A 111,861-nucleotide genomic window follows, 5' to 3' on the forward strand; every position below is an offset into this window, starting at 1 on the left:
GTCGGACAACCCGTCGGAGCAGAGCAGGTAGCGATCGCCCGCCCGGGCCTCCCGCATGGTCAGGGTGGGCTCGACCTCGTGTCCCGTCAGGGCCCGCATGATCAACGAACGCTGCGGGTGGCTGTGCGCCTCTTCCCGAGTGATCCGCCCTTCGTCCACCAACGTTTGGACGAACGTGTCGTCCTTGGTGATCTGGGTGAGCTCGCCGTCGCGCAACAGGTAGCCACGTGAGTCGCCGATGTGCACCAGCCCAATCCTGTTGCCGTCGAACAGGATTGCGGTCAGTGTGGTGCCCATTCCCTCGAGGTCGGGTTCCATCTCGACCTGTGCGGCGATCGCCGCGTTGCCGGAGCGCACGGCGGCGTCGAGCTTGGCGAGCAGGTCGCCACCAGGCTCGTCGTCGTCGAGATGGGCGAGCGCGGCGATGACCAACTGGGACGCCACCTCGCCGGCCGCGTGGCCGCCCATGCCGTCGGCCAGGGCCAGCAGTCGCGCGCCTGCGTAGACGGAGTCTTCGTTGTTGGTGCGTACCAGGCCACGGTCGCTGCGGGCCGCATATCGCAAGACCAGGGTCACGGGCGCAACTCGATCGCCGTTTTGCCGATTCGAACCGGCGTTCCGATGGGAACCCGTACCGCAGTCGTCACCTTCGCCCTGTCAAGGTAAGTGCCGTTGGTCGATCCTAGATCCTCGACGTACCATTCCGAGCCGCGCTGGGAAAGCCGGGCGTGCCGTGTCGAGGCGTAGTCGTCGGTAAGCACCAGGGTCGAGTCGTCAGCGCGCCCGATCAACACCGGCTGCCCGCTGAGGGTGATGCGCGCACCGGTCAGCGCGCCTTCGGTCACCACGAGATAGCGTGCGGCGTGGCGGCGCTGGCGTGAGGGCAGCAGCGTGCCGCGCAGCGCCAGCCCGCGGCGCACCATGACCGCCCCGGTGGGCGCGTAAATGTCCGTCCGCAGAATTCGCAACACGGACCAGATGAATACCCATAACAACATTAAAAATCCGGCACGCGTCAGCTGCAGTACTAGTCCCTGCATCTGGCGTCCTTTCCGTCCTGGTGGCGCACCCCTCGTCGCACCCGTGACACCGAGCACATCAGCAACGTCACGATACTTGGACGGTCGTCGACGCGGGGCGAAGCACGGCAGCTTTGAGCCCGGTGCGTCTAGTGGATGCGAACGATGATCTCCGAGTGGCCCAGGCGGATCACGTCTCCGTCGGCCAGCTGCCACTCCTGTACCGGCGCGTTGTTCACGGTGGTGCCGTTAGTCGAGTTGAGGTCGGACAGGAGCGCGACCTGCCCGTCCCACCGGATCTCCAGGTGCCGCCGCGACACCCCGGTGTCGGGCAACCGGAATTGGGCATCCTGGCCGCGGCCGATGATGTTGGGCCCCTCACGCAGCTGGTAGGTCCGGCCGCTGCCGTCGTCGAGCTGCAGTGTCACCGAGGTTCCGGCGGCGCCGTAGCCGCCCTGGCCGTAACCGCCGTAGCCGCCGCCCGGCTGGCCGTAGTCCGCCGGCTGGCCGTAGTCCGCCGGCTGGCCATAGTCGGCCGGCTGGCCGTACTCGGCGGGCTGACCGTACTCGTAGTCGCGGTGCGCGGTCTCGGCGTATCCGCCTTGCGGGGGGTATCCGCCGCCCGGAACGCTTTCGGCGTACTGGGTGTAGTCACCCGGGCCGTAGTCCTGCTGGCCGTATCCCCCGCCCTGCTGATAGCCCTGGTCGTATCCGCCACCCTGCTCCGGATAACCCGGACGTTGCTGCTCCGGCGCGCCCTGCGGCGCCGGCGGGGCGTAGCCGCCCTCCTCGGGGCGAGCCGGCCCGCGCCCGTACTCGCCGTACCCGTATGCCTGTTGGGTGGCCCCGGGCTGACCGCCGCCGGGCGGCCCGTAGCCCCCGCCCTGGCGGTACCCCTGGTCGTAGCCTTGCCCGCCGTAGCCGCCGGGCCCGGGAGGACGCTGCTCGTAGGACGGCGGGTAGCCGCCCTGCCCCTGGTCGGGGTAGCCGCCGCCCGGCGCTTGGTAGCCGCGCTGGTCGTAGCCGCCCTGTTCGGGGTAGCCGCCGCGCTGTTCTTGGTAGCCCCCTTGTTCGGGGTAGCCGCCGCCTTGTTGCGGGTACCCGCCGCGCTGTTCGGGGTAGCCGCCTTGCTCCGGGTAGCCGCCCTGTTGCGGATAGCCGCCCTGCTCGGGCTGGCGAGGAGGTGGGTAGCCACCCGGCGGCGGGTAGCCGCCCTGCTCGGGTGGATAGCCGCCGCGGGGCTCCGGTCCGCCGTGCGGCTCCTGTCCCCGCGGCTCGTCTTGTGGGCGCCCGTAACGGTCGTCGTAGTACTCGTCGCCGGGCCGGCCCTGCCCCTGACCCCCGTGGTAGCTCGAATTGTCAGTCATTGCTGCTACTCCTCGTTCTGCGCCGAACGCGTCATTTGATTGTGGCCGGAGAGGGTGGATGACCGTCGGGCGGGGTTCGACATCGGGATTGACAGCACCGCGGGCGCGGTACTGACCGGTATGCAGGCTCGACGACTGCTCGAACCGGACGACCACATCACCATACGTTTGCCACCCCTGTTCATAGATATAGTCGGCCAAGTACCTCGCGAAAGCGTTCGACGTGAGATCCGTGTCAGCTCCCACCTTCGCAAAGTCGTGCATACCGAGGGTAATGATGTATTCGTTGGGGGCCAAAAGGCGATTCCCCTGCAGAGAGCGCACCCCGTCCGCGGCCTCCCTGCGCAACAGTCCTTCAACTTCTTGCGGCACGATCGATCCGCCGAACATTCGGGCGAACGCGTTGTCCACCGTCGCCTCGAGCCTGCGCTCGATGCGCTGAACGAGCCCCTTTTGGCTACTCATCCTTCAGCGCCCGCCCGCAGCTGCCGTGGAGTGTCGCGGGCGCGAGGCAAACGAACCGCCCGCGTGTTGGTTCACCCCAGCATGGTATCGGGCCTGCGCGACGGTGCGGCACCGTGGAAATTCTGAGAATCGCATCCGTGCAGCTCAGCGCCCCGTCGCAGCGATCGCGATGCCTTGCGACAGCCGCCCGGTCCCGCCAAGGCGATTGGGGCAGACGGCGTTTAGAGTGGTATGGTCCATCGGTTGTTTTTCCGGGCGAGTGGCGGAATGGCAGACGCGCTGGCTTCAGGTGCCAGTGTCCTTCGGGACGTGGGGGTTCAAGTCCCCCTTCGCCCACCGGGTGAGCGGTTCGACGAACTGCCGGCCTGGAGGCCACGAACTCCAAGGGTTCGTGGCCTTTTCGCTTTTCGGTTCAGTCGCCGCACCGAGCGCGGGTGAGCATCAACCGCGGAATTATTGGGGCAGCACGGCCTCGACGGCGCCGATGACCTCGGGCGCGTCGGGTTCCGTCCGCGGACGAAACCGATTGACCACCTCACCGGCGGGGCTGATCAGAAACTTCTCGAAGTTCCATTGAATGTCGCCGGCCGAGCCGTCGGAATCGACGGCCTTGGTCAGCTCGGCGTACAGCGGGTGGCGGTCTTCACCGTTGACGTCGGTCTTGGCCAGCAACGGAAACGTCACGCCGTAGGTCGTCGAGCAGAACTCCCGGATTTCGTCGGCCGTGCCCGGTTCCTGGCCCATGAACTGGTTGCACGGGACACCGACGACCGTCAGGCCGCGGTCGCGATAGTCGCGCGCGAGCTTCTCCAACGCGGTGTACTGCGGAGTCAGTCCGCACTTGGACGCCACATTAACGACAAGCGTTGCGCCGCTGGACAATTCGGCCAGCGTCGTCGGCTTGCCGTCGAGGGTGGTAAGGGCGATGTCTTTGAGGGTCACGACGACGACGCTAACACTCGTCTCACTGGGCCAGCGGGCTGTAGAAGACCAGGCCGTTGCCCTTGTTGTCGTAGACCACGGCACGCCGCTCGTGCGCATCGTCGTACGGGCCTTTCACGATGCCGCCACCGCTCGCCTCGACGGCCCGCGCGGCGGCGTCGACGTCGGCGGTCTTGATCCCGACCACCACCTGCCCGGGTATGGGGTGGTCGACGGCGGTTGCCAGCGCGAGGGTGACCGCCCCGCCGTCGAGGGCGGCGAAATGAGCCCCGTCGCGAAACTTCAGCGGCATTCCCAGGGTCTCGCTGTAAAAGCGGATCGACTCGTCGAGGTCATCGGTCGACAACACAATCATCCGCACCTGCTGCTCGGTCATTGCTGCCTCCTCGGGCTCGATCGCCTTACCCTAGCCCGGTGAGCAGCAACCGAGTCCCGGGCGGAGTGGTCCACAGATTGCCGGCAGATCTGCGTGAGGCGTTGACCGCCAACTCGACGGCGTTGGCCGCGTGGCAGGACATCACGCCCTTGGCGCGCAACGAATTCATCTGCTGGGTCGAGGACGCCAAACAAGACGCGACCCGGCAGCGGCGCATTCGCCGAACCCAGGAGGAGCTGGAGGAAGGCAAGCGCCGGCCCTGCTGCTGGCCGGGGTGCAAGCACCGCGAGCGCACCGGCAAGTGAGCGGACCGGTTGGGGCTGCGCCTACCGATCGGCGCCCGGGGTGACGGGATCGGTGATGTCGTCGAACTCGGGGTGCTTCTTGAGCACCGTGACCACCATCGAACACACCGGAACGATGCGCTTGCCCTCATCGCGAGCCGCGTTCAGTGCCTCCTCGACGAGGATGGTCGCCAGGCCCCGTCCGCCATACGCGGGGTCGATCTCGGTGTGGTGGAAGACGCGCTGATCGCCGCGATCGTAGAAGTCGGCGAGGCCGACGGGCTTGCCCTCGACCGAGATGGTGTATCGACCCTCCTCGGCGGTGACGGTGGTCGGGGCGCCGGTCTTATCGGCGGTCATGCGTGCTCCCTTCTAGGCGGTATCGGTCTGGGCCGCAGCCGGGTGGTCGGCAGCGGCGGGGCGGGCAGTCGGGTGACCGACCCCCGGTAGCCCAGAACGGCGCCGAAGCGGTCGTCGGCGTCCTCCCACAGCCGGCGATAGCCGACGATGTCGTCGTGACTGCGCCCGACGAAGTTCCACCACATCACCAACTGCTCGCCGAACGGCGTCCCGCCCAGGAGCAGCAGCCGCGCCGGTCGGTCACCGAGGTTGCGCACCCGCAGCGTCGAAGTGCCCGGACCCTGGTAGCCGAGATCGGCGACCGCCAGGCTAGTCCCGCCCAGCGCGACGGGCCCCGCGTCGCAGAGCACGCCGTGCTCGAACGCGGGATCGACCTCGATGTCCAGCGCGGCGCTGGCCTCCAGGTCGAGCTGCGCGCCGAGCAGCGGGGTGAACGTGCGCACCGGTGAGCGGCTGCCGGCCAGCTCCCCAAGGAACACGCGTGCCACCGCCCCCGGCAGCGAAACCGGCGGGGGCGCATAGTGGGCGAAGTCGCGGCCGGTGTCGCGGTGGGAATCGGGCAGCGCGACCCACAGCTGCACTCCGTGCAGCGGGGCGTCCGAGCCGATCGAGACCTCGGAGTGACAGATACCCGCGCCCGCGGTCATCAGGTTCAGCTCACCGGGCCGGACCAACGCATGGACGCCGGCACTGTCGCGGTGCTCCACTCCCCCACCGAATAGCCAACTGACGGTTTGCAATCCGGTGTGTGGGTGGGGCGGGACGTCCATCCGCATCCGGGCGGGTCCGTAGTGGTCGATGAAGCACCAGGCGCCGACCAGCGAGCGTTGCCGCTGCGGGAGCGTCCGCTGCACCGGGATCGCCCTCGGCCCGCCCAGCGGAACTTCGCGCGGATGCAGAACCTCGACACCGGCGGCGCCGGAGGCGTTGCAAGCGACTTCGACCGGGGCGGTCTCGAGGTTGCTCACCCACCCGACGCTACGCCTCGTGGCGGACCTCACCGGCCCGGCGGCCGCAGCACCTTCATCGCCAGCCGCATGACCGGGTCGGGGACGCGGTCCTGCATCGACAGCGCGGCGTCGGCGGCGCGGGATCGCAGCGGGGTGCCGCGACCGAAGATCCGGTTCAGCGGGCCACCGGTCGGCTCGATCACCACATGCAGCGGCGGCGTTCCCACCGCGGCGCCCAGCGCATTGGCGATGACCATCCGCTGAATCTCGCTGGTGCCCTCGAAGATGGTGTACAGCTTGGCATCCCGATACCACTTCTCCACCGGGTGGTCGGTGATGTAGCCCCAGCCGCCCATCGTCTGGATGGCGCGTTCGGTGGCCTTCACGGCGACCTCGCTGGCGGCGAATTTCGACATCGACCCCTCGCCGCGCTCGAACGGGACGTTGTTGGCCGCCATCCAGGAGGCGCGCCACGTCAAGAGCCGGGCGGCATCGATCTCGGTGGCCAGCTCCGCCAGCGGAAACGCGATGCCCTGGTTGTCGATGATCGGGCCGCCGAAGGCCTCTCGTTCCGTGGCGTACCACGTCGCGTACTCCAATGCGGCACGGGCGATCCCGATCGCCTGGGCCGCGACCATGGGGCGGGTCTGCTCGAAGGTGCCCAGTGTCGCCGAGCCGGATCGCTTTCCGCCGGCCACCACCTCACGGGCCTTGGCGAGTTTGTGTTCGAGCTTTTCTTCTCCGCCAAGCAAATTGGCTCCCGGAACGCGCACCCCTTCGAACAGTAATTCGGCGGTGTGGGAGGCACGGCAACCCAGCTTGTCGAGTTTGCGGACCAGTTTCAGCCCCGGCGTGCCGCCGGGCACGACGAACAGCGCTTGGCCGCGGTGCCCGAGTTCCTCATCGACGACAGCGTTGACCACATGCACGTTGGCGATGCCGCCGTTGCCGATCCACATCTTGTGGCCGTCGATGATCCAGTCGTCGCCGTCGCGGCGCGCGCGAGTACGCAGATTCCGGACGTCGCTGCCGCCCTCGGGCTCGGAGATCGCCAGGGCGGCGAGCTTGATATCGCCCGGGGTTCCGAAACATTCGGGCGCCCACTGCAGCATTTGCTCCGGCGACGCGGCCTGACCGATCGCCGACAGCGCCAGCGCGGGCATCACGATCGCCAATCCGATTCCCGCGCAGCCCCAGAAGAGTTCCTCCATGAACATTGGCAGCGAAACGCCGGTGGGGTCGCCGATCAGGTCGCGGTAGAACAGCGGACTGTAGAAGCCGCGCTGGGCGGCCTCCTCCAGCACCGGCCACGGAAATTCCTGGCGCTGGTCGTAATGGAGCGCTACGGGGCGGATCACCTCTTCGGCGAACTCGTGGGTGCGCCGGGCCAGGTCGTGTTGTGCTGCCGTCGGTGTCAGGTCGAATGTCATGGATCCGCCTCGGGGTGGACAGACTCGGTCGTGCCAAGCCGGTCTACCCCGTCGGCGGGGTCAGCAAACTGTCAGGCGGCGGAACGGGGGCCCACTTGTGCGGTGGGCAGGTGCAACACCACCGCGGCAACGGGAACAGCGTCATGCTCGTGACGCGCCAACAGCGCCGCGTTCTCCGGCAGCTGCCGTGAATTGATCTCGCCGGCGGCGATCCGGCGCAGCACGTCATGGGCGCGGGCGAGTTGTTCGCGCTTGCGGTATTGGCCGCCGGGCAGTTTGACGCCGGCCCAGACGCCGTACTCCTCGCGGTGCGCGATGGCGTGCTGGGCGCACCGGCGCTGCTGCGCCAGCGGGCAGCGGCGCAGGCACTGGATCCGCGCCTCGGTGGCGGACCGCTCGTAGGCGCGCGCCTTCGCCGCGCCGTCACCACCGTCGTCGTCGGGATAGCCGAACCACAGTTCCGGGTTGGCTGCGCAGGGGTGCCCCATGTCGGTCTCCTTCTCCAGCGGTGAAACGTAGGCAAAAGCGTATACAGATATATGGCGCGAACGCAAGAGAAACGTGACAAAAACGTATATACGCTGGATGGCGGGGCGCCGTGTGTACTATCCGGCCTATGGCCGGAGCGTTCGGTGAGCCGTGAATCGGCCGGCGCGGCCATCCGCGCGTTGCGCGAGTCCCGCGACTGGTCGCTGGCGGAGTTGGCCGCCGCGACCGGCGTCAGCATCATGGGGCTGAGCTTCCTTGAGCGCGGTGCCCGCAAGCCGCACAAAAGCACAGTTCAGAAAGTCGAGAACGGCCTCGGTCTGCCGCCCGGCACCTACTCTCGGCTGCTGGTGGCCGCCGACCCCGACGCCGAATTGGCCCGGCTGATCGCCGCGCAGCCGGTCGACACGAGGCCTGCCAGGCCTGCCGGCGGGGTGGTCGTCGACCGGCACAGCGACACGGAAGTCCTGGAAGGCTACGCCGAAGCCCAACTCGACGCCCTCAAATCCGTCATCGATCGGCTACCGGCGACGACATCAAACGAATATGAGACGTATATTCTGTCTGTGATCGCTCAATGCGTGAAGGCGGAGCTGCTCGCCGCCAGCTCCTGGCGGGTGGCCGTCAACGCCGGCGCCGACTCGACGGGCCGTCTCATGGAGCACCTGCAGGCACTCGAGGCCACCCGCACGGCCCTGCTGGAGCGGATGCCCACCAGCCTGAGCGCCCGCTTCGATCGCGCATGCGTGCAGTCGTCGTTGCCGGAGACCGTCATCGCGGCCCTCGTCGGCGTCGGCACCGATGACATGTGGGACATCCGCAACCGGGGCGTGATTCCCCCGGGGGCGCTCCCCCGCGTCCGCGCCTTCGCCGAGGCGGTCGAGTCATCGGGCCGGGACCACCCCGATCGCGACGGCGGCGAGGAGGCGTCGTGACCGAGAACGAAATCGAGGTGCTGACCCGCGCCCATCGACTCTTTACCGGCAACACGAGCCGGCCGACCCTGGACGCCGGCACCGCGCCTTACCTCGGACTGCTGCAACGAGACGGCGGCCTGAATGGCGGTGTGGCACAGGGTGTTTACCTGCTCGCAGCGGAGCGGGGCCGGCATCGGCTGCACTCGGCTGCGCGCACGGACGCCGAAGCCGCCGGCGTCCTCGCCCGCGCCCACCGGGACCGGGCGGAGGCCCGTGAGCTGACCAGATCCGTCGTCGACGAAGCCCGGGCCGATGCTTCTCCGGGTCCGATGACGCCGCTGGCCCAGCGCGAGGCGCTGCGCCGTCGTGCGGCCCGACTGCGCGCACAGCGAGCGCACGTCGTGTCGGCCCGTCTGAAGGCGCGGCGGCACGCGACGGCGCTGCGGGCGCTGCGGTACCGGCTGACACACCATCGCTTTCCCGGCTCACCGGCGCCGAACGCCCGTTCCGCGGTGGCCGTGCGCGCGGCCTTGTCGCGTCTGGGACGCCCCTACGTCTGGGGCGCCACCGGGCCCGACCAGTTCGACTGCTCCGGGTTGGTCCAGTGGTCCTACGCGAGGGCGGGCGTTCACCTGGGCCGCACCACGTATCAGCAGATCGACGACGGCATCCCGGTGCCCCGCTCGCTGGTCCGGCCGGGCGACCTCGTCTTCCCGCACGCGGGACACGTCCAGATGGCGATCGGCAACAACCTGGTTGTCGAGGCGCCCTACTCGGGTGCATCGGTGCGAATCAGCCGGCTGGGCAGCAACGTTGCGATTCGGCGGCCGCTATGACGAACGAATCGATGCCAGAACAGTCCGGACCCTCGCTGGGCGCTATCCACGCGCGGCAGTCGGCACTGGCGGACCAGCACGGCGCCGCCTCCGATGCCGACCGCCTGCTGGCCGAGGTGCTCGCCAGCGCTCATGCCGCTACCCGGGAAAGCGTGCGGCGACTCGACGCGATCGCCGAGGAGATCGACCGCGCCGACCTGCGGCGCGGGGACCTTGGCGCGGACACCCCCATGGGGGCGCGCGAACTGCACAGGTTTCTGGTGGACAAGCAACGCGAAATCGCGCGGGTCGTCTCCGATGCCCGCGAGCTCGGCCGCGCGAAAAGGTCTGTCCTGGAACGGCTGCGCGCGCAATACGCCCTCCCCGGGAGCTAGGCGCGCCGCCCGCCGGCTCGTCGGTACACAGTCGCGACGGGGTGAATTGTCGGCACCAACGAGCCTGGGTACTGTCGCCCGGCATGGAGGGGCCGCGACATCGATGTCGACGTATGACGAGCTGATCAACGCGATCACCTACGTCCGGGAGCGCACCGGTGATCCGAACGGGTGGCAGACGGGTTTGGCGCCGGACGAGGTGGCCGCGGTGATGACACCGACCACCCGGCCGGAAGCACTCGACGCGATCGTGCGCAAGATCCGCCAACAGCATTCGAGCCTGTTCGGCGTCGCACCCGGGCCCGACGGCGGACAGGGCCAGGCCGCCGAGGCCATGACGGATGCGGAAGCCGCTCTGGCACATCAGAATTCGGCCAGCTCTCAGCTCGACATGCAGGTGATCAACGCCATCCTGAACGCCCACCTGAACGCCGTCGAGGGTAGGGAAGCGCTGACCAGGTTGCAGCGTGAAACCGAAGTCGCGGTCCTGACGCGATCGGACCTCGACACACCTGCCGGCGCGCGCGATTTCCAGCGGTTCCTGATCGGCAAACTGAAGGACATCCGCGCGGTGGTCCTGAACGCAAGCTTGGACGACACGTCGAAATCGGCGCTGATGGCCGCCTGGACGTCGCTCTACGACGCCGCCAAGCACGGTCCCGACGAGCGTCCGGCCGCCGCCGCCGTTCCGGATGACGCACCCGCCGACAGCACGGCCCGCGAGCCGGTCGACGATCCCGAGATGGACCCGCTGCTGGATTCGATGCCGGCCGATGATCCCGGGCCAGCCGCCTCGGATCCCCCCGCGGCGCCCCCGGTGGGGAGCGCCACGGCCCCTGCCGCGCCGGCCATACCGGCCGTACCCGCCATACCCGGGTTCGGCGGGGCACCGATACCGGGCGGCGCGGGCGCTCTCCCGCTACCCGGCCTCCACGGCCTCGGCGAGGAAAGGCCGTTCGGCTCCCATGATCCCGACCCCGGCGACGTTCCCGACGAACCTGCCGGCGGCGACGAGGACAAGGCCCACGCGGAGGACGTCGCAACGGACCAACCCGAATCGCCACCGGTGGGCCCGACCGTGGTGACCCTGCCCGACGGCGACACGGTCACGGCCGCCAGCCCGCAACTGGCCGCGGCGATCCAAGCCGCCGTCGGTGGGACATCGATCCCAGATGCGTTCCATCAGCAGGGAATTACCATCCCCGCACCGGGAACGGCGGTCCCCAACCCCATCGACCCGCTGCAAGCCGCACCCGGCGATATCGGCATCCTGACCGATCGTCATGCGCTGGCCCTCGGGCATGAAAAGGCCCTTCTCGACGGCCAGATTCAGCGCATCGCCACCGTGAGCGGCCCGAACTTTCTAGGCTGGGAGCACCCACCGGCGGTGAGCGCGCCCGCGAGCCCGCCGGTCGAGCCACACACACCGACACCCACTGGGCCGGCGGCCACGTCGACCACCTGACAATAGTGATGAACCCCGCCCTCCCCGGCGGTGCACCGAGTAGGAGAAAGAGCAGATGGCAGAACCAATCCGTGTGGTGCCCGCGCACTTACGCGAAGCCGCTGCGCGTCACCAGGAGACCTCCGATTACCTGCGCACCGTTCCGTCTTCGCATGCGGCGATCCAGGAAAGCCTGGATTCGTTAGGGCCCGTCTTCGGCGAGCTGCGCGCTGCCGGGCGCGAGCTGCTCGAGTTGCGACGCCAGTGCTACGAACAGCAAGCCGACGACCACGCCGACATGGCGGAACAACTCAGCGCGTCGGCGGCGATGTGGGAAGAGCACGAGCAAGAGGCGGCACGAAACTTCCGCGGCATCGGTGACGGGGGCCGGTGACGGACGCCAATCCCGCCTTTGACACCGTCCACCCGAGCGGGCATATCCTGGTCCGCTCCTGCCGCGGCGGGTATATGCACAGCGTCGCGCTGAGTGAAGAGGCCATGGAAACCGACGCCGAAACCCTGGCGCAGGGAATCTTGTTGACCGCCGATGTGTCCTGCCTCAAAGCGCTGCTGGAAGTTCGCAACGAGATCGTGGCCGCCGGTCATACCCCGTCGATGGAGGTGCCCAGCCCGCACGACCTCGATGCGGCCATCGAAAAGCTGCTGGCGCACAAGTTGCGGCGCCGCGCCTAAACCAGCCAGGTCTTGGCGCTGTCCGGATCGGGGGCGATGTCCGTGGGCGGCTCGACGGGATTGGGGCCGAACAACTCTCGCGCGCGGGCCAGCAGGGCGCGCACCTCGTCGAGTTGCTGCTGCAGCGCAGAATCAGCCATGTCCCCACGCTACCCAGGCCATCGCAGCAGCACAATTCACCGACCGAATAGACGACCCGGGGGATGCCGGTAGTCTTAGCCAGTGGCGATCTTCGGTCGGATAACGGCGCGCCAGCGCCTCCGGAGAGCTACCCGGGAATCGCTGACGATTCCGGCCTTCAGCTCTCCTGCGGACTGCACCCCTTGGGTGACGGGCGGGCTGTGGCCTGCCGAGTTGTCGACGACTACCGCCGAAACCGCCACTCTCGCAGCGTATCTCAGGGATGACCTGCAGCGCATCACCCGAAGCGCCAACGACGAGCTCAGGAAGATCCAGCTGGCGGACATGCCCGAATTCGCCCGACGGGCAGAGGAAGCCCGGGTCATCGACGATGCCCGGGCGCGTGCGGTGCGGCGCGTCGAATCGGCGGTTCGCCATCTGCACGCCGTGCAGCCCACGCCGCCCTCCGACGGCGCCGACCTCGAGGCGACGCAAATCATCCCCGTCGTCACCGATGCGGATCCGGCCCCTCAGGAAGCCGTCGTGGGCGGGCCCGATGATCCGGCGCTCGAGGAAGCGGCCGTTGAAGGGGGCGAGCCCGACGCTTCGGAGGGTCGCCACCGGGCCTCCGGCGAGCCGCCCACTCCCCCGCGGCCCGAGCCGGTGAAGACAACCCCGGTGGCCGCGAGGGCAAGCGAATCCGACGACGAACGGTTACAGCGCCTGCTCGCGTTCGTGGTCCATCAAGAGCCGCGCCTGAACTGGGCGATCGGGGATCGCCCCGACGGCAGCACCGTGCTGGTCACCGACTTCGCCCATGGCTGGATACCGCCGGGCATCGCACTTCCCGAGGGCGTGCGGTTATTGGAACCGGAGCGACGCAGCGGCAAGGTTTCGACCTTGCTCGGCGAGACCCGGCGCACCCGCACCTACGCCCCCGGCGATGCCCTGGGCTGGCTCGATGACTTCGCCCAGACGGAGGCCACGGTGCAGCCCCGCGAGCTGCCCGCGGTGGACGATCTCGGCTGGGAGTTGAGCCAGGCTACGCACTGGCGCGACGGGTTGCCGCGGATGGTGCACACGCTGGCCCGGGCGGCTGCCGCCGGCACCGGTGTCGCCGAAGAAGAGATCGACCTGCTCCGGGTGCATCTCGATACGGCGCGCTATCAGCTGTTGATCCAGTATCCGAACATCGACGCCGCGCTCTTCCTCAACTGCCTGTTATTGGCCGCCACCGAAGGCGCCGTGACCGGGGATCTGGTGTCGGCGAACTACCACCTCGCCTGGTTCAACAAGCTCAACGAGCCGACGGGTGCGCTGTAGGTCGCTCATCGGCCGGGGCCGGGTGGCCCGGCGAAGGCCTGAGCGATCTCCAGCCACCGCTGCGCGTCGGGACCCTGCGCGGTGATGTCCAGAGCGTCCAGCGGACGCCGCTGGGTTACCAGGAAGCAGAAGTGCTCGGCCGAGCCCGTGACCCGCTGGGCGGCGTCCGGCGGGCCCCAGGACCAGGTATCGCCGCCCGGTCCGCGCAACTCGACGAGGAACGGCTCGGTCGGCGGAGTCAGGTTGTTGACGACGAACGCGTAATCGCGGGTGCGCACCCCGATGTGCGCGATCGACCGGAGGCGCTCGGTGGCGCGCCGTTTGATACCGAGCGCGTCGGCGACGTCGAGCCCGTGCGCCCACGTCTCCATCAGCCGGGCCGTCGCCATCGACGCCGCGCTCATCGGTGGGCCGAACCACGGCAGCTTTCGGCCGTCGGGCACCGCCGTCAGGGCCTGGTGCAGCCGCGCGCGGGTGGCCCGCCAGTCGACGAGGAGTTCGGTCGGCGCCACGGCCGCCAGCTCCTCGGCGCCCGCGTCGACGAAACCGGTCGGATCGGCCTGGGCCGCCGCCAACGCCTTGGCGAATCCCGCCTCGTCGGTGACGGCGGTCAGCGCGACCCGGTCGGTCCACAGCAGGTGCCCGATCTGGTGGGCGATGGTCCAGCCCGGCGCCGGCGTCGCATCCGCCCAGCGGTCGGCGGGCAACGCCGCCACCAGCGCGTCGAGGTCGTCGCTCTCGGCGCGCAGGTCGGCCACCATCGGCTCGGCTGCGGTCACGGTATGTACCTTAGCGATTGCCGGCCGGCTGCCCGCGACGCCCGATGACGCTGTGCATCGCGAGCCCGATCAGATACAGCACCGACCCGAGGAGCACTAACACCGGCGCGCGCCCGTCGTCGGGAATCACGATGGCGGACAGGGTGATCGCGGCGATGAACGCCACCCAGAACAGCGCGTCCTGGACCGCGAACACATGTCCGCGCAGCGCGTCGTCGACATCCATCTGCATCGCGGAGTCGGCGCACAGCTTGACCATCTGACCGGCCACGCCGAGGCAAAAGCCGCACACCACCATCACCGGGAGACGCAGCAGGGCGCCGGGGATCTGGATGAGCATCGCCGCGATGAGGGCGCCGTTGGCCGTGGCGTAGCGGCCCCAGCGGCGCACCGCCGACGGCGTGAACACGTTGGCCACAAAGGCGCCGAGACCGGAAGCGGCGAAGAACACCAACGCGATGCCCAGGCCCCCGGTCGCGGGACCGCGGAGGTGATGCACCAGCAGCAGCATCACCAGCGAGTTGATCCCGACCACCATCCGATGAGAGGCCAGACCCGACAGGGTGGCCGCGACGGTCGGGCTCTGCACCACCGTGCGGGCGCCGTGCAGCCAGCCGGTGGTCACCGCGTACACGGCCGACCCATGGATCGCGCGCTTGGTGTCATCCGGGCCCAGCACGCGGGCGCCGAACCGCAATGACAAGAGCAACGCGATCGAAACGGGAATGGCGGTGATGAAGATGATCACCGAGGCGCCGTCGTCGCCCGCGCCGGCGAAAAAGCGCGGCACCAGCATGAAGTTGGCACCCAGGAACGCCGCGACGGCACCGGACGCGGTGGCAACCGAATTCATGGTCACCACCTGCTCGCGCGGCACGACGTGGGGCAAGGATGCCGACAGCCCGGACGCGACAAACCGGGCCAAGCCGTTGGCGAACAGCGCCGTGATCAGCAGCGGCATGTCGCCGGCGCGGAGGGCCAGAATGGTGCCGATGGCCGCGATGAGGATCAGGCGGCCCGTCGTCGCGCCCACCAGCACCAGCCGTCGATCCCAGCGGTCCATCAGCGCGCCGGCGAAGGGTCCCAGCAACGAGTAGGGCAAAAACAGCACCGCGAACGCGCGAGCGATGGCCATCGGATCGGCCGCGCGATCCGGGTTGAACAACAGCGCCCCGGCCAGCCCCGCCTGAAACAGGCCGTCGCCGAACTGACTCGCCATGCGCACTTGCAGCAACCGCCAGAAATCCGGCAGGCCGCGCACCGACCGCCACAGTTCGGCGGATGCGCGTGAGTGCGTCCGGGGTTGAATCACAGAACCGACTTCCAGGATTGGGTTGCAACAACACTACAAATATTTGGCCGCGACGCTCGATTAACCGAGGCCGCCAAGCGAAGGTGCGATGATGGTGTGATGCCGCCCGAAGACCCCGAGGACTATGTCGCACCCGCCGCGCAGCGGGTTCGTGCCGGCACTCTGCTGCTCGCCAATACCGATCTCCTCGAACCCACGTTTCGGCGCAGCGTGATCTACATCGTCGAGCACAACGACGGCGGCACACTGGGCGTCGTGCTCAACCGGTCCAGCGAGACCGCGGTGTACAACGTGTTGCCGCAGTGGGCAAAACTGTCGGCCAAACCCAAGACCATGTTCATCGGCGGACCGGTCAAGCGTGACGCGGCGCTGTGCCTCGCGGCGCTGCGCATCGGCGCCGATCCACAAGGGGTGCCGGGCCTGCGACATGTGGACGGCCGCATCGTGATGGTGGATCTGGACGCCGAGCCCGACGTGATTGCCCCGCTGGTGGAGGGGGTGCGCATCTTCGCCGGGTATTCCGGCTGGACCATCGGTCAGCTCGAGGGCGAGATCGAGCGCGATGACTGGATTGTGTTGTCCGCGTTGCCATCCGACGTTTTGGTGGGGCCGAGGTCCGACCTGTGGGGGCAGGTGCTGCGTCGTCAGCCGCTGCCGCTCTCCTTGCTCGCCACCCACCCGATCGACGTGAGCCGAAACTAGCGCCCCTCCCCCGCTGCCGGGGTGCCAACCCTAGGCGCCGACTCGGCCAAACCGACTGTGGCCGCTGCTTTTCGAGCCGACACACGGCGTTGGGCGTCGCCACTAATGGCGGGTCGGCGTCCGATCAGTGGCAGGACTGCGTGCAGACGGCGCAGCCGCCGGCGCAATCGGCCGCCGCCGCCTCCCGGCGCAGTGCGAAGCGCGCGCTCTGCCACGACCCGGTGGCCAGGGTCCCGAACGCGCCGGCGACGCAGACGATCAACACGACGAGAGCGGTGTGGGGGGTGGCGGCCACGGCGACGGTCCCGCCGGCGGCCAACATCACCGCCGCCGCCAGCTGGGTGGGCGCCATGGCGCGCAGCGCGAGCTGGGCGGTGGCGCCGTCGGCGGCCTGATTGTGGGCGAGCGACCAGGTCCCGAACCCGGCGGAGGCCACCGCCGCACACATGCACACCAACCCCGCGATCAACATGGCCTCACAATACGAGCCCGGCCACGCGCCCGCGCGGCGGGCTCGACGGGCCCTGTTAGTGCTGCAGGAACGAAAAGTTCGGCAGCGGCGGCAGCCCGGGCACCATCGTCAGGAGGTTGGGCGCCGGCCTGCTGGCGGCCGCCGGGTAGGGCGCGGCAGGCTGGGCGGGAAGCGCGACCGGCGCCGCTGCCGCCTGCGCGGGAACAGCCACCGGCGCCGCCGCCGGCTGCGGGGGAAGCGCGACCGGCGCCGCCGCTTGCGCGGGCAGCCCGACCGGGGAGGCACCGGGCGCCTGCGCGGGGGCGGGGGGGACGGTCCCGGGCGCGGTGACGCGGAAGCCGTTGACGATGGCGTCGGTGGCCGGCGCATCCGCGACCGCCACCGCACGATCGGTGGTCACCGACAGCGACACCAGGTACTTGTCGTGCCCGGACGTCGCGATGACGTGGCGGCGCGACGTGTTGAGCAGCATGTCGCCGTCGCGGTAAGTGCCCTCGATCACCGAAGACGGGAAGCCGCCGAAGTCAGCCATCGAGGCGTTCGTGGTCTGCCACGCGAGTAGTTGCTGGCTGTCGACGAAGCCGTGGGTGATGGCCTCCTTCGGATCGAAGTTCCCGACCAGCCTGTACACCACCACCTGCGCGTTTGACGAATAGATGCTGGCCCCGCGCCGGTCGGCGATCACCGCGAACGCGTCGGGCACATTGGGGTCGGGCACCTGGGTCCAGCGCGGCGGAACCGGCAGCGTGATGTCGAGCGCCTTGAACCCCTGCGGCTTCTGCGCCTCGAGCTTGACGCCCTTCGACTGCAGGTAGTCGCGCAGCGTTCCCGCGACGGCGGGGGTCTGCGCGGGGACCGCCGGCGCGACCGCGGCGGGCGCGGGCGCCGCCGCTGTGGCGGCGCTGTTCGGCGGTGCAAACGGGTTGGCCGCCGGGGGAGAGGCGACCATCCTGTTTCCGGGCAGTTGGCCGGGGCTGGCATTGACGTGTTGCGGCGCGGGCGCCGCGACGACGTTCTGCGGCGCGGGCGCCGCGACGACCGGGGCGGGCTGCGGCGCGGGAACCACAGGATCAGCCGATGCGGTGGCGCCGGCGAATGCCGTGACGCCGATCCCGCCGGCGGCCAGACCCCCTGCGAGTACCCGCAACGTACGGGTGATCTGAATCATCTGCGTGATCCTTCCCAACGGCTCGGCCACGTGGTTAGAGGCCGACTGTAACCAGAGGTCAAACGCGCTGAACAGGGCCGAAACCGACTCGGGATGAAGCTCTGATCGGTGCGCAACGGAACCGAGACCAACCTGTGGCCGGCGGGCCCGGCGCGGCGGTCCTTATACCCTGTTCAGGTGACCGACTCCCCGACCACCGTTTCCGGCGCCGCCGCGCCGGACTCCGATGCGCCGCCGCATCGCTACACCGCGGTGCTGGCGGGCCGCATCGAAAGCGCGTGGCAGGAGAACTGGGCAAAGCTGGGGACGTTCAACGTGGCCAACCCGGTCGGGGACCTGGCTCCGGCCGACGGGACGCCGGTGCCCCGCGACAAGCTGTTCGTGCAGGACATGTTCCCGTATCCGTCGGGCGATGGATTGCACGTCGGCCACCCGTTGGGATACATCGCCACCGACGTCTACGCCCGGTACTTCCGGATGACCGGCCATAATGTCCTGCACGCGTTGGGCTTTGATTCCTTCGGGCTGCCGGCCGAGCAATACGCGGTGCAAACCGGCACCCACCCGCGCACCAGGACCGACGCCAACATCGTCAACTTCAGGCGCCAGCTGGGTCGGCTGGGCCTGGGCCACGACAGCCGGCGCAGCTTCTCCACCACCGACGTCGAGTTCTACAAGTGGACCCAGTGGATCTTCCTGCAGATCTACAACGCCTGGTTCGACACCGCCGCCAACAAGGCGCGCCCGATCGCCGAGTTGATCGCCGAGTTCGATTCCGGCGCGCGTCGTCTCGACGATGGACGGGACTGGGCCGGGCTGTCGGCGGGGGAGCGGGCCGACGTGATCGACGGCCACCGACTGGTCTACCGGGCCGACTCGATGGTGAATTGGTGCCCCGGCCTGGGCACGGTGCTGGCCAACGAAGAGGTCACCGCGGACGGGCGCAGCGACCGCGGCAACTTCCCGGTATTCCGCAAACGGCTGCGGCAGTGGATGATGCGCATCACCGCCTACGCCGACAGGCTGCTCGACGACCTCGAGCTGCTGGATTGGCCCGATCAAGTTAAGACCATGCAGCGCAATTGGATTGGCCGCTCGACGGGCGCGCAGGCGCTGTTCTCGGCAAGCATGAACAACGGCGATCCGGTCGATATCGAGGTGTTCACCACGCGGCCCGACACGCTGTTCGGTGCGACGTACCTGGTGCTGGCCCCCGAGCATGACCAGGTCGACCAGCTGGTCGCCGCCGCCTGGCCCGACGGCGTCGACCCGCGCTGGACGTACGGCGCCGCGACGCCGGCCGAAGCCGTCGCCGCCTACCGCCGTGCGATCGGCGCGAAGTCAGACCTCGAACGCCAGGAAAGCCGGGAGAAAACGGGCGTTTTCCTGGGCACCTACGCCACCAACCCGGCCAACGGAAAACCGGTGCCCATCTTCATCGCCGATTACGTGCTGGCCGGCTACGGCACCGGGGCGATCATGGCGGTGCCGGGGCATGACCAGCGTGACTGGGACTTCGCCCGGGAGTTGGGCCTGCCGATCGTGGAAGTAATTGCGGGCGGTGATATTACGCAGGCCGCACACGCGGGCGACGGTGTGCTGGTCAACTCCGGCTACCTCGACGGAATGGACGTGGCGGCCGCCAAGCAAGCGATCACCAGCCGCCTTGCCGCCGACGGGCGCGGGTGCGCGCGCATCGAATTCAAGCTGCGCGACTGGCTTTTCGCGAGGCAGCGGTACTGGGGCGAGCCGTTCCCGATCGTCTACGACGACGACGGGCGCCCGCACGCGATCGACGAGGCCGCGCTGCCCGTCGAACTGCCCGATGTCCGCGACTACTCGCCGGTGTTGTTCGATCCGGACGACGCCGAGAGCGTTCCCGAGCCACCGTTGGCCAAGGCGACCGACTGGGTGCATGTCGAGCTGGATCTGGGCGACGGTTTGCGGCCCTACACCCGCGACACCAACGTGATGCCGCAGTGGGCCGGCAGCTCGTGGTACGAGCTGCGCTACACCGATCCGCACAACTCAGAGCGGTTCTGCGCCAAGGAAAACGAGGCCTACTGGATGGGTCCGCGGCCCGCCGAGCACGGCCCGCAAGACCCTGGTGGGGTCGACCTGTATGTCGGAGGCGCCGAACACGCGGTGCTGCACCTGCTGTATGCGAGGTTTTGGCACAAGGTGCTCTACGACCTGGGCCACGTCAGTTCCCGCGAGCCGTACCGGCGGCTGATCAACCAGGGTTACATCCAGGCGTTCGCCTACACCGACCCGCGCGGGTCATATGTGCCGGCCGACGAGGTGGTCGAACGCGGCGGCAGGTTCTTCTACCCGGGTCCCGACGGCGAGATCGAGGTGTCCCAGGAGTTCGGGAAAATCGGTAAGAGCCTGAAGAACTCGATATCACCCGACGAGATCTGCGACGAGTACGGCGCGGACACGCTGCGGGTGTACGAGATGTCAATGGGCCCCCTGGAGGCGTCCCGCCCGTGGGCCACCAAGGACGTTGTCGGCGCGCACCGGTTCCTGCAGCGGGTGTGGCGGCTGGTGATCGACGAGCAGACCGGCGAGACGCGGGTGGCCGACGACGCAAGCCATCAGCCGCTGGATGCCGGCACACTGCGCGCGCTGCACCGCACCATCGCCGGGGTTTCGGAAGACTATGCGGCACTGCGTAATAACACTGCCGCGGCCAAGCTGATCGAGTACACCAACCATCTCACCAAAGAGCACCGCGACGCGGCGCCGCGCGCTGCGGTCGAGCCGCTGGTGCTGATGCTGGCACCGCTGGCACCGCACCTGGCCGAAGAACTGTGGTCGCGACTGGGCCACAGCACCCCGCTGGCGCACGGCCCCTTCCCGCAGGCGGACCCGGCGTATCTCGTCGAAGACACCGTGGAGTATCCGGTGCAGGTGAACGGGAAGGTGCGCGGCCGAGTGGTGGTGGCGGCCAACGCCGATGCCGACGCGCTCAAAGCCGCGGCCATGGCCGACGAGAAGGTCCAAGCGTTCCTGGCCGGCGCCACCCCGCGCAAGGTGATCGTGGTCCCCGGCCGGCTGGTCAACCTGGTCGTTTAGCTCAGCGCTTGCGCGGCCGAAGGACCACCTCGTAGACGTGGCCGTCGGGCGGCGTGGCGATCGCGTTGGCGACGGCGGCCGCGACCGTCTCCGGCCGCAGAAAGTTGGCCGGGTCGTACTGGCCACCCTCGAACGCGACGAGCTCGTGTTGCATCTCGGTGTCGGTACGGCCGGGGTAGATCGTGGTGACGCGCAGCTCCGGCTCGTCTTCGCGCAACGAATCCGCGAAGGCCCGCACTGCGAATTTGCTCGCCGAATAGGAGGCCATGCTCGGCGAAACTGCCCGCCCCGCACCGGAATTGATGAACACCACCTGGCCCCGGGCGCGGCGCAGCGCCGGCAGCAACGCCAGCGTCAGTTCCACCACCCCGAAGACGTTGACCGCGAAGGTGGCGCGCCACTCGTCAACGTGGGATTCGGCGACATGCCCGGGGATGGATACCCCCGCGTTGTGCACCAATACGTCGAGTTCGTCGACGATTTCGCAGCTGGCCTCGATCTCGTCGGTGTTGGTCAGGTCCAGCGGGAAAGTGGTGGCGCCGAGCCGCTCCGCGACGGCGTCGAGCCGATCGGAGGGTCTGCCTGCCAGCAGCAGGGTGTGCGTTTCCGAGAGCGCGGTCGCGATGGCGGATCCGATACCGCCGCTCGCGCCGGTGATGAGTGCGGTGGGCATGACCCCAGTGTACGGAAGCTGCTAAATTCCTTGCCGGACAGTAACTTTCACGCCTGCTTGCGTGCCGGTGGCTCTCCGGCCGGACCCGATTCGCCGGAGGCCAGGCGCTCCAGGGGCGCCAGGGCCTTCATCAGCGTGTTCAGGTCGGACTCGGGCAGCTGACTAAGCATCGCGGCCAGCGCCGCGTGCCGGTTGGCGAGGGATTCGGCGTGCACGGCCCGTCCTCGCGGCGTGATGTCGACCAGCACCGCGCGGAGGTCGGACGGATCGCGCGAGCGCTTCACCAGGCCGATCTTCTCCAGTCGGCGGATCGCCACGGTCGTGGTCGGCGTCCGGACCCGTTCGTGCGCCGCCAGGTCGGTCATCCGGATGGGGCCCTGATCGAGCAGGGTGATGAGGATGGACAGCTGCGCCAGGGTCAGCTCGCCGGCCACGGCGCCGCTGGGGTCCCCGCGGCGAAGAATCGAAAACAATTTGGACAGCGCACGGTGCAACCCTTCCGCAAGCTCCTTTACCTCGGGCGCGGTGGATTCGCTGTCCGCCATAAGTCGGCAGTCTAACCCGATATGGGTGGCGGACAAGGTAGCTATACCGGACTAACTGCGACTAGTTGGGAACCGTCATAGCACTTGGGAGAGGAATCGCTGCAGCCGCTCGGTTTTTGCGGCATCGAATATCTGCTCGGGAGGTCCGGATTCCACGTCCTTGCCGCGATCCATGAAGACGACGGTGTCGGATGCCGACCGCGCGAAACCCATTTCGTGCGTCACGACCACCATGGTCATGCCGTCGGCGCCGAGGTCGGCGATCAGTTGCAGAATCCCCTTGACCATTTCGGGATCCAGCGCCGACGTCGCCTCGTCGAAGAACATCACCTGGGGCGCCATCGCCAGTGCGCGGGCGATGGCGACCCGCTGTTGTTGTCCGCCGGACAGCGTGCCGGGGCGGGCATCGGCCTTGTGCTTCAGGCCAACTCGGTCCAGCTGGGTCAGCGCCAGCTCGCGGGCCGCCTCGGCGGGCAGCCGATGCAGCTTGGAGGGCGCCAACGCAACGTTTTTCAGCACACTGAGATGTGGGAAAAGATTGAAATGCTGGAACACCATGCCGATGCGCTGGCGCAGCTTGTTGGGGTCGTCGCGCAACACCGACCGGCCATCCAACAGGATGTCGCCGCTATCCGGCTCGTGCAGCCGGTTCAGGGTGCGCAGCAGCGTCGACTTGCCCGACCCGGACGGGCCGATGATGGCAACGGTGCTGCCCGCGGGGGCCTCGATATTCACGCCGCGCAGCACCGGGTTGCCGCCGAGGGTTTGGTGAATGTCCTTGGCCGCCAGCGACACTGACGCGCGCCTTAAGGCGCCGGCGGTCATGTTATCTCCTGGCCGAACTTTGTCGCGAGCACGGCGGTTTCGTCGTCCGGCTCGGTGGCGCCTCGGCCGCGGCGAAGCCAGGCGTCGATGTAGTTCACCAGGTGGGTCAGCGGGATGGTCAGAATCAGGTAGAACAGACCGGCGGCCACCAACGGCGACAAGCTGCCGGTCTGCGAGTTGAGGTCCCGGCCCACCTGGAACAGCTCGCGCTGTTGGGCGACCAGGCCCAGGAAATACACCAACGCGGAGGCCTTCAGCAATCCGATGGCCTGGTTGACGAGCGCCGGCAGCACGCGCCGTATTCCCTGCGGCACCACCACCAGACGCATCGCGGCCAGGTAGCTGAATCCGAGCGCGCGGGAGGCTTCGAGTTGCCCGGCATCGACGCTCTGGATGCCCGAGCGCAGGATCTCGCCGATGTAGGCGGCGGCCATCAATCCCAACGCGGCGATGCCCAACGGATAGGGATTCTTGTTGGTCAGCCCACCCACCAGCGGCCCGACGCCCATCCCGATGATCAGGATGATCACCACCTCGGGCAGACCGCGGAAGACGTCGGTGTATACGCGCGCCGGCCAGCGCAGCCAGCGTGAGCGCGAGAGCCCGGCCATCGCCAGCACCATCCCGAGCGCCAGGCCGATGACGAGGGCGCTGTTGGTCAGGATCAAGGTGTTGGGCAAACCGACGGTCAACAGCGCGGGGATCGCTTGTCGGTAGAGGTGCCAGTCGAAGAAGGACTCGCGCAACTGGTCCAACGTCGACCTCGGCGCGCCCGGGCTCGCCGAGTCCCGGTGGTGGCGCGCGGCGATCGCGGCGAAGTCCGGCAGGTGCGGGGTGGGGGCGGCCTTGGATCCGGGTTTCCAGCCGGGCGGCAGGGGCCGCGGCACCCACTGGCAATACAGGTTCGACCAGGTGCCGTCGGCGATGACGGCGTCGAGCCCCGAATTCAGCGCATCGACCAGCGGCTGGTTGTCTTTGGCGACCGCGTAGGCCACGAAATTGCCTGGGCTGAAAGTGTTCGCGACCACCACCGCCGAATCGCCGGGCCGTATCACGGTCGACGCCAGCGTCCCGGGCGCCACCCATGCGTCGACCTGGCGCGTCTTGAGGGCGGCGTACAACGTGGCGAAGCCCGGATACTTCACCGGTTGCAAATGCAACGTGTCGACGACGTACGACTCCTCAACGGTGCCCTGGACCACGCCGATGCGCTGGCCGGCGGCGAGATCGCTGAACTTGTGGATCGCCGAGCCGGGCGGCACCACCAGCGAGTAGAAGCCGAAGTCGTAGCCGTTGGTAAACGACACCGTGCGGCGGCGCGCCTCAGTGGCTTTCACCGATGCCGAACCGACGTCGAAGCGCCGCGACGCCACCTGGGCGAGCAGCGCGGAGAAGTCCGTGCTGACGAAGCGCACCTGCAGGCCGAGCTTGCCGGCGAGGGCGCGCAACAGCTGGTTGTCGAAGCCGCTGAATTCCCCGGTCGGGTTGATGCAGATGTTCGGCGGGGCGTCCGACAGGGTGCCGACCGTGAGGACGCCCGGCGTGCCGAGGCCCAACGCGCCGGCGTCGATCGAGGCGAGCGGTTCGACGGAGGCCGTGGTGTCCACGTCATCGTGACCCGCGCCGGGGGCCTCCGTCAGATCCTTGGGCAACACCCGTGCGCTCTCCAGGCCGCCGGGCGCGCATTGGTTCCAGTCGGCGGCCGCGGGGGCAGCCAGCGTCAGGCCGCAGACCATCGACATCGTGGTGGCCAGGGCGAAGAGCTTTCGGCACTTGGTACGCCGGTCCAGGCGCGAACTCATCACGGCTACCGTATCGGCTGTCCGGCGCCGCGGCGCGTCGAAGCGGCTTTTTTACAGGGCGATCGACGGTTCGCCGAGGGGGGCTTCGCCGCCGGCGAAAACCCGGGGAACGACCTGCGCGAGGTCGTCGGGCGCGGCGAACACCCTGCGCCGAAACAGTTCCGCCAGCATGGTCTGGGCCATCAGGTACGAGCGACCGACGCATGCGGCCCGCGCGGCGTCAGGGTCGCGCCGGTGCATCGCCGATGTCTCGTCTTCGTAGAACGGCAACATCTCCTCGCGGCTGCTTTGGTAGGTCGCCCAGAACGCGCGTGGAATCAGGTTTCGCGAGGCGCGGATCGTGGCGGCCAGCCGCGGTCCGGCGTATTCGTCGTTGACGGTACGACGGTATTCCGCAGCGGTCTCGTAGAACGCACGCGAATCCTTGGCGGTGCGCAGCGATCGCATGAGCGCATCGAGTTGACCCAGGATCCGCGGGGTGGGATTGGTGGCCGCGCGTGCCGACACGATGCCTTTGAGCACGCCGTCGAGCTCATGGTGCTCGAGCACGGTGGCCTCGTCGAACCGCTCGACAAACGCGCCGCGGTGGTAGCGGGTGGACACGATTCCGTCGTGTTCGAGTTGCACCAGCGCCTCCTGAATCGGGACGCGGCTGACGCCCAGGGCGAGCGCGATCTCGTTGCGGTCAACGCGGTCGCCGCTGCGCAGCTTTCCCGTCAGCAGGAGGTGCAGAATATGCGAGACCACCAGGTCTTTTTCTTTGACCCCGTATTTCTTCGGCATTCGTTTATTCCGAGTCTCTTTCCAACCCGCTTCGGCCAGCTAGCGCTGAGAAGTTTCTCATGACTTCGCGCCGTCGTTAAGGTATTTGGCCGATGAATTCCAGACGAATGCGAGGCGACCGGCCTAGCGGCTGTCGCGCCACTTGCACAGCGCGACGGCGGCGGCCAGGTCGTAGTCCGGACCGTCGCAGCCCACCGTCAGTAGCGTGACGCCGAGGCGCACGAGGTTTTCGGCATTGGCGATCAGCGCGCCGCCCGCGGGGTCGCCGTTGACCGCGGCCGAGCGTTCGATACCGGCCGGGTCGCGCCCGACGTCGGCGCAGTGCCGTTCCAGGACGGCGGACTTCGCGGGTAGCTCGTCGGCCGAAGTGAAGCTGTGCCACAGGTCGGCGTGCTCGGCCACCAGTCGCAGGGTCTTGCGTTCGCCACCGCCGCCGATGAGGACCGGGATGTCGCGGGTCGGCGCCGGGTTCAGCGTGGCCAGTCGCGCCTTGATCCGCGGCAGCGCGGCCGCCAGGTCGTCCAGGCGGCTGCCGGCGGTGCCGAACTCGTAGCCGTATTCGTCGTAATCCTTTTGCTTCCAGCCGGAACCGATCCCGAGGACGAGCCTGCCACCGGAGATGTGGTCGACGGTGCGGGCCATGTCGGCCAGCAGTTCGGGGTTGCGGTAGGAGTTGCACGTCACCAGCGCACCGATCTGGATGCGCGACGTTTGCTCGGCCCAGGCGCCGAGCATGGTCCAGCATTCGAAATGCGGGCCGTCGGGATCGCCGTAGAGCGGAAAGAAGTGGTCCCAGTTGAAGGCGATGTCGACGCCGATGTCTTCGCAGCGGCGAACGGCGTCGCGGACCTGGGGATAGTGCGGGGCGTGCTGCGGCTGCAATTGCACGCCGATACGAATGGGGCGGTCAGAAGTCATGAGACCACCGTAGGCTCAGCGCGAGTCGAGCACCCCGCGCAGGAGGTTGATCAGCGCGCGCGGTTGGTCGCTTTGCACGGAGTGGCCCGAATTCTCGACGACGTGCGCGGTGCGGAAATTGGTTGCGCGCCTGCCGAGTTCGGCCGCGTCGTCGTCGGTGACGAAGCCCGACGAACCGCCGCGGATGAGGGTGATGGGCGCGGACAGGTTGTCGACGTCGTCCCACAGGCCGTCGAAGTCGGGGAATTTGCGGATGGCGTCGTAGCGCCATGTCCACTTGCCGTTGTCGAGCCGGCGGGAGTTGTGGAAGACGCCGCGCCGCAGCGCCTTCACCTCGCGGTGCGGCGCGGCGGCGGTGGTCAGGTCGAGCATGGCCTGGAAGCTGTCAAACTCCCGCTCGCCGTGCATCAACGCCACCGTGCCTTGTTGCTCCTTGGTCATCTCGGAGTGGCGTTGCAGCGCCGACGGGGTGACGTCGATGAGGACGAGTTCGTTGACCAGCTCCGGGGCGATCGCGCCCAGCCGGATCGCGGTCAACCCGCCCAGCGACATGCCGACCACGAGATCGGCACCTGACGCGTGCTCGCGCAGCGCGGGCAACAGGGCGTCGGCGTTGAGCTGCGGCGAGTAGTCGCCGTCCTCGCGCCAGGCCGAGTGTCCGTGCCCGGGAAGGTCCACGGCCAGCGCCGACTCCCCGAGCCCGACGATGACGGTGTCCCACGTATGCGCGTTTTGCCCGCCGCCATGCAGGAACACGACGCGCGGAGGTGTGACGCCCCAGCGCAGCGCGCTGATCCGGGTGTCCGCCGGGCCCGATTCGACCCGCTCGACGGCGGGCGGCGACCCGGCAACGCCCGCTTGTTCGGCGTTTTCGGACAGCAGCGAGAATTCGGACAGCCCGGCCAGTTCGTCTTCGGGGATCGCGCTCACGGGTCCACCATAGGACTACAGGACGTATCGACGGCGGATGCCGTGGAACCGCTCCCACATCGCGGCGGTGCGCTCGGCGGCGGTGACCGTGGCGGTGCCCTCGGGAAGCGCGTTCATCAGCTGGTCGTATTTGACCGTTCGGGTATCCAGCGCGACCGGCTCGCCCTCCAACATGTGCCGGTAGGTGAGGTTGCCGCGTTCGAAGCCCTGGGTGTCCAGCCAGTTGTGCACCCTCGGGTCGCGGTGCGCCATGACCAGTCGAACCCTGCCGTCCCGGTCGACCTTGGTGCGGCTGGGCGTGTAGCTGACCGGGCGGTACAGGTAGTCCATGCTGTTGAAGAACACCCCCATGTTGGTGAGCATCCACAGGCCGTCGTGGGCGTCGAATTCGACGATCAGCGCCTCGTCGGGGGCAAGCTCCCAATACATGTTGGCGGCGGCGCGGCCGCGCTTGCGGTCGGCGTCGGTGGCTCCGACGTCGGGAAAGGCGTTCGGGGTGTCCGCGTCGACGCCGCCGTAGGTGAAGGGGAAGTCGGGCCAGTCCGCCATGAGGCCGGTCACGAAGTCACCGGCCCAGCCCATCGCCTCGATCATCGCGCCGGATTCCGGCAGCGGCTTGGGGGACGCCATGTCGATCCGCTCGATCCGCAATTGTGCCGGCAGCTCATCCCAACGATCAAATCCCTGCCGGATGAACAGCTTTCGCGAGCCCGCCGTGGTGGGCAGCCAGTTGGGCCCACGCTCGGGGCCGCCGATATAGAGCTCGAAGTATCCGTTGTCGGCGACGCTGAGCTGGTGGCCGAACAGGTTGGCCTGCGGGGTGTCGCCGAAGGGCTCGTGCAGCACGCCCGGCCCGGGCACGCGCGGGCCCTGGACGGTGGCGTTGAAGAATCGCGAGGTGCCGCGGCTGCCGGTCAGCCGGTAGGCCGACCGCCCGTCGATCCAGGCCTGCTGGTAGGTGAAGTCGGCGCAGTCGCCCCCGAGCTTGCGGGTCGGACCGCAGAAGGTGTGCAGCACCGGGTAACGGGTGTCGCGGGTCTCGAGCGCCAGATCGAAAGCCTGGCCCAGGTTCTGGGTCAGAAAGCGGAACGCGTCGACGCGGTGGGCACCCGAGGCGGGGTTGGCGTCCTTGAAGACCTCTTCGCCCGCGCGCTGCAGCTGCGAGCAGAATTCGTTCCACGCCGCTCGCAGCGCCGCGTCGTCGGGTCCGTCGCCGAAAGCCATCCTCATGCACCCAGTCGGTCGAGCATCGCGCCGACGACATCGCATGCGCGCCGGGCGGATTGCAGGCGGCCCTCCCGGTCGATGCGGGGGCCGATCAGTTCCAGGTCGAAACCGTGCGCGTAGCCGCCGTCGAGTGCTTGGGCGACGAATCTTTCGAGGGGAATCGCACCGTCGCCGGGTACCGCGCGGCCGGGTAATGCACGATCGCCGAGCACGTAGTCGCTCAGTTGGATCAGCGCAGTGCGGGGCAGCGCCCGCTGCACCATCGCTTCGAAATCGCCCTCGGCCCAGCAGTGAAACACGTCGATGCACACGCTCAGGTCGGCGATCTCGGCCAGTGTGACGGCGTCCCGCAGGGTGTGGACGAAATGAATGTCGGCGTACAGGCTGGAGGCGTTCTCGACGGCCAGCGTCACGCCCGCGGCCTTCGCGTGCGCCGCGCAGGGGGCGACCATGGCGCAAAACCGTTCGGCGGCCTGTCCCCAGGACAGCTCGCCCCGGCCGCCCGTGAGCAGGTAGACGGTGTGCGCGCGCACGCGGGCCGCGGCGTCGATCACGCGGCACAACCCATCCTGTGCGGCCTGTGAGTCGCCGGCAAGAGCGCCCCCCGCAAAGAGGTGATACACCGCCTCGACGGTATAGCCGTTGGGCCGCAACAACGTTGGAAACTCCGAATTGAGCAGCTCGGTGTCCAGGAGGCTCAACCGGGACACGCCGAGCGTCGCCCACCATGTCGCCAGGTCGCCCAGCGGCGAACCGTAGAAGGTGACGTCATGCACGGACAGGCGGGGGTGGGCCGGTGCGACGGGAGCTGCCATGTCAGGACCGATTCTCGATCTCGACGCCGAATCGCTCACGGAACGGGCGGAATTCGGCGTGCAGCGCGTCGAGGTCTTCGCCGATGTCGACCAGCAGTTGGGTGGAGTAGGTGAACTTGCCATGGCGGTCACCGCGGTTTTCCGCGAGATACGCGCGCATCGCCGACGCCGCTTCAGCCGTCAGTGCGCGACCGCAGAACGCGTAGTAGCGCCCCACCGTGGTGACGGGATCGGCGATGAAGTCGGTATAGCGGATGTGCAGGATGCGCGGATCGTCAACCAGTGGGTTGCTCATGGTGTTGGCGATGCTGGCGCGGGTCATCTCGAGGTGCTTCTTCGTCTCGGCGTGCAGGTCGACGGGGCCGACGATCCCGTCCATGATGTCGGCCATCATCATCGTGCGCGACGCGGCCACCTGGACGGGATCGCGGTGCAGCCAGACCATGCGCGCGTCGGGATAGGTGTCGAAAAGTTCCTTGAGCCGGAACCCGTGAAACCCCTTGAGCACCCAATACTTACGTGGTCGACGGTATTGAAGTTGTTGCAGCATGGCCTTGTGCAGCCGATATTGGGCCGCCGCATCGGTCGCCAGGCCGCCGACCAACGACTGCATCGGCACCCGCCACCATGCGGTGGGCGTCATCACCCGGAAATCGAACGCCCAGGTACGTTCGTCCTCGGGCAGGCCGCCACCGAGCATGTCGTTGTAGGGGTGGCTGTGCAGCCACTTGGGCAGCTTGGCATTGATTTCGCGCCAGTCGGCGTCGGCCCGCGCGCGTCTGGCATCGTCGGGTCCGGCGAGGCCCGGCGGTGGCGACGGATACATGACTTCCCAGAAGCGCAGCGCCCGAGCGCCGGGATCGACGGACATCAACGCATGCAGCAGCGTTGTGCCCGAACGCGGCTCACCGGTGACGAACATCGGCGCCCGGATCACTTCGTCCCCGATCGGGTAGCGGTTGCGGTCTTCGATGAATTCCAGGCGGGAGGTCAGCAGCCATCGACACACCTGCGCCGCTTCCCATTTGCCGTCGGCGTCCATGCCAAGGCTGTTCAAATGGTCGACGGCGACGGCGAAGCGCTCCGGCAACGTGGGGTCACCGTAGTCGCGCAATCCGGTCTCGGCTTCCGCGGCGTGCAGCATCTCCGCGGCGCTTAGCGGTGCGGTCACGACACGTCCCCACACAGCCGGATGAGTTCGTCTTCGGCCGCCCGAACGTTCAACGCCGAACTGGCCGCATACGCCTGGCCGGCCATGGCCCCGTAGTCGAGAATCTTCGGCACGCGCAAACCCGCATCCACATACGACTTGACGATTTTCGCGACCCCTTTCGGCGTTCCGTGCGGTACAACGGCCAGGACCATCTCCGGCTCGACGCCGGCCAGGAAATCGATGATCCGTTCGCGAGTGAGCAGGGACGGGTCGATGTCCTGAAAGCCGCGCCAGGTTTCTCCCATCGGGTGTTCGAAGCCGAAGCCGCGCAACGTCGTTGCCGACACCTGGAGCAGGAACGCCTTGACCAGAGGCGTCCGCAAGATCTCGGCAAGAGCATCCTCGTCCCGTCCGATCAGACACACCTGGATGAAGCACGGCGTGATCGCCAGCGGGTCGCGGCCCGCGCGGTCGGCGGATGCCCTTACCGCGCAGAGCATCTCGGCGTACTGCTCCGGCGTCCATGCGCCGGCGGGCCACCACCCGTCGGCATGCCGGCCCGCAATGTCGAGCATCCGCGGGCCGCTGCCGCCGATCCAGATCGGTGGTAGCCGGCCTTCGTAGGGTTCGGTGTCCAGCCGGGCGTGCCGCAGCGAGTAGAACCGCCCGTGAAACTCGATCGGGCAGTCGCTGTCCCAGAGCAGGCGGATCACCGTCAGCGCCTCCTCGAAGCGGCTGACCGGCCGGGCGAAGTCGAAGCCGTAGGGCACGGTGTTCTCGCTCTCACCGCTGCCCAGGCCCAGGACGAAGCGCCCCTTGGCCAGGTGATCGATCGTCAGCGCGGTCTGGGCCAGCAGGGCAGGATGCCGGCGCACCGTGTCCACGACGGCGCTGACGAGCGGGACCGTTTCAGTCAGCACCGCGGCCGCGGCGGCCACGGCGAGGCCGTCGAGGTGGCGGTGCGGCGAGGGGGAGGCGTCGGCCAGGTCGGTGAATTCCGGCGTCCAGATCGAGTCGGGCCAGAAGCTGACCATGTGGTCGGGGAGCCAGATCGAGTGGTACCGGCCGCCGTCCAGCTCGGCGAGGCGGGACAAATCGAGCGGCAGCGTCGTGCGGAGGAACGCGGCGGGTTGAACTCTCATCGAGAACTGATGCTAAGCACCCGCACAGCGTCGTGTCGACGAATTGACCGGCCGGATGACCCGAAGACGACTGTGGGGTGAGGCCGCCGACGCGTCCCTCACCCCACTGTCGGTGAAACCGGAGAGTTACCCCTCGATGATGAACTCTTCGAGCTGCGTGCGTGCGACATCATCGGGCAGCTGCTGCGGCGGGCTCTTCATCAGATAGGCCGACGCCGGAACCACCGGCCCGCCGATCCCGCGGTCCTTGGCGATCTTGGCCGCCCGGACCGCGTCGATGATGACGCCGGCCGAGTTCGGCGAGTCCCACACCTCGAGCTTGTACTCCAGGTTCAGTGGCACGTCGCCGAAGGCGCGGCCCTCCAGCCGCACGTAGGCCCACTTGCGGTCGTCGAGCCAGCCCACGTGGTCCGACGGCCCGATGTGCACGTCCTTGGTCTTGAACTCGCGCTGCAGGTTGCTGGTCACGGCCTGCGTCTTGGAGATCTTCTTGGACTCCAGCCGCTCGCGCTCCAGCATGTTGAGGAAGTCCATGTTGCCGCCCACGTTGAGCTGCATGGTGCGGTCCAGCTGCACGCCGCGGTCCTCGAACAGCTTCGCCATCACGCGGTGGGTGATGGTGGCGCCGACCTGGCTCTTGATGTCGTCACCGACGATCGGGACGCCGGCGTCGGCGAACTTCTTGGCCCACACCGGGTCCGAGGCGATGAACACGGGCAGCGCGTTGACGAACGCCACGCCGGCGTCGATCGCGCACTGGGCGTAGAACTTGTCGGCCTCCTCCGAGCCCACCGGCAGGTAGGACACCAGCACGTCGACGTCGTTCTCCTTGAGGACCTTGACCACGTCCACCGGCTCGGCGTCGGACACCTCGATGGTGTCGGCGTAGTACTTGCCGATGCCGTCGAGCGTCGGGCCGCGCTGCACCGTCACGTTGGTCGGCGGCACGTCGGCGATCTTGATGGTGTTGTTCTCCGACGCGAAGATGGCCTCCGACAAGTCGAAGCCGACCTTCTTGGCGTCCACGTCGAACGCGGCGACGAACTTGACGTCGCGCACGTGGTACTGACCGAACTTCACGTGCATCAGGCCGGGCACGGTGCTGTTCTCGTCGGCGTCGAGGTAGTACTGCACGCCCTGAACCAGCGAAGACGCGCAGTTCCCGACGCCGACAATCGCGACTCGGACGTCCGTCTGCGCCTCCGGCGCCCCCAACGGCTTGTGGTCACTCATAGGGCGTTCTCCTCACTCCATAACCTTGTGTCTCAGCTGATCGGATTCGTGCGGGGGTTTTTACGTCTGCTCGGAGAGGCCGGGCATTGCCCGCTCCGCAGCGATGAGCTCGTTGAGCCACTTCACTTCGCGCTCGCTGGACTCGAGGCCCAGTTGGTGAAGCTGGCGGGTGTAGCGGTCGAAGGAGCTGCTGGCCCGCGCCACTGCTTCGCGCAAGCCCTCCCGTCGCTCTTCAACCTGGCGACGGCGACCTTCCAGGATGCGCATGCGCGCCTCGGCCGGCGTCCGGTTGAAGAACGCCAGGTGCACCCCGAAGCCGTCGTCGGTGTAGTTGTGCGGACCGGTGTCGGCGACCAACTCCCCGAAGCGCCGGCGGCCCTCCTCGGTGAGCTGGTACACCCGCCGCGCCCGCCGCACCGGGGTGCCGGCCGGGGCGGCGTTCTCGGCGATCAGCCCTTCGGCCTGCATGCGCCGCAGGGCCGGGTACAGCGAACCGTACGAAAACGCCCGGAACGCGCCGAGCAGCCCGGTCAGCCGCTTCCGCAATTCATAGCCGTGCATGGGCGATTCGATCAGAAGGCCCAGGATGGCGAGCTCAAGCATCGATTCACCCCCTTTTGCGATGGCTAGTGACTTGAGGACTTAACGGTCCGACGCCTCGCGTCATCGTATCGCCTCGATATATTCGCCACAACACTACCTGGTGTTAGTGCGCTATTAGTCACAGCGTTGCGTCCGGGACAAGTCCCGATACCAGCGGTTATGAGGGCGGACTGATCCGCTTGATCCTGCCGTCACCGGCGAAGACGATGTACCCGCCACCGTAATCGCTCGAGACATACACCGACAGCGACAATGCCCCCGGGGTGGTGGGGTCCGTTGCGGGTTCGACCACCAGGTAGGTGGTTTTGACGTCGGACGGCTTGATGTGAAGGGTCTCGGGGGCCCCGCGCAGGATGCCCACTGTCGCCGCGACGTCGAAATTGCCCAGGTCGACGGCGACCGGACCGTCTGCCGAGCTCTTCGCCGAGCTGGTCGGATCGTCCCATCCGCCGCGGTAATCGTAGGCCAGCACGCGGCGGTCGTCGGAGGGATCCGGGCGGTCGAGCACCGCGTAAGTCGGGTAGATCACCAGCCGGAACCCGATGGCGTTGCCGAACCTTTTGTGTGTTTGCTCGAGCAAGCCGGTCAGGCCGCCGAGCGAATGCAGCTGGGTGGGCGGCGTCAGCACCACCGGGCCGACTCCGTCGGCCTTGGCACCCGGATCGGTGGTGAAATCCAGCGGCGTGCGGGTGTTGCCGTACAGCCCCCAGCCGATCAGGACACCAAGCAACACCGACGCGACGAGCGCGGCGGCCAGCACGCCCCAAGCGCCCAACTTGGGCAACTTCGGCCAGGATCTGGTGGCCAACGCCGGCAGCGCGGTGGCGCCGCCCTGCAGGTCGTCCACCAAGTCCTGCAAGTCGCCGAGGGTGACCGCTTGCGTCGCCGCGCTCACTCGCTCCCGGTGCTCTTGCTCGGAAAGCTCGCCGTCCCCCAGGGCGATGTCGAGAATCGCGCAGGTGGCCTGCCGGTCGCTGTCTTTGGCGCGGGTCGTCGTGGTCGCTCGCCCAGCAAGCGGAGTCCCCGGCAATTTCGCCACGCCGATGATGGTAGAAGTGTGGCCCCGGTTCGGCACAGGGTGGCAACGGCGAATCGCCGCGGCTCGGGCCGACAACAGCCTTGGTTGCGTGTCGGTGGGGCGGGCGGCCACGTACTCTGGTCAGCGTGCGACTGCAGCGACAAGTGGTGGACTACGCGCTTCGCCGGCGCTCCCTGCTCGCCGAGGTGTACTCGGGCCGCACCGGTGTGTCCGAGGTCTGCGACGCCAACCCATATTTGCTGCGCGCCGCGAAATTTCACGGCAAACAGAGCCAGGTCATGTGCCCGATCTGCCGGAAGGAACAGCTGACCATCGTCTCGTGGGTATTCGGGGACCACCTGGGCGCGGTGTCGGGCTCGGCTCGCACCGCCGAAGAGTTGGTGATGTTGGCGACCCGCTTCGAGGAGTTCTCCGTGCATGTGGTGGAGGTGTGCCGGACCTGCAGCTGGAACCACCTCGTGAAGTCGTATGTGATGGGTGCGGCCCGCCCGCCCAAGGGCACCCGCACGCGGACGGCGCGCAACGGCGCCCGAACGGCCATTGAGTAACGAAGGGCGCCACGACCAGTCGCGCAGTGACCTGAACGAATCAGCGACTGAGCGCGTTGGCAAGCACGCGAGCACCGACCGACCCGGCGACCCCGACAGTCCGGAGGCGGACGGGCGCGACGCATCCCAACGGCCGGGCCGCCGCCGCCCCGTTCCTCCCGACGACCGGTTGACCACGATCCTGCCGCCCGTCGTCGACGACCGCTCGCCCCGCCGGCCCGATCCCGTCCAGGAGGTCAAGGCGGCGTTGAACAGCCCCGCGCCGGCACCGCCGCAGCGCGACCCGCTCGACGAGGTCAAGGCCGCGCTCGACGGGCGGGCGGCGGCGGCGCGGCGGGACGGCGGGATGCACGGGCGCCGCCCACCCGAGGGACCGCCACCACCGCCGCCGCCACCGCCGCTGGGCGGGTCCGGCGGGGGCGGCGGCCGACCGCCGCGGCCCGGGATCGACTGGAGCTGGGTCGATCAGATCAACTGGCTGTGGGTGCGACGCGCCGCCTACCTCACCCTGGCGGCGCTGGTGCTGTTGCCGATCGTCACCTTCGCCATGGCGTACTTCATCGTCGACGTCCCCAAGCCGGGCAACATCCGCACCAACCAGGTGTCGACGATCCTGGCCAGCGACGGCTCTCAGATCGCGAAGATCGTTCCGCCCGAAGGCAATCGGGTCGACGTCAACCTCAGCCAGGTGCCCGTGCACGTTCGCCAGGCGGTGATCGCCGCCGAGGACCGCAACTTCTATTCGAACCCGGGCATTTCGTTCAGCGGTTTCGCGCGGGCGGTCAACAACGACCTGTTCGGTGGTGGTGACCTGCAGGGCGGATCGACGATCACCCAGCAGTATGTGAAGAACGCGCTCGTCGGTTCCGCGCAGCACGGCTTCGCCGGTCTGATGCGCAAGGCCAAGGAATTGGTCATTGCCACCAAGATGGCGGGGGAGTGGTCCAAAGACGATGTCTTGCAGGCCTATTTGAACATCATCTATTTCGGCCGGGGCACCTACGGCATCTCGGCCGCCGCCAAGGCCTACTTCGGCAAGCCCGTCGAGCAGCTCACCGTCTCCGAGGGGGCGCTGCTGGCGGCGCTGATCCGGCGGCCGTCCTCACTGGACCCGGCGGTCGACCCGAAGGGCGCCGCGGAGCGGTGGAACTGGGTGCTCGACGGCATGGTGGAGACCAAGGCGCTGTCACCGAGCGACCGTGCGGCGCAGGTGTTCCCGGTGACCCTGCCGCCCGATGCGGCCCGCGCGCAGAACCAGACCACCGGCCCCGACGGGCTGATCGAACGCCAGGTGACCAAAGAGCTGATGGAGCTCTTCAACATCGATGAGCAGACGCTGAACACCCAGGGCCTGCAGGTCACCACGACGATCGACCCGAAGGCCCAGCAGGCCGCCGAGAAGTCGGTATCGAAATACCTCGACGGACAGGACCCCGATATGCGGTCGGCCGTGGTGTCGATCGATCCGCACAACGGCGCGATTCGCGCCTACTACGGCGGCTCCGACGCCAACGGGTTCGACTTCGCCCAGGCTGGCCTGCAGACCGGGTCGTCGTTCAAGGTGTTCGCTTTGGTCGCGGCGCTGCAACAGGGCATCGGCCTGGGCTATCAGGTCGACAGTTCACCGCTCACCGTGGACGGCATCAAGATCACCAACGTCGACGGCGAGAGCTGCGGGACGTGCAATATCGCCGAGGCGCTGAAGCTTTCACTCAACACTGCCTACTACCGGCTGATGCTCAAGCTCAAGGGCGGGCCGCAGGCCGTCGCGGACGCCGCGCACCAGGCCGGCGTCGCGAAGAGCTTCCCCGGCGTCGCGCACACGTTGTCCGAGGACGGCAAGGGCGGTCCGCCCAACAACGGAATCGTGTTGGGGCAATACCAAACCCGACCGATAGACATGGCATCGGCGTACGCCACGCTGGCCGCGTCCGGCGTCTATCACCGGCCGCATCTGGTGCAGAAGGTCGTCAACGCGGAGGGCCAGGTGCTTTTCGACGCCGGCAGCTCCGACAACGCCGGCGAAAACCGCATCGACAAGGGGGTCGCGGACAACGTGACCGCCGCGATGCAGCCGATCGCCGCCTATTCGCGGGGCCACAGTCTGGCCGGCGGCCGTCCGTCGGCGGCCAAGACGGGGACGGTGCAGTTGGGCGACACCCAGGCCAACAAGGATGCCTGGATGGTCGGATACACGCCGTCGCTGTCGACGGCGGTGTGGGTGGGCACCGTCCAGGACAACGTGCCGCTCGTAACCGCCTCCGGCGCCGAGGTTTACGGTTCCGGGTTGCCGTCCGACATCTGGAAGTCGACGATGGATGGCGCCCTCAAGGGCACCTCCAACGAGAGCTTCCCCAAGCCGAGCGAGATCGGCGGCTACGCGGGCGTGCCCGCGCCGCCGCCCCCGCCGGTCGCGCCGCCGCAGGTGAGCGTCATCCAGCCGACGATCGAGGTGGCGCCGGGCATCACCATCCCGGTCGGCCCGCCCACCACGGTCACCAACGCGCCGCCGCCGCCCGGCGGCAACCAGCCGGGCGGCAACCAGCCGGGCGGGCCGCAACCCCCCGGCGTTCCACCGGGCGGCCCGCAAGCGCCCCCGCCGCCACCGTGACCGGCGCTCGGCAACAGAACGCCACCATCTCACCGCAGCCGTTGGCGGGCGATTTGCGCAGCGCCGACAACCGGGATTGCCCGAGCCGCACCGACTTTCTGGGCGGGGCGCTGGCGGAGGCCGGCGGCGGCCCGGTCGGCCGGCACGCGCTGATCGGCCGGACCCGCCTGATGACCCCGGTGCGGGTGATGTACGTGATCGCGCTGGTGTTCCTGGCGCTCGGCTGGTCGACCAAGGCGGCGTGCCTGCAGAGCACCGGAACCGGGACGGGCGATCAGCGGGTCGCCAATTGGGAGAACCAACGCGCCTACTACGAGTTGTGCTACTCCGACACCGTGCCCCTCTACGGCGCGGAGTTGTTGAGCCAGGGCAAGTTCCCGTACAAGTCAAGCTGGGTCGAAACCGACGCCAACGGCGCTCCCCAGACCCGCTACGACGGGAAGCCCGCGGTGCGATACATGGAATATCCGGTGCTGACCGGTGTCTACCAGTACGTGTCGATGGCGCTGGCCAAGACCTACACCGCGCTCAGCAAGCTGGCACCGCTGCCGGTGGTCGCCGAGGTGGTGATGTTTTTCAACGTCGCGGCGTTCGGGTTGGCGTTGGCCTGGCTGGGCACCGTCTGGGCGACCGCCGGCCTGGCGGGCCGGCGCATCTGGGACGCGGCCCTGGTGGCCGCCTCGCCGCTGGTGATCTTTCAGATCTTCACCAATTTCGATGCCCTGGCAACGGCTTTCGCGATGGGCGGCCTGCTGGCCTGGGCCCGGCGTAAACCGGTGCTGGCCGGGATGCTGATCGGGTTGGGTGCCGCCGCCAAGCTGTATCCGCTGCTGTTTCTGGGGCCGATGTTGGTGCTCGGCGTTCGCACCGGTCGCCTCGGCGCGTTCGCGCGCACCGCGGGGACGGCCGCGGCGACCTGGCTGGTGGTGAATCTTCCCGTCCTGGTGCTCTTTCCGCGCGGCTGGTCCGAATTCTTCCGGCTCAACACCCGGCGCGGGGACGACATGGATTCGCTGTACAACGTGGTGAAATCGTTCACCGGCTGGCGGGGTTTCGATCCTAAGCTGGGCTTCTGGCAGCCGCCGACCGTGTTGAACACGGTGGTCGCGGTGACGTTCATCGGATGCTGTGTGGCGATCGCGTACGTCGCGCTCACCGCTCCGCGGCGCCCGCGGCTGATGCAGCTGGCGTTCCTGGTGGTGGCCGCCTTCCTGTTGACCAACAAGGTCTGGAGCCCTCAGTTCTCGCTGTGGCTGGTGCCGCTCGCGGTCCTGGCGTTGCCGCACCGCCGAATCCTGCTGGCCTGGATGACGATCGACGCGCTGGTGTGGGTGCCGCGGATGTATTACCTGTACGGCAACCCCAACCGCGGGCTGCCGGAGCAGTTCTTCACCACCACGGTGTTGCTGCGCGACATCGCGGTCGTGGCGCTGTGTGCGCTGGTGCTCCGGCAGATCTATCGCCCCGAGGAGGACCTGGTGCGGTGGGACGGCCGCGTGGACGATCCGGCGGGCGGCCCGTTCGACCGCGCCTCCGACGCGCCGCCCGGTTGGCTGCCGGAGTGGCTGCGGCCGCCCGGGCTGCGGCGCGCGGAAGCGCCGGCGCCCGAAGCCGACACCGAGGCGGCGGCCGGAGTGGCGCCATGACCCTGGTCGCGATCCCGCTGTTCGATCGTTTCACCGCACTCGACGCCGTCGGCCCCTACGAAGTGCTGCAACGGATTCCGTCGATCGATGTGGTGTTCGTGGGACACCGCCGCGGCGAGGTGCGCACCGAGAACGGGATGCTCGGAGTCGCCTGCGACGCCGCCTTCGACGAGGTCGGGGCCCCCGACGTGGTGGTGGTTCCCGGCGGCATCGGGACCCGTCGGCTGATCCACGACGACGTGATCCGCGGGTGGCTGCAATCGGTGCACCCCAACACGACGTTTACCACGTCGGTGTGCACCGGCGCGTTGCTGCTGGCCGCCGCCGGCCTGCTCGACGGGCTCACCGCGACGACTCACTGGCGGGCCGCGGACCTGCTCGACGAGTTGGGCGCGCGCTACGTCCCGACGCGCGTCGTCGAGCACTTACCGCAGCGCCTCATCACCGCCGCGGGTGTGTCCAGTGGCATCGACATGGCCCTGCGGCTGGTCGAGCTCCTGGTCGACCGCGAGGCCGCGCAGGCCGCCCAGTTGCTCATCGAATACGACCCGCAGCCGCCGTTCGATTCCGGTGCGCTGGCCAAGGCCGATCGGGCCACCGTGGACCGGGCCAACGAGTACCTCCAAGCCCGGCGGTAAAGCGGATTTCCCGGGTCGGCCCCGGGTCCGGTAGCCTGGTGCGGTTGCCGACGCAGGCGACCCTCCTGCCGCGGATCGACCGCGGCCGCTCGAGACCAGAGGAGGTGGTGAGGTTTCCATGCGTCCATACGAAATCATGGTCATTCTTGACCCCACGCTCGACGAACGCACCGTGGCCCCGTCCCTGGAGACGTTCCTCAACGTCGTCCGCAAGGACGGCGGAAGCGTCGACAAGGTCGACATCTGGGGTAAGCGCCGGTTGGCCTACGAGATCGCCAAGCACGCCGAGGGCATCTACGTCGTCGTCGACCTCAAGGCCGAGCCCGCGACTGTATCCGAGCTCGACCGTCAGCTGAGCCTCAACGAGTCGGTGCTGCGCACCAAGGTGATGCGCACCGACAAGCACTGAGTTCCGAGTGTCGTCGGAGCTGCGTAGGCTCAGCCGGAACACATCTGTGAAGGCGGACCGAGGAGGAATTTGTGGCTGGTGACACCACTATCACCGTTGTCGGCAACCTGACTGCGGACCCCGAACTGCGGTTCACTCCCTCGGGTGCTGCCGTGGCGAACTTCACCGTGGCGTCGACGCCGCGGATCTATGACCGGCAGAGCGGTGAATGGAAGGACGGCGAGGCGCTGTTCCTGCGGTGCAACATCTGGCGCGAGGCCGCGGAGAACGTCGCGGAAAGCCTCACTCGCGGCGCTCGGGTGATTGTCACCGGGCGCCTCAAGCAGCGGTCCTTCGAAACGCGTGAGGGCGAGAAGCGCACCGTCGTCGAGGTCGAGGTCGACGAGATCGGCCCCTCGCTTCGGTACGCCACCGCCAAGGTGAACAAAGCCAGCCGCAGCGGCGGCGGTGGCGGCGGCTTCGGCGGTGGCGGGGGCTCGCGCCCGGCCCCGGCCCCGGCACAACCGGCCGGCGGACAGGGTGACGACCCATGGGGCAGCGCCCCGGCATCGGGGTCATTCGGTGGCGGCGACGACGAGCCCCCGTTCTGACCCCAACTTCAGACCAGTAGTAAACGGAAAGAAAGACAGACATGGCCAAGTCCAACAAGCGGCGCCCGGCTCCGGAAAAGCCGGTCAAGGCACGCAAGTGCGTCTTCTGCGCGAAGAAAGAGCAAGCCATCGACTACAAGGACACCGCGCTGCTGCGCACGTACATCAGTGAGCGCGGCAAGATCCGGGCGCGTCGGGTCACCGGGAACTGCGTGCAGCACCAGCGCGACATCGCGACCGCGGTGAAGAACGCGCGCGAGGTGGCCCTGTTGCCCTTCACCTCTTCGGCGCGTTAGTCGCCGAGGGACGAACGGAAAGTACTGACGATGAAGCTGATTCTCACGGCCGACGTCGACCACCTCGGCACCGTCGGCGACGCGGTCGAAGTCAAGGACGGGTACGGCCGCAACTTCCTGCTGCCCCGCGGCCTGGCGATCCTCGCCTCACGCGGCGCGCAGAAGCAGGCGGACGAGATCCGGCGGGCGCGCGAGACGAAGGTGGTGCGCGACCTCGAGCACGCCAACGAGATCAAGTCCGCGATCGACGCGCTGGGACCGGTCACGCTGCCGGTGAACGCGGCGGGTGACTCGGGCAAGCTGTTCGGCTCGGTGACCGCCGGCGACATCGTGGCGGCCATCAAGAAGGCCGGGGGCCCCAACCTCGACAAGCGGACCGTCCGGTTGCCCAAGGCCCACATCAAGGCGGTCGGCCAATACCGGGTGTCGGTGCACCTGCACCCGGAGGTTGACGTCGAGGTTTCCGTCGACGTTGTCGCGGACAGCTAACTAAGTAGCGTTTGCTCTCTCCAGGCGGCGGCCGCGGCTCGGCCGTCGCCTGGTTTTGTGCGCCTGACGCGCCTTCCCTCCGGACTTCGAAGTCAGTCCGGGCCGCTCGCCTGGCGAACTATTTCTAGGCCCTTGCCGAGGGGGGCCATTAACCACCCCGTAACGCGGCGAAAATGTGGCTGAAAGCCAACACGCCCGACGCAGTAACCTGCGCCGACACGCCGTAGAGATTCTTGTCCACACCAAATGTGGTGAGTTCTACTGCTCGTATCAGCAGTGATGTCGCAGCGCCTCGAATTAATCCACAGGTTCTCCACACCCCGCTTAACACAGGTGTCGAAGGATATGCACACACGATGCACAGCGTTATGAACAACCGCCCCTTTAAGTACTGGCCAGCAACGTTTACCGTCGTCCCGGCGCAGTCAATGTCGGCGCCTTGACTTAAGCTCTGAACGTCAGCTATCGAATGTATGTTCGGGTGCTCATGGTAGGGGAGGTGGGAGTCCATGGCGGTCGTCGATGACGTGACGTCGGGCATGGATTCGTCACCGCCGAGCGAGGAGTTCGGTCGGCAGCCCCCGCAGGATCTCGCCGCGGAGCAGTCGGTGCTGGGCGGGATGCTGCTGAGCAAGGACGCCATCGCCGATGTGCTGGAACGGCTGCGCCCCGGCGACTTCTACCGCCCCGCGCACCAGAACATCTATGACGCGATCCTGGATCTCTACGGCCGCGGCGAGCCGGCCGACGCCGTGACCGTGGCCGCCGAACTGGACCGCCGCAGCCTGCTGCGCCGCATCGGCGGGGCACCGTATCTGCACACGCTGATCTCGACGGTGCCCACGGCCGCCAACGCGGGCTACTACGCGGGCATCGTCGCGGAGAAGGCGCTGCTGCGCCGTCTGGTGGAGGCCGGGACGCGGGTGGTGCAGTACGGCTACGCGGGCGCCGACGGCGCCGACGTGGCCGAGATCGTCGACCGCGCCCAGGCCGAGATCTACGACGTCGCCGACCGCCGGCTCTCCGAGGACTTCGTCCCGCTCGAGGACCTGCTGCAGCCGACGATGGACGAGATCGACGCCATCGCGTCCAGCGGTGGTATCTCGCGCGGGGTGCCGACCGGCTTCACCGAACTCGACGAGGTGACCAACGGCCTGCACCCCGGGCAGATGATCATCGTGGCGGCCCGACCGGGCGTGGGCAAGGCGCTCGCGCTGACCACGCCGCTGCCCACGCCGGCCGGCTGGACGACGATGGGCGAGGTCGCCGTTGGTGACGAGTTACTCGACGCCGACGGCCAACCGACGCGGGTGGTGGCCGCGACCGAAATCATGTTGGGCCACCCGTGCTACGAGATCGAATTTTCCGACGGGACGGTCGTTGTCGCCGACGCCGAGCACCAATGGCCTACCACTCGCGGCATCCGGACCTCCTCTCAGCTCCGATGCGGTTGGGACACCATCGCCGCGGCTGGAGCATCGATGCGTTCAGCCCAGCAGGGGATCGCCACTTCACTGCTGGCTCCCGTTGTGCAGATCGATTCGGTGCGACGGGTGGACAGCGTTCCCGTCCGCTGCGTCGAGGTCGACAATCCGGCGCGCCTGTACCTGGCAGGCCCAGGAATGGTGCCGACCCATAACTCCACGCTGGGGCTGGATTTCATGCGCTCGTGCTCGATCAGGCACCGGATGGCCAGCGTCATCTTCTCGCTGGAGATGAGCAAGTCCGAGATCGTGATGCGGCTGCTGTCGGCGGAGGCGAAGATCAAGCTCGCCGACATGCGCTCGGGGCGGATGAACGACGACGACTGGACCCGGCTGGCCCGACGGATGAGCGAAATCAGCGAGGCGCCACTGTATATCGACGACTCGCCCAACCTGACCATGATGGAGATCCGCGCCAAGGCGCGCCGGCTGAAGCAGAAGGCCGACCTCAAGCTGGTCGTGGTCGACTACCTCCAGCTGATGACGTCGGGGAAGAAGCACGAGTCGCGACAGGTGGAAGTCTCCGAATTCTCACGGCACCTCAAGCTTTTGGCCAAGGAGCTCGAGGTTCCGGTGGTCGCGATCAGCCAGCTCAACCGCGGCCCCGAGCAGCGCACCGACAAGAAGCCGATGCTGGCCGACCTTCGTGAATCGGGGTGCCTGACGGCGGCGACGCGGATTTTGCGCGCCGACACCGGCGCGGAGGTCACGTTTGGTGAGCTCATGCGCACCGGCGAGCGGCCCCTGGTGTGGTCGCTGGACGAGCGGCTGCGGATGGTCGCGCGGCCGATGACGAACGTGTTCCCGAGCGGCCGCAAGGAGGTGTTCCGGCTTCGGCTGGCCTCGGGCCGCGAGGTCGAGGCGACCGGCAACCATCCCTTTATGAAGCTCGACGGCTGGACGCCGTTGGAGGAGCTCAAGATTGGTGATCGCATCGCTGCTCCCCGGCGCGTTCCCGAGCCCGTCGACACGCAGCGGATGGACGAGTCCGAGGTGATTCTGCTCGCCCACATGATCGGCGACGGATCATGCGTGAAGCGCCAGCCGATCCGCTATGCGTCCATCGACGAGGCCAACCTCCTCGAGGTGACGATCTCGGCCGCGCACTTCGGCGTGACCGCGGTTCGCGACGATTACCCGGCCGCGCGGGTGACCACGCTGCGGTTGCCTTCCCCGGAACGGCTGGCGCGCGGCCGGCGCAACCCGATCGCCGCCTGGCTCGACGGCCTCGGCCTATTCGGCAAGCGCAGTTACGAGAAGTTCGTGCCAGAAGCCGTTTTCCGTGCGCCTAACGACCAGGTGGCGCTCTTCCTGCGTCACCTGTGGGCCACCGACGGCTCGGTGCGGTGGGATGCCAAGGCCGGCCAGGGGCGGATCTACTACGCATCGACCAGCCGGCGCCTCATCGACGATGTGGCCCAATTGCTGCTGCGGATGGGCGTCTTCTCACGAATCAAGCTCGCTCGAAAGCTTGGCTACCGAGACTCCTGGCACCTGTGCATCTACGGCGCGGAGAATCAGTTGCGGTTCCTTCGCCATGTCGGCGTCCACGGCGTGAAAGCCGCAGCTGCACAGGAGGTCCTGTCTCATCTTGAGGGCGTGGTGCGCAACCCCAACCTCGACACCGTGCCCAAGGAGATATGGTCGCGGGTCCGAGAGGTCCTCTCTGTCAAGGAAATGACTCATCGCCAGTTTGCTTCGTCTATGGGTATCCAGTTCTGTGGCTCGACCTTGTGGAAGCACTCGCCGAGTAGGTCGCGACTGCATCGCGCCGCCGCACTCCTCGGCGATGCGGATATTCACGACTTAGCCACCAACCACGTGTACTGGGACACGATTGTCGAGATCACCAGCCTCGGCGAGCAAGACGTGTACGACGGAACCGTCAGCGGCACACACAACTTCGTCGCCAATGGCATCAGCGTTCACAACTCTTTGGAACAAGATGCCGACATGGTCATTCTGCTGAACCGGCCGGACGCGTTTGAGCGCGACGATCCGCGCGGCGGAGAGGCGGACTTCATTCTCGCCAAACACCGCAACGGCCCGACCAAGACGGTGACCGTCGCGCACCAGTTGCATCTGTCGCGCTTCGCCAACATGGCGAGGTGACCGATAGCTGTCGAGATGCAACGAAAATTGACATGCACGCACAGATTGTTTGACATGGTCGTTAGATGCTCTAGCTCACTTGACCGCCGTATTCGGGTGTCATCGGCGAGCCAAAGACGGTGAGTAGCGCGGGACCTAACTCGGCTTGGCTGCTGCACGATCAGCATTTACCGCAAACGAGACGAGATGCGAAATGACATGTGTTCCCTGGGGAGCATCGACGGCAATACCGTCGAAGACTTCCTGGCGGCCTTACTTCTTCTTCGTTTTCCCGACGGAACCCGGATCACGCCCTCCCAAGGTGACCAGGGCGTGGACATAAAGGTTCCTAACCAACTTGGCTACGACGTCTACCAAGTCAAGAAGTATGCCTCCGCTCTCGATTCTGGTCAGCTATCGAAAGTCAAAGACTCGTGGAACCGCGTCAATGCCGAGTTCGGTGCAACAAATACGATCACAGCGTGGTACCTCGTTATGCCCTGGGACCCAACCGCCGAGCGCGAAAAATGGTTCAAGGAACTCACCGCTGGCGCGGCCTTCCCCTGTGAATGGAAGGGCCTAGCGCACGTGAACGGGTGGGCCGCCGACAACCCCCGGCTCGTCGAGTACTTCTTTGGTCAAGGCTACGAACGCCTGCAACAGATGATCGCGGCCCTCACACTTGATTCCAGTGATGGCGAAGGAGGGTCGGGGGATGCGCGGCTCGAAGCGGTTACAAACCGCTACCGGAAACTTCAGGAAGTCATCGATGGCATTAGTCCATTCTACCGTTATCGGCTGGCCCTTGTTCCGGCGGCAGAACTGGTCGCGATACTCGGCATGTCAGGCGGTGTCGCTCACGGGCGTCCGACTGTCACGACCTATCGGAGAGTAAGTGACGACTACTACGTCGAGATTTGTATCAGCCCGATCTCGGAAGAGGCGGCTGCGTATGACCCCATCAGCCTGCTGCTGACGATCTCACCAGATGACACGAACGCAGCAGAACTGGAACACTTTTACGAATATGGCATCGCACCTGCTGAACCAGTCGCAGCCGAAGTCGTTGAGGCACATGGGCCGCCGGGATCAATCCCGCAACTGGCGGCACAGGGCACGGTGCGGCTGGCGGACGTTGAGGTCCCGAGCCCGTGGGAATCGATCGCGTTATACAGCTTTACAAGCGAAGCGGCCGATGGCGACGAAGGAATGTTGATCATTGAAATGGGCCCGCTAACCACGACCGAGGGTCAGAAGGGGCGCGCGATCCGGGCGCAGGGTCAAGCCCTAGGAATGGAACTACGGATCGGACCCGACGATGGAGCCATGTCACTGAGTACCTGGGCCGTACCGCTCCAAGGGAAGCTTCCGCATCGAGTTCTTCCGGAACTTGAATTTGCACAACGACTTTGGTCCGGCAAGCACGCTGCCGCGCTATCCGTGCCGAATGGGCCTGCCCTTGTCAAGGCTACTCGACCACCGGCACGGCCCGACGATGCCAACGGGGCAGCGCAGTGGGCCGAAATCGCCGCGGCTCTTGCCGTCCTGCAACGATTCTCGCTCCGGCAGCTCAAGATGCCACACAAACTGTCAGCGAGAGAGTGGCACACAATTCGATCTGCCGCAGAGCTAACGATCAACAACACCGCTGAAGTTGACTGGGAGAACTTTCGGATCGTCAGCCCAGCCATGCCACTGGATGGACCTGCGGCGATTCTCGCATATCAGCCTTTGCGGATTGCTTATGACAACCAGACTTTCGAACTCGACGCCACCATTCGTCAAGAATGTGACCTAGTAGAGGCTGTCGAGGTCACGTCTGAGTTCATCCTCGTTCGGCCTAGGGACAACGCCAAACTTCGCCAAAGTCTGGTTGCACGAAGCGAGCTTGATTACCGCGTCCTCGCCAAACCGCTTGGTGGTGTCGACCCGGGCACCGTACTAGGTCCATCGGTTGCCAGATCGACGCAAGGTGTGCGTGGCGAACTCACGCGGCTTTCGGTTGGCGAGCTGAGGTCGATCGCACGAGAGCGCGGTCTCACTCGTTACTCGAAGCTCCGGAAGGCGGAGTTGGTTGAGGCGCTGACCACCTAGTCGATGATTACGGCGCACCGGCCCGTGTAATGGACGTGCCGCCACCAAGTCCAGGGTTCGCCGATGTCATACCTACCGGACCCCAACCGCGCACGCTAACCCGGGCGCCCTGGTCTGGGGTCGTGCACTTCGAGCACTGAATGTCAACTCGCCGAGCAGTCGAATTACATTCGGATGAAAACGGAAATCGGCTAGCTGCAACGATTCTCGCGGAGAGCAACTCAACAATATTGACGTTTCGGAGGCTGGGGGAGGGCATTAGTGGTTAGGGGCACGCCGTGCCGGGCCGCGTGGCGAGCTGACGTGAGTACCCATCCGAAGAAATCTACTCGAGGTGTTCGCGGGCATCTTGACGTGATGCGCCGCGGGCCTAGGGTTCTACCCATGTCAGATCGCACTGCCGGTCTCACCGCCGCCGCGCAGCACGCGCAGGCGTTCCTCGACACCCTTGATGAGCGCCCGGTGGCCGCCCGCGTCGACGCGGCCGAGGTGCGTGAGGCGTTGGGCGGGCCGGTGCCGGAGCAGGGCGAAGACCCGAAAGCTGTCGTAAATGCGCTGGTGGCCGGCGCCGACCCCGGTCTGGTCGCCAGCGCCGGACCACGCTACTTCGGATTCATCACCGGCGGTGCGCTGCCCGCGGCGCTGGCCGCCGACTGGCTGGTCTCGGCGTGGGATCAGTGCGTCGACTTTCATTCGCACTCGCCGGCGGCGGCCGCCATCGAAGAGGTCACCTCGGCGTGGACCCTGGACCTGCTGGGCCTGCCGGCCACGGCCAGCGTCGGCTTTGTCACCGGCGGTCAAGGCGCCAACACGACCTGTTTGGCTGCCGCCCGTCACGCGGTACTGGCCCGTGCCGGCTGGGATGTCGAAAACGACGGGCTCATCGGTGCCCCGCCGGTTCGCATCCTGTGCGGTGAGGAGGCCCACGTCACCGTCTACACCGCCCTGCGCCTGCTTGGGTTGGGCGCCGACACGTCCATCCGCGTCGCTGCTGACGATCAGGGCAGGATGAAACCCGACGCGCTACGCGACGCGCTGGCCAAGGCCGACGGGCCGACGATCGTGTGTGCCCAGGCCGGGAACGCTGCCAGCGGCGCGTTCGACGCCTTCGAGCCGATCGCCGACGCTTGCGCCACGCATAACGCGTGGCTGCACATCGACGGCGCGTTCGGCCTGTGGGCTGCCGCGGCACCATCCACCCGACACCTGACCCGTGGTGTCGAGCGTGCGGACTCCTGGGCCGTCGACGCCCACAAGTGGCTCAACGTGCCCCATGACGCGGGGATGGCGATCGTCGCCGACCCCGAAATACACGTCGCCGCAATGAGGCTCGCGGCACCCCACCTCATGGTCGATGATGGACAGCGTGACAGCACCAATTATGTGCCTGAGTGCTCGCGCCGCGCCCGTGCTCTACCCGTCTATGCGGCTATCCGATCGCTGGGCCGCGCCGGTATCGCCGAACTGATCGAACGGAACTGCGTGCAAGCCCGACGCATGGCCGAGCGCCTGTCCGCGATTCCCGGTGCGACGGTGCTCAACGACGTTGTACTCAGCCAGGTGCTTTTGCGGCTTCCGGGCGGAGACGACGCCAACCGCATCGCAATGGCCGCCGTCCAGCGCGAGGGAACCTGTTGGGTCGGCGGAACAACCTGGCAGGGCCGATACGTGTTGCGTGTGCCGATTTGCAATTGGGCGACTACAAACGACGATGTGGACCGCGCTGCGGACGCGATATCGCGGATGGCGCAGGCTATTCCGTCGCGGACTTAGGCGCGCCAGGTGCGTTGCACATTCGACAGATATCGCCGAGGTGGTGAATACCCTCGTGCATCGCCTGGCGGACAAGCAAGCGCGCGGTGCGCTCCTCGGCTTGGTCTGAAGAAACGAGACGAATTCTGAGACAGATCGCAGATGACATCGAGGGAGACAACCTGCATCACCGCGAGTCAAGCGTTCGCGATATGAGATGGGAAGTGAGAACCGGCAGCTATTGTCGAGATGTAACGAAGCGTGACGAGCAGAGTTGCACCCTGTCAAAGAATTCTTAGTCAGGACAACGATTTCCAGAGAACTTCCGACGCCACCACCCCAAGGGCTTGAGGTGCTCCAGCGATCGATCGACGACGTCCTAGGCGCGAGCGCCGACATCGATTGGTCGGTCTGCATTCGGGATGGCGACGGTCACGTATTGGCCTCCCACAATCCCGACCGTCCGATGAAGACCGCGAGCGTCGGCAAGCTGCTGCTACTCGTCGAGGTCGCACAGCAGTGCGCAGCGGGCGAGCTCAGTGGCGCAACCGTGCTCGGCCGGGATCCAGACCTCTTCGTCGCCGACTCGGGAATCTGGCAGCACCTTGCCGTCAAGAGGTTATCGATCGAGGATCTCTGCGTTCTGATCGCCAGCGTCAGCGACAACCTGGCGACAAATGTCCTGCTGAAGCGCGTGGGCTTGGGCAGGCTTCGCGCTCTTGCCGAATCCCTCGGCCTCGTCCACACGGCGTTGCTCGACTACGTCCGAGATCACCGCGGCCCAGACGACCCGGCGACGCTGTCGACAGGCTCGGCATCCGAGTTGTCGCGCCTGATGGGTCAGCTGGCCCGCAAAGAGCTGATATCGCCAGCGGTTTCCGAACAGGTGAACGCCTGGCTGGCAACATCGGTAGACCTGTCCATGGTCGCCGCCGCGTTCGGGCTCGATCCGTTGGCCCATCCGCCGTCGGATCGAAAGTTCTTTGTTCGTAACAAAACTGGTGCTGACGCCGGGGTCAGCGCAGATGCCGGGACGATCGGGCGAAGCTCCGTCTGGCTCAACTACGCGGTGATCGCCAATTGGGATGCCGCGGACCCCGACCTCCGAGACACGGTGCTGTCGGGAATGCATGAGATCGGCATGACGATGAGGACCATGATCGAAAGTGCTTCGTGAAAATGGTCCGAATGGGGCCGCGTTTCAGTGAACGCCCGGACGGGCGAAGCCGACCTGCGGTCCTACGTCAACTAACCTGAGTGCCGTCCGGTCAGCGCAGGCGGATGGTGTGGTATCGGCTGCCTATCGACGCACCGATGGCCAAGGCGCGGTAGGCATTGTGCACGGCACTGACCTCGATGACGTTCAGGCACAGTTGGTGCGCCTGCCCTTCGTGCCAGACGGATCGTGTCGTTCGATTACGCCGAAGCCGTCCCTGTATAGGGCCGCCGTTGGACATTCGCCTTTGAGGGAGCTGATTTCAACCGCCTGCGCGAGACGAAATCTCGCTTGCCCGGTGCATCCTCACTGCTTCACTCACCCCGAGCCGATGCCGTGGCCTTGGCGGTGCCGCGTCCGAGAACTTGTCGGAGGGTACGCGCATGCTGGTGTGCAACTACTACGAAAGGGAGCTGCGGTGTGCTGGCAATGCGACAACCCCGGCGGCACAACCGAGGAATACCTCGACGTGCTGCGTGGAACGATCCGCGACCACGGTTGGGCGGTTCAGTACGTCGAGAGCGAGAACAGACCGTTCGCCTACACGATCGGGTTACACGGTCGAGGGCTACCCGAATTGTTGATGACGGGTCTGCCCGCCGACACGGCCTGTCGCGTGCTGAATTCCATTGGGCACATGATCGTCGACGACGGCACGGTGCTCGCACCGGCGATGCATATCGACTACAAAGACAGGTTTCCCATCGAGGTCGTCGAGGTCGAGCACCCCGATGTCCATTTGAAGTTCGCTATCGCGCTCTTAGGCCCTCGGGTTCGTGCCCTGCAGTTGGTGTGGGCTGACGATAAGGGCCGTTGGCCGTGGGACGCGAGGTGGGGGCACGGCCGGCGCCGGCAGCCCGTGCTCGGCATCCGTGCGGACTGCCCGGGCTCTGCCGCCTAAACCCTTCCGGCTGACGGCACCCTGCCGTGCCGTTCTTGGCCCCATTTCGACCGCGATAGTGGCCATCGTCGCGGGCAGGCACGCCGCTGGAACCGCACCGCACCCACCACGATTCACCGACGGCACCACGATCGGCCACATTCCCTATGGCCGCCGGATCAGCGGAAGCGGATGTTCATCGTCGCCATGCCGAAGATCTTCCGATCGCCGGCCTTCGCGCCGACGATGACGACACCGCTGCGGGTGTCCGGGTCCAGCGACTTGATCCGGCCGCTGTACTCGATGTCCGCGCCCTCGGCGGCCGACACGATCGCCGGCTGAGACAGCCGCACCGTGTAGCGGGTAACGGCACCGGGGTCGCCCGACCATGCGGAGGCGAATCCGGCGCCCAAGCCCATCGTCAGCATTCCGTGGGCGATCACGTCGGGCAGCCCAGCCAGCTTGGCGATGCCCTCGTCCCAGTGAATGGGGTTGGCGTCGCCGGCCACGCCGGCATAGTTCACCAGGTCGCCCCGCGACAGTCGGACGTGATGCGCCGGCAGCTCGTCGCCGACCTGCACGTCCTCGAACGACGGCGTGCCCGGTGTGCGGGTGGTGCTTCCTTGGGCGATCCGAACGTCGCCGGCGGGCCGCACCGTCTTCTCATATCCCGCACTCGACTCGGCGATGGCGAGGAGGTCCACGTCGTGCATCATGATTTTCGGCGCGGCCGCCTTGATCGCCGGATCGACATCTTCGGCCGTGACTCCGACGACGGTGGTGTGCAGGGTGTGGACCCGCTCGCCCTCGGCGTCGGTGAAGGTGTTGGTGACGGTGATGAAATCTCTGCCGGCGGTCCTGCGCACCGACGACAGCTCGACGTCGATGTGCAGTTCGTCGCCGTCCACGATCGGGCGATGCTGCTCGAAGACTTCTTCGGTCTGCAGGTAGGTGTCGTAGCCGACGACCACCGATTCGAACATCCGGCGATTGCACATCATGCCGGGGACCGAGGTGAACGTCAGCGGCGCCACCAGGCCGGAATAGCCCAGGTCAGCGGCGGCTGCGACGTCCCAGTGCGCGGGGTGATAGTCCTGCACGGCACGGGCGTATTCGCGAACCTTCTCGCGGCCGACCAGATAGGTGCCGTCCATCTGGTAGTAATGGCCGACCCGCGATTCGAGCGCCGACGCGGCGGTAGCTGCGGTCATCAAATTGCTCAACTTTTCTATCGGCTTGTTTCGATGAGGCCGACCCAAGCACACTAACGTGCGCAAACCAGAGCCAAACACGCCGTGTCGGACGGTCGCCGTCGGTGCTGCTCTTTACACTTCGGCCTGTGCCGAGCTGGGAACAACCGTCCACGATCGCGCCATGTGGTCATTGTGGTGAAGAAACGGTGTGGCTGAAGACGGCCTACGGCGGGTGGGGATTGTTCGACGCGGCGATGTTCCCGACGACGGAAAGCCATCAGGGCAATCGCTTCGGGATCGACCGCCGAACGCGCCTTGTCATCGACCTCGATTGCGCCCGCGAGAAGCGCTGGCCCGCACGTTATTTGCGGCTGCACAAGTACTCCTGCCCCGAGACCTACAACCAGGCGCGGTTTTACCCGCGAAGGCCTCGTCAGCAGGCCCGGGTCGAGCTCGACGACTTCTGGGATCGCCCGATGCGGGTGGGTACGGCGCAGCGGAAGACGAGTTGATCGAGTAGTCGACTACGCATGTGGCGTGTCCCTCGCAGTGACACGCTGTTCGCGTCCAGTACCGCGACGGAAGGGCGGCGATGGAAGTCACGATCGAACGGTGCGGCGGTTGGGTAGGGCGAGCTGAGCGGCTCGGGCCCGTCGACATGGCGGGAGTGCCGCACGGTTCCGCCCGCCGGATGGGTGCTCTCGTCTCCGAACTGAATTTTTATGGCTTACCGATCACCATCACCAAGCCCGGCGGAGCCGACCTCGTCGAGTACAAGACGACCATTGCCGACGGCGGTCGCACACACACCGTCTACTCGAACGACCTGTCCGACGCGGCGTATCAACGAAAGCTTGGCGATTTGATCGGGCTGCTCGAACTGTCGGGAGCCAAGTTCGCGGTGATCGAGCCGGCGAGCAGCAGCTCGAAGGCGGTGATGGAAGCCTTGCGCTACGACCTCACCGGAGGGGGCGTAACCCTCGCGTACTTCACGTTCGGCGACCTCAAGGAAGAGCGGGTCCTGTGGTATAGCGACAGGCAGCGCTCACTGGACTTCTACCAAAACGACGTCCGTACGGGCGACGTGCCCGACCTTGACGGCCGCTGTGTCATGGTCAACCTCAAGGGTGAGGGTCCGAAGGCGATCACCGCGACCCTGCTGGTTCCCAGCGTCTGTTTCACCGGCGCCGAGACTTCATGGTCGACACCGGTTGACGCAACGATGATCATTTCCGGCCCGGCTGCGAGCGGCCGGGGCAAGAGCTACCGCGCCATCAACCTCGTGGGCGAGGCCTGCAACCACGACTAGACCCCAGCGGCCGGGCGGTCCGGTTCGCGGCAATTTCCGCGGAGAGTTGGCCCACTGATCACACGGTCGATACCTGGCCGTGAGACCGTACCCGTGTGCGAGCCGAATTGCGTGCCAGGCGATCACGACCGGTCGACCGATTCCATCGGTTCTGCGAGGCGGTCGTCGACCGGCTTCCGTGGGGGCTCGGATCGGTCATCGCGCCGACATTCCTGGGTTTCTGCCTCATCAACGGCGTCACGTTCAGCATCGATCTCGCGATCCTCACGGCCCTGCGCGGCGCCCTGGGCCTTCCGGTTCCGGTCGCCGTCACCATCGCCTACGTGTCGGCCTTCACCCTGAGCTATCTCCTCAACCGCACCTTCAACTTTCGGTCTCACGCGCCGGTCGGACCACAGGTCGCGGTCTACGCGGTGGTCGTCGTCGTCAACTACCTGGCTTTCATCCTCGGAGTGTCCAGCGTATTGACGGCGCTTGGCCTGCAATACCAGTTGTCGCGGCTGGTGGCCGGCGTCTGCGAAGCGGTGTACATGTACAGCGCGATGAGGTGGGTTGTGTTCCGGCGCTGAGGGCGCCGGAACCCTCACACGGTGACGAAGTCGGCCATCATGGCCATGTCCTCGTGCTCGAGGTTATGGCAATGAACGAGATAGGTGCCGCGATAGTCGTCGAATCGGACGATGACCTCGACCGCCTCGGCCGGCGCGACATCCACGGTGTCTTTCCAGCCGCGATCGTACGGGCCGGGCGGCTTGTTGTTGCGTGACAAGACTTGAAAATGGTTGAGGTGAACGTGGACTGGGTGCCGGATATCGGTGATGAAGCGCCAGATCTCGAGCTCGCCGAGTCGGGGCGTCGCCAGGGGAACACCCGGCCTGTAGGGCTTGCCGTTGATCGTCCACAGGCCGTCGCGGCCTTGCCCGAACAGGAAGGTGCGGGTTGTGGTAGCGCCGCGGCGGTCCAGCAGGCCGAAGCTGTCGCTGAGGCGCGGGGGCACAGTCGATTCGTCGGAGCGATCCGTGCCGACGACATCGAAGCGCATGACCTGTGCGGCGGATTGCGTCCCGAGCGCGTTCACCAGGCGCACCCGCGTGCCGGGCCGGTACCGGGAAAAGTCGACGACGACGTCGAAGCGTTCCGCCGGGGCGATGTCGACGACGTCGTGGGCCACGGGGCTCGGGAGAAGGCCACCGTCACTGCCGATTTGGACGAACGCCGATCCCCCGGCCGGCTGCGGATCAAGCTGCAGCCGGTAGCGGCGGGCATTGGACGCGTTGAGTATTCGGAATCGATACCGCGCCGGGTCGGTTTCCAGCACCGGCCATGGCGCCCCGTTGACCAACACGACGTCCCCCAGGACGCCGTTCATGTAGGGCTCGGCCACGGCGCCGCCGTCGGTGGCGGGGTATTGGAACGAGCCGTCGGCGGCAAACGATCGATCGGTGATCATCAAGGGAACGTCACGAGGACCCCGGGGGAGCGGGAGCCGATCCTCCTCGTCGTCGCGAACGAGGTGGAACCCCGCGAGGCCGCGCCACACCGCCTGCCCCGTGAAGCCCATGCGGTGGTCGTGATACCACAGCGTCGTCGCCCGCTGTTGCATCGGGTAGGCGTACTCCCGTTGCCCCACAACAACATTGCGCCCCATTTCGGCGGACGTGCCGTCGTGGCCCATGTTGGTAGCCCGCGGCGCGATGAGGTCCAGAGGATACCCGTCGCTCTCGGGTGGCGTGTGGCCCCCATGCAGGTGCACGACCACCGGCACCGGCAGCGCGTTGTCGTGGCGGACCACGGTTCGCCGGCCCGAGCGCGACACGATCGTGGGCCCCGGGAACGTACCCCCGTACGTCCAGGCGCGCGTGGTGAGGCCGGGCAGTATGGCGAGGTCGGCCACCTGCTGAGTGATCGTGTAGTAGTCGGCCGCGGCATCGCCGGCGACCGGCATCAGCTGCTTGGGTATCGGCAGCGGCACCTGGTAGGACGGCGGCAGCGGGGCCCGGCTGCGCAGCAGCCTGCCCGGCTCGGCCGGCCCCAGCGCCGTCTGGACCGCCGGCCATCCGGCGCCGAGGATGCCGACGCCCGCGGTAGCCAGGCCCATGCTCAGCATGGTGCGTCGCTTCACGATGCCACCGCGGCTTCCTCGACGACCGGGCGTGCCGGCAGCGGCGTGCGCCAAACCATCGCAGTGAGCTGCACCATCCCGGCCACCAACAAGACACCAAGGGGCACGTGCACCGCGACGTAATGCAGTTCGCCGGTGGCGAATTCGGCGACGAGCAGCAAGGTTTGCACCGCGCCCGCGAAGAAGGGCGCGCGCGGACCACCGGCGCGCCAGACCCACGCCAGGACCGCGACCTGGACGGCCGAGGCGATGGTGATGGCCCTTGCCCCGATCGCATGCCACATCAGCGCGTCGTATTGCCCGCCGAGGAAGTTGCCGGCCAAAGTCGCCTGCGCCACCGCCAGCAGTGCCAACAGCGCGGTGCTGCCGCGCGCCAACAGCAGCGGGAAACGGGTGCGGGTGCTCGCCGTGTCAGGCATGTCGGCTGCTCAAAGGACCGTCGGATGGGCGGCGATGGCGGCCGCCAGCGCTGCGCAGTTGAGCGCGAGCAGGAATCCGCCGAACATCATCTGACCCGTGATGTCGTGGGCGAGTACGTGGGTGTACACGGCGCACACGAAGAAGACGACCAGCCCTGCGGCGGCCGCGATTCCGATGGCCGGCACCCACAGGCCCACGATGAGTCCCGCGGTGCCCAGTGTCTTCAGGGTTCCGATGGGAAACCTCAGCCATGACACGGGTACGCCCGCGCTGGCCATCCCGGGCAGGATCGGCGCGAAATGAACCAGCGCCGCGATGCCCGAGAACCCGTCGAACGCGATCGCGATGTACGTGATGACGAGATATGAGGTGTGCACGTCCCCTCCAATCACAGCAGATGATTATCACGATATATGACAATCATACGTCGTGCCAAGGGGCATCTGAATTCAATTGTCGGGCAAACCGTCAGTGCCCGGAGCCGTTTCGAGTGTCGATGGGAAGCCGCAGGTGGTCACGCCAGCTGCGGGTGCACTCCCGGGATGAGCCCCGCTCCGGCGGCGACGCGTTGCAGGAGCCCGCGCAGGGTGGCGCGTTCTTTGGCCGACAGCGGCGCGGTGATCTGGTCCTCGATGCTCCGGCCCTGCTCGCGCAGCGCCGGCAGCAGGCGGCGGGCCTTGGCCGTCAGGGTGACCGCGACCGCGCGCCGGTCGTCCGGATGGGGCAGCCGCTTGGCCAATCCTTGTTGTTCGAGGTTGTCGATGACGGTGACCATGGCGTTGCGGTGAATGCCGAGGCGTTCGGACAGCTGGCGCTGCGACTGACCGTCGTCGCTGGCCAGTGCCACCAGTACCGCGTAGGTGCGCGGGTCGGCCCCGATCGGCGCCAGTCGGCGCTGGAAGTCGCTGCTGACGTGAGACCCCAGCTGCGCGAGCAGAAACGGGATGCGTTCGTCGAGTTCGGCGATACCGGCGCGCTGCTCACTCATCGGCTCAGGCTACCTCGCCGGGATTATCACAAACTTGGACAGTCGCGATGCGGGCCGGATTTCCTCAGTACGCGACGCCGACCGCATGCCGGAACGTCTGCGGTGCCGGCAGGGCTTCGAGCATGGCGTGCGCGACATCGGCCCGAGAAATCGCGGAACCTCGGGCGACGTTGGCGCCTAAGGCGGTTCGGTAGCGGCCGGCGATGGGCTTGTCGACCAGCCGCGGCGGGCGCACGACCGTCCAATCGATATCGCTGGCCTGCAACAAAGCTTCCATCTCCGCAAGGTCGGCGTACACGTTCCGGAAAATGGATTTCACGACGGGCAGCAGCACCCAGCGATTCACCAGGCCCTCGCCCTCGGCCATCGGGCCGACGGGGGCGGCGCTGACGCCGATAAAACGTCGCGTCGAACAGGCATCCATGGCGGACACGATGGCGCGGGTGCTGGACGAGACGACGGGCCCGTCTTTTCGTCCGCGCGGACCCAATGCCGAAAGCACTGCGTCGCTTGCGCGGATCACGGGAATCAGCGTGCCGGGGTCGTCGAGCGCGGCGATTGTGGCGACGCGGAGCCCGGGACCCGTCACAGGCAGGCGCCGGGCATCGCGGACGACGGCGGTCACCGCGTAACCGCGTTGGAGGCCTTGCTTGACGAGCTCCTTGCCGACACCGCCGGTAGCTCCGAACACCGTAATCTGCATCGCCGACCGCCTCCTCGAAGACCATGGCCCCACCGACACCTATGCCAGATGGATGATCGTCACAATACATGATAATCACAGATGTGGTATAGAGGCGTCGGCCCTCACTGCGACAGTTTCGCCAGCAACCGCCGCATGCTGCGGGTCAGCGACCGCGGGACGTGATCGGGATCCATTAAGTCGTTCTCGGCCAGCGGGCTATGCTCGTCGATCACCGTCCGGCTGGTGAACCGCCGCAGGGTTTTGCCCTGCCCGCGAAGCGCCTCGACGGTCCCCAGGAAGCTCTGGCCCTCCCGCAGGCGCCGCCCGAACTGGTCGACGGACACGCCCAGGTGCTCGGATACGAGCTGTTCCCGCGCCGATCTGATCACCCGTCGAATGGGTTCGTGCGCTTGGACATTGGGGTCCGCCTCGATGGCAATGTCGCATTCGCTGTCGAAGCCCAACGACCTGTTGTTGAAGTTCGACGAACCGATGCGCAGCAGCCGATCGTCGATGATCAGCACCTTCGAGTGAACGTAGATGGGCGCCCCGCCGTCGGTCTCTGGCCAGTACACGCCCAGCCGGCGGTGCGCATCGGCTGCCCAGAGCTCTTGGATCAGCCGGTGGCGCGCGCCGTCCATCGTTTCCCGCTCGAGGCGGTTCAGCCCCCGGCGGGGAAGCACGATGACGATTTCCGGGGCATCGTGTTCTCTGAGCCGGTCGGCCAGCGCCTCGACGACTCGCCGGGCCGCCAGGTACTGGTTCTCCAAATAGATGGTGTGGCGCGCCGCGGCGATCGCCGCGAGGTTGAGTGCCTCCACCTCGCGAACCTCGTCACGATCGTCCAGCGCGGGCAACGTGCGCGCGATGCCGACGTCGACGTGGCGCAGGACCGGCTGCAGACCGGAGGGCCAAATGGCGTGGGCGCCGTCGATCGGGTCCAGCGGCTGCCCGGTCGCGGCCCGCCACCTATCCCGAGCGACCTCGGCGAGCGCGGCGGCCGCGACGCCGTCCACCGCGGCCGCGACCTCGTGTCGCGGACCGTACCCGCGGCGAAGCGCGCGCCGAAACCTATTGTGATGCTTGTGTTCCGGGGTATCCCACCGATCCAGCGTGAGGTCGATGCCCCCGCAGAACGCGACGACGTCGTCGACGACGACCAGCTTCTGGTGGTGAACGGAACCGGTCGGCCGGGCCCCGTCGATGGCCAGGCGTAACCGCTTGCTGCTGAGCCGATTCACCACCGACACCGGGGTGATGCCGTACCAGATTCCGTCGAACATCGGCAGCAGGCGCAGGTTGGACTTCAGCACGTGAATCTCGAGTTCCGGTCTTCGCCAGAGCAGCCAGTAGAGGAAGGCGCCCAACTGATTGGGCCCGGCGAGTTTCTTCCCCTCCGGTTCGAATGTCGTCCTGGTGTCGAAGTCCCAGCCGACCAGCATGATTCGATGCTTGGCGCGCAGCATCGCCGACTTCACGTGCCGGAAATAGTCGGCCGCGTCGACGATCACGCCCAACTGATCAGCGCAGTCGACACGCCAGCACGTCTCGCCGGTGATCAGCACGGAACCGCTCTATCGCGTGCTCTCGTCGGGGAGGTCCTGGCGTGACTGGTGCAGGCCGGGACCCTGCGGGTCGTCGTCTTGGTGCTCCAGCTTTTCCTGCAATTCGCGCTGCTCGGCAGTCGCCTTCCTGGCGTCCTCGGGCGCGGGTGGCGGGTCGATGTTGACTTGCTGATCCACGCGACATCTCCTCGAGAGCTCCGACTTGTGCTTTTCTCAGAGAATCTCCCGAATCGCCCCATTCGAAACAGGACCGTGGCGGATGGCACATCGCCGGCGACTTATAGCCCTCGGTACCCGCTCGCCACGGATGGATACTTAGGGTTCGCCGTCTTCGAGCACCAATCGCCGATAGGGTGGCGGAATGGCAACTACCAGCGTCACCAATCCGATTCCACCACAAGACCTTTCGGGAATCGCCGGGCACCGCTTTATCTACACGTATGCCAACGGCTGGCAGTACGAGATGTATGTCAAGAATGCCACCACCATCGACTACCGCATCCACTCCGGACATGTCGGAGGCCGGTGGGTCAAAGGCCAGCAGGTCCACCTCGTCCAGCTCGACGAGGACAGTTTCAAACTCTCCTGGACCGAGCCGACCGGCACCTGCGTGGTTGTCAACATCCTGCCCGGCAAGCGCCGCCTGCACGGCGTGATCTTCTTCCCGCAGTGGATTCGCGTGCACGGTGAGCGCACCGTCTGCTTCCAAAACGAGCACCTCGACGAGATGCGTGCCTACCGCGACGAGGGGCCCACCTACCCCATTTACGAAGTCCCCGAGTTCGCGTACATCACCCTGTACGAGTACGTCGGAGTCGACGACGAGACCGTCATCGACACGGCGCCCCACGCCCTGCCCCCTGGGTGGTCCGACCGCACCGGCTGACGGATTGACCGCCGCTACTTCAGTCGGCGGCGACGCGCTCCAGCGCGGCGAGGTGGTCGTCGAGGGTCGCCAGGCCGGCGCTCATGGTGTTCACCGAGAGGTGCGTGGCCCCGGCGGCCCGCCAGGCGGCGATGTCCACCGGGATCGCTTCCGCCGCCCGCAATCAATCAGTAAACGCCTGTTCAGCGAACTGTCAGGGAACCCGGTACCGCCGGTACGCATGACTGAGCGACGGTGTGGGTACCCGGCCGGGTGGACGGTCGCAAAGTTGGCGGCCTGCGCTCCGCCGACGGATCGACCGCTCCCGCAATTCCACAGGGGAGCCGACGGCCCGTCGGCGGGAGGAGCAGCTGATGCCCGAGGTCCAACTTCACCACGAGGGACATCCGAAGTACCGCCGGATGGTCCGGTTCGACTGGTCGGAAACGCCGCTGCACTGGGTGCCCGGCGACCCGTTCTCGACCCACATGATCAATGTGCTGCACCTGCTGCTGCCCGAGGGGGAGCGGCATTTCATCAAGGCCGTCCTCGAGGCGTCGTCGCTGGTCGATGATCCGGAGCTGGAGGCGGCGATCAAGCCGTTCATCCAGCAGGAATCCTGGCACGCCTGGGCGCACCAGATCGTGCTCGACCACCTCGCCGAGCAGGGCATCGACACCAAGCCGTACACCGACCGGCTCGGCAGGCTGTTGTCGCGGACGCTGGGTGATGCCCCCAAGTGGTTTCCGCCGGCCATGAAGCGCTGGTGGTTGTATCGACGGCTGGCCGATGTGGCGGCACTGGAGCATTACACCGCGATGTTGGGCCAGTGGGTGCTGTCGAACCGCGGCCTGGACTACGCCAAGGCCGACCCCATGATGCTCGACCTGCTGCGCTGGCACGGCGCCGAGGAGGTCGAGCACCGCGCGCTGGTGTACGACGTCTTCCAGCACGTCAGTGGGAACTACTGGATCAGGGCGTTCTCGATGTTCTTCACCACGCCGTTGTTCATCGCCTGGTGGGTCGCGGGGGCCCGCTACCTGATGGCCCACGACCCGACGATCGACCAGAAGTGGCGGTGGCGGGACTGGCTCTGGGCCGCCCGCGAGTACCGGTTGCCGGGCCCGTGGAAGCTGATGGTGACGACGCCGGTCCGGTATCTGCGGCCCAGCCACCATCCGAACGACGAGGCGTCCACCCAGATGGCGGTCGACTACCTGAACTACTCGCCGGTGGCGAAAGCCGCCCGAGAGCGAGCGTTGTCCCAAGGGAAGTCACCCGATCAATCCCAGGGGATCGAGACTTCCCGCAACGGAGCACGGAAGGCCGAGGTTCGATGAAGGTTTCGGTTGATCTCGACACCTGCGACGGCAACGGCGTGTGCATGAGCATCTGCCACGAGGTGTTCGACGTGCAAGAAGACGGACTCCACGTGCTGCAAGCGGAGCCGCCAGAAGAGTTGCGTCAGCAGCTGATCGGGGCCGAGGTGTCCTGCCCCACCCAGGCGATCACGGTGAAGGAGTGATCCGATGCCGAGCCGTCAGCTGAAGGAGGTTGTCGTCGTCGGTGGCGGCGTGGCGGGGACGCGCGCTGCCGAGGCCCTGCGCCAGGGTGGCTACGACGCGGGCTTGACCATCGTGGGCGCCGAGCGGCACGCCGCCTACCACCGGCCGCCGCTCTCCAAGAAACTGCTCACCGGCCAGGTGCACCGCGCGGGCGTCGACCTGGCGCCGCAATTCGAGCTGGAGGCGCGGGTGCTGCGCGGCGCGTCGGCGATCAAGCTGGACCTGTCCTCGCGCACGCTCCATGTGCGCGACGAAAACCAGGATCTGTCATTGCCATTCGACGGGCTGGTGATTGCCAGCGGCGCGGCGCCGCGGCAATGGCCCGGCTCGGTTCCGGAGGGAGTCTTGACGCTCCGCACCGTCGAGGACTGCCTGGCCATCCGGGAACGACTTGGCGCGCGCCCGCGAGTGGTTGTGGTCGGCGGCGGGTTCATCGGCGCCGAGGTGGCGGCGAGCTGCCGATCGATCGGGCTGGAGGTCGCGCTGATCGAAAAGGCAACCAGCCCGCTGCTGGCCGCCTTGGGCAAGGAGCTGGCGCCGCGCTGGGCCGAGTTGCACCGTCAGCACGGCGTAGACGTGCGGGTCGGGGTGGGCGTCGACTCGTTCATCGGTAACGGACGGGTGGAGGCGGTCCGGCTGACCGATGGTTCCCGGGTTCCGGCCGACGTCGCCATCGTCGGCCTGGGTGTCACTCCCGTGACCGACTGGCTCGACGGGTCGGGATTGCGCGTGGACGACGGGGTCGTCTGCGACGGCGCGGGCGCGGTGGAAGGCGACATCGGGGACGCCGCCGTCGTCGCCGCCGGCGACGTGGCGCGCTGGTGGCATCCGCTCTACGAGCGGCACCTGCGCACCGAGCACTGGGAAGACGCCGGGCGGCAGGGGGAGGCGGCGGCCAGGACGCTGTTGAGGGGCCCCGACCGCGCGGAAATCTACCACGAGTTGCCGTACTTCTGGTCCGACCAGTATGACGTCAAGGTGCAAATGCTCGGGGTGCCAACCGATTACGACGCGGTCGATATCGTCGAAGGCGATCCCGACGCGTGGGAGTTCCTCGCCGCGTACGGCCGTGGCGGCCGCACCATCGCGGTGCTGGGCACGATCCCGAACCGGGTGTACGCCTACCGCGACGCCATCGCCAACCGCGCCGAGTTTCCGCCCAAGCGGCCGGAGTAACCAAGGCGCGGGAGCTTGCGCATCGTCATGATGGACGCGTGACGGTGCACAAGACCAACGCGGTGCTGAGGATCGGCAGGTTCGAGCCCACTTTCGCCGAGGAGCTGGCCCAGCGCTACGAGGCCCCCTCGCTTCCCGAGGAGCCGGAGCGCGCCCGGTTTCTGGAGGGGCATGCGGGCGACATCCGCGTGGTGGTGGCCTCCGGCCCGCCCGGCGTGGACGCCGAAATCATCGGGGCGCTGCCCAACCTGGAGGCGATCGTCAACTACGGGGCGGGGGTGGATGCGATCGACGTGCGGGCTGCCGAGCGCCGCGGCATCGGCGTGAGCAACACCCCCGACGTGCTCACGGACTCCGTCGCCGATACCGCGTTGGGTCTGATCCTCATGACGCTGCGGCGGTTTGGCGCCGCCGACCGCTACGTGCGGGCGGGACGATGGGCGCGCGACGGCCGCTTTCCCTACGCCAGGGACGTCAGCGGCCTGCAGGTCGGGATCTTGGGATTGGGCAGGATCGGCTCCGCCATCGCGACCAGGCTGCTCGGCTTCGACTGTGCCATTGCGTATCACAACCGCCACCCAGTTGAGGGGTGCCCGTACCGCTATGCGGGGTCGGCGGCGGAGCTGGCCGAGTCGGTCGATGTCCTGGTGGTCGCCGCGACGGGTGATCAGGGCACCCGCAAGCTGGTCGATCGCACCGTCCTCGAGGCGTTGGGTCCCGAGGGCTACCTGATCAACATCGCGCGCGGCAGTGTCGTCGATCAGGAAGCGCTGGTGGAGTTGCTCGCGGGGGGCGCGCTGGCCGGGGCGGGCCTGGACGTGTTCGTCGACGAACCGCATGTGCCCGCGGAGCTGTTGCGCATGGACAACGTGGTGCTGTTCCCGCACATCGGCAGCGCGACGGCGCGGACCCGCCGCGCGATGGCGTTGCTCGCGATCCGCAACCTCGACAGCTTCCTCGACACCGGAGAGCTGGTGACGCCGGTATTGCGCCCGCGCCGGCGGCACCATCACTAGGCCGCCGAGTTTGCACTTTATCGTGGTTGGTCTTTAATTCTTCACGTGACAAACCCGGCATCCGGCCAGCGCCGTCGATGGTGAAGCAAACCGATCAGTACGAATGGGTCACCGCCTATTTGAAGGCCCGTGGCCTGCAAACCGTCTGGCAGAGGGCGACATTCGCGTTCACCGCATCGCAGGCGGCCCTACCGCTGCTGATGCTGTGGAGCCCCACCGGACCGCACACCGCGCTCTCCCGGGCGGCGTCCGTCGTCATCTCGGTGCTGGGATTCGCCGGCGCGACCCTCTGGCTGGTGCACTGGCCAACCCGACGACAATCGATCGCTTTTTCACTGGGCGCGATGACCGCCATCGCCGCAACGTGTCTGGGATTGTCCAACCCCTACACGGGGTTGATGGGATGCACCATGTTCGCGATGCTCGGCGGCTTCATCGCGTACTTCCACGCCGGCTGTTACGTGCTGGCGAACTTCGGCGTGGCGGCGCTCTGCGCGGTGACGCTGGCGCACCGATTCATCCTTGCCACGGGGGACGCCGCGCTGATCGGTGCCGGTTTCGTTACCGTGCTGGCACTCAACATCGGGGTGCCGTTCGGGATCCAGTCCGTGGTGCATACCCTGCGAAGCGATCTCCGAACGTCCGACCGCGATTCGCTCACGGGCTTGCGCAATCGCCGCTCCTTTTACGACGCGGTGCATGGGTTGCTGACACTGCACGGCCGGGCCGCGGACAAATATCTCGTCATCGCGGTGATCGACCTGGACGACTTCAAGAAGGTCAACGACACGCAGGGCCACGCCGTCGGCGACCAGGCTTTGGTCGCGGTCGGCAGGGCGCTCGAAGAGAACTGCGGTCCCTCCGCGGTGATCGGTCGGGTGGGCGGCGAGGAATTCGTGATCGTCGACACCGACACCAGCCCCAACCCGATGCGGATGGCCGAACGGCTACGCCAGGCGATCGCCGCGGTTCCCTTCCCCATCACGGCCAGCATCGGGACCTCCGGCGTCGCGCTGGACAGCTGGCAAGCCGACACGCAACTCATCGACGACCTCATCAGCACCTCGGATGCCGCCATGTACGAGGCCAAACGCGCCGGCGGCAATCGGGTGTGCCACTATCCGGCGTTGGTTCGCCGGGCCGCGGGGTAGCCAATGACACCCGGCCGGGAATGGATAGGCCCTGCGGCGGCGTTGGCAAGGCCATGACCGACGGGATCGAGCTGAGCCCCACCGGCTGGGTGCGCGAACAGACCGAGCAAATCCTGAAACAGGGGACGACCGACGGGGTCGAGATCCTCGACCGGCCGGTCATCTTGGTCACGACGACGGGGGCGAGGTCCGGCAAGCGGCGTTACGTGCCGTTGATGCGCGTGGAGAAGGACGGCCGCTACGCCATGGTGGCGTCCAAGGGCGGTGCCCCCGCCCACCCCTCGTGGTACTTCAATGTCAAGGCCAACCCGGCGGTGACGGTGCAGGACGGCGACAAGGTGGTCTCGCTCACCGCGCGCGAGCTGGACGGCGCCGAGCGGGAGCAGTGGTGGCGGCTGGCCGTCGAAGCCTTTCCGCCGTACGGCGAATACCAGACGAAGACGGCCCGGCAGATCCCGGTCTTCGTGCTCGAATAGCCGGCGCCGCGCCACCCGGCTATAACGAACGTCACACTCCAGCGCAGGCGTTGTCCGTCGATGAGCGGGGTATTCACGGCAGGCCGTGAGGACCCAGGATGAGTGAGACGATTCAACGCCGGCTCGGCGAATACGACAGCCCAATCGAGGACCGTCTCGAGGACGCGTTCTGCAGAATGCTGAGCGAGGGCACCCAGCGGATGCACCGCACCTGGCGCGCTCTCCTGGTCACCGGCTTCTTCGGCGGTACTGACGTTGCGCTGGGCGTGCTCGCCTACCTTTCCGTGCTGACCGCCACCGGGCAGCCTTTGCTGGCGGGTTTGGCGTTTTCGATCGGGTTCCTGGCGCTGCTGCTGGGCCACAGCGAGTTGTTCACCGAAGGTTTCCTGGTGCCCGTGGTCACCGTGGCCGCCAAGCGCGCCAGCCTCCGGCAGCTGTTCAGGCTGTGGGGCGGCACGCTGTTGGCCAACCTCGTCGGTGGCTGGGTGATCATGTGGCTGATCATGACCGGCTTCCCCCAGCTGCATGCGCAGACCGTCGAATCGGCCAGCCACTTCGCCGCGGCGCCCCTGTCGGCCCGAACCCTCGCGCTCTCCGTCCTCGGGGGCATGGCGATCACGTTGATGACCCGGATGCAACACGGCACCGAGTCGGTGCCCGGCAAGATCGCCGCGGCCGTTGCGACGGGATTCCTCCTGGCCGGCCTGCAAATCTTCCACTCGATCCTCGACTCGCTGCTGATTTTCGGCGCGCTCGTCACGGGCCGGGCGCCGTTCGGCTACCTCGACTGGCTGGGGTGGTTCACCTACACCGCGGCCGGCAATGTCGTGGGTGGACTCGGTCTCGTGACGCTGCTGCGGCTGCTGCGCAGCAAGGACCGGCTGCAGGAGGAACGCGCAGCCGTGGACGCCGCATGAACGGGCCCGTCGGCGTGAAACACGGTGCCGCATTCGCGATCTCAGATGAGCGCAATCTGTGGCCCAAGCGATACACGGACGGGTTATCGCTCGGAGGACAACTGGGTATGCACCTTTCATGACTGCCGATGCGCTGATGGCCGCCACCCCGGCGCGATTCGACCGTGCCGGGGCGGCAGACGCCGTGACGGCAACCGAATGGCGTCGTGCACTGCGCGTTTGGTTGCGCGAGGTGGCCGACGTGTCCGCAGATGTTCGCGACAGCGTCCTGTTGGGCGCCGGCGAAGCGCTCGCGAATTGCGTCGAGCACGCGTACCGCAAGCAACACGCCGCCGGCACCATGGAGTTGCAGGCCGCCTACGATCCCGCCGCACGATCGATCAGCGTGAGCGTCAGGGATCGCGGAACCTGGCATCGGCCGTCGCCGAAGAAACCCAACGACCCCCATGCGTCCCGCGGCATCATGTTGATGCACGCGCTGGCCGATCACTGCACCATCAACACCCGTCCCGGCGGGACCACGGTGTGCCTGAACTACGCGACGGATCACATTGCGTTGACGGACAACAACGTTTGACCCTTACGGGTTCGCTGCGGGCAGTCCGGGCGCCCACACAGACAGGCGGCCGAAATCCGTTGCTTTCCGCGTTATCTCAGGCTCACGCCCCGAAGGCGCGCTCCAGATCCTTCAGCGACGTCTCCAAATGACCGAGTAGCCGCTGCAGGTGCGGGACGCTGCGGCGGCAGCCCACCAGACCGAAGTCGAGGTTGTCGGCGTTGTTGGTGACGGTGATGTTGACGGCCTGCCCGTCGAGCGGGATCGACAGCGGGTAGTTCCCGTCCAACCGGGCGCCGCGCCAGTACAGCGGCTCGGCCGGCCCGGCGGAGACGTTCGAGATGACGATGTTGAACGGCGGCGAGGCCGTCGAGAGATACCCGGGAATCAGCCCGAAGAACAGCCCACCGATGTTGAACGCCGACAGGGCCAGTTGTTGCACCGGGGGCAGTTGGGTAAAAACCTCCTTGGTGTCGCGGATCGACGAGCTGATGGTTTCCAGCCGCTGCGCCGGGTCGTCGAGGTCGGTCGCCAGGTTGCACAGGAAGGTGCCGACCATGTTGCCGCCACGGTCATCGTCGTCCTTGCGGAGGTTGACCGGAACCATTGCGGTCAGCGGGGCGTCCGGCAGGGCGTTCTGTTCGATCAGGTAGGCCCGCAGCGCTCCGGCGGACATGGCTAGCACCACATCGTTGACGGTGACCCCGGCGGCCGACTTCACCGCCTTGATGCGGTCCAGCGACCAGGACTGTGCGGCCACCCGTCGGGCACCACCGATCCGGACGTTGAACATGCTGCGCGGCGCCCGGAAGGGGAGGGTCAGTTGTTGTTCGAGCAGCGCGGCCCGGGCCAGCCGCACTGTCGACGGCGCCAACGCGAACGCCGATCCCGCGGTCCGGCCGGCCCGCTCGAGCAGCGACGGCCGCTTCCCGCGGCCCGCGCGTTGACGCGGCGGCAGGTCCCACGGGACCCGAACCTCGTCATCGTCGGGATCGGACGTGAAGGCGCGTTGCACCAGCCGCAGCGCCGACACGCCGTCCATCAGGGAGTGGTGGTACTTCGTGTAGACGGCGTACCGCCCGTCCTGCAGTCCCTCGACGAGATGGGCTTCCCAGAGTGGACGGTGGCGGTCGAGCAGGCTGCCGTGCAGCCGCGAGACCAGCTCCAGCAGGTCGCGGACCCGCCCCGGCTCGGGCAGGGCCGAGCGGCGCAGGTGGTAGTCGAGCTCGACGTCCTTGTCGAGCGACCACGCGACGTTGGTGAGGCCGCCGAAGAACGCCGGGTGTTTGCGGAAGGTCGGCTGGATATCGCTGCACCCGAGCATCGCCTGATAGGACTCGCGGACGAAGTGCGGCCCGGCGTCGTCGGGGGGCTGGAAGAGCTGCAGGGATCCGACATGCATCGGGTGTTCGCGGGATTCTCCGATCAGGAACAGCGCATCCGTCGGCGATATCGGTTCCATGATCGGCCTCCCTATTCAGTCCCGTTCCGTGGGTCCGCACCGTCCACACGACACGGCTCCCCCCTTCAATTAGCCACGGCGAGCGTCGCCCACACCTGGAGAATGTGACGGCTCCGGTTCCGCATGCGAAACCGACGATTCGTGGCGCGGTCACGCGGCCGGATAGACTGATGGCCCAGCAACTCGCGCGGTTGAGATCACACGCCGCTGAGAACCAACAAAGTCCACGTCAGGGGTTGTGCCGTGCCCGAAGATCAGAGCGAAGGCGCCAGTTTGGAGCCGCACTTCGAGGACGTGCAGGCGCACTACGACCTCTCCGACGACTTCTTCGCGCTGTTCCTGGATCCGACGCGCACCTACAGCTGTGCCTATTTCGAACGCGACGACATGACGCTCGAAGAGGCACAGCTCGCCAAGGTGGACCTGTCACTGGGCAAGCTCGGGCTGCAACCGGGCATGACGCTGCTCGACATCGGGTGCGGCTGGGGCACGACGATCGTTCGCGCGCTGGAACGCTACGACGTCAACGTCGTCGGCCTCACGCTGAGCCGCAATCAGCAGGCGCACGTGCAACAACGCCTGGACCGCCATCCCAGCCCGCGCACCAAGCGGGTGCTGCTGCGAGGCTGGGAGCAGTTCGACGACAAGGTGGATCGCATCGTGTCGATCGGCGCCTTCGAGCACTTCGGACGCGACCGCTACCCCGAGTTCTTCAAGATGGCCTATGAGGCGCTGCCCGCCGACGGCGTGATGCTGTTGCACACCATCATCAAGCCCAGCGACAAGGAGTTCGCCGAACGCGGGCTGCCCATCACCATGACCAAACTGCGGTTCATGAAATTCATCATGGACGAGATCTTCCCGGGCGGCGACCTGCCCAACGTTACGGCGGTCGAGCAGCACGCCGAGAATGCCGGCTTCGCCGTCAAGCGGGTCCAGCAGTTGCGCCTGCACTACGCCCGCACGCTCGACACCTGGGCGGCCGCGCTCGAGGCACGCCGCGACGACGCCATCGCAATTCAGTCCCAAGAGGTGTACGACCGGTACATGAAGTACCTCACCGGGTGCGCCGAGTTGTTCCGCGAGGGCTACACCGACGTGGCGCAGTTCACGCTCGCCAAGGGCTGACGGTGCCGCGCGGTTTACCGGCGCAGCGCTGCGGGTAACACCACGAGCAACAACCTGATTCGGTAGGCGCCGACGTTTTGTCGGCGCAAAACCGAAGGAAGGATTGACCGTGGGCGCCAAGCACCGCATGACAGGGCCGTCCGAGCAGAGGCTGTGGGCGCGTCGCAAGCTGGCGCGCAGAGTGTGGGGCGTGGCCACCGTGTGCGACATCGTCACCGGCGCGGTGGTGTGCGCCGCAAGCCTGACCGCGTTGGTGACCAACACGGCCGAGCCCGAAAAGCCAACGGTGGAGGCAACTTTGGGGCCGGCGCCGGTTTCACAGCCGGTGCGCCAGGAGGGGACCGTGATCGCGGTGTCGGCGGACTCGGTGACCGCGCGCAGCGCTGACGGGTATACCCAGACCTATCTCGTCACCCCGAACACCGCCTTCATCACGAACGGCGGACGATCGGCAAGCGCCGCTTCGTACTTCGCGATCAACGACCACGTCTCCATCATCGGGACGATCAGGAACGGCACGGCGCTGGCTACCGCCGTGGCCGACCGCGACGTGGCCAACGGCAGCGGATCGCCGATGGATCAGGTTGTGGCCCAACCGGTCAGCGCCCGATAACCGTCCCGCCGGTTAGCTGCCGGCCAGGTGCGCGCTGCCGTCGTCCAAGTCGTCGCGACGCAAGCCCATCGGAGTTGCGGCGGGGATATCGCCGCTGGCGATCACCGCCCGGGTGATCGCGCTGAGCGCCTGGAACAGCGTCTCCACCTCGTCGTCGCTGAGTGCGTCGAGCGCCGACAGGGCGAGCGTGTCGGTGCTCGATTCGATGTGGTCCTTCAATTGGCGGCCGGCCGCCGTCAGCGACCCGTCGTCGTCGAGCAGACCGCGCTCTGCCAGCCGTTGTTCGTAGTGCCGCCACGCCGCCTCGTCATAGTCGCGGGTGCGGGCGATGTAGTCGGCCCGGACCCGGCCGGCCGCGGCATGCAAGACGTTGGATTCCCGGCCCGAGACACCGGCGGCTTCCAGCACGGCCACGTGCCCGTCGCCGCGGTGCTCGCGCAACAGCGTGGCCGCATGCCACAGCGCGGCGAGCGGATCCTCCGGCCAGGGCAACGCCACGTTCGCGGCGAACAGCGGCCGCCCGTCGAGCGGCGCCTCGCGCGCCGCCCGCCCCGCCAATTCCGCTGCCGCAGCCACATTCTCATCGGGTACCACGCCATAGCGGCGCAGCGCCGCGACGGCGGATTCCTGTCGGGCGCGCAGCGCGGCCTCCGGAGGGGCGATCTCCCACGCGGCCGGGAGGGCCTTGGCGACCCGCTCCGGTGCGAAGTTATAGAAGACCGCGGCGACGACCTCGCGCGGCACCATGCCCAGCGGCGCCGACCGTGCGGCGAAATAGCCCATCCAGAAGCCCCGGTAACCCAGCCCGTCCAGGGCCGCCCGCGCCTCCGGAGCGAAGTAGGTCACCGCATGCACCGGCTCGTATCGATCGAAGAAGCGTCGCGCCAATCCCGGGTCTCTGCGCACGATCGCAGTTAACCACCCGGCGCGGGCCCGAGGACACCGACCCGCCCGGCGGCCGCTTCGGCTCGCAGGGCGGTGGTGGTCAGGTCGAACTTCACCCCGGGGACCGTCTCGTTGACCAGCGGGTTGCCCGTCCACCAGGCGATGCGGCACGTCCGCCGGGTGATCCGCCAGCCGGCGGGCGTGCGCCGCCAGGCGTCGTCATACCAGCCCGTCCCGTCCCAGAGGGCACCGGCGTCGGCGGCCTTTCGCACCAGCCGCCAGCCGCCATTGCAAAAGCTGTGCGCCACATCCCCCTCCGCGCGGACCACGTGGGTGGAGATGGTGTGCTGGGTGGCATCGAACGGATCGTGATAGGCGGCGAAGTCCGCCTTGAACCGCGCGAGACCGCTCCACCGCGACGACGCCCCGTAGTCCGCCGCCACATCGACGGCGAAGATCGAGTCGAACAGTTGCCACCGCTGGCTGTCCACGGCGAACCCGTAAAGGTTGAGCAACTGCGTGATCGCCACGACGTCGGTATCGGTGCTCGCCATGGCTCATTGACCCTTCAGGCTGCCGATCCGAAGCGAGAAGTCCGCGCGGTTCGACGACGACTTGCCCTCGACGTCCTCGACGTAGCGCTCGGGATCGCGGTCGGCGATTGACAATCCCTCGGTGGTGGGATGCTCGGCCATGAACTCGCCGTATTGCCGCCCGAGCGCCTCGCGAAGGCCGATCGGGGCGCTGCGCCGGAAATCCGGCAACCCGTCCCGTTCCTCTTCGCCCATGTGATCGTCATTGGCTTCTCTGGTGCGCGCGACGGCGGCCCACCACTCCTCGGTGCCGACCTGTGCCGCGTCGGCGTCGCGCACCCCGTCGCGAATGTCGTTGTGATCGCCGATCGCATCGAGGGTCTCGCCTTCGGGATCGCCGGTCCCCCGCTTGAGCAGCTGCGGGTAGAAGATCTTCTCCTCGATGTAGGCGTGTACGTCGAGCTTGTCGGCGAGTGGACGCCACAGTTGCTCGAGGGCGCACTGGTCGACGGATTCCCGCCCGCGCAGCGAGTCCAGCCTGGCGAACTGCTGGCGGAACCAGTCGTGGTCGGCGCGGATCAAGGTGGTGATGTCAGCCATTCGAACTCCCGCGTCTACGAGCGCTAACCGGCCGCTGCGGATCCGCGGCCGTGGTCTCCATGCTGGCAGAACCGGCCAGCCCGCGACAGCGCGACGGCGGGTCAATTCTCCGAGCGGGGTGTGGGGCTCTGCGCCGATTCCCATTTCGACGCCAGCGCTCTCCTGACGGGGGTGCCGGGCGCCAGGTCGAGCTGGAAGGTCTCCCCCCCACCCTCGAGCGTGACGAGGTATCGGCCGTCGGTGAGGTCCTTGAAGACCACCTTGTATGGCTGTTCGCCGGCGCCGCGGTCGACGGTGATCACATCGCCCGCAGCGACGTCGTCGATTCGGTCGTTTGCGGAAGCTTCAGTCATGCCATCGACGGTAGCCGATGCCGCCAATCTTGTTGCATTACTTGGTCAGCTGCACCAGCAGCTCATGACAGCGCTGCGCGCGCTCGGAATCCTCGGCCATCACTTCTTCGAAGAATGACGCGACGTCGTCGAGCCCGGCGTTTTTCGCGTCACGCACATACTGCCCGTAGTCGTGCCCGGCCTTCAGGGAGTGGTACTGCACCGAGACAAGATCGTAAGTCACATCGTCGAAGCCGGTTTCCCCCGTCGCCACGGTAATCCTCCTTCGGTCGCTTGAACAACGCGTCCAAAGGGCCTACCCGTGGCCGGCCCCGCTAAACCGATGACCGTCGGGACGGATCCCAATTGTGAATAACTCATGGCGCGCAGATCCTCGAACGGCTGGACGCCGGGGCGGACATCGTTTCGGCGACGTATGTCACGCCCTACCCGCCGGGATTTCCGGTGTTGGTGCCGGGCCAGGTGTTCAGCCGGGAAATCCTGCAGTTCATGCGTGACCTCGATACCCCCGAAATCCATGGCTATTTGCCCAATTTCGGCTATCGCGTGTATACGGAGAAGGCCATCGAGACGGTCAGCGCGTCGACCGGGTCGGCGACGCACAACGGTCACCGCGCCCCGGGAGGAGCGGACCGTCCGGCGCCGCAGAAGCCGTCGGAGAAGAAGCCGACCAAGCGGGCGGGGACCGACGACGACGGGAACGTCCCGGAGGTGGGTCAGGACGAGCTGATCGGCCGGCAGTACCCGGGCGACGCGGCGGACACCACGGTTTAGCGCGGCGAGAGACGGCCGTCCAGAATCCTCAGCGCACGCTCGGCCCATCGAATGTTCTCCTCCTCGAACGATATTCCGCGCAACAGCGTCAGGTAGGGGCCCACCCGCTCGTTCTGAGCCAGGTACTCCTTCTCACCGCGGCCGTCGAGCATCCGGGCGCGCATCCGTTCGTAGCGTTGAAGTTTCGTCTTCGCTCGTTGCAGTCGCTCCGCCGTGAAGTCACGGACGGCGCGCGCGTCACCGGCATCGGCGGCGAGCAGCTTGACCGCGAGATCATCGCGGATCACCGAGGGCTTCGGCGCCCGGGCGGTGAACTGTCGGATCGCATCGTGGCCGGCCTCGGTCAGCGAGAACATGCGCTTGTTGGGCCGGCGTTCCTGCTGCACGACGCGCGCCTGGATCAACCCTTGCTCGGCAAGGCGGTCGAGTTCGCGGTAGAGCTGCTGCGGGGTAGCCATCCAGAAGTTGGCGACCGAGGCGTCAAACCTCTTGGCCAGGTCGTATCCGGACGCCTCACCGTCGAGGAGGGCGGCCAGCACCGCGTCACGCAGCGACACGGCGACAAGCTTAACAATGCGAATACTCAAAAAAGTGACTAACCGCACATCGACACGACGGCGGGCGACCTCTAGCGTCAACCCCACCTACTCAATAAATTGACTAAGGCAGGTGTCTCGTGGTTGCTCCGCATCCCTTTCGCGCGGCGGTTGAGGAACGGGACGAAGGCGCCATCCAGGCAATGCTGGCCGACGACGTGGTGTTCATCAGCCCGGTCGCGTTCAAGCCCTACGTGGGTAAGCCGATCACCGCGGCGATCCTGCGCGGCGTGTTGCGGGTTTTCGAGGACTTCCGCTACGTCCGCGAGATCGCCGACAGCAACGGCCGCGACCACGCGTTGGTCTTCGAGGCCGGGATCGCGGGGGCGCCGGGGGTGAAGATCACCGGTTGCGACTTCCTGCATTTCAACGACGACGGGTTGATCGGCGAGTTCATGGTGATGGTCCGGCCACTGTCCGGCGCGACGGCGCTGTCCGATGCGATGGGCGCCCAGTTCGAGCGGATCCAGCAGGAGGCGGCCGAACTCGCGGACCAGTTCGCCGTCGCGAAGGGATCCTGACCATGCGGATCGGGTTGGGGATCAATTACGCGGGCGGGTTCAAGCAAGTCGCCGCCGAGGTGGCCGACCTGGAACGCGCCGGGTTGGACATCGTCTTTGTCCCCGAGGCGTATTCGTTCGACGCGGTGAGCGCGCTGGGCTACCTGGCGGCGAGCACGGAACGGGTTGAGCTGGCCTCGGGCATCCTGCAGCTCTACACCCGCACGCCCACACTGACCGCGATGACCGCGGCCGGCCTCGACTACGTCTCCGACGGCCGGTTCACGCTCGGTCTGGGCGCCTCCGGCCCTCAGGTCATCGAGGGGTTCCATGGTGTGCCCTACGATGCCCCGATCGCGCGCACCCGCGAGGTGATCGACATCTGCCGGCAGGTGTGGCGGCGCGAGACCCTGCAACACCGGGGCAAGTACTACGAGATCCCGCTGCCCGCCGGGCAGGGCACCGGCCTCGGCAAGCCGCTGAAACTCATCAATCGTCCCGTCCGAGAGCGCATCCCGATACTGGTCGCGGCGCTGGGACCCAAGAACGTCGAGCTGGCCGCCGAGATCGCCGAAGGCTGGCAGCCGATCTTTTTCCTGCCGGAGAAGGCGCGCGACGTGTGGGGTGATGCGCTGGCCGCAGGCCAGGCCAAGCGCGATCCCGCGCTGGGGGACCTCGACATCTACGCGGGACCGGTCCTGGCCATCGGCGAAAACGTCGAGCCCTTACGCGAATTCGTCAAGCCGCACCTGGCGCTCTATATCGGCGGAATGGGGGCCAAGGGCAAGAACTTCTATCACACCCTGGCCACCAAGTACGGCTACGGCCCTCAAGCCGACCGGATCCAGGAGCTCTACCTGTCGGGCGACAAGGACGGCGCGGCAAAGGTGGTGCCCGATCAACTGGCGCGGGACGTCAACTTGATCGGTTCGCGCGAGTTCGTCAAGGAGCGGTTGGCGGCGTTTCGGGAGGCGGGGGTGACCACCTTGAACGTGGCACCTATCGCCGGTACGGCCGTGGAGCGGATCAAGCTGATCGAGACGCTGCGCGGACTGCTCTAACCGCTAACGCTTGCCGGTCATGTCGCGACCCGCCAGGGTTGCGCTTGCCCTAGCATGGGTGTTATCGCGTCGGCGAACCGTAGGAAGCGACCGAAATGGACCTCGACCGAATCACCCATCCGCTGCGACTTGCCAGAGGATCCCATCAGCCCGGGTCGGGCAAAGGGTGTGCAATGAACGCGATTTCATACATCAATGGCGACGAGCAGGTCACCGATTTCCCGGCGACGTCGGCCCGGCCGCTGGCCTCCTTCGTCCAGTTGTGCAACGACATGCTTGCCGGGCCCGATGGCTATCTCTCGCCGGACGACACCCTGCGGGTACTCGACTTGGGGTGGCTGACCGTTGGCACCGCCGATGTCGCCGACGCCGTCGTGCACCCCTGGGTGGCCAAGCTGTTGGTCAGCCCCGTGTGGGGCGTTGTTCGATACGCCGACGACGCGGCGGCCAGGGCCATCACCGACATCGCCGAACTGCATCGCCGGCTCGCCCCCGCCACGACGCCGCCGATCGCCGAATGGGACGGCGCCGCCCGCGCCGCATGCGCGGTCACCACCACGCCGGTGACCGCCGAAAGGTATGCGGTCCGGGCCGCCCGTCAATCGACCGCGCTCGTCGAGACCGACGACTGGGACGCACTGGATGCCGTGACCGGCAACGCGCTCAAGGCGCACCGATTGGCGAGTGCGGATGTCGGAGCCGCCCCCGTCGTGGAGATCGCGCGGCACGCCATACGTTCATGGCGTCGGTTGGCCGGGTTGAGCGTTCTCGGCCACGCGCCGATAGGGGCCGGAGCTGACGCGCGACGCAAATTTGCCGCGGCATAGGGTATTTCGTCCGCTGAATCAACCCTGGCGGTGATGATCCCGTCGCAGCCGCGCGGCCCGAATCGCGGCCGTTCCCAGCGCAAGCACCGCCATGGTGGCAAGGATGACGGTCGACAGCGTGGGCCCGACGGTGGTCAGCACCAGGGGCAGGCCGAAGCCGATATAGGTCACCACGTAGAACGCTCCGACGAGCGCACCGCGCAGGCGTCGCGGCGCCGCAGCTTCGAGATCGATCAAGCCGTCGCGCAGACAAAGGCCCGACGCGCACCCCAGGATCACGAACACGGCCAGGGCGAGGGGCAGCGACATGGCCGGCGGGGCGACCGCGGTGACCGCGTAGCCGAGCGCGGCCAGCACGGCGCCCGCGGTGCCCGCGTGCGGCCCCCAGCGCAGCGCTCGGGCAAGCACCTGAATTCCTCCGCTGAGGCCATTCACGATCAGCGTGGCGGTGCCCGCGGCGACGGGTGCCGCCAGCCCGGTGTGCACGCGGCTGGGAATCGTGATGAACCCCAGCGTCGCCGACGCGAAGACCCACGGGGCGAGCGGCATGGCCCAACTCAGCGCCCACGCGGTTCCCTGCCGAGCCGCCGCCGGTGGTTCCCAGTCGTGCGCCGTTGCCGGCGCCGTCGCGTCGGCACGCCGCACCGCCGCGACCGAGAAAACCATCGCCGCCACGACAACGGCGGCGGCCACCCCGAAAGACCAGCGAATGCCGGGCTGTCCCGAGCGCGCGATCAGGCCCGCAGCGAACGGGCCGATGGCGAAGCCGCCGAGCAACACCGCACCGGCGGTGCCCGCCCCGGCGGGACCTTTCAGGTCGGAGGCCCATGCGGTGCAAGAGCTCATCAACAGACCCACACCGATTCCGACGACGAAACGTCCCGCCAGCAGGACGTCGGGTTGCTGCGAGAGCAGCATCGCCACCGTCCCCACCAGTGTGGCCGTCGCGCCCGCCAGCGCCACCGCCTGACGCCCGAGCGCATCGGACAGCCGCCCGCCGACGAGCAGTCCGGGCAGCAATCCCAGCGCGTAGATCGCGAAGACGGCGTCGAGCCTGGTCGCATCGAGGTGTTGGTGGTCGCTGATCACCGGCATCAACGCGACGAAGTGGTTGGCGACCCAGCCCGTCGACAACAGCAGGGCCAAGACGCTGACGAACGTCGCCTGCGCCGCACGCGGTTCTGCGCGCTCCTGCAACATGACCGGCGCCGGCTGTGGCCCGCTGGTCAGGTCGGTCGACCCCTTCGACGAGAGCACGGGTTTTCCTCCCCTGGGTGACAAGAGCGTGGACGGCCGACGAAAGGTACTGGACAATGCCACCTACGGAGTTATTCCCGCTGGGCGGACACCGTGCACAGCTGTTAGCGGGGTTCTGCCTCCCGGTCCTGCAAACGCGCGATGATGCGGCGCAAAGCGCGGGTAAGGTTTGGAATCGGTCGATTTGGTGTACAGATACGTCACTGCGAACCCAGGAGGGCAAATGATGAAGCAAATCGCTGCGGCAACGGTTGCGGTGGCCGCACTGCTGTCCGGCGCGTGTTCCGCCTCACAGGTGATCAACACCGGGGGCGACACCAAGTGCAAGGACTTCACCACGCAGGACGAGAAGAAGCAAAGCGACGAGGTCAGCAAGATGCTCAAGGACAAGAGCGGCGCCGACCCGACGAATATGGAAATATCCGCCACCCGTTTGTCGGCCACCACGTGGTGTCAGACGCTGGGCAAGCCCGACTCCAAGATCTCCGAGGCTCCCCACGGCTGACGCCGGATGGCGCTTGAACACGGATGATGCTGCGGCGCAATTGTTCTGCTCGCCGGATTGGGTAACTTCAGCGACGCCGCGTCGGGCACGTTCGAGCGCCCGGTGGCGAAGCGACGTGGTTAGCTGTCCCTCATCAATTCGACACGGGGGCCGGCCGGCGATCGGCCAGCCGGCGCTCGGCATACGCGTGGCCCTGGGCTCTATCGCCCATCACGATCCCTGCGATGTCGGCCAGCCGCGCAATGCGCCCTCCGCCGCCCCAGGTGCCGTCGGGAATCTCGTTGGCAAACACCCAAATACGCAGCGGATCACGCTCGTGTAGCCCGTCCTCGGCATCCAGGATTGCCTCGGTGACCGCGGCGACCATGCTGGCGCGGCGCTCATCGTCAAACTGACCTTCTGGTACCGACGCGATGACGCGATAATGCGGTGCCGCAGGCCGTTCACCTGCGTGCAGCACGGCCGCGGGTCGATGCAGCCACACTTTGGCCAGTGCCCGGGCCGCGGGATTGGCCGGGTCTGCCCCCTCGTGTTCAAGCAGCACGTCGGTCAGTGTCACCAACAGTGCCGTTTCCGCCTCGTCAGGCAACGCTCCTTCGGGAATGTATGCATCCAGCATGGGCATCTCACGGACCTCCAGATTTGTGGGCAAAGCTCTAAGTTTATTTTCACAACGCAGCTTAGCCAGGTCTGAGTTGCAAAGTCAAACCCTGCTATGCTGGGTATCGTGTTTACGGCCCGAGATAGCTACAGTGCCGAAAACTGTTCCGTAAAACGCGCACTCGACGTTGTCGGGGAGAAGTGGACCCTCTTGGTGCTTCGCGAGGCCTTCTATGGTGCACGGCGCTTCGAACAGTTCCAGGCCCACGTGGGGTGCGCCCGGAATCTGCTCAGCGAACGGTTGAACACCCTCGTGGAAACGGGAGTCATGCGGCGCGTGCCCTACCGGGAGCCAGGCCAGCGCGAGCGCCACGAATACCGCCTCACCGATAAGGGTCTTGACTTGTTGCCGGCTGTTATCGCCTTGATGGAGTGGGGCGACCGTTGGGCGGCCGACCCCGCCGGCGCAGCCGTCGAGATCACTCATCGTGACTGCGGACACCGTGTCGAACTGGCGCTGCGTTGCAGCAACGACGGCGCCGCGCTCAACCCGCGAGATCTCCAGCCCAGGCCCGGTCCCGGCGCCCGCCCCGCGGAATCCGCGTAGCACAGCAGAATCCATGCGCGAAGGGCTAGCTGAGCGCCAGTTCGGTGGGTAGCTCGTCGGTCAGCACGGCCCGCGCGAGTAACTCACCAAGCAGCGGCCCGAACTTCATCAGGTTGCTCCCGACGAACGCGACGACGCGGCCACGGCGCGCCACCGTCCAGCCGTCGCCCCCGGCGTCGAGCCAGGGGGCACGAGCGGTGACGCAGTCGATCTGGCTCACGGCAACCAACGACGGAAACAGCGCGCGCACAGCGGCGGGGTCGGGCACCTCTTGCCCGAACGCCCAACGGCCCGTGCTACCCAGCGGCAACCCGTAGCCCTCGGGCGCGGAAAGGCATGCGGCGCCGGTCGCGTCGGCGCCCTCATAGGTAAAGCGCGTGTGGGGTGCGAACTGCACACCGAGCGGGCCGAACAGCGCCGGCGTCCGGACACCCGCGCAGATCAGCACGCCGTGCGCGCGCAGCACGGCGCCGTCCGCCAGCGTCGTCGTGCCGTCGTCGGCCACCGCCACCACCTCGCCGCGCCTGATGACCGCGCGCCGCGCGAGGGCGTCCAGCGCCCGGCGGATGCGCAGGCTGCCGCCCAGCGGGTCGAACACCCCGGCGTCCCACGCTGCCGCGAGAAACGGGATGCGCGCTTCGATCTCGGACCGGTTGAGCCGGGAGAAACGCGCGCCGGCCTCCGTCATCGCGTCGGCGGTCTCGTCGCACGCGCCGGCGGTGATGAAGCCCTCCGCGCCCAGCAGGCGCCCCGCAGCCAACTCGGACTCCCAGCGCAGCCAGCCCTCGCGGGCCCGCAGCGCGAGTTCGCACAACGCCGCGCGCCGATGCGCGACGCGGAAAATCCTTGCCAGACCGGCGGATTGCTCGGAGAACGGCTCGCCGCGTTCGAACACGACGGCGTCCTTCCCGCGCCGCCGCAGCGCGTGGGCGGCCGCGAGCCCGCATATCCCCGCCCCGACAACGACGATCATCAGAAAAAGAATCCGGCGTGCGGTGCTTCGGCCACCGCGAACAAGCGATCGGCGACGGCCAGTGCCGCCGGTTCGTCGGTCCGGGCCAGCCCCGCGGCGGCGAGGCCGCGCCAGGACGTGCCGCCGAGCAGAGCCGCGGAGAGGCCTTCGATGCCGACGTGGAGCCGGGCGGGCCGGTCGGTCGGTTTCGCGCCGTCGCCCGTGACGGCGAAGCTGGTCGAATTGCGTGGCCGCAGCGGGTCCTCGACCGCGATGGTGACCGTTTCATCGCCGGCGTATCGGCGCGCCGCCAGCGCCGCTTCCGCGTCCACGACGCGGAGCCACGTCTCGTCACGCACTGCGGTCACCCGCGCGGCCCTTCGGTCCGTCAGCAACAACGGCAGCGGATCGTCGACGGGCATCATCCAGAACACCACGCGATCGATGAGATCGAGCCCGAGCAGGAAGCGCAACAGGCCCAGATAGGCGTCGGTCGTGGGCGCGAAGAAGTCCTCGACGGCGATGGTGCGCTGGTCGCTGACGAACCACGCCTCGGTGTCGACGGGACGGTAGCGAGTGAAACCGGTCTCTGCCCCCCGGTCGCCATGGACCGCGACATACGAAGGGCCCGGCGAGGATTCGGTGCGCATTCGCAGGCTGTGCCACCACACCTCCGGGCGGTCGATGGTTCCCGGGCGCAGTGGACGATGCGTGGCGTAGATCCGGGGCAGGGTATCCCACGCCTCACCCATGTCCAGCAGTCGCACCGGACCGCCGGTCCCCACCTCGGATCGGAGCGCCGCCCTCGCCGTCTGGACTTCCACGGTCTGCGAGAAACTCGCGACCCCGTAGCCGAACCGCTCGTAGATCGTCGCCTCCGAGGCGCGCAGCGTCGCGACCACCTCGCCCCGCGCGGCGAAGTCGTCCAGCTGGTGGCGGATCAGCTCGGTGGCGATCCCCCTGCGGGTGAACGACGGCAGCACCCCGATGTGCGTCACGGCGGCATGACCGACGATCGCCCCGCCGGGGAGGGTGAGGCCGCTCGTTACGGCGTCGGCGGTGCCGACCAGCCGGCCGTCGGCGAAGGCACCGATCGTGCGGCCGGGCTCGAGCAGCTCGGTGATCTGGCCGGGCGCCAGGTTCGACAGCGGGGGAAACCCGACCATCGCGGCGCGGAACACGTTGGCCGCGGCGAGCAGGTCGTCCTCGCTGTCGAGGACGCGGATGTCGGAGGTCATGCCGCCATCATGGCGCGTGCCCTCGGCGACTGTTCCGGCGCGGTGCCTAACGGATTTGCAGGCCGGTCAGCGCGCGCGAAATGACCAGGCGCTGAATTTCGCTGGTGCCCTCGAAGATGGTGAAGATCTTCGCGTCGCGATGCATCCGCTCCACGGGGTAGTCGCGGGTATACCCGTTGCCGCCGAGGATCTGGATGGCCTCGTCGGTGACGTAGACCGCGGTCTCGCTGGCCACCAGTTTGGCCATCGAACCCTCCGCCGAGTCGAAGCTCTGGTTGTTGCGCGCCATCCATCCGGCACGCCACACCAGCATGCGCGCCGCGTCGATGCGGCTCTTCATGTCGGCCAGCTTGAACGCGATGGCCTGGAACTCGCCGATCTTGCGGCCGAATTGCTCGCGCTGGCAGGCATAGTCGAGGGCGTATTCGTAGGCGGCCCGAGCCACACCGACGGCCATCGCGCCCACCGTGGGGCGGGTGCGCTCGAAGGTCTTCATCGCGGCCTGCCCGCGCGACGAGGCGCCGGACTTGACCCGGGCGATGCGCTCCTCGAACTTCTCGCGGCCACCGAGGATCGTGTCCTCGGGCAGCCGCACGTTGTCCAGCACCACCTCGGCGGTGTGCGAGGCGCGGATGCCGTGCTTCTTGAACTTCTGGCCCTGCGACAGCCCGTGGGTATCCGGCGGGATGACGAACGTGGCCTGTCCGCGGGTGCCGAGTTCGGGATAGACGGATGCCACCACGATGTGCACGTTGGCGATACCCCCGTTGGTCGCCCACGTCTTGGTGCCGTTGAGGACCCATTCGCCGGCCGCCTCGTCATAGCGCGCGCGGGTCCGGATGGCGCCCACGTCGGAACCCGCGTCGGGCTCAGACGAGCAGAACGCCCCGAGCTTGGGTTCCTTGGACGTGCCGAACATCTCCGGCAGCCAACGACCCAGCTGTTCGGGAGTTCCGTTGCCCGCCAACGCCGCTGCCGCCAGCCCGGTGCCCAGGATGGACAGGGCGATGCCGGCATCGCCCCAAAACATCTCCTCGAACGTGGTCAGAAAGCCCAAGCCGGTCGGCTCGGCCGCCTGCTGCGCGAAGAAATCTGGGGAGTACAGGCCCACCTTCGCGGCCTCTTGGATCACGGGCCACGGAGTTTCCTCCCGCTCATCCCATTCCGACGCGGCGGGCCGGATCACGTCGGCCGCAAACTTGTGCACCCAGTCGCGCACCTCGATCACGTCGTCGCTCAGTTGCATTGAGAATGTCACGGCTTCACTCCTGAAATAGATTGGTAGTTAACGGTTCCGGTATTGGGCGAGGACGCTCACCGTCTGGTTGACCCACGCCTCGAAGTAGCGGTCCTCATCGATGTTGCCGGGCAATCGCCCGGTCAGGGCTTGCAGCGTCGCGGCATAGGACAACGACCCGATCGCCGCGGCCGCAGACGCCTCGGGATCGGGTATGCGCGTGCGGCCGGAGTTATTGGACGCGACCAGCTCGTCGGCGAAGCGCTGATACGCGTTGTCGGTGATGACCTGCCAGGTCTTCTCGTCGAGATCGCCCAGTTCGTCGGGCTCGCGCAGCATGACCCTGAGCAGTTCCTCGCTCTGTTTCAGGTTGTCCCAGATCAGTCGGCCGGCTGTGCGCACCGCCTGCTCGACGCTGCCGGGCGCCCCGGCGTCGTACTGTTCCCGCGCCGCCACGATGCTGTCGATCCGGTGCGCCACGGCCGCCTCCAACAGCTCACGCTTGGAGCCGAAGTGCTTGTACAGCGCGCCGGAACCGGGCGCCAGGCCGGACGCCCGCTGGATATCGGCCACCGATGTCGCCGCGTACCCCTTGGCGGCGAACAGGCTCATCGCGGCGGCCAGCAGCCGATCACGCCCCGATGTCTGCATAGGTGAGAGAGTACTCACTCACCTCGTGCGGGAGAAGCGTGTGTAGCGCACTTCACAGCCCGGAGCGCGCCCCGGCAAAGATTTGCGTTCGGTATGCAGGCGGCTCGTCAGGTTGCCCGCTGTGGGGCATCCACCTACCTTCGAACCCAGGAGCCAGGCGTTCCCAGTCGAGCGACAATGGCTGTCGTGCTTGTAATTGGCTTGCGCTCCAAGCGATTACGCGGCCCGTATCACAGCGGTGCGGAGCGGATAGCGACAATGCCCTTTATGACCTAGCGAGGTAGCGAACGATGCGGCACGTCAAAGACCCCGGCATTCGAGGTGTTCACTCGTCACGACACGGCCGCCTGCACTCCATCATTCGACACGACCTGCCCGCGTCCCTGGTGGTCTTCCTGGTCGCGCTCCCGCTGTCGCTGGGGATCGCCATCGCGTCGAACGCACCGGTGCTCGCCGGGCTGATCGCCGCGATCGTCGGGGGGATCGTCGCCGGATGCATCGGCGGATCACCGCTGCAGGTCAGCGGTCCGGCGGCCGGGCTCACCGTCGTCGTCGCCGATGTCGTATCCGAGTTCGGTTGGGGCGTGACCTGTTTGATCACCGCCGCCGCGGGCATCCTGCAGGTCCTGTTGGGCCTGAGCCGCGTCGCGAGAGCCGCGCTGGCCATCTCTCCCGTCGTCGTGCATGCCATGCTGGCCGGGATCGGGATCACCATCGCGCTTCAGCAAGTGCACGTGCTGCTCGGCGGGCAATCGAAAAGCACTGCCTGGCAGAACGTTACCGGGCTGCCGGGCCAGGTTCTCGGCGCTCACCGCCCAGGCGTGCTCCTGGGCATGCTCGTGGTCGCCATCCTGATCGCATGGAAGTGGGTCCCGGCCAAGGTGGCTCGCGTTCCGGGCGCGCTGGTCGCCATCGTGGTGGTGACGGTGATCTCGGTGGTCTTCCCGTTCGACGTGCCGCGCATCGAACTCGACGGGTCGGTGCTGGACGCGCTGCGCTTGCCCTCGGTGCCGCACGGTAACTGGACCGCGGTCGTGATCGCCGTCGTCACGGTGACGCTCATCACCAGCGTGCAGAGCCTGCTGACGGCGGTCTCCGTCGACCGGATGCATCACGGGCCGCGCACCAACTTCGACCGCGAGCTGATCGGGCAGGGCGCTGCGAACATCGCCTCGGGCGCGATCGGCGGTCTGCCGATCGCCGGCGTCATCGTCCGCAGCGCGGCGAATGTCAACGCCGGAGCCAAGTCCCGCGCCTCGTCGATCCTGCACGGCGTCTGGATCTTGCTGTTTACCCTTCCGTTTGCCGAGCTGGTCGAGCAGATCCCCACGGCCGCCCTCGCGGGGCTGCTGATCGTCATCGGCGTGGAGCTGCTCAAGCCGGCGCACATCGAAACCGCGATGCGCAGCGGGGATCTCATCGTGTACGTCGTCACGGTGGTGGCGGTGGTGTTCCTGAACCTCTTGCAGGGCGTCATGATCGGGCTGGCGCTGGCCATCGCGCTGACGGGGTGGCGGGTGCTGCGGGCCAAGGTGGAGGCGCGCCCGGTGGGCGGCCAGTGGCGCATCGACGTCAGCGGCGCGTGCACCTTTCTTGCGCTGCCCCGGCTGACCCGCGTACTGGCCTCGGTGCCCGAAGGGGCCACGGTGACGGTCAATATCGTGGTCGATTACCTCGACCACGCTGCCTACCAGGCGATCAGCGATTGGCATCGGCTGCACGTGGCCCGAGGCGGCGTAATCCGCTTGCAGGGCACCATCGAGCGGGGCCGGCTCGCTCACCGCCCCATCGAAGAGCTTTTCGAACCCGAGGACGCCGAAGGTCAGCCGTCGAACGCTGGCCGGCCCGGCGTCCAGCTGACGCTGGTGGAGGCGGTGCCGCCGGCATCCGAATGAGACGCATACCCGTGTGCTAGCCGGGCGGCGAACGCCGCGCCTATATTCTGAGGTCGATGTCCAACCCCGGGGCGAGCACGGAAGGCCGGCTGAGCGGCGGGTGGAATGATCGATGACTCCCGATGTTCCCCTGTTCGGCCAGGTACGGCTGCCGATGCGCGTGCTGTCGCTGCGCACCATCGTCATCGTCGCCGCGCTATCGGTGATCACGCTCGTCGTCCTCTTGGGCGCCTGGGTATGGATCGGCGTCACCAACGATCAGTACAGCCAGCTCGACCGCCGACTGGATTCCGTGAGCAGTCTGGGTGACATCAATAGTTTGATCAACAGCGGGCAGCTCACCAGCCCCGATCACCCCATGCCGGACGGCAACCTGGTGCGCACCGCGCGCATCGGGGGCGTGACGGTGTCGGCTCCCGGCAACATCGTGTTGCCTCGACTCCCCAACGGATACGCGAACACCACCATCAACGGGGTGCAGTACCGGGTGCGAACGTTCACCGCGGGGCCGGCCTCGATCGCGCTCGCCGCGCCGTTGGCCGAGGCGCAGCATCGAATCAACGAACTGCACCTGCGCGTGTTGTTGATCTGTGGCAGCGTCATCGGCGGCACGGTGCTCGTCGGCTGGGTGATCTCCTTGATCATGGTCAATCCGTTCCTGTTGCTGGCGCAGCAGGCCCGCGCCATCAACGCTCAGTCCAGTCCCGACGAGGTGCAGGTCCGTGGCGTCCGCGAGGCCGTGGAGATCGCCGAAGCGGTCGAGGGCATGCTGGCCCGCATCGGCAACGAGCAAGAGCGCACCAAGGCCGCGCTCGAGTCGGCACGCGACTTCGCGGCGGTCGCCTCACACGAGCTGCGCACCCCGCTGACCGCCATGCGCACCAACCTGGAAGTGTTGTCCACCTTGGAGTTACCCGCCGAGCAGCGGCACGAGGTGCTCGGCGACGTGATTCGCACACAGAGCCGAATCGAAGCGACGCTGACGGCGCTCGAGCGGCTGGCGCAGGGGGAGCTGACCACCGTCGACGACTTTGTCCCCTTCGACATCACCGAGCTGCTGGACCGCGCCGCGCACGACGCGCTGCGCATCTACCCCGGTGTGGACGTGTCGCTGGTGCCGTCGCCGACGGTGCTGATGGTGGGGCTGCCCACCGGGCTACGGCTGGTCATCGACAACGCCATCGCGAATGCCGTCAAGCACGGCGGTGCCACCGAAATCCGGCTCACCGTAGGCAGTTCGGGCGAGGGCGTCCAGATCGCGGTCGACGACAACGGCACCGGTGTCCCGGAGGACGAACGCACCGCGGTCTTCGCACGCTTCTCCCGCGGGTCCACCGCGTCGCGAGCGGGCTCCGGGTTGGGGTTGGCGCTTGTCGCCCAGCAGGCCGAATTGCACGGCGGATCGGCCGCCCTGCACGCCAGTCCGCTGGGCGGCACGCGCCTGCTGCTCAAGCTCGCCGGCGACGGGCGCGGCCCGGCGTAACGCGCGACGCCGCTGAGGTATCAGCTCGTTGCGGCCGCCGAAATCGACTTGCTGACCGTGTACCCGTCGATCCCTTCGGCGCCGAGTTCACGCCCGTAGCCGCTCGCTTTGACGCCGCCGAACGGCGCGAACGGGTCCATGGTGTAGCCCTGATTGACGCCGAAGGTCCCGGTGCGCACGCGGCCCGCGATAGCGACCCCGCGGGCGTGATCGGCGGTGAACACCGAACCCGCCAGCCCGTAGTCGGAATCGTTGGCGATCGCGACGGCGTCGTCCTCGTCGCGGTACCCGATGGCGGTCAGGACGGGGCCGAAGATCTCTTCGCGGGCGATGCGCATGCCGTTGTCGGCGCCGGCGAACAGCGTCGGCCGCACGTACCAGCCGCGCTCGATGCCGTCGGGCATTTCGGTGCCGCCGATGACCAGCCGCGCGCCCTCCCGCCGGCCCTCCTCGATGTAATCGCGGACGCGCTCCTGTTGACGCCGCGCGACCAGCGGGCCGAGCTGCGTTTCCGGGTCGGCCGGATCGCCGATGCGCAGCGACGCCACTTCGGCCGCCAGCGCGTCGACGAACTCGTCGCTGCGATTGGCGGGCAACAGGATTCGCGTCAGCGCGTTGCAGATCTGGCCGCAGTTCGACAGGCTTGCCGACCGGATCGCGGACGCGACTGCGGCGGGCTCGGCGTCGTCCAGGACGATCGCGGCGGACTTGCCGCCGAGTTCGAGGCTGATCCGCTTGAGGCCGGCCCCACAGGCCGCCGCGACGGCCCTGCCGGCGGCGGTGGAGCCGGTGAACGACACCTTGTCCACGCCCGGGTGGCCGATGAGCAACTCGCCGACGTTCGCGTCGCCGGGTAGCACGCTGACGACACCCTCGGGCAGGCCGGCCTCTTCGAGCATCGCGCCGAGCAGCAGCGCGTCGAGCGGGGCCTCCGGCGCGGGCTTGACGATGACGCAGCACCCGGCCAGCAGCGCCGGGATGAGTTTGGTGACGATGAGGAATTGGGGCATGTTCCACGGCACGATGGCCGCGACGACACCGACGGGTTCACGCCGGATGTCGAGGTCGGCTCCATAGAAGCCGGGCCTCGTCTCCTGCCAGCGAAAGTTTTCGGCGAGGTCACAGAATGCGGTCATCATCATGGCCGGCAGCCCGACCTGGGCGCGTTGGGCAAAGGTGATGGGCGCGCCGATTTCGGCGGTGATCAGTTCGGCCAGCTGCGGCCGTTGCGCCGCATAGAGTTTGGCGAGCCGGCGCACGGCCGCAATGCGATCGGCCGGATCCAGACGCGGCCATGGGCCTTCGTCGAACGCGGCGCGTGCGCTCGTCACGGCGGCGTCCACGTCGGCCGGGCCCGCCGAGGCGACGAGCGCGATGGGTGCTTCGGTATGCGGGGAAATCACCTCGAGGGTATTGGCCGTGCTGGGCGAAAGCCATGTTCCGCCAATGAACAGCCTCTCGTGTCGCCGCACCTGGCTCCTCCTTTCGCCCCGCAATATCAACTACTTGCGATTGTGAGGTAGAGCATATACGGTCGGCAGACATGGCCCGCTTCCCCAAGCCGCCCGAAGGCAGCTGGACACAGCATTATCCCGAGCTAGGTACCGGGCCGGTGTCCTACGAGGATTGCGTCAGCCCACAAGTCTACGAGCTTGAGCGCGCCGCGATATTCAAGCGCGCGTGGCTGAATGTGGGCCGCGTGGAAAGCCTTTCGCGCAAGGGGAGCTACTTCACCAAGGAACTGAAGGTCGCCAACACCTCGATCATCCTGGTCCGCAACGCCGCGGGCGACATCAACGCGTTTCACAATATCTGTCGGCATCGGGGCAACAAGCTGGTCTGGAACGACATGCCCCTGGAAGAGACCAGCGGCGTGTGCCGGCAATTCACCTGCAAGTACCACGCGTGGCGGTACGACCTGGACGGCAAGCTCACCTATGTGCAGCAGGAGGGCGAATTCTTCGACCTCGACAAGGACCGCTACGGGCTGGTGCCGGTGCACTGCGACGTGTGGGAGGGGTTCATTTTCGTCAACTTCGCCGCGCGGCCCGAGCAGTCGCTGCGGGAGTTCCTCGGACCCATGATCACCGATCTGGAGGGCTATCCGTTCGATCGGATGACCTCACGGTGGTGCTATCGCTCCGAGGTGCGGGCGAATTGGAAGCTCTACATGGACGCCTTCCAGGAGTTCTATCACGCACCGGTGTTGCACGCGAGCCAGTCACCCAGCAAGTACTCGAAGGCCGCGGCGGAGGCCGGTTTCGAGGCGCCGCACTACCGCATCGACGGCCCGCACCGATTGGTCAGCACGTCTGGTGTGCGGGCCTGGGAAATGGATCCCGACATGCGCAAGCCCATCGAGGACATCTGCCAAAGCGGGCTGTTCGGGCCTTGGGACAAGCCCGACCTCGGCGAGATGCCGCGGGGCATCAACCCGGCCAGGTGTGACCCGTGGGGACTGGACTCGTTTCAGCTGTTCCCCAATTTCGTCATCCTGTTCTGGGGCCAGGGCTGGTATCTGACCTACCACTACTGGCCGACGTCGTACAACTCCCACGTGTTCGAGGGAACCCTGTATTTCCCGGCGCCGCGCACCCCCCGCGAACGCGTGGCCCAGGAACTCGCGGCGGTGACGTTCAAGGAGTACGGGCTGCAGGATGCCAACACGCTGGAAGCCACCCAGTCCATGATCGAGTCGGGTGCGGTGCGCGAATTCCTGCTCAACGATCAGGAGATCCTGCTGCGCCACCTCCACAAGGAGACCGCCTCCTGGATCGCCGACTACCAGGGCAGCGGCGTGGGGGTGTAGGCGTGACCGCCAAGCTGCCAACGGAATTCGCCGACCTGGAGCCATTCGCCGAATGGTGCCTTCAGACCGAGCCGGAGCGCTATCGCAAGAGGCTGAACAGCTCGATGGCCGCGATGCAAGCGTTCTACGAAGCGATCACGCCGCGGGCCGAAGAAGCGATCGCTTACTGCGACAAGTTCCCGCTCGACGACCTTCCCGAGGACGTCACGAACCTGATGCACCTGCTGTATTCGATGATCATGGTGTCCTTCCCCGTCGAGTGCTGGAAGCAGCCGCGGGTTCCCGACTCAGGCGCCTCCAGCCTGGACTGCGTCTCCGAACCGGTCCCGTGACCACCGTCCTGCGGGCCTCGCGCTGGGCGGACGTCGACGCCGGCCAGGTCCGCTCACCGGCCGTCCTGATCATCGAGGGCGACCGCATCGGCGCGGTCAATCCCGTTGAGCCCCTGCCGGATTCGGCGACAGAACTCGATCTCGGCGACGTCACCCTGCTGCCCGGCCTGATGGACATGGAGCTCAACCTGCTCATCGGCGGCCCCGGTGGGCCAGAGGGCCTGCCCAACCCCATGCACGGCGTGCAGGACGACCCGGCATACCGCACCCTGCGCGGCGCCGTGAACGCGCGCACCACCCTGGACGCCGGCTTCACCACCGTGCGCAACCTCGGCCTGATGGTCAAGACCGGCGGCTACCTGCTCGACGTAGCGCTGCAGCGCGCGATCGACCAGGGATGGCACGCCGGTCCCCGGATCGTCCCGGCCGGCCACGCCGTGACGCCCTACGGCGGGCACCTGGACCCGACGGTCTTCCAACGCCTGGCGCCGGGCATCATGCCGCTGAGCGTGGCCGAGGGCATCGCCAACGGGGTGCCCGACGTCCGCGCGTGCGTGCGCTACCAGATCCGCCACGGCGCCAAGCTGATCAAGGTCTCGGCCTCGGGTGGCGTGATGTCCCACAGCACCGCGCCCGGCGCCCAGCAGTATTCGGACGAGGAGTTCGCCGCGATCGCCGACGAGGCGCACCGCGCCGGAGTCCGCGTCGCCGCACATGCGGTGGGCGACAGTGCGATCCGCGCCTGCATCAGGGCGGGTATCGACTGCATCGAACACGGCTTTTTGGCCACCGACGAGACGATCCAGATGATGGTCGACCATGGCACCTTCCTGGTGTCGACGACCTATTTGACCGATGCGTTGGCCGTGGACCGGATCGCCCCGGAGTTGCGCAAGAAGGCCGAGGAGGTATTTCCGCGCGCGAAGTCGATGCTGCCCAAGGCGATTGCCGCCGGTGTGCGCATCGCGTGCGGCACGGACGCGCCCGCTATCCCGCATGGCCAGAACGCCAAGGAGCTGTGCGCACTTGTGGAACGGGGCATGACTCCCATGCAGGCGATCCGCGCGGCGACGGTGATCGGCGCCGAGCTGATCGAGGCCGATCACGAGTTGGGCCGCCTCGCGCCCGGCTATCTCGCAGATGTCATCGCGGTCCCGGGAGATCCCTCCCGCGACATCGCGACCACCCTCGACGTGCAGTTCGTGATGAAGGGCGGCCGCGTCCACCGTTCGAGGGACGCAGATGGAACTCACTGACAACATCCTCTGGCTGCTCAAGCAGGCGTTTCATTTCTCGCTGACGACCGTGAACGAGGCGATCAGCGGCCACGGCGTGACGACCGCTCAGATCGGCCTGATGCGTCAGCTCGCCAACGAACCCGGCCTGTCCGGCGCCGAGCTGGCCCGGCGGCTGTTGATCAGCCCGCAGGGCGTCCAGCTCGCCGCGGCCGCGCTGGAGCGCCGCGGCCTGGTGGAGCGCAAGCAGGATCCGCAGCATGGGCGAATCATGCAGTCATACCTCACCGACGAGGGACGCGCGGTGACCGCGGCGGTCCTCACCGACGCGCTGGCCGCCCACGAGAGCGTGTTCGGGGTGCTCACCGCCGACGAGCAGCAACTGCTGCACGACCTGCTGGCCCGCGTCGTCGAAAAAGGCACGGGCCACGCGTTGTTCACCGATCGCGCCGAGGACTAGGGCACCCGCCCGCTTCGATCATTCGACGAGGTCGTCGGGTGGCGGCCGGATGCCGTCGTCGCTGACGCCGGGCAGCAGGCCCGTGAAGACGGGGAGCAGCGCTGTCGGGTCCCCCCGCCAGGGCAGCGCCGACAGTTGCCGGAGGCTGCGTCGCCCGCCGAGGGCGCGTAAGGCCTCGAAATCCGAGATTTCCAGGGAGATTTCGGCTGGCCCGGTGGCCGGGTCGCCGAGCTGCACGGGTCCCAGCGTGGGGGTGATCAACCGGAGCGACGGCAGCCCCGCTTGCCGGATGAACTCGTCGCCCGTCGTCGTCACGAAACCCAGCGCGGCCTGATACGCGAGATCGCCCGTGCGGGAACCCGGTTCACCCAGCGCGCCGCGAATGTCGTGCTCGTGGGTGAGCGCGTCGAAGACCAGCTGGCAGGCGGACGGTTGGGGGGCCAGCGCGAGCGTCGCCGTCACCATTTCCATCAGCTGCCCCCAGCGTTCGAGCAATTCGTCGACGGGATAGCCGCCGAGGCGGTCGACCTGCGCCCGGGTCCAGGCGTCGGCGCCCTTCCTCTCCACGTTGACCGACACGACGTCCTGGGCGACCCCGGTGAGGTGGGCAACCGTCTGGCGGACAGTCCAGGCGGGACACGCCGGCACCGAAAGTTCGGCGACCTCAGCGCGACCGCGGATCAGCGCGTCGACGCGCCGGTTGACGAGGCGGTAGGCGGCCGCGGCGTCGGAGGTCGGCAGCAGTCGGGGCGGTCGGCTGGGGCGGGCCGGCGCTGACTCATCACAAAACTCGTTGCCCGGCATCTGATTTGGCCTCTCGTTCGGCGGCGGTGTCCTGGAGAGGGACCGTACACCAAAGTTAAGAAAAATAAGAGATAATTAAGGTAACACTAAGACCGCCGAATGGTCGACACGCGGCCGCGCCCGTGGCGGCGTATCAAGTACTTGATGACAATGACAAGTACTTGATAATCTCGCCGGGATGGGAAAACCGAGTGCGGGTGGCGACGTCGACACGGCGACGGACACCGAGGGCGCGACGACGGAGAAGGTGACGATTCGTCTCGACCGGCGGACCACCACCGTTGCCTATCGGGATGGCGACACACTGCTGGAAACCGCCCGCGCGGCGGGCCTGGCGGCGCCGTCGTCGTGCGAAGCCGGCAACTGCGGAACGTGTATGGCCAAGCTGACCGAGGGCGGCGCCCGGATGATCAACAACGACGCGCTTACCGAGGACGAGGTCGCCGAGGGCTGGGTGCTGACGTGCCAGTCGCTGCCGACCAGCCACTCGGTCACGGTGGTCTACGAGTGACAGGACGGTCAAAGGTGAGGCGCACGCGATGACACGGGTGGCGGTGGTGACCGGTGGCGCATCGGGCATGGGGGAGGCGACCTGCCACGAACTGGGCCGGCGCGGGCACAAGGTGGCCGTGCTCGACGTCAACGGTGAAGCGGCGCAGCGGGTTTGCGAGGAGCTCCGCGCCGACGGGGTGGAGGCGCTGGGTGTGGTTGCCGACGTCACCAACCGCCCGGCGGTGGAGGAGGCGTTCGCCAAGGTGCGCAGCGAGCTGGGGCCGGTGACCATCCTGGTGACGAGCGCAGGGATGGTGGGCTTCGCACCCTTCATCGACATCACGCCCGAGTCCTGGGCGCGCATCATCGACGTGAACCTGACCGGCACGTTCCATTGCTGCCAGGTCGCCCTGCGGGACATGCTTGCCGCGAACTGGGGCCGCATCGTGATGATTTCGTCGTCCAGCGCCCAGCGCGGCTCCCCCCGCATGGCGCATTACGCGGCTTCCAAGGGCGCGGTGATCACCCTCACCAAATCGCTGGCGCGCGAATACGCCCCGCTGGGCATCACCGTCAACAACATTCCCCCGTCGGGCATCGAGACGCCGATGCAACAGCAGTCGCAGGCGCACGGCCATGTCAGATCCAATGAAGAGATCGCCAACCAGATTCCCGTGGGCCACCTCGGCACCGGCGACGACATCGCGGCGGCGGTCGGCTTCTTGTGTTCGGAGGAGGCCGGCTTCATCACCGGCCAGGTGCTCGGCGTCAACGGCGGGGCCGTGATGTGAGCGGACCGAGAAAGGCAGGTTCCGATGGGTCGTTGGCCTAAGCCGGCGGAGGGCAGCTGGACCGAGCACCACCCGGAGCTCGGCACTGGGCCGATCTCCTTCCGGGACTCGACGTCGCCGGAGTTCTACGAGCTCGAGCGCGAGGCGATCTTCAAACGCGCCTGGCTCAACGTGGCCCGCGTCGAGGAGCTGCCGCGCGTGGGCAGCTACCTCACCAAGGAGATCGAGGCCGCGCGCGCGTCGATCATCCTGGTCAAGGGCAAAGACGAAATGATCCGGGCCTTTCACAACGTCTGCCGTCACCGCGGTAACAAGTTGGTGTGGAACGACTTTCCACGCGAGGAGACCAAAGGCGTGTGCCGCCAGTTCACCTGCAAATACCACGGCTGGCGCTACGGCCTCGACGGGGCGCTGACCTACGTGCAGCAAGCGTCGGAGTTCTTCGACCTCGATACCGCCGACTACGGCCTGCGCCCGGTGCACTGCGACGTGTGGAACGGCTTCGTCTTCGTCAACTTCGCGGAGCGGCCGCGGCAGAGCTTGCGCGAGTTCCTGGGCCCGATGATCACCGGGCTCGATGCCTACCCGTTCGGCAAGCTCACCGAGCGCTATGACTTCCTGGCGCACAACAACAGCAACTGGAAGATCTTCGCCGACGCGTTCCAGGAGTACTACCACGTGCCGTCGCTGCATCCCCAGCAGGTCCCCTCGGCGGTGCGCGACCCCAACGCCGGGTTCGAGTGCGCGCACTTCCAGATCGACGGCCCGCACCGGGCGGTCTCCACCGCGGGCACCCGCCGTTGGCTGATGGCACCGGAATACATGTATCCGATCGAACGAGCGACCCGCAGCGGACTTGTCGGGCCCTGGCGCACCCCGGACATCGGTGAGCTGCCCGCCGGGCTGAACCCGGGCGGCATCGAGCCATGGGGGATCAGCAATTTCCAGATCTTTCCCAACCTCGAGATCCTCATCTACGGCGGCTGGTACCTGCTGTACCGGTATTGGCCGACGTCGCACAACACGCACCGCTTCGAGGCCTACACCGCCTTCCACCCGGCGCGCACCGTGCGCGAGCGCATCGAGCACGAGGTGGCCGCGGTGGTGCTCAAGGAGTTCGCCCTCCAGGACGCCGGCATGCTCGGTGGCACCCAGGCGGCGCTGGAAACCGGCGTCGTCGACGAATTCCCGCTGAGCGACCAGGAAATCCTGGTGCGGCATCTGCACAAAGAGGTCGTCGACTGGGTCGAGCAATATCAGCGCGAAGCGCAACCGGCGGGGGTGTAGTCGATGACCGAGGCCCTGTTGCCGAGTGCGTTCGCCGAACTGGAGCACTTCGCCCAAACCTGGTGCCTGGCAACGGAAGCCGAGCGATGGGATCAGCGGTTGGCCAGCGGCATGCCCGAGATGCGGGAGTTCTACAACGCCTTCTTCCCACGTCTGGAAGAGGCCATCGACTACTGCGACAAATTTTCCCTCGACGACATCCCCGAGGACGCCACGCACCTGCTGCACCTCATCTACTCGTTGGTGATGGTCGCGATGGCGGTCGAAATCTTCGGTCAGCCCAAGCCCACCGACTCCGCCGACGCCGTCCTGGATCGCGTCGGCGAACCGGCGCCATGACTTCCCTTCAGAAAGGACCGGCAATGAGCGTGCTCACGGTCAACAAACTCACCTCGTCGGTGGGCGCCGAAGTTCTCGGCGCCGACGCCGACCGGCTCGCCACCGATGACCTGCTTGGGGACGCGGTGATGGAGGCTTTGGAAGACAACGGGGTGCTGGTGTTCCGGGGCCTGGGTCTGCAGCCCGAAGCGCAGGTGGAGTTCTGCCGCCGCCTCGGCGAGGTGGACCATTCCTCCGACGGCCACCATCCGGTGGCGGGCATCTACCCGATCACGCTCGACACGTCGAAGAACTCGTCGGCGGCCTACCTGCGGGCGACGTTCGACTGGCACATCGACGGATGCACTCCGACCGGTGACGAATGCCCGCAGAAGGCGACCCTGCTGTCGGCGGTCGCGGTCGCCGAGCGCGGCGGGGAGACGGAATTCGCGAATTCCTATGCGGCCTATGAGGAATTGACGGACGGGGAAAAGTTACGGCTGGGTTCGCTGCGAGTCGTGCACTCGCTGGAAGCCTCGCAACGCCGCGTCACGCCCGACCCCACGCCGGAGCAGGTGCAGCGCTGGCGGCAACGGCGCACGCACGAACACCCGCTGGTGTGGACGCACCGCAGTGGCCGCAAATCCCTTGTCCTGGGCGCTTCCGCTGACTACATCGTCGGCATGGACCTCGACGAGGGCCGCGCGCTACTGGCCGCGTTGCTGGATCGGGCCACCGGTCCGGAAAAGGTCTACCGGCACACCTGGTCGGTCGGTGACACCGTCATCTGGGACAACCGGGGCGTGTTGCACCGAGCGGCGCCCTATGACCCGGCCTCGTCGCGGGAGATGCTGCGCACGACCGTGCTGGGCGATGAACCGATCGAGTAGCAGCACTCACATCGGGGTGGCCTGCTGGGCCAGGTTCAGCAGGACGTAGGCGACGCAGAACAGGAAGTTCAGCACGACCAGGACCAGGCCGGCGAACATCAGCGACCGGGTGCCCTGGCGCTTCAGGCGCTTGACTCGCGCGCCGCGCGCCTCCCGGTTCAGCTGCATCGCGATCAAAGCGAAATTGACGTCCGTCACTTCGTCGTCCGCGACGGGGGCGCCGGCCACGATCTGGCGAAGTCGCTCCGGAGCGGTGTGTACGCCGACGCGTTCGAAGTGGTGACAGAGCCGTCGAGCACGCCTTCGGCCGAGAGCCTGACATCGCAGCTGTACCTGATGCATGAGTTGCCGCCGTTCGTAGCCCCAAGCGTCGGACGCACTCGTCACAAGCCGGGATTCTAATTCGCTTGTACCCGTTTTCGGGAGGTCTACAGCGATTACGTCGACGCCTTTTCACCGCAGCTCATGCGCTCGGCCTCCGGCAGGTCCCCGGATAGATTCAAGTAACGCTCGAGGTTTCGATGCATGTTGATCACGCGCCGTTCCTCGCTGGAGAGCACCAGGTGGGTGAAGCCGGGCTGGTGCAGGCCGCGTTGCAGGCCCGCGAGCAGCCGGATGTCCTGGGTGAGCACCAGGCCCGGTTCGGCTTCGCCGGCGTTCGAGCGCACCTCCGCGGGTTTGCTGCGCGGCGCGCCGGGGGCCATCCGGGTCATCAGGAACATGACCAGCTCGCCGTGATCGGGGTCCGGACCGGGCCGCGAGCACATGATGGTCAGGTGGTCGGCGTTGGCCAGCAACGTCATGTTGGGGAACACGTTGTACTGGTGCAGCCGGGTGATCCGGTCGGTGTCGGCCCAGTCCAGGTCCACGCCGCGGCCGGCCGCGAAGGCCCGCGTGCGCGCCGCGATCACGTCGGCAACCGTGTCCCCGGGCCGGCGCTCGTCGGCGGGGAACGGCGCTCCTTCGGCGGCGCCCATGAGCGCGCCCTGGGTGTAGACGTAGGCGTCCCAGACCTCTTCGTCGCTCAGCGCGCCCTCAAAGCGTGGGCTCTGCACCCCGTAGGGCTGATCGGACTTGCCCGTGTGGCCCCAAATCTGTTGTGGCGCATGAATGTCGTCGACACAGCGCAGCAGCTCGGGATGCAGCGTCTGGATGTGATAGGTCTCGCTGTACCCGTCGGCGATCGTCTTCCAGTTGGCGTCGACGTCGATGGTGAGCGTCGCATAGCAGCGAAAGTCGCTCAGGTGGCACCAGGCGATGTCGTCCGGCACCGCCTCCAGGTACTCGGCCAACGGCATCGCGTCGGTGTCGAGGTTGACGAAGACGAGCCCCTCCCAGGTGTCGACCCGGGCCGGCACCAGTGGAAAGTCGGACATCCGCAGCGAGCCGAAGCCCTTGCGGTTGGGCACCCGCTTGAGCGTGCCCGCCAGGTCCCACGTCCAGCCGTGATAGCCGCACTTGAGTTCGCGCAGGCCCGACCCCGAGCCCGCGCACAGTGTGTTGCCGCGATGGCGGCAGGCGTTCTGGAACGCGCGGAGTTCCCCGTCGTCGCCGCGCACGATCAGGACCCCGTACGGGCCGCAGCGGTAGTCGAAATAGTCGCCCGGCTCGGCGACGTGATCGACCATGCAGGCGAGCTGCCACACCTTCGGCCACATCCGCTCGATCTCGAGGGCCGCGAACTCCGGAGAGTAGTAACGCTGCGCCGGCACCAGGGTCGGGCACTGCGGCGGGGTGCCGATCGCGTCCTCGTCCCGGGTGCGGGCCGGATTGCCGGTGGGCGCGTTCACGCGTGGACCTCTAACGCGCTCCGCGCACCAGCCGGCCCGGGCGCGCCCCAGTGTCGACGTCGTTGCGCCGGGTCACGGTCCCGCTGACGATGGTGGCCGCGTAGCCGCTGGCCCCCTGCAGGATCCGGTTCCCGCCGGCCGGCAGGTCGAAGGCCATCGCCGCGGGGTGCAGTCGAATGGCGTCCATGTTGATCACGTTGATGTCCGCCTTCTTACCCGGTGCGATCGTGCCGCGGTCGGTCAGACCGAACAGGTGCGCGGTGTCGCGGGACTGCTTGCGGATCACGTACTCCAGCGACAGCTTCTCGCCCCGGTGCCGGTCGCGCGCCCAGTGGGTCAACAAGAAGGTGGGGTAGGAAGCGTCGCAGATCATCCCGCAATGGGCGCCGCCGTCGGAGAGCCCGAGCACACCGGCGGGGTGCAGCAGCATCTCCCGGATCGCGTCGCAGTTGCCGTCGGCGTAGTTGAACAGCGGCAGCATCAGCATGGCGGTCGCATCCTGCTCGAGCATCAGGTCGTACAGCGTCGACAGCGGGTCCTCGCCGCGGGCCCTCGCGATGGCGGCGACGGTGCGGTCGGCGGTGGGCTCGTAGTCGGGCGGGTCGCCGAGCGCGTACAGCCGCCCCAGCGAGTGCTGCACCAGCGCGAACATGCCGTCGAACAACAGGGTGGGGTCGGCGGGCAGGTCTTCCTCGGACAGGATCGCGGCCTTCACCGCGGGATCGGCCAGGCGCTGCGCGAGCTCGGCGCGGCCGCATTCGGCCGCCAGCCGCCGGTAGGTGGGCCGGTGGCTGAATCCGTGATGGCCTTGGAATCCGATCATCATGCCGAACGGACGCGCGGCGACCTGCGGGTACAGCCGGGCGCCCTCGGCGTGCGCGTCCGCGGACAGGTCCAGCATCTCGCGCCACAGGTTCGGGTCGGCGTCCACCTGGATAAGAGCGAACGACACCGGCCGGTCGATCTCACCGCTCAGCCGCCGCATCCAGTCCAGTTCCTTTTTGGGTGCGACGATGTCCTCGCCCGCGGATCCCTGCGGGGCGAGCTCGAACACCGCCTGGCCGCCGGCGGCCATGGCCCGCCCGAGGCCGAACAGCTCGTCCTCGGCGGCGTAGGTGCCGGGCACCGGTTCGCCGTCCATCGCGCGGTGGCCCATGGTGCGCGAGGTCGAAAAGCCGAGTGCGCCGGCTTCGATCGCCTCCCGAACCAGCCGGCCCATCGCCTCGATGTCGTCCGGTGTCGCCGGCTCGTTCCGCGCACCCCGCTCGCCCATCGCGTAGGCGCGGATGGCGCCGTGGGCGACCTGGCTGCCGACGTCGATCGCGAACTTGTGCTTGCCGATCGCGTCGAGGTACTCGGGATAGGTCTCCCAGCCCCACTCGATGCCCTCGGTCAGCGCGGTACCGGGGATGTCCTCCACACCCTCCATCAACTCGATCAGCCACTGCTCGGTGCCGGGCCGCACGGGCGCAAAACCGACGCCGCAGTTGCCGGTCACGATCGTCGTGACGCCGTGGCCGCTGGACGGCTCGAGCAGCCCGTCCCAGCTCACCTGGCCGTCGTAGTGCGTATGGATGTCGACGAAGCCGGGCGCCACCACATGCCCTGTCGCATCGATGGTTTCGGCCGCTTCGCCCGCCAGCGCGGGGCCGTCGGCGCCGCGCCGCACGACGTCGACGATCTTGCCGTCCTTGATGCCGATGTCGGCCCGGTAGCGCTCCGCGCCCGTGCCGTCGACGACGGTGCCACCGGTGATCTTCAGGTCGAACATGAGGGCCTCTCCTTGTCGCCATGCGTTGTCGACGTCAGACACGCGGGCATTTCGCTACGCGGCGTAGCGTAACTACCGACGATATTCCTCCCGGTAGATCGAGTCAATGAATCGGGGGGAACTTCCCGGCCGCACCCGTGCGCTAGAGAGAACCCTTCAGTGCCGCAACGGTTTCCAGGTCGTCAAGCGCCACCACGCCGCGCCGCAGACCTTCCATGGCGATGCCTTCGACCTGCATGCCGCCCATCCCCGCGGTGATCAGCGGGGCGACGTACCCGTACAGCGCGCTCTGGCGGTAGCGCAACCAGAGGTCGTCGCGGTCCAGCTCGGGTCCGCCGGCCGCCGCGAGCGCGCGCCGGTAGTCGTCGAGGAGGTCGCGCTGGGTTGCCCGCCGGTCCTCCGGCGTCAGGCTGGTGATCAGCGTGTATGCCAGTTCGCGGGAGGGGTGTCCCCGCCGCACCGCCTGCCAGTCCAACAGACCCGCCTTGCCCCCGTAGAAGTACATGTTGCCGGGGTGGGCGTCGCCGTGCATGACGGTGTGCGGGGGAGTGTCGATCAGCGCGGCGACGGCGCGATAGTTATCGGCGATGAAGCGCCCGCTGTCGACGGGGAACGGGCTGCGCCCGGCGAGGCGCTTCATCGACGCGTGCATCAGCGACCCGGTCAGCAGGGACGTGACGTCTCCGGACGGGGTGTAGAGCCAGCCGAGCGGGCCGCGACCGTCGCGCGGCAGCCGGTCCCAGAAGGCGGCGTGCAGGTCCGCCAGCAATTCGACGATCAGGCTGGCCTGGTCGGTGGAGATCGGGTGCAGGGTGTCGGGGAATTCGCAGGACTCGGTGGGCAGGTCTTCCAGGACCAACAGGTACCGGCCCGTCCAGCTGTCGAACGCGGCGCCATAGGCATACGGGAGACCGGTGAGCTGCGGCGCGAGTTGGTTGTAGAAGCGCACCTCCGTCTGCCCCAGCCGGCCGAGTTCGCCCATCAACCGGGTGGCGGCGCTTTTGGCGGCGACCTTGACGAACACCGACTCGGGCACGTCTTTTCCGGTCAACACCAGCCGGGCCCGCGACGACGTGCCCGTGTCTGCGTCCAGGACCCGGACCGATCGGACGGCGGTCCCCAGGACCTTCGACAGGACCCCGGCGTCGATGTCTTCGACGCTGCGGGGCAACCCCAGGTGCCCGCCCACCACGGCGTCGGTCGCCACGCGGCGGACGCCATGGCCCAGGTGAGCGGCCAAGCCGGCGATGGACAAAGCCTGTCCCGCAAGATTTTTCATATGCATCCGTCCCGCGTATGCCCGGCACCGGCGGGGGCGGGCCGCAATCGCCGCAGCGCCCCGTCAGACAAAACTAGCCGAATGTCTGGACTTCAGACAATACCAGATTATTGTCTGATTTGTGGCACCAGGGCCCGCACCACGAATTGCTCGACGAACCGGCGTTTGTCGGCCGTCGGGCGGCGCCGCCACGAGGGCGCCAGCAGGAACAACGTCGTGGTGTGCAGCCACTGGACGATCGACCGGGGGTCGAGGTCGTCGTAGAGGCGCCCCGCCGCCTTCCACCGGTTCAGCAACGGCTCGTAGTGCCGCAGCAGCAGCCGCACGAGGGGTTCGGAGCCCTTCTCGAGGGCGGTGGCCACCGCGGTGCTCTCCGCGGCGAACAGCGCCTCGTTCAGCGGGTTGCCGTCCACCGACTCGACCCGCGCCAGGACCATCTCGGGCACCGAGCGGACTGGATCGTCGGGCGCCGGCAGCGCTCCCACCAGGTCGCCGAGCGCCTTGTCCACCCGCATCAGCATCAGGCCCAGCAGCACGTCGTCGCGGGCGGGGAAGTAGCGGTACACCGTGGATCGCGACACCCCGGCCTCGTCGGCGACCTCGCCCATCCGGAACTGGGTGTTGCCCCGGCGGACGATGCAGCGGCCCGCCGCGTCGAGGATCAGTCTGCGCGCCTCCTCGTCGTCGTGGATCGCGCGGTCGTCACCCCACCACCGGCTCGGTTCCATGGCGCCGATGCTACGGGATGCGTTGTGCTACTTCACTATCTGAGGCGTCGGGTCGCCGGGGCTCGACGGGAGGTAATCGAATCATGTTGCGGCACAACCGCTCAGCACGGCAGAGAGGGCGATGATGGGATACTCCGCGGCGGACGAGTCGTTCACCCACCAGCTCCCGATGACTTTCGACCAGGTGCACGATCCCGACCCGACGTGGTCGGACCGGTGCTACTTCTTCGCCGCCTCGCCGGACGGCACGATGCTGCTGGCGAGCGGCTACGGCAACAACCCGAACACCGCCAGCGGGCTGGGCTACGCCAAGGTCAGCCTCGCCGACGGCCGGCACTGGGACCTGTTGGCCGGCCGGCCGGTGACGGGTGCGGACCGCGCTGACCTGCGTGCCGGGCCGATGCGCTGGACCTGCGTCGAGCCGCTGAAGCGCTGGCGGCTCGACGTCGAACCGAACAACTCGGGGATCCAGTGGGAGCTGTACTACCAGCCCACCGCCCCGATGTGGGAGCTGCTGCCCATGAAGGTGCGCGGGAAGGACGGCCAGACGCTGGCCGACATGTATCACATGAAGGAGCCCGGGCGATGGAGCGGCTGGGTGACGATCGACGGCGAACGGATCAGTGTCGACGGGTTCCACGGTGGCCGGGACCGCACCTTCGGGGTGCGCGTCTCGGACAAGATCGACTTCTGGCTGTGGCTCGACGCCGGGTTCGATGACTACGCCATCGAGGCCTGGGTCATCGAATCAACCGACGGCACAGTCAATTACGTCGATGGCGGTGTCACCCGGGCGGACGGCACGCTGTCGAAGCGATTCGTCAAGGTCGAACACGACGTGGAGTTCGACGGCCACCGCAAGCGCCCGGTCCGTGCGGCGCTGTTGTTCACCGACGAGGACGGCAAGGCCTACCGCGTCTTCGCCGACGCCCCGCACCAGCACGTCAACGCCTACTACGGCCTGCCGATGGCGCACTGCACCTACGAGGACCTGGGTGGCGGCGGCTATTTCATTCATTTCCGCTGGGACAGCTCCGATTCCGGGCAGCTCGCGGAGACCGAGGGCAAGTCGATGGCGCTCGATCAGCTGATGCGGTTCGAGCAGGACGGCGACACCGGTTGGGGCGTCTTCGAATTGCTGGTCGGGGGCCAGGGCTACCGTCGCTACCCCACCTGGGCGGCGATGGACATGTCCGCGTTCACCCAGGACAAGACCCCGGTGGACCGCCTACCGGCCGACGGGTCAGGGGCCCGTCAATGATGCTGGACGCCAACGTGACTCAGCGCCTGGCGGCGTGGCTGCGTGCGCAGCTGCCCGACGCCGACGACGTCCGCGTCGAGGGCCTGGACCGGGTGAACTTCGGGCACTCGGCCGAAATGCTCACGCTCAGCATCGTCACCGTCCGCGGCGGCCGGGACGACCCGCAAGACGCGGTGCTGCGGCTGCGGCCCAAACCCCCGGCGCTGCTCGAGCCCTACGACCTGGCGCGCCAGTTCACCGTCCTGCGAGCGCTGGCGACGACAGCAGTCCGGGTTCCGCGGGCGCTGTGGATCGAGGACACCGGCGAGGTGCTCGGGAGGCCCTTCTTCGTGATGGAACGGGCCGTCGGGCAGGTCTACGAGATGGAGCCGCCGACCGGCCTCGCCGACTCGGTGGTGGTGCGGATGTGTCAGAGCCTGGTCGAACAACTCGCGGCCATCCACACCGTGGACCCGGCACGCACCGGGCTCGACGCGCTCGACAGCGGTGGCGACCACCTGGACCGTGAACTCGACCACTGGGCGGCCGAGTTGGACCGGGTCAAGCGCGGCCCGCTGCCGGCCCTCGAACGGCTGGAGCAGGCCCTGCGGGCCGGCAAGCCGGACCCGTGCCCGAGCGTCACCCTGGTGCACGGCGACGCCAAACCGGGCAACTTCGCGTTCGACGGCGGCGAGGTGAGCGCGGTCTTCGACTGGGAGATGACGACGGTCGGCGACCCGCTGACCGACATCGGCTGGCTCGAGATGCTGTGGATGCAGCCCGTCGGGCTCAACACCCACCCCGCGGCGCCCGGCATCGACGCCCTGCTGGCCCACTACGAGGCGGCCAGCGGGATCGCGGTCCGGAACCGCCCGTGGTACCGAGCGTTCAATGCCTACAAGATGGCCGTCATCTGCCTCATCGGCGCGATGCTGATCGACGCTGGCCACAGCGACGACCGAAAGCTCGTGCTCGCGGCCTACGGCACGTCGCTGATGACGAAAGCGGGGCTCGCCGAGCTGGGTGTCGAGGAGCCCCTCGAGGACGGTCCCGTGCTGCCGCGCGACGAACGCATCCAGCAGGTCCTCGCGGCCGCTAACTAGCGGTGGATCGCCGCGACAGACCGGTCCAGACCAGGGTGACGTGCGTTCCCCGGGGGGTGCGGTCGATGCTCAGCCGATCGGCGAGCGCCCGCATCAGCGGGATGCCGCGCCCCCGGACCTGTGGTTGGGGCGGCGCGGCGGCGGGTTCGGGCGGCTTGTGGCGCCAGCGGCCGCGGTCATTGACGGTCACGGCGAGGGTGCCGGCAGCGTCGTCGTAGGTTGCGCCGAGATCCAGGGTCCCGCGCCGGGCCGCGTCCACATACGCGAATTCGGCGACGTTGGCCAGCGCTTCGTTCACCGCGAGGAGCAGGTCGTTGCTGCGCTCGGCGCCCAGCCGGAAGTGCCGATCGAGCCAGTTGCCGAACTCGGCCCGGGTCCGAGCGGCGCTTCGCGCATCGGCGGCCATCCGCCTGCGCACGAAGCGGGATCGATCATCGATGGCGGACACCTCATCCGGCCCAGGTTCAGAGCGTCCCATCGCTCAGCAGCATCCTCACTCGGTCGGGGGTTCACCCTTCGGCGATACGGCTCAGTGCGCTGTCGAGCGTGCTGTACAGCGCCAGCACGTTGTCCAAGCCCATGAGCTTGATCGGCCTGCTGGTGGCCGGCCCGTTCGCGACGACCGCGAATCGCGTGGGCGGCGTGACCTCGGCCTGCGCGGTGACCAGGACGGTCATCCCCGCCGACGCCAGAAAATCCACCTTCGTCAGGTCGATGACCAGCGCCGGCGGTGTCGCGGCCAGGGCGGTGCGTACCGCCTCGGCGAGTTGTGGCGCGCTGAGCATGTCCACCTCACCCGAGACGGTCAGCACGACCGCGTCGTCCACCTGGTGTTTTCCGACGTCGAAGGTCGTCGGGTCGACTGAATTGCCGGATTGTTCGATCATGCTTCGTCACTCACATTCGCCCCGTGCGGGACACCGAGAAATCAAACAGCCTTGCCAAGCCGGGGCTGTCGACTCAACCCGCGTAACACCCCTTACTGGGGAAACACTCCAAACTCTGCTGCACCGCCAGGCGGAGGCGCAGCCGCACGTGTTCAGACGATTTTAGGCCATGGCGAAAACGACCGTTGCAGCCGTCGCTCGTTGGCCGGTCCAACTGAACGAATCCCGGCGCCTCGCCGTAGTCCGGATGTGCGCGATCCCCGCCGCAGATGTTGCGCACGGCAGCCTCCCGTGGGTCAATGCGTCCACCGAGTTCGTTCCCAGGCTGTGCGGCTTGGCCCCGAAAGTGGGAGAAGGACGGTGGGCATGGAACCCGGTGATCACGATGGCACGCCGGACGACGTAACCGGTGCGACCGAGCCCGCGCGCCGCCTCGCGCTGACGCGACGAAGCGCCCTGCTCGGCCTGGGCGCGGTCGCCGGCTTCGCGGCGGTCGATGTGGGCGGGTTCGCCTACGCCGGCGGGTGGCTGCGGCCGGGCACACCGCCGCCGCTGACCCCGGCACGGTTCGCCGATCGCTTCGAACAGATCGCCGGCCGCCACGACGGCTTCCGGCGAAACCATGCCAAGGGGCTGGCGGCCACCGGCTCTTTCGCGAGCAACGGGGCGGGCGTGGCCATCTGCCGGGCGGCGGTCTTCCGGGCCGGCACCGTTCCGCTCGTCGGCCGGTTTTCGCTGGGCGGCGGCCTGCCGGACCAGGCCGACAAGCCCGACACCGTGCGCGGCCTCGGGTTGCTGTTCCAGACGGGCGGCCAGCAGTGGCGCACGGCGATGATCAACCTGCCCGTCTTCACCGACCGCACCCCCGAGGGCTTCTATGAGCGGTTGCTCGCGTCCAAACCGCTGCCCGGCACCGGCAAGCCCGACCCGCAGAAGTTGGCCGCGTTCCTCGGCCGCCACCCCGAAACCGTCGCGGCGATGAAGATCATCAAGCAATCGCCGCCCACCGCGGGATTCGCGGACAGCACGTTCTACGGGCTGAACGTGTTCTGGTTCACCAACAGCGCCGGCGCGACCGTTCCGGTGCGGTGGTCGGTCGTCCCGCAGAACACCGCCGCGGCCGGCGGCCCGCAGCCTCCGCGCGGCAAGGACTACCTCTTCGACGACCTCATCCGCGCGCTGGCGCGGGGCCCACTGCAGTGGCGGCTGGTGCTCACCATCGGGGAGCTGGGCGATCCCACCAACGACGCCACCAAACCGTGGCCGCGATCGCGGCGGTCGATCGACGCCGGCACCATCACCATCGCCGCGGTGCAGACCGAACAGGCCGGCAACGCGCGCGACATCAACTTCGACCCGCTGGTGCTGCCGGATGGCATCACCGCGTCCGACGATCCGCTGCCCCCGGCGAGGTCGGCCGTGTACGCGCGCTCCTTCACGCGCCGCGCCGAGGAGCCCAAGTCGCCCAGCCAGGTCAACGTGGCGCAGGTGCTCGCATGACCGCCCAGGCGAACGAAACCACCACCGCGCCAGCTCGTTTCGCCCTGCCATCGCGGATTCTGCACTGGCTGATGGCGCCGATGGTCATCGCGCAGCTGCTCATCGGCGTGATCATGATCGCCTCGTTGAGCTACTACCCGCTGCTGTTGGCCATCCACCGGCCGTTGGGGTTGTTGATCCTCGCGTTCGCCGTCGTCCGGCTGGTGAACCGGCTCACCCACCGGCTGCCCCCCTTCCTGGCCACCATGAGCCGCGCCGAACGCCGCATCGCGTCCTGGTCGGAATACCTGCTGTACGCGCTGTTGCTGCTGCAGCCCCTGATCGGGTGGGCGATGCTCTCGGCGGCGCGATTCCCGATCACGCTGGCGGGGCCGCTGCAGCTGCCGGGCATCGCACCGCACAACCTCGACCTGTACGCGGTGCTCCGCCAGGCCCACAACGCGGGCGCGTTCCTGCTGTTCCTGACGTTCACCGCGCACGTTTGCGCGGTGCTGTTCCACACGCTTGGGCTGCGGGACGGGCTGCTGGACCGCATGGCGATCTGGCCCACCAAGCGGGCCGCACGGCGGGAGGACGAGACCGCGGCGTGAGCGGTTGCGTCGTGCGAACATGACCGACGTGACCTACGACAAGGGCCTCACCGGCCTCGTTGTGATCGATCCGTACAACGACTTCATCTCCGAGGGCGGGAAGGTGTGGGATCGCCTCAAGGGCGTCGCCGAAGCCAACGGGTGCGTCCCGCACATGCGTCAGGTCCTCGACGCCGCACGCGCCGCGGGCATTCGCGTTTGCTACGCGCTGCACCACCGGTATCGGCCCGGCGACTACGAGTCCTGGAAGTACATCGCGCCGATTCAGAAAGCCGCGTGGTCGCGCAGGACGTTCGAATACGGAACCTGGGGCGGGGAGCTGCATCCCGGGTTCGAGCCTCAACCCGGCGACCTGGTCGCCCAGGAGCATTGGTGTTCCAGCGGCTTCGCCAACACGGACTTGGACCTGCTACTGAAGAAACACGGCATCCATCGGCTCATCATGATGGGGCTCATCGCGCACACCTGTCTGGAGGCGACCGTTCGGTACGGCGCCGAACTCGGCTACGACGTCACGGTGGTCAAGGACGCGACCGCGAGCTATTCGGACCGGGAGATGCGCGCCGCCCTGGAGGTCAATATCCCGAACTACGCCAGCGCCATCCTCACCGCGGACGAGGTCGTCGAAGCGCTGAGGTGACGGCGGCAGCGTGACCTGGCTGCCCGCGCGCTGATCGGAAGAATATGATCGGCACCCGACAGTGCCACGAGGGAGTGGGGAAGTTCCATGCCGAACCAGCAGCAGGCCGACCGGATGACGTCCGGCAAGGGGTTCATCGCAGCGCTCGACCAGAGCGGGGGCTCGACGCCCAAGGCGTTGCGCCTGTACGGCATCGAGGAGGACGCGTATTCCTCCGAGAAGGAGATGTTCGACCTCATCCACGAGATGCGCTCGCGGATCATCACCTCCCCGGCGTTCAACGGCGACCGGGTGCTGGCGGCGATCCTGTTCGAGCAGACCATGGACCGCGACATCGAGGGCCGGCCGTCGACCACCTACCTCTGGGAGACCAAAGGGGTGGTGCCGATCCTCAAGATCGACAAGGGTCTCGCCGAGGCATCCGACGACGTGCAGCTGATGAAGCCGATGCCCGGCCTGGACGAGTTGCTGGAGCGGGCCGTGGGCAAGGGCGTGTTCGGCACCAAGGAGCGGTCGGTGATCGGCGGCGCCAACCAGAGCGGCATCGCCGCGGTGGCCGCCCAGCAGTTCGAGGTCGCCCGCCAGGTGCTCTCGCACGGGCTGGTGCCGATCATCGAGCCCGAGGTCACCATCTCGATCTCCGACAAGGCTCAGGCCGAGGGCATCCTGCGCGACGAGATCACCAAGCAACTCGAAACGGTGCCCGACGGTCAGCGCGTGATGCTCAAGCTGAGCCTGCCCACCGAGGTCAACTTCTACCGTCCCCTGATCGAACACCCGAAGGTGATGCGCGTGGTCGCCCTGTCCGGCGGCTACTCCCGCGAGGAGGCCAACGAGCTGCTCGCGAAGAACTCGGGGTTGATCGCCAGCTTCAGCCGCGCGCTCACCGAAGGCCTTTCGGTCGACCAGTCCGACGAGCAGTTCAACGCCACGCTGGACAAGTCGATCCAGTCGATCTACGACGCGTCCGTCGCCGGCTGATCTGAGAACGGTCCGATCACCGGAAGTGCGCTTTGGTGATCTCGCCGTGGATCCCCACGGTGCGGTCGACCACTTGGGAGACCGAGAAGTCGGCGGCGGCCGCCAGATACGCGTATGCGGTCGCGCGATCCATGCCTTTGTCGAACTCGAGAAAGTCCAGCGCGTTGACGACCGCCCGGCGCATGGCCACGTTGAGGTCACTGATCTGCCCGTCGACGCTGCCGTCGGGGTCGGACAGCCCGATCGGCACCCACAAGTCGGCGGTCTCCGCGAAGGGGTAGCGGTACGCCACCGACGGGGCATCGCCGGATTTCGGCTTGCACACCGTGAGGCGGAATGTTCCGCGCAGGGATCCCTCCATCGCGGTGAGCGCGACTTCGCCGTTGCCCATCGCCAAGTGGGGGTCGCCCGCGTAGAACAGCGCGCCTTCGGCGAAGACCGGGAGGTAAAAGGTCGAACCCGGGCCGAGGAGCCTGATGTCGATGTTGCCCCCGCCCAGGGTGGGCGGAATCGAGTTCGCGCTTGCGGCGGTCAGTTCGGAGTCCTGAGAGAAGGCGACCCCCATGATGCCCATGAAGGGGTTGAGCGGGAACCGCACCGATGACTTGCCGTAGCGCATCACGCCGAGGCCGTTCTCAACCGCGGTGAACGTCGAGACATTGCCGTATTTCGTCGGGTCGGGAGTGGGTCGACCGTCTTGGCTTACCGGCGGCATGACCTCCGACAGGGTGATTCCCGCCGGTGCGCTCCCGTCCGCGCGCATCGCCAAGGCCCCCTTGCCATGCCGGTTGGAGACCACGCCATAGGGCACCCGCGGTGTCGCTTCCAGCGTTTCGATCTTGAGCACATCGCCGGCTTGGGCGCCTTCGACGAACACCGGCCCGGTGACCACATGGGGCCCATCTTTGTCGAAATTGCGTGGTGTGCGGCGGTATTCGGATGCGACGGCGATGGCATCGTCGAGAACGTTACCGCGCGGGACACCCTTCGATCCGAAGTACGCGACGGGATCGCGCCCCTGATCCTCGAGGATGCCCTCGTGCGAAACGCAGTCGATGGTGATCGTCTCGCCGGACCTCATCCGCAGCACCGGAGTGGAGTGGACGTTGGGGACGTAGCCCCAGAGCACCTGGTCGGGTGTCGATGACAGGTAGTGGTTGCCGGCGATCGTGCCCTGGCCGGGCTGTAGCACCTTGACGGCGCTCGAAAGCGCAGCAGCGGAATGGCTTTTGGCGCAGCTGGCGGCGACGCCGGCTACGCCGACGCCGGCGCTGACTGCCGCGACGGCTCGCACGAAGTCACGCCGGCCGACGCCTTCGACGACGGTGCTGCGCGCCATCCGTGCAAATGCTTCGTCCATTGACGGCCCCCTGGACTATCGATTCGATCACGTGCAACGGATCCTTACATCCGGTAGCGATGCGGATCTAACGCCAATTCGTGATGGGGGCCATCGGCATTAATGATGGCTTACGGCAGGGGTTTTGGCGCCAACGGGGCCTTGGAGGAGCCGATCCCGATCATTGTTTCAGACGAGTTAAGCGTCCGCTACGGGCATCGAAATTAGTTCCGCCGCTGCGCTTGGGCCGCCGAGGCTAATAACGGTGGCTCGCGATGGACGGTCCGCCGTGGCCGGCTTCGCCGTCGTCCGACACCAGAGCGGGGACCATCTCGCTCGTCACCAATCCCTCGTGGCGGGTGAGTTCGTCGACCACGTCGAAACATTCGGCGATGTTGGCCGGGGTGTCGATGACGGTGGTGACCACCGGGACGCGACGGCGTAGCGACAGCAGCGTGTCGCCGTGGGGCCGATGGTCTCCGTGGTAACCCCAGATACCGCGGATCACCGTGGCGCCGTCGGGTTTTTCCCGCTGACGAAGCCGTTGGACGAGCGCGCGGTGGATCGGCACACCGGCATGAAGCGCCGATTCGGACGTGTAGATCATCAACTTCTGCCACAGGGGCAGGCCATGTTCGTCGATCCCGGGCAAGGCATGCGGCCGTTCCAGTAGTTCGCCGTCGCGCTTGCACACCCGGACCCGTTCGAGCGTGAACATGGGCTGCCGCAGCAGCTCGCCCAGCTCCGGAAGCACCGCGCCGATGCGGTCCCCGGACCCGACGGCCACGACCATCATGGGGACGTTGGCATTGCGCCCGAAGAAGCGCGCGCGTTGCCGGTGTCCGTTTGTGACGCCGTCCACGCCCAGGAACACCGATGCGCCGGCAATGCGGCGACGGTGCAGCAGATCGCAGATGGCGATGTAGGCCGGCGCGCCGTTGACGCGCTCCTTGCGGCCGACGTAAATCGTCAACTTGACCGCTTCGCGCAGGTCCTCGGGCAGCACCAGCCCTCCGATGGCCTCGCGCAGCAGACGCGCACGCTCCAAGGTGAGCAGGCCACGCTGCTTGACCGCGAGCACCTGATCGAGCAGCGCCTCGATCTTCGTTTTGGTGTCGACCGCGATGATCGCGACGGGCGGATCCTCGGACAGCGTCAGGGACTCATCGGTTCGGAGGTAGCGCCCCGTACCGAACCCGCCGATGCCGCGCAGCACGATGCCGGCGGCGATTCGGTGCCGTCCGTACAGCCCGAGCAGCACATCGGAGACGAAGCCCTCGTCGGTTCGTCGCCGCTCGGCGAGATACGTGGTGAGCTTCAGACAATCTTCGTCCACGACCGCTCCTCAGGCGTACAACCCGCCAAAGCTTAACGGGGCCCCGGGCGCGGCCGGCGACGTGTGTCGGTGAATTCCCGCTCTGCGACGCGCACGCTGTCGCAGAGTGGGGACCAATTCCCCTGTCGGGGTCGCGCCGGGCATGGGTAATCTCATGTCTGCCTTGACA

118 protein-coding genes, 1 tRNA gene and 3 pseudogenes are annotated in these 111,861 nt (G+C 67.4%); 61 read left to right on the plus strand and 61 right to left on the minus strand.

Annotated elements, in window-relative coordinates; genetic code table 11:
• From pstP to A5673_RS19610, 3 genes and pseudogenes are all read right to left on the minus strand, one after another.
• A pseudogene (gene pstP / locus A5673_RS19600) lies at positions 1 to 576 on the minus strand (serine/threonine phosphatase PstP); the annotation flags it as partial.
• Entirely contained in the window at positions 573 to 1,040 is a 468-nt protein-coding gene (locus tag A5673_RS19605; RefSeq protein WP_068236067.1) for an FHA domain-containing protein, read from the minus strand. The gene A5673_RS19605 and the pseudogene pstP, both read right to left, overlap by 4 nt.
• A 128-nt stretch (positions 1,041 to 1,168) precedes the next feature.
• A complete protein-coding gene (locus A5673_RS19610; RefSeq protein WP_068236070.1) occupies positions 1,169 to 2,851 on the minus strand; it encodes a DUF3662 and FHA domain-containing protein in 1,683 nt (560 codons plus the stop codon).
• Between the two features lie 253 nt (positions 2,852 to 3,104).
• On the opposite strand from A5673_RS19610, the gene A5673_RS19615 reads away from it, so the two are divergent.
• Positions 3,105 to 3,187: transfer RNA gene (locus A5673_RS19615), tRNA-Leu, on the plus strand.
• A 117-nt stretch (positions 3,188 to 3,304) separates the two neighbouring features.
• Here A5673_RS19615 and A5673_RS19620 read toward each other — a convergent pair.
• Together A5673_RS19620 and A5673_RS19625 are read right to left on the minus strand one after the other, a co-directional pair.
• Positions 3,305 to 3,793, minus strand: a complete 489-nt coding sequence (locus tag A5673_RS19620; RefSeq protein ID WP_068236073.1) for a glutathione peroxidase — start codon at positions 3,791 to 3,793, stop codon at positions 3,305 to 3,307.
• Positions 3,794 to 3,815: 22 nt separating this feature from the next.
• A complete protein-coding gene (locus A5673_RS19625) occupies positions 3,816 to 4,169 on the minus strand; it encodes a VOC family protein (protein ID WP_068236076.1) in 354 nt (117 codons plus the stop codon).
• Between the two features lie 38 nt (positions 4,170 to 4,207).
• Between A5673_RS19625 and A5673_RS19630 the strand changes: the two genes are divergently transcribed.
• On the plus strand, positions 4,208 to 4,474 hold the full coding sequence (locus tag A5673_RS19630) for a YdeI/OmpD-associated family protein (RefSeq protein WP_068236079.1): 267 nt from the start codon (positions 4,208 to 4,210) through the stop codon (positions 4,472 to 4,474).
• Positions 4,475 to 4,495: 21 nt separating this feature from the next.
• On the opposite strand, the gene A5673_RS19635 is transcribed toward A5673_RS19630, so the two are convergent.
• From A5673_RS19635 to A5673_RS19650, 4 genes are all read right to left on the minus strand, one after another.
• Positions 4,496 to 4,813: a GNAT family N-acetyltransferase gene (locus A5673_RS19635; protein WP_068236082.1), complete on the minus strand. Its 318-nt coding sequence runs from the start codon at positions 4,811 to 4,813 to the stop codon at positions 4,496 to 4,498.
• The gene (locus tag A5673_RS19640; protein ID WP_068236085.1) at positions 4,810 to 5,781 is read right to left on the minus strand and encodes a pirin family protein; all 972 of its coding nucleotides are present in this window, start codon (positions 5,779 to 5,781) and stop codon (positions 4,810 to 4,812) included. Before A5673_RS19640 ends, A5673_RS19635 begins: the two co-directional genes overlap by 4 nt.
• Before the next feature lie 29 nt (positions 5,782 to 5,810).
• Positions 5,811 to 7,193, minus strand: coding sequence for an acyl-CoA dehydrogenase family protein (locus A5673_RS19645; protein ID WP_068236088.1), 1,383 nt, complete (start codon positions 7,191 to 7,193; stop codon positions 5,811 to 5,813).
• Between the two features lie 71 nt (positions 7,194 to 7,264).
• Positions 7,265 to 7,681, minus strand: a complete 417-nt coding sequence (locus A5673_RS19650; RefSeq protein ID WP_068236090.1) for a WhiB family transcriptional regulator — start codon at positions 7,679 to 7,681, stop codon at positions 7,265 to 7,267.
• A 144-nt stretch (positions 7,682 to 7,825) separates the two neighbouring features.
• On the opposite strand from A5673_RS19650, the gene A5673_RS19655 reads away from it, so the two are divergent.
• From A5673_RS19655 to A5673_RS19680, 6 genes are all read left to right on the plus strand, one after another.
• Positions 7,826 to 8,614: a helix-turn-helix domain-containing protein gene (locus tag A5673_RS19655; protein ID WP_068236091.1), complete on the plus strand. Its 789-nt coding sequence runs from the start codon at positions 7,826 to 7,828 to the stop codon at positions 8,612 to 8,614.
• On the plus strand, positions 8,611 to 9,432 hold the full coding sequence (locus A5673_RS19660) for a C40 family peptidase (RefSeq protein ID WP_068236092.1): 822 nt from the start codon (positions 8,611 to 8,613) through the stop codon (positions 9,430 to 9,432). Before A5673_RS19655 ends, A5673_RS19660 begins: the two co-directional genes overlap by 4 nt.
• Positions 9,433 to 9,443: 11 nt before the next feature.
• Positions 9,444 to 9,806: a DUF4226 domain-containing protein gene (locus A5673_RS19665; protein ID WP_068236469.1), complete on the plus strand. Its 363-nt coding sequence runs from the start codon at positions 9,444 to 9,446 to the stop codon at positions 9,804 to 9,806.
• A 103-nt stretch (positions 9,807 to 9,909) separates the two neighbouring features.
• Positions 9,910 to 11,271, plus strand: coding sequence for a DUF4226 domain-containing protein (locus A5673_RS19670; protein WP_068236093.1), 1,362 nt, complete (start codon positions 9,910 to 9,912; stop codon positions 11,269 to 11,271).
• A gap of 55 nt (positions 11,272 to 11,326) precedes the next feature.
• On the plus strand, positions 11,327 to 11,644 hold the full coding sequence (locus A5673_RS19675) for an ESX-1 secretion-associated protein (RefSeq protein WP_068236096.1): 318 nt from the start codon (positions 11,327 to 11,329) through the stop codon (positions 11,642 to 11,644).
• A complete protein-coding gene (locus A5673_RS19680; RefSeq protein ID WP_068236102.1) occupies positions 11,641 to 11,943 on the plus strand; it encodes a DUF2694 family protein in 303 nt (100 codons plus the stop codon). Before A5673_RS19675 ends, A5673_RS19680 begins: the two co-directional genes overlap by 4 nt.
• Here the strand turns inward: A5673_RS19680 and A5673_RS29645 are convergent.
• Complete coding sequence (locus A5673_RS29645) at positions 11,940 to 12,083, minus strand: hypothetical protein (RefSeq protein ID WP_167670485.1); 144 nt, start codon at positions 12,081 to 12,083, stop codon at positions 11,940 to 11,942. The two genes, A5673_RS19680 and A5673_RS29645, sit on opposite strands and share 4 nt — an antisense overlap.
• Positions 12,084 to 12,165: 82 nt before the next feature.
• Between A5673_RS29645 and A5673_RS19685 the strand changes: the two genes are divergently transcribed.
• Positions 12,166 to 13,386: a DUF5631 domain-containing protein gene (locus A5673_RS19685; protein WP_068236105.1), complete on the plus strand. Its 1,221-nt coding sequence runs from the start codon at positions 12,166 to 12,168 to the stop codon at positions 13,384 to 13,386.
• Positions 13,387 to 13,391: 5 nt separating this feature from the next.
• Here A5673_RS19685 and A5673_RS19690 read toward each other — a convergent pair whose 3' ends face one another.
• Both A5673_RS19690 and A5673_RS19695 read right to left on the minus strand, forming a co-directional pair.
• On the minus strand, positions 13,392 to 14,147 hold the full coding sequence (locus tag A5673_RS19690; protein ID WP_156748416.1) for a TIGR03084 family metal-binding protein: 756 nt from the start codon (positions 14,145 to 14,147) through the stop codon (positions 13,392 to 13,394).
• Between the two features lie 28 nt (positions 14,148 to 14,175).
• Positions 14,176 to 15,495 carry an MFS transporter gene (locus A5673_RS19695; protein ID WP_231971152.1) on the minus strand — a complete coding sequence of 440 codons (1,320 nt, stop codon included), beginning with the start codon at positions 15,493 to 15,495 and terminating at the stop codon, positions 14,176 to 14,178.
• Between the two features lie 81 nt (positions 15,496 to 15,576).
• On the opposite strand from A5673_RS19695, the gene A5673_RS19700 reads away from it, so the two are divergent.
• A complete protein-coding gene (locus A5673_RS19700) occupies positions 15,577 to 16,179 on the plus strand; it encodes a YqgE/AlgH family protein (protein WP_156748404.1) in 603 nt (200 codons plus the stop codon).
• A gap of 124 nt (positions 16,180 to 16,303) precedes the next feature.
• Here the strand turns inward: A5673_RS19700 and A5673_RS19705 are convergent, their stop codons facing one another.
• Both A5673_RS19705 and A5673_RS19710 read right to left on the minus strand, forming a co-directional pair.
• Positions 16,304 to 16,651: a hypothetical protein gene (locus A5673_RS19705; protein ID WP_068236119.1), complete on the minus strand. Its 348-nt coding sequence runs from the start codon at positions 16,649 to 16,651 to the stop codon at positions 16,304 to 16,306.
• 55 nt (positions 16,652 to 16,706) lie between these two features.
• Positions 16,707 to 17,819, minus strand: coding sequence for an LpqN/LpqT family lipoprotein (locus A5673_RS19710; protein WP_068236476.1), 1,113 nt, complete (start codon positions 17,817 to 17,819; stop codon positions 16,707 to 16,709).
• 177 nt (positions 17,820 to 17,996) lie between these two features.
• Between A5673_RS19710 and leuS the strand changes: the two genes are divergently transcribed.
• Complete coding sequence (gene leuS / locus A5673_RS19715) at positions 17,997 to 20,897, plus strand: leucine--tRNA ligase (RefSeq protein ID WP_068236472.1); 2,901 nt, start codon at positions 17,997 to 17,999, stop codon at positions 20,895 to 20,897.
• A gap of 1 nt (position 20,898) precedes the next feature.
• On the opposite strand, the gene A5673_RS19720 is transcribed toward leuS, so the two are convergent.
• The 14 genes from A5673_RS19720 to A5673_RS19785 all read right to left on the minus strand — a co-directional run bounded on the left by A5673_RS19720 (position 20,899) and on the right by A5673_RS19785 (position 34,585).
• On the minus strand, positions 20,899 to 21,570 hold the full coding sequence (locus A5673_RS19720; protein WP_068236124.1) for an SDR family oxidoreductase: 672 nt from the start codon (positions 21,568 to 21,570) through the stop codon (positions 20,899 to 20,901).
• Positions 21,571 to 21,617: 47 nt separating this feature from the next.
• Positions 21,618 to 22,115 (minus strand): MarR family winged helix-turn-helix transcriptional regulator, encoded by a 498-nt coding sequence (locus tag A5673_RS19725; protein WP_068236127.1) that lies wholly within the window; start codon positions 22,113 to 22,115, stop codon positions 21,618 to 21,620.
• Positions 22,116 to 22,190: 75 nt separating this feature from the next.
• Positions 22,191 to 22,940 (minus strand): amino acid ABC transporter ATP-binding protein, encoded by a 750-nt coding sequence (locus A5673_RS19730; RefSeq protein ID WP_068236132.1) that lies wholly within the window; start codon positions 22,938 to 22,940, stop codon positions 22,191 to 22,193.
• On the minus strand, positions 22,937 to 24,742 hold the full coding sequence (locus A5673_RS19735) for an ABC transporter substrate-binding protein/permease (protein ID WP_068236479.1): 1,806 nt from the start codon (positions 24,740 to 24,742) through the stop codon (positions 22,937 to 22,939). Before A5673_RS19735 ends, A5673_RS19730 begins: the two co-directional genes overlap by 4 nt.
• Positions 24,743 to 24,793: 51 nt before the next feature.
• Positions 24,794 to 25,525 (minus strand): GntR family transcriptional regulator, encoded by a 732-nt coding sequence (locus A5673_RS19740; RefSeq protein WP_068236135.1) that lies wholly within the window; start codon positions 25,523 to 25,525, stop codon positions 24,794 to 24,796.
• 123 nt (positions 25,526 to 25,648) lie between these two features.
• Positions 25,649 to 26,443 carry an LLM class F420-dependent oxidoreductase gene (locus A5673_RS19745; protein WP_068236138.1) on the minus strand — a complete coding sequence of 265 codons (795 nt, stop codon included), beginning with the start codon at positions 26,441 to 26,443 and terminating at the stop codon, positions 25,649 to 25,651.
• 15 nt (positions 26,444 to 26,458) lie between these two features.
• On the minus strand, positions 26,459 to 27,364 hold the full coding sequence (locus A5673_RS19750) for an alpha/beta fold hydrolase (RefSeq protein WP_369806502.1): 906 nt from the start codon (positions 27,362 to 27,364) through the stop codon (positions 26,459 to 26,461).
• Between the two features lie 24 nt (positions 27,365 to 27,388).
• Positions 27,389 to 28,597, minus strand: a complete 1,209-nt coding sequence (locus A5673_RS19755) for a hypothetical protein (protein WP_068236143.1) — start codon at positions 28,595 to 28,597, stop codon at positions 27,389 to 27,391.
• A gap of 2 nt (positions 28,598 to 28,599) precedes the next feature.
• Positions 28,600 to 29,415 (minus strand): sugar phosphate isomerase/epimerase, encoded by an 816-nt coding sequence (locus tag A5673_RS19760; RefSeq protein WP_068236148.1) that lies wholly within the window; start codon positions 29,413 to 29,415, stop codon positions 28,600 to 28,602.
• Position 29,416: 1 nt separating this feature from the next.
• Positions 29,417 to 30,586, minus strand: a complete 1,170-nt coding sequence (locus A5673_RS19765) for a sulfotransferase (protein WP_068236151.1) — start codon at positions 30,584 to 30,586, stop codon at positions 29,417 to 29,419.
• On the minus strand, positions 30,583 to 31,710 hold the full coding sequence (locus A5673_RS19770; protein WP_068236154.1) for an LLM class flavin-dependent oxidoreductase: 1,128 nt from the start codon (positions 31,708 to 31,710) through the stop codon (positions 30,583 to 30,585). Before A5673_RS19770 ends, A5673_RS19765 begins: the two co-directional genes overlap by 4 nt.
• 126 nt (positions 31,711 to 31,836) lie before the next feature.
• Positions 31,837 to 32,943, minus strand: a complete 1,107-nt coding sequence (locus tag A5673_RS19775; protein ID WP_068236157.1) for an inositol-3-phosphate synthase — start codon at positions 32,941 to 32,943, stop codon at positions 31,837 to 31,839.
• 60 nt (positions 32,944 to 33,003) lie between these two features.
• A complete protein-coding gene (locus A5673_RS19780) occupies positions 33,004 to 33,546 on the minus strand; it encodes a PadR family transcriptional regulator (protein ID WP_068236160.1) in 543 nt (180 codons plus the stop codon).
• Positions 33,547 to 33,703: 157 nt separating this feature from the next.
• Complete coding sequence (locus A5673_RS19785) at positions 33,704 to 34,585, minus strand: DUF1707 domain-containing protein (protein WP_068236483.1); 882 nt, start codon at positions 34,583 to 34,585, stop codon at positions 33,704 to 33,706.
• Positions 34,586 to 34,710: 125 nt separating this feature from the next.
• Here A5673_RS19785 and A5673_RS19790 point away from each other — a divergent pair, with 125 nt between their 5' ends.
• From A5673_RS19790 to A5673_RS19845, 13 genes are all read left to right on the plus strand, one after another.
• Positions 34,711 to 35,133 (plus strand): DUF5318 domain-containing protein, encoded by a 423-nt coding sequence (locus A5673_RS19790; protein ID WP_068236162.1) that lies wholly within the window; start codon positions 34,711 to 34,713, stop codon positions 35,131 to 35,133.
• A complete protein-coding gene (locus A5673_RS19795; RefSeq protein ID WP_369806501.1) occupies positions 35,126 to 37,744 on the plus strand; it encodes a transglycosylase domain-containing protein in 2,619 nt (872 codons plus the stop codon). Before A5673_RS19790 ends, A5673_RS19795 begins: the two co-directional genes overlap by 8 nt.
• Positions 37,741 to 39,390: a glycosyltransferase family 87 protein gene (locus A5673_RS19800; RefSeq protein WP_068236165.1), complete on the plus strand. Its 1,650-nt coding sequence runs from the start codon at positions 37,741 to 37,743 to the stop codon at positions 39,388 to 39,390. The genes A5673_RS19795 and A5673_RS19800 overlap by 4 nt, the downstream gene beginning before the upstream one ends.
• Positions 39,387 to 40,028, plus strand: a complete 642-nt coding sequence (locus A5673_RS19805) for a DJ-1/PfpI family protein (RefSeq protein WP_068236167.1) — start codon at positions 39,387 to 39,389, stop codon at positions 40,026 to 40,028. Before A5673_RS19800 ends, A5673_RS19805 begins: the two co-directional genes overlap by 4 nt.
• A gap of 118 nt (positions 40,029 to 40,146) precedes the next feature.
• Complete coding sequence (gene rpsF, locus A5673_RS19810) at positions 40,147 to 40,437, plus strand: 30S ribosomal protein S6 (protein WP_061557737.1); 291 nt, start codon at positions 40,147 to 40,149, stop codon at positions 40,435 to 40,437.
• A 71-nt stretch (positions 40,438 to 40,508) separates the two neighbouring features.
• On the plus strand, positions 40,509 to 41,027 hold the full coding sequence (locus tag A5673_RS19815; RefSeq protein WP_068236170.1) for a single-stranded DNA-binding protein: 519 nt from the start codon (positions 40,509 to 40,511) through the stop codon (positions 41,025 to 41,027).
• Positions 41,028 to 41,068: 41 nt separating this feature from the next.
• Positions 41,069 to 41,323: a 30S ribosomal protein S18 gene (gene rpsR / locus A5673_RS19820; protein WP_068236173.1), complete on the plus strand. Its 255-nt coding sequence runs from the start codon at positions 41,069 to 41,071 to the stop codon at positions 41,321 to 41,323.
• A 30-nt stretch (positions 41,324 to 41,353) separates the two neighbouring features.
• The gene (rplI, locus tag A5673_RS19825; protein ID WP_068236176.1) at positions 41,354 to 41,812 is read left to right on the plus strand and encodes a 50S ribosomal protein L9; all 459 of its coding nucleotides are present in this window, start codon (positions 41,354 to 41,356) and stop codon (positions 41,810 to 41,812) included.
• A 509-nt stretch (positions 41,813 to 42,321) separates the two neighbouring features.
• Positions 42,322 to 45,408 carry a replicative DNA helicase gene (locus tag A5673_RS19830; RefSeq protein WP_068236179.1) on the plus strand — a complete coding sequence of 1,029 codons (3,087 nt, stop codon included), beginning with the start codon at positions 42,322 to 42,324 and terminating at the stop codon, positions 45,406 to 45,408.
• A gap of 186 nt (positions 45,409 to 45,594) precedes the next feature.
• On the plus strand, positions 45,595 to 47,481 hold the full coding sequence (locus tag A5673_RS28585) for a Rho termination factor N-terminal domain-containing protein (RefSeq protein WP_082958845.1): 1,887 nt from the start codon (positions 45,595 to 45,597) through the stop codon (positions 47,479 to 47,481).
• Positions 47,482 to 47,865: 384 nt separating this feature from the next.
• Positions 47,866 to 49,254: a pyridoxal-dependent decarboxylase gene (locus A5673_RS19835; RefSeq protein ID WP_068236182.1), complete on the plus strand. Its 1,389-nt coding sequence runs from the start codon at positions 47,866 to 47,868 to the stop codon at positions 49,252 to 49,254.
• A gap of 331 nt (positions 49,255 to 49,585) precedes the next feature.
• Positions 49,586 to 50,410, plus strand: coding sequence for a serine hydrolase (locus A5673_RS19840; protein WP_068236185.1), 825 nt, complete (start codon positions 49,586 to 49,588; stop codon positions 50,408 to 50,410).
• 457 nt (positions 50,411 to 50,867) lie between these two features.
• A complete protein-coding gene (locus A5673_RS19845; RefSeq protein WP_068236188.1) occupies positions 50,868 to 51,350 on the plus strand; it encodes a DUF4262 domain-containing protein in 483 nt (160 codons plus the stop codon).
• A gap of 158 nt (positions 51,351 to 51,508) precedes the next feature.
• Here A5673_RS19845 and A5673_RS19850 read toward each other — a convergent pair whose 3' ends face one another.
• On the minus strand, positions 51,509 to 52,540 hold the full coding sequence (locus A5673_RS19850) for a fused (3R)-hydroxyacyl-ACP dehydratase subunits HadA/HadB (protein ID WP_068236190.1): 1,032 nt from the start codon (positions 52,538 to 52,540) through the stop codon (positions 51,509 to 51,511).
• Between the two features lie 128 nt (positions 52,541 to 52,668).
• On the opposite strand from A5673_RS19850, the gene A5673_RS19855 reads away from it, so the two are divergent.
• The 3 genes from A5673_RS19855 (at position 52,669) to A5673_RS19865 (ending at position 54,400) form a co-directional block, all read left to right on the plus strand.
• Positions 52,669 to 53,034, plus strand: coding sequence for a hypothetical protein (locus A5673_RS19855; protein WP_156748406.1), 366 nt, complete (start codon positions 52,669 to 52,671; stop codon positions 53,032 to 53,034).
• An 80-nt stretch (positions 53,035 to 53,114) separates the two neighbouring features.
• Entirely contained in the window at positions 53,115 to 53,831 is a 717-nt protein-coding gene (locus A5673_RS19860) for a hypothetical protein (protein ID WP_156748408.1), read from the plus strand.
• Between the two features lie 95 nt (positions 53,832 to 53,926).
• Entirely contained in the window at positions 53,927 to 54,400 is a 474-nt protein-coding gene (locus A5673_RS19865; protein WP_068236198.1) for a GtrA family protein, read from the plus strand.
• Between the two features lie 14 nt (positions 54,401 to 54,414).
• Here A5673_RS19865 and A5673_RS19870 read toward each other — a convergent pair whose 3' ends face one another.
• From A5673_RS19870 to A5673_RS29650, 7 genes are all read right to left on the minus strand, one after another.
• Positions 54,415 to 55,953, minus strand: a complete 1,539-nt coding sequence (locus A5673_RS19870) for a multicopper oxidase family protein (protein ID WP_068236201.1) — start codon at positions 55,951 to 55,953, stop codon at positions 54,415 to 54,417.
• Positions 55,950 to 56,372 (minus strand): hypothetical protein, encoded by a 423-nt coding sequence (locus A5673_RS19875; RefSeq protein WP_197518431.1) that lies wholly within the window; start codon positions 56,370 to 56,372, stop codon positions 55,950 to 55,952. The genes A5673_RS19870 and A5673_RS19875 overlap by 4 nt, the downstream gene beginning before the upstream one ends.
• Positions 56,373 to 56,381: 9 nt before the next feature.
• Entirely contained in the window at positions 56,382 to 56,750 is a 369-nt protein-coding gene (locus A5673_RS19880; RefSeq protein WP_068236203.1) for a DoxX family protein, read from the minus strand.
• A 137-nt stretch (positions 56,751 to 56,887) separates the two neighbouring features.
• Entirely contained in the window at positions 56,888 to 57,361 is a 474-nt protein-coding gene (locus A5673_RS19885) for a MarR family winged helix-turn-helix transcriptional regulator (protein WP_068236206.1), read from the minus strand.
• Between the two features lie 64 nt (positions 57,362 to 57,425).
• Positions 57,426 to 58,064 (minus strand): NAD(P)-dependent oxidoreductase, encoded by a 639-nt coding sequence (locus tag A5673_RS19890; RefSeq protein WP_068236210.1) that lies wholly within the window; start codon positions 58,062 to 58,064, stop codon positions 57,426 to 57,428.
• Positions 58,065 to 58,168: 104 nt separating this feature from the next.
• A complete protein-coding gene (locus tag A5673_RS19895; RefSeq protein ID WP_068236213.1) occupies positions 58,169 to 59,611 on the minus strand; it encodes a phospholipase D-like domain-containing protein in 1,443 nt (480 codons plus the stop codon).
• 9 nt (positions 59,612 to 59,620) lie between these two features.
• Positions 59,621 to 59,788, minus strand: a complete 168-nt coding sequence (locus A5673_RS29650) for a hypothetical protein (protein WP_197518432.1) — start codon at positions 59,786 to 59,788, stop codon at positions 59,621 to 59,623.
• Positions 59,789 to 59,972: 184 nt separating this feature from the next.
• Between A5673_RS29650 and A5673_RS19900 the strand changes: the two genes are divergently transcribed.
• Entirely contained in the window at positions 59,973 to 60,497 is a 525-nt protein-coding gene (locus A5673_RS19900; RefSeq protein WP_068236216.1) for a phenolic acid decarboxylase, read from the plus strand.
• A gap of 19 nt (positions 60,498 to 60,516) precedes the next feature.
• Here A5673_RS19900 and A5673_RS29230 read toward each other — a convergent pair.
• Positions 60,517 to 60,633 (minus strand): annotated as a pseudogene (locus A5673_RS29230) (LLM class F420-dependent oxidoreductase); the annotation flags it as partial.
• 217 nt (positions 60,634 to 60,850) lie between these two features.
• On the opposite strand from A5673_RS29230, the gene A5673_RS19905 reads away from it, so the two are divergent.
• The 8 genes from A5673_RS19905 to A5673_RS19940 all read left to right on the plus strand — a co-directional run bounded on the left by A5673_RS19905 (position 60,851) and on the right by A5673_RS19940 (position 67,354).
• Positions 60,851 to 61,816, plus strand: a complete 966-nt coding sequence (locus tag A5673_RS19905; RefSeq protein ID WP_082958847.1) for a metal-dependent hydrolase — start codon at positions 60,851 to 60,853, stop codon at positions 61,814 to 61,816.
• A complete protein-coding gene (locus tag A5673_RS19910) occupies positions 61,813 to 62,001 on the plus strand; it encodes a ferredoxin (RefSeq protein ID WP_067153738.1) in 189 nt (62 codons plus the stop codon). Before A5673_RS19905 ends, A5673_RS19910 begins: the two co-directional genes overlap by 4 nt.
• 4 nt (positions 62,002 to 62,005) lie before the next feature.
• Positions 62,006 to 63,217, plus strand: coding sequence for an NAD(P)/FAD-dependent oxidoreductase (locus A5673_RS19915; protein WP_068236220.1), 1,212 nt, complete (start codon positions 62,006 to 62,008; stop codon positions 63,215 to 63,217).
• A 38-nt stretch (positions 63,218 to 63,255) separates the two neighbouring features.
• A complete protein-coding gene (locus A5673_RS19920; protein ID WP_068236224.1) occupies positions 63,256 to 64,233 on the plus strand; it encodes a 2-hydroxyacid dehydrogenase in 978 nt (325 codons plus the stop codon).
• Between the two features lie 77 nt (positions 64,234 to 64,310).
• Entirely contained in the window at positions 64,311 to 65,384 is a 1,074-nt protein-coding gene (locus tag A5673_RS19925) for a GGDEF domain-containing protein (RefSeq protein ID WP_068236227.1), read from the plus strand.
• 53 nt (positions 65,385 to 65,437) lie between these two features.
• Positions 65,438 to 65,860 carry a nitroreductase family deazaflavin-dependent oxidoreductase gene (locus tag A5673_RS19930; RefSeq protein WP_068236230.1) on the plus strand — a complete coding sequence of 141 codons (423 nt, stop codon included), beginning with the start codon at positions 65,438 to 65,440 and terminating at the stop codon, positions 65,858 to 65,860.
• Between the two features lie 98 nt (positions 65,861 to 65,958).
• The gene (locus tag A5673_RS19935) at positions 65,959 to 66,777 is read left to right on the plus strand and encodes a formate/nitrite transporter family protein (protein WP_068236233.1); all 819 of its coding nucleotides are present in this window, start codon (positions 65,959 to 65,961) and stop codon (positions 66,775 to 66,777) included.
• A 118-nt stretch (positions 66,778 to 66,895) separates the two neighbouring features.
• Positions 66,896 to 67,354, plus strand: coding sequence for an ATP-binding protein (locus A5673_RS19940; protein ID WP_068236235.1), 459 nt, complete (start codon positions 66,896 to 66,898; stop codon positions 67,352 to 67,354).
• 82 nt (positions 67,355 to 67,436) lie between these two features.
• On the opposite strand, the gene A5673_RS19945 is transcribed toward A5673_RS19940, so the two are convergent.
• On the minus strand, positions 67,437 to 68,795 hold the full coding sequence (locus tag A5673_RS19945; protein WP_068236238.1) for a wax ester/triacylglycerol synthase family O-acyltransferase: 1,359 nt from the start codon (positions 68,793 to 68,795) through the stop codon (positions 67,437 to 67,439).
• Positions 68,796 to 69,038: 243 nt separating this feature from the next.
• Here A5673_RS19945 and A5673_RS19950 point away from each other — a divergent pair, with 243 nt between their 5' ends.
• A complete protein-coding gene (locus tag A5673_RS19950; RefSeq protein ID WP_068236241.1) occupies positions 69,039 to 69,923 on the plus strand; it encodes a cyclopropane mycolic acid synthase family methyltransferase in 885 nt (294 codons plus the stop codon).
• A gap of 109 nt (positions 69,924 to 70,032) precedes the next feature.
• Complete coding sequence (locus A5673_RS19955) at positions 70,033 to 70,536, plus strand: hypothetical protein (RefSeq protein WP_068236244.1); 504 nt, start codon at positions 70,033 to 70,035, stop codon at positions 70,534 to 70,536.
• Positions 70,537 to 70,548: 12 nt separating this feature from the next.
• Here the strand turns inward: A5673_RS19955 and A5673_RS19960 are convergent, their stop codons facing one another.
• The 5 genes from A5673_RS19960 to A5673_RS19980 all read right to left on the minus strand — a co-directional run bounded on the left by A5673_RS19960 (position 70,549) and on the right by A5673_RS19980 (position 73,160).
• Positions 70,549 to 71,442 (minus strand): hypothetical protein, encoded by an 894-nt coding sequence (locus tag A5673_RS19960; protein WP_068236248.1) that lies wholly within the window; start codon positions 71,440 to 71,442, stop codon positions 70,549 to 70,551.
• Positions 71,443 to 71,450: 8 nt separating this feature from the next.
• Positions 71,451 to 71,975, minus strand: coding sequence for a nuclear transport factor 2 family protein (locus A5673_RS19965; protein WP_068236252.1), 525 nt, complete (start codon positions 71,973 to 71,975; stop codon positions 71,451 to 71,453).
• 3 nt (positions 71,976 to 71,978) lie between these two features.
• Entirely contained in the window at positions 71,979 to 72,554 is a 576-nt protein-coding gene (locus A5673_RS19970; RefSeq protein WP_068236255.1) for a hemerythrin domain-containing protein, read from the minus strand.
• Between the two features lie 101 nt (positions 72,555 to 72,655).
• Positions 72,656 to 72,907, minus strand: a complete 252-nt coding sequence (locus A5673_RS19975; protein ID WP_068236258.1) for a hypothetical protein — start codon at positions 72,905 to 72,907, stop codon at positions 72,656 to 72,658.
• 37 nt (positions 72,908 to 72,944) lie between these two features.
• Positions 72,945 to 73,160, minus strand: a complete 216-nt coding sequence (locus tag A5673_RS19980) for an acyl carrier protein (protein ID WP_068236260.1) — start codon at positions 73,158 to 73,160, stop codon at positions 72,945 to 72,947.
• 146 nt (positions 73,161 to 73,306) lie between these two features.
• Between A5673_RS19980 and A5673_RS19985 the strand changes: the two genes are divergently transcribed.
• On the plus strand, positions 73,307 to 73,681 hold the full coding sequence (locus tag A5673_RS19985; RefSeq protein ID WP_369806503.1) for a hypothetical protein: 375 nt from the start codon (positions 73,307 to 73,309) through the stop codon (positions 73,679 to 73,681).
• Here A5673_RS19985 and A5673_RS19990 read toward each other — a convergent pair.
• Complete coding sequence (locus A5673_RS19990; protein WP_068236266.1) at positions 73,678 to 74,238, minus strand: PadR family transcriptional regulator; 561 nt, start codon at positions 74,236 to 74,238, stop codon at positions 73,678 to 73,680. The genes A5673_RS19985 and A5673_RS19990 overlap by 4 nt on opposite strands.
• Before the next feature lie 119 nt (positions 74,239 to 74,357).
• Between A5673_RS19990 and A5673_RS19995 the strand changes: the two genes are divergently transcribed.
• The 3 genes from A5673_RS19995 (at position 74,358) to A5673_RS20005 (ending at position 76,665) form a co-directional block, all read left to right on the plus strand.
• Positions 74,358 to 74,798, plus strand: coding sequence for a nuclear transport factor 2 family protein (locus A5673_RS19995; RefSeq protein ID WP_255396651.1), 441 nt, complete (start codon positions 74,358 to 74,360; stop codon positions 74,796 to 74,798).
• 2 nt (positions 74,799 to 74,800) lie between these two features.
• Positions 74,801 to 75,838 (plus strand): LLM class F420-dependent oxidoreductase, encoded by a 1,038-nt coding sequence (locus A5673_RS20000; protein ID WP_068236270.1) that lies wholly within the window; start codon positions 74,801 to 74,803, stop codon positions 75,836 to 75,838.
• Positions 75,839 to 76,011: 173 nt separating this feature from the next.
• A complete protein-coding gene (locus A5673_RS20005) occupies positions 76,012 to 76,665 on the plus strand; it encodes a hypothetical protein (protein WP_197518433.1) in 654 nt (217 codons plus the stop codon).
• 18 nt (positions 76,666 to 76,683) lie between these two features.
• Here A5673_RS20005 and A5673_RS20010 read toward each other — a convergent pair whose 3' ends face one another.
• Positions 76,684 to 77,865, minus strand: a complete 1,182-nt coding sequence (locus A5673_RS20010; RefSeq protein WP_068236494.1) for an MFS transporter — start codon at positions 77,863 to 77,865, stop codon at positions 76,684 to 76,686.
• Between the two features lie 280 nt (positions 77,866 to 78,145).
• Here A5673_RS20010 and A5673_RS20015 point away from each other — a divergent pair, with 280 nt between their 5' ends.
• A complete protein-coding gene (locus tag A5673_RS20015) occupies positions 78,146 to 78,427 on the plus strand; it encodes a hypothetical protein (RefSeq protein WP_068236277.1) in 282 nt (93 codons plus the stop codon).
• A 133-nt stretch (positions 78,428 to 78,560) separates the two neighbouring features.
• Here the strand turns inward: A5673_RS20015 and A5673_RS20020 are convergent, their stop codons facing one another.
• Positions 78,561 to 79,079, minus strand: coding sequence for a hypothetical protein (locus tag A5673_RS20020; RefSeq protein WP_231971147.1), 519 nt, complete (start codon positions 79,077 to 79,079; stop codon positions 78,561 to 78,563).
• A 63-nt stretch (positions 79,080 to 79,142) separates the two neighbouring features.
• Here A5673_RS20020 and A5673_RS20025 point away from each other — a divergent pair, with 63 nt between their 5' ends.
• On the plus strand, positions 79,143 to 79,634 hold the full coding sequence (locus A5673_RS20025) for a helix-turn-helix domain-containing protein (protein WP_068236285.1): 492 nt from the start codon (positions 79,143 to 79,145) through the stop codon (positions 79,632 to 79,634).
• Positions 79,635 to 79,659: 25 nt separating this feature from the next.
• On the opposite strand, the gene A5673_RS20030 is transcribed toward A5673_RS20025, so the two are convergent.
• The 4 genes from A5673_RS20030 to A5673_RS20045 are packed head-to-tail and all read right to left on the minus strand — an operon-like array spanning position 79,660 to position 83,712.
• Positions 79,660 to 80,607, minus strand: a complete 948-nt coding sequence (locus A5673_RS20030) for an FAD-binding oxidoreductase (protein ID WP_068236288.1) — start codon at positions 80,605 to 80,607, stop codon at positions 79,660 to 79,662.
• Positions 80,607 to 81,824 carry a GNAT family N-acetyltransferase gene (locus A5673_RS20035; protein ID WP_068236291.1) on the minus strand — a complete coding sequence of 406 codons (1,218 nt, stop codon included), beginning with the start codon at positions 81,822 to 81,824 and terminating at the stop codon, positions 80,607 to 80,609. Before A5673_RS20035 ends, A5673_RS20030 begins: the two co-directional genes overlap by 1 nt.
• 46 nt (positions 81,825 to 81,870) lie before the next feature.
• Entirely contained in the window at positions 81,871 to 83,082 is a 1,212-nt protein-coding gene (locus A5673_RS20040; RefSeq protein ID WP_068236294.1) for an acyl-CoA dehydrogenase family protein, read from the minus strand.
• Between the two features lie 27 nt (positions 83,083 to 83,109).
• Complete coding sequence (locus A5673_RS20045; protein ID WP_068236297.1) at positions 83,110 to 83,712, minus strand: TetR/AcrR family transcriptional regulator; 603 nt, start codon at positions 83,710 to 83,712, stop codon at positions 83,110 to 83,112.
• 290 nt (positions 83,713 to 84,002) lie between these two features.
• On the opposite strand from A5673_RS20045, the gene A5673_RS20050 reads away from it, so the two are divergent.
• Positions 84,003 to 85,607, plus strand: coding sequence for a SulP family inorganic anion transporter (locus A5673_RS20050; protein WP_068236300.1), 1,605 nt, complete (start codon positions 84,003 to 84,005; stop codon positions 85,605 to 85,607).
• Positions 85,608 to 85,761: 154 nt separating this feature from the next.
• Positions 85,762 to 87,090 carry a sensor histidine kinase KdpD gene (locus A5673_RS20055; RefSeq protein WP_068236496.1) on the plus strand — a complete coding sequence of 443 codons (1,329 nt, stop codon included), beginning with the start codon at positions 85,762 to 85,764 and terminating at the stop codon, positions 87,088 to 87,090.
• Between the two features lie 20 nt (positions 87,091 to 87,110).
• Here A5673_RS20055 and A5673_RS20060 read toward each other — a convergent pair whose 3' ends face one another.
• On the minus strand, positions 87,111 to 88,562 hold the full coding sequence (locus A5673_RS20060) for an aldehyde dehydrogenase (RefSeq protein ID WP_156748410.1): 1,452 nt from the start codon (positions 88,560 to 88,562) through the stop codon (positions 87,111 to 87,113).
• A gap of 71 nt (positions 88,563 to 88,633) precedes the next feature.
• On the opposite strand from A5673_RS20060, the gene A5673_RS20065 reads away from it, so the two are divergent.
• From A5673_RS20065 to A5673_RS20080, 4 genes are read left to right on the plus strand one after another with little or no spacing between them, the layout of a single operon-like run.
• Positions 88,634 to 89,899 (plus strand): aromatic ring-hydroxylating dioxygenase subunit alpha, encoded by a 1,266-nt coding sequence (locus A5673_RS20065; protein WP_068236303.1) that lies wholly within the window; start codon positions 88,634 to 88,636, stop codon positions 89,897 to 89,899.
• Between the two features lie 2 nt (positions 89,900 to 89,901).
• Positions 89,902 to 90,231, plus strand: a complete 330-nt coding sequence (locus tag A5673_RS20070; RefSeq protein ID WP_068236306.1) for a hypothetical protein — start codon at positions 89,902 to 89,904, stop codon at positions 90,229 to 90,231.
• Entirely contained in the window at positions 90,228 to 91,487 is a 1,260-nt protein-coding gene (locus A5673_RS20075) for an amidohydrolase family protein (RefSeq protein WP_068236309.1), read from the plus strand. The genes A5673_RS20070 and A5673_RS20075 overlap by 4 nt, the downstream gene beginning before the upstream one ends.
• Positions 91,474 to 91,926 (plus strand): MarR family winged helix-turn-helix transcriptional regulator, encoded by a 453-nt coding sequence (locus tag A5673_RS20080; protein ID WP_068236312.1) that lies wholly within the window; start codon positions 91,474 to 91,476, stop codon positions 91,924 to 91,926. The genes A5673_RS20075 and A5673_RS20080 overlap by 14 nt, the downstream gene beginning before the upstream one ends.
• A gap of 18 nt (positions 91,927 to 91,944) precedes the next feature.
• Here A5673_RS20080 and A5673_RS20085 read toward each other — a convergent pair whose 3' ends face one another.
• Positions 91,945 to 92,730, minus strand: a complete 786-nt coding sequence (locus tag A5673_RS20085; protein ID WP_068236315.1) for a maleylpyruvate isomerase N-terminal domain-containing protein — start codon at positions 92,728 to 92,730, stop codon at positions 91,945 to 91,947.
• Positions 92,731 to 92,968: 238 nt separating this feature from the next.
• On the opposite strand from A5673_RS20085, the pseudogene A5673_RS20090 reads away from it, so the two are divergent.
• From A5673_RS20090 to A5673_RS20110, 5 genes and pseudogenes are all read left to right on the plus strand, one after another.
• Positions 92,969 to 93,241 (plus strand): annotated as a pseudogene (locus A5673_RS20090) (2Fe-2S iron-sulfur cluster-binding protein); the annotation flags it as partial.
• Between the two features lie 28 nt (positions 93,242 to 93,269).
• The gene (locus A5673_RS20095; RefSeq protein ID WP_068236322.1) at positions 93,270 to 94,013 is read left to right on the plus strand and encodes an SDR family NAD(P)-dependent oxidoreductase; all 744 of its coding nucleotides are present in this window, start codon (positions 93,270 to 93,272) and stop codon (positions 94,011 to 94,013) included.
• A gap of 24 nt (positions 94,014 to 94,037) precedes the next feature.
• On the plus strand, positions 94,038 to 95,300 hold the full coding sequence (locus A5673_RS20100) for an aromatic ring-hydroxylating dioxygenase subunit alpha (RefSeq protein ID WP_068236325.1): 1,263 nt from the start codon (positions 94,038 to 94,040) through the stop codon (positions 95,298 to 95,300).
• A gap of 3 nt (positions 95,301 to 95,303) precedes the next feature.
• Entirely contained in the window at positions 95,304 to 95,639 is a 336-nt protein-coding gene (locus A5673_RS20105) for a hypothetical protein (RefSeq protein ID WP_068236329.1), read from the plus strand.
• Positions 95,640 to 95,662: 23 nt separating this feature from the next.
• Complete coding sequence (locus tag A5673_RS20110; RefSeq protein ID WP_068236332.1) at positions 95,663 to 96,508, plus strand: TauD/TfdA family dioxygenase; 846 nt, start codon at positions 95,663 to 95,665, stop codon at positions 96,506 to 96,508.
• A 6-nt stretch (positions 96,509 to 96,514) separates the two neighbouring features.
• Here the strand turns inward: A5673_RS20110 and A5673_RS30110 are convergent, their stop codons facing one another.
• The 5 genes from A5673_RS30110 to A5673_RS20135 form a co-directional block, all read right to left on the minus strand.
• The gene (locus A5673_RS30110; RefSeq protein WP_231971148.1) at positions 96,515 to 96,706 is read right to left on the minus strand and encodes a hypothetical protein; all 192 of its coding nucleotides are present in this window, start codon (positions 96,704 to 96,706) and stop codon (positions 96,515 to 96,517) included.
• A gap of 239 nt (positions 96,707 to 96,945) precedes the next feature.
• Positions 96,946 to 98,298, minus strand: coding sequence for an SRPBCC family protein (locus A5673_RS20120; RefSeq protein ID WP_068236335.1), 1,353 nt, complete (start codon positions 98,296 to 98,298; stop codon positions 96,946 to 96,948).
• Positions 98,299 to 98,308: 10 nt separating this feature from the next.
• Positions 98,309 to 100,069, minus strand: a complete 1,761-nt coding sequence (locus A5673_RS20125) for an amidohydrolase family protein (RefSeq protein ID WP_068236339.1) — start codon at positions 100,067 to 100,069, stop codon at positions 98,309 to 98,311.
• 142 nt (positions 100,070 to 100,211) lie between these two features.
• Positions 100,212 to 101,348 carry a phosphotransferase gene (locus A5673_RS20130; protein ID WP_197518434.1) on the minus strand — a complete coding sequence of 379 codons (1,137 nt, stop codon included), beginning with the start codon at positions 101,346 to 101,348 and terminating at the stop codon, positions 100,212 to 100,214.
• 107 nt (positions 101,349 to 101,455) lie between these two features.
• On the minus strand, positions 101,456 to 102,076 hold the full coding sequence (locus tag A5673_RS20135) for a TetR/AcrR family transcriptional regulator (RefSeq protein WP_068236345.1): 621 nt from the start codon (positions 102,074 to 102,076) through the stop codon (positions 101,456 to 101,458).
• Positions 102,077 to 102,200: 124 nt separating this feature from the next.
• On the opposite strand from A5673_RS20135, the gene A5673_RS20140 reads away from it, so the two are divergent.
• Together A5673_RS20140 and A5673_RS20145 are read left to right on the plus strand one after the other, a co-directional pair.
• The gene (locus A5673_RS20140) at positions 102,201 to 103,337 is read left to right on the plus strand and encodes a hypothetical protein (RefSeq protein WP_197518435.1); all 1,137 of its coding nucleotides are present in this window, start codon (positions 102,201 to 102,203) and stop codon (positions 103,335 to 103,337) included.
• On the plus strand, positions 103,334 to 104,419 hold the full coding sequence (locus A5673_RS20145) for a phosphotransferase family protein (protein ID WP_068236351.1): 1,086 nt from the start codon (positions 103,334 to 103,336) through the stop codon (positions 104,417 to 104,419). The genes A5673_RS20140 and A5673_RS20145 overlap by 4 nt, the downstream gene beginning before the upstream one ends.
• Here the strand turns inward: A5673_RS20145 and A5673_RS20150 are convergent.
• Together A5673_RS20150 and A5673_RS20155 are read right to left on the minus strand one after the other, a co-directional pair.
• Complete coding sequence (locus A5673_RS20150; RefSeq protein WP_082958848.1) at positions 104,412 to 104,867, minus strand: ATP-binding protein; 456 nt, start codon at positions 104,865 to 104,867, stop codon at positions 104,412 to 104,414. The genes A5673_RS20145 and A5673_RS20150 overlap by 8 nt on opposite strands.
• Before the next feature lie 61 nt (positions 104,868 to 104,928).
• Positions 104,929 to 105,306, minus strand: a complete 378-nt coding sequence (locus A5673_RS20155) for an STAS domain-containing protein (protein WP_068236357.1) — start codon at positions 105,304 to 105,306, stop codon at positions 104,929 to 104,931.
• Positions 105,307 to 105,672: 366 nt separating this feature from the next.
• On the opposite strand from A5673_RS20155, the gene A5673_RS20160 reads away from it, so the two are divergent.
• From A5673_RS20160 to A5673_RS20175, 4 genes are all read left to right on the plus strand, one after another.
• Complete coding sequence (locus A5673_RS20160; protein WP_304442578.1) at positions 105,673 to 106,806, plus strand: catalase family peroxidase; 1,134 nt, start codon at positions 105,673 to 105,675, stop codon at positions 106,804 to 106,806.
• Positions 106,803 to 107,396, plus strand: coding sequence for a cytochrome b (locus tag A5673_RS20165; protein ID WP_068236360.1), 594 nt, complete (start codon positions 106,803 to 106,805; stop codon positions 107,394 to 107,396). The genes A5673_RS20160 and A5673_RS20165 overlap by 4 nt, the downstream gene beginning before the upstream one ends.
• A 19-nt stretch (positions 107,397 to 107,415) precedes the next feature.
• Positions 107,416 to 108,036, plus strand: coding sequence for a cysteine hydrolase family protein (locus tag A5673_RS20170; protein ID WP_068236363.1), 621 nt, complete (start codon positions 107,416 to 107,418; stop codon positions 108,034 to 108,036).
• Between the two features lie 87 nt (positions 108,037 to 108,123).
• Positions 108,124 to 109,017, plus strand: coding sequence for a fructose bisphosphate aldolase (locus A5673_RS20175; protein ID WP_068236365.1), 894 nt, complete (start codon positions 108,124 to 108,126; stop codon positions 109,015 to 109,017).
• 16 nt (positions 109,018 to 109,033) lie between these two features.
• Here A5673_RS20175 and A5673_RS20180 read toward each other — a convergent pair whose 3' ends face one another.
• Together A5673_RS20180 and A5673_RS20185 are read right to left on the minus strand one after the other, a co-directional pair.
• Positions 109,034 to 110,377 (minus strand): acetamidase/formamidase family protein, encoded by a 1,344-nt coding sequence (locus tag A5673_RS20180; protein ID WP_068236367.1) that lies wholly within the window; start codon positions 110,375 to 110,377, stop codon positions 109,034 to 109,036.
• Between the two features lie 235 nt (positions 110,378 to 110,612).
• Positions 110,613 to 111,692: a DUF190 domain-containing protein gene (locus tag A5673_RS20185; RefSeq protein ID WP_068236369.1), complete on the minus strand. Its 1,080-nt coding sequence runs from the start codon at positions 111,690 to 111,692 to the stop codon at positions 110,613 to 110,615.
• Positions 111,693 to 111,861 lie beyond the last annotated feature (169 nt).

It is taken from the genome of Mycobacterium sp. E3198 (assembly GCF_001667015.1).
Taxonomy (GTDB): domain Bacteria; phylum Actinomycetota; class Actinomycetes; order Mycobacteriales; family Mycobacteriaceae; genus Mycobacterium.

Excerpts from the sequence above, each read along its gene's own strand:
- A5673_RS19700 (WP_156748404.1), top strand. The coding sequence starts at position 15,577 with ATGCCGCCCGAAGACCCCGAGGACTATGTCGCACCCGCCGCGCAGCGG.
- A5673_RS20085 (WP_068236315.1), bottom strand. The coding sequence starts at position 92,730 with ATGCCGGGCAACGAGTTTTGTGATGAGTCAGCGCCGGCCCGCCCCAGC.
- A5673_RS19910 (WP_067153738.1), top strand. The coding sequence starts at position 61,813 with ATGAAGGTTTCGGTTGATCTCGACACCTGCGACGGCAACGGCGTGTGC.
- A5673_RS20100 (WP_068236325.1), top strand. The coding sequence starts at position 94,038 with ATGGGTCGTTGGCCTAAGCCGGCGGAGGGCAGCTGGACCGAGCACCAC.
- A5673_RS19635 (WP_068236082.1), bottom strand. The coding sequence starts at position 4,813 with ATGACCGCCGATAAGACCGGCGCCCCGACCACCGTCACCGCCGAGGAG.
- A5673_RS28585 (WP_082958845.1), top strand. The coding sequence starts at position 45,595 with ATGCGAAATGACATGTGTTCCCTGGGGAGCATCGACGGCAATACCGTC.
- A5673_RS20175 (WP_068236365.1), top strand. The coding sequence starts at position 108,124 with ATGCCGAACCAGCAGCAGGCCGACCGGATGACGTCCGGCAAGGGGTTC.
- A5673_RS20110 (WP_068236332.1), top strand. The coding sequence starts at position 95,663 with ATGAGCGTGCTCACGGTCAACAAACTCACCTCGTCGGTGGGCGCCGAA.
- A5673_RS20140 (WP_197518435.1), top strand. The coding sequence starts at position 102,201 with ATGGGATACTCCGCGGCGGACGAGTCGTTCACCCACCAGCTCCCGATG.
- A5673_RS20095 (WP_068236322.1), top strand. The coding sequence starts at position 93,270 with ATGACACGGGTGGCGGTGGTGACCGGTGGCGCATCGGGCATGGGGGAG.
- A5673_RS19805 (WP_068236167.1), top strand. The coding sequence starts at position 39,387 with ATGACCCTGGTCGCGATCCCGCTGTTCGATCGTTTCACCGCACTCGAC.
- A5673_RS20080 (WP_068236312.1), top strand. The coding sequence starts at position 91,474 with ATGGAACTCACTGACAACATCCTCTGGCTGCTCAAGCAGGCGTTTCAT.
- A5673_RS20005 (WP_197518433.1), top strand. The coding sequence starts at position 76,012 with ATGAACGCGATTTCATACATCAATGGCGACGAGCAGGTCACCGATTTC.
- A5673_RS19610 (WP_068236070.1), bottom strand. The coding sequence starts at position 2,851 with ATGAGTAGCCAAAAGGGGCTCGTTCAGCGCATCGAGCGCAGGCTCGAG.
- A5673_RS19720 (WP_068236124.1), bottom strand. The coding sequence starts at position 21,570 with ATGCCCACCGCACTCATCACCGGCGCGAGCGGCGGTATCGGATCCGCC.
- A5673_RS20010 (WP_068236494.1), bottom strand. The coding sequence starts at position 77,865 with ATGTTGCAGGAGCGCGCAGAACCGCGTGCGGCGCAGGCGACGTTCGTC.
- A5673_RS19665 (WP_068236469.1), top strand. The coding sequence starts at position 9,444 with ATGCCAGAACAGTCCGGACCCTCGCTGGGCGCTATCCACGCGCGGCAG.
- A5673_RS20155 (WP_068236357.1), bottom strand. The coding sequence starts at position 105,306 with ATGATCGAACAATCCGGCAATTCAGTCGACCCGACGACCTTCGACGTC.
- A5673_RS19690 (WP_156748416.1), bottom strand. The coding sequence starts at position 14,147 with ATGGTGGCCGACCTGCGCGCCGAGAGCGACGACCTCGACGCGCTGGTG.
- A5673_RS20125 (WP_068236339.1), bottom strand. The coding sequence starts at position 100,069 with ATGTTCGACCTGAAGATCACCGGTGGCACCGTCGTCGACGGCACGGGC.
- A5673_RS20160 (WP_304442578.1), top strand. The coding sequence starts at position 105,673 with ATGGAACCCGGTGATCACGATGGCACGCCGGACGACGTAACCGGTGCG.
- A5673_RS19925 (WP_068236227.1), top strand. The coding sequence starts at position 64,311 with ATGGTGAAGCAAACCGATCAGTACGAATGGGTCACCGCCTATTTGAAG.
- A5673_RS19965 (WP_068236252.1), bottom strand. The coding sequence starts at position 71,975 with ATGGCGAGCACCGATACCGACGTCGTGGCGATCACGCAGTTGCTCAAC.
- A5673_RS19755 (WP_068236143.1), bottom strand. The coding sequence starts at position 28,597 with ATGGCTTTCGGCGACGGACCCGACGACGCGGCGCTGCGAGCGGCGTGG.
- A5673_RS20035 (WP_068236291.1), bottom strand. The coding sequence starts at position 81,824 with ATGACCTCCGACATCCGCGTCCTCGACAGCGAGGACGACCTGCTCGCC.
- A5673_RS20180 (WP_068236367.1), bottom strand. The coding sequence starts at position 110,377 with ATGGACGAAGCATTTGCACGGATGGCGCGCAGCACCGTCGTCGAAGGC.
- A5673_RS19745 (WP_068236138.1), bottom strand. The coding sequence starts at position 26,443 with ATGACTTCTGACCGCCCCATTCGTATCGGCGTGCAATTGCAGCCGCAG.
- A5673_RS19710 (WP_068236476.1), bottom strand. The coding sequence starts at position 17,819 with ATGATTCAGATCACCCGTACGTTGCGGGTACTCGCAGGGGGTCTGGCC.
- A5673_RS19730 (WP_068236132.1), bottom strand. The coding sequence starts at position 22,940 with ATGACCGCCGGCGCCTTAAGGCGCGCGTCAGTGTCGCTGGCGGCCAAG.
- A5673_RS19930 (WP_068236230.1), top strand. The coding sequence starts at position 65,438 with ATGACCGACGGGATCGAGCTGAGCCCCACCGGCTGGGTGCGCGAACAG.
- A5673_RS20130 (WP_197518434.1), bottom strand. The coding sequence starts at position 101,348 with ATGAAAAATCTTGCGGGACAGGCTTTGTCCATCGCCGGCTTGGCCGCT.
- A5673_RS20025 (WP_068236285.1), top strand. The coding sequence starts at position 79,143 with ATGCTGGGTATCGTGTTTACGGCCCGAGATAGCTACAGTGCCGAAAAC.
- A5673_RS19705 (WP_068236119.1), bottom strand. The coding sequence starts at position 16,651 with ATGTTGATCGCGGGGTTGGTGTGCATGTGTGCGGCGGTGGCCTCCGCC.
- A5673_RS19890 (WP_068236210.1), bottom strand. The coding sequence starts at position 58,064 with ATGCAGATTACGGTGTTCGGAGCTACCGGCGGTGTCGGCAAGGAGCTC.
- A5673_RS19935 (WP_068236233.1), top strand. The coding sequence starts at position 65,959 with ATGAGTGAGACGATTCAACGCCGGCTCGGCGAATACGACAGCCCAATC.
- A5673_RS20065 (WP_068236303.1), top strand. The coding sequence starts at position 88,634 with ATGGCCCGCTTCCCCAAGCCGCCCGAAGGCAGCTGGACACAGCATTAT.
- A5673_RS19975 (WP_068236258.1), bottom strand. The coding sequence starts at position 72,907 with ATGACTGAAGCTTCCGCAAACGACCGAATCGACGACGTCGCTGCGGGC.
- A5673_RS19945 (WP_068236238.1), bottom strand. The coding sequence starts at position 68,795 with ATGGAACCGATATCGCCGACGGATGCGCTGTTCCTGATCGGAGAATCC.
- A5673_RS20055 (WP_068236496.1), top strand. The coding sequence starts at position 85,762 with ATGCGCGTGCTGTCGCTGCGCACCATCGTCATCGTCGCCGCGCTATCG.
- A5673_RS20045 (WP_068236297.1), bottom strand. The coding sequence starts at position 83,712 with ATGCAGACATCGGGGCGTGATCGGCTGCTGGCCGCCGCGATGAGCCTG.
- A5673_RS19970 (WP_068236255.1), bottom strand. The coding sequence starts at position 72,554 with ATGGCTGACATCACCACCTTGATCCGCGCCGACCACGACTGGTTCCGC.
- A5673_RS19760 (WP_068236148.1), bottom strand. The coding sequence starts at position 29,415 with ATGGCAGCTCCCGTCGCACCGGCCCACCCCCGCCTGTCCGTGCATGAC.
- rplI (WP_068236176.1), top strand. The coding sequence starts at position 41,354 with ATGAAGCTGATTCTCACGGCCGACGTCGACCACCTCGGCACCGTCGGC.
- A5673_RS19915 (WP_068236220.1), top strand. The coding sequence starts at position 62,006 with ATGCCGAGCCGTCAGCTGAAGGAGGTTGTCGTCGTCGGTGGCGGCGTG.
- A5673_RS19940 (WP_068236235.1), top strand. The coding sequence starts at position 66,896 with ATGACTGCCGATGCGCTGATGGCCGCCACCCCGGCGCGATTCGACCGT.
- A5673_RS19625 (WP_068236076.1), bottom strand. The coding sequence starts at position 4,169 with ATGACCGAGCAGCAGGTGCGGATGATTGTGTTGTCGACCGATGACCTC.
- A5673_RS19835 (WP_068236182.1), top strand. The coding sequence starts at position 47,866 with ATGTCAGATCGCACTGCCGGTCTCACCGCCGCCGCGCAGCACGCGCAG.
- A5673_RS20135 (WP_068236345.1), bottom strand. The coding sequence starts at position 102,076 with ATGGAACCGAGCCGGTGGTGGGGTGACGACCGCGCGATCCACGACGAC.
- A5673_RS19900 (WP_068236216.1), top strand. The coding sequence starts at position 59,973 with ATGGCAACTACCAGCGTCACCAATCCGATTCCACCACAAGACCTTTCG.
- rpsR (WP_068236173.1), top strand. The coding sequence starts at position 41,069 with ATGGCCAAGTCCAACAAGCGGCGCCCGGCTCCGGAAAAGCCGGTCAAG.
- A5673_RS19725 (WP_068236127.1), bottom strand. The coding sequence starts at position 22,115 with ATGGCGGACAGCGAATCCACCGCGCCCGAGGTAAAGGAGCTTGCGGAA.
- A5673_RS19605 (WP_068236067.1), bottom strand. The coding sequence starts at position 1,040 with ATGCAGGGACTAGTACTGCAGCTGACGCGTGCCGGATTTTTAATGTTG.
- A5673_RS19780 (WP_068236160.1), bottom strand. The coding sequence starts at position 33,546 with ATGCTTGAGCTCGCCATCCTGGGCCTTCTGATCGAATCGCCCATGCAC.
- rpsF (WP_061557737.1), top strand. The coding sequence starts at position 40,147 with ATGCGTCCATACGAAATCATGGTCATTCTTGACCCCACGCTCGACGAA.
- A5673_RS19670 (WP_068236093.1), top strand. The coding sequence starts at position 9,910 with ATGTCGACGTATGACGAGCTGATCAACGCGATCACCTACGTCCGGGAG.
- A5673_RS20170 (WP_068236363.1), top strand. The coding sequence starts at position 107,416 with ATGACCGACGTGACCTACGACAAGGGCCTCACCGGCCTCGTTGTGATC.
- A5673_RS20000 (WP_068236270.1), top strand. The coding sequence starts at position 74,801 with ATGCGGATCGGGTTGGGGATCAATTACGCGGGCGGGTTCAAGCAAGTC.
- A5673_RS19830 (WP_068236179.1), top strand. The coding sequence starts at position 42,322 with ATGGCGGTCGTCGATGACGTGACGTCGGGCATGGATTCGTCACCGCCG.
- A5673_RS19860 (WP_156748408.1), top strand. The coding sequence starts at position 53,115 with ATGGAAGTCACGATCGAACGGTGCGGCGGTTGGGTAGGGCGAGCTGAG.
- A5673_RS19875 (WP_197518431.1), bottom strand. The coding sequence starts at position 56,372 with ATGCCTGACACGGCGAGCACCCGCACCCGTTTCCCGCTGCTGTTGGCG.
- A5673_RS19770 (WP_068236154.1), bottom strand. The coding sequence starts at position 31,710 with ATGAGAGTTCAACCCGCCGCGTTCCTCCGCACGACGCTGCCGCTCGAT.
- A5673_RS19850 (WP_068236190.1), bottom strand. The coding sequence starts at position 52,540 with ATGACCGCAGCTACCGCCGCGTCGGCGCTCGAATCGCGGGTCGGCCAT.
- A5673_RS20015 (WP_068236277.1), top strand. The coding sequence starts at position 78,146 with ATGATGAAGCAAATCGCTGCGGCAACGGTTGCGGTGGCCGCACTGCTG.
- A5673_RS19645 (WP_068236088.1), bottom strand. The coding sequence starts at position 7,193 with ATGACATTCGACCTGACACCGACGGCAGCACAACACGACCTGGCCCGG.
- A5673_RS19650 (WP_068236090.1), bottom strand. The coding sequence starts at position 7,681 with ATGGGGCACCCCTGCGCAGCCAACCCGGAACTGTGGTTCGGCTATCCC.
- A5673_RS20050 (WP_068236300.1), top strand. The coding sequence starts at position 84,003 with ATGCGGCACGTCAAAGACCCCGGCATTCGAGGTGTTCACTCGTCACGA.
- A5673_RS20165 (WP_068236360.1), top strand. The coding sequence starts at position 106,803 with ATGACCGCCCAGGCGAACGAAACCACCACCGCGCCAGCTCGTTTCGCC.
- A5673_RS19775 (WP_068236157.1), bottom strand. The coding sequence starts at position 32,943 with ATGAGTGACCACAAGCCGTTGGGGGCGCCGGAGGCGCAGACGGACGTC.
- A5673_RS19905 (WP_082958847.1), top strand. The coding sequence starts at position 60,851 with ATGCCCGAGGTCCAACTTCACCACGAGGGACATCCGAAGTACCGCCGG.
- A5673_RS19735 (WP_068236479.1), bottom strand. The coding sequence starts at position 24,742 with ATGAGTTCGCGCCTGGACCGGCGTACCAAGTGCCGAAAGCTCTTCGCC.
- A5673_RS19740 (WP_068236135.1), bottom strand. The coding sequence starts at position 25,525 with ATGCCGAAGAAATACGGGGTCAAAGAAAAAGACCTGGTGGTCTCGCAT.
- A5673_RS20145 (WP_068236351.1), top strand. The coding sequence starts at position 103,334 with ATGATGCTGGACGCCAACGTGACTCAGCGCCTGGCGGCGTGGCTGCGT.
- A5673_RS19675 (WP_068236096.1), top strand. The coding sequence starts at position 11,327 with ATGGCAGAACCAATCCGTGTGGTGCCCGCGCACTTACGCGAAGCCGCT.
- A5673_RS20105 (WP_068236329.1), top strand. The coding sequence starts at position 95,304 with ATGACCGAGGCCCTGTTGCCGAGTGCGTTCGCCGAACTGGAGCACTTC.
- A5673_RS20030 (WP_068236288.1), bottom strand. The coding sequence starts at position 80,607 with ATGATCGTCGTTGTCGGGGCGGGGATATGCGGGCTCGCGGCCGCCCAC.
- A5673_RS19885 (WP_068236206.1), bottom strand. The coding sequence starts at position 57,361 with ATGAGTGAGCAGCGCGCCGGTATCGCCGAACTCGACGAACGCATCCCG.
- A5673_RS29645 (WP_167670485.1), bottom strand. The coding sequence starts at position 12,083 with ATGGCTGATTCTGCGCTGCAGCAGCAACTCGACGAGGTGCGCGCCCTG.